Raw genomic sequence first — 109151 nt, 5'->3', positions numbered from 1 at the left:
TGCGCGCTTCGAGGGCTTCGATGCGCTCTTCCGACACATTGCCAGCGCTGCTGCGTGCCCCGCCTTCCTGCTGCCGTGCAGCCAGGATCGCCTCGATTTCCGCCGGGTCGCCCAAGGCATGGGTGTAACGGTCTTCGCGCTGGCCGGCCTGGCGTGGCAGGTGCAAGGCCAGGCCGCGCGAGATCAGGCGCTCCAGCTGGTGCTGGATCTGCTCGGTGTCGTCGAAGTCGTGCAGGCGGTTGCTGCGGGTCAGCAGTTCGTTGAGGGTTTGCGGCCCGCGCAGGAACATCAGGCCCATCAGCACCAGTTGCGCCGGCACCAGCTCCAGCGCCTTGTCCACCCGTTGTTCCCAGCGGTCGGCGCGGCTGCCCATCTGCAGGCGGGTCATGTCTTGCCCTTCGAGGGCACGCAGGGCCTGGCCGACCTGGCCTTGGGTGAGGTTCATCACCGGCTCGCGGCTGGTCTTCTGGTTGCAGGCCAGGACCAGGGCGTTGAGGGTCAGCGGATAGCTTTCCGGGCTGGTGGCCTGCTTCTCGATCAGCGAGCCGAGAATACGGATCTCGATGCTGTTGAAGCGGCCTTCGCCGGCGGTTTCGTGTTCTGACATGGCCCTGTCTCATTGCTGGGGAAAGGCCACTAGGGTAGGTAATGCCATCGTGTTAGGCAATTGGCACCTGTGGGAGCGGGTTCACCCGCGAACACCGGCGCAGCCGGTGCCATGCACCGCGTCGTCTGATTCGCGGGTGAACCCGCTCCCACAGGGCCCCGGCAAATTCAGGCTTTACGCTCTTCAGCCTGGCACGCCGCCGCGGTAAACAGCACATCGGTCGAAGAATTCAGCGCCGTCTCGGCCGAATCCTGCAGCACGCCGATGATGAAGCCCACCGCCACCACCTGCATGGCAATTTCGCTAGGGATGCCAAACAGGCTGCACGCCAGCGGAATCAGCAGCAGCGAGCCACCGGCCACACCCGAGGCGCCGCAGGCACAGACCGCCGCCACCACGCTGAGCAGCACGGCGGTCGGCAGGTCCACCGGAATACCCAGGGTATGTACAGCCGCCAGGGTCAGCACGGTAATGGTGATGGCGGCACCGGCCATGTTGATGGTCGCACCCAGCGGGATCGATACCGAGTAGGTGTCTTCATGCAGGCCAAGGCGCTCCGACAGGGCCAGGTTGACCGGGATGTTGGCCGCCGAGCTGCGGGTGAAGAACGCGGTGATACCGCTTTCGCGCAGGCACAGCAGGGTCAGCGGGTAGGGGTTGCGGCGGATTTTCCAATACACGATCAGCGGGTTCATCACCAGCGCCACGAACAGCATGCAGCCGATCAGCACCGCCAGCAGGTGCAGGTAGCCGAGCAGGGCGTTCAGGCCCGATTGGGCCAGGGTGGCGCTGACCAGGCCGAAGATGCCCAGCGGGGCGAAGCGGATGACCACGCGCACGATCAGGGTCACGCCATTGGACAAGTCCTCGACCACGGTGCGGGTGGTTTCGCCGGCATGGCGCAGGGCCACGCCCAGGCCGATGGCCCAGGTCAGCACACCGATGAAGTTGGCGTTGAGCAGGGCGTTGATCGGGTTGTCCACCGCGCTCAGCAGCAGGTTCTGCAGCACCTCGGTGATGCCGCCCGGCGCGCTCAGCGTAGCGTCGCCGGTGCTCAGCACCAGGTTCGACGGGAACAGCATGCTGGCGACCACCGCGACTACCGCGGCGCCGAAGGTACCCAGCAGGTACAGCCAGAGGATCGGGCGGATGTGGGTTTCCTGGCCGTGGCGGTGGTTGGCGATCGAGGCCATGACCAGGATGAACACCAGCACGGGTGCTACCGCCTTGAGGGCGCTGACGAACACCTTCCCGAGGAAGGCCATGTCGCGGGCGATGGCGGGCGCGAGCAGGGCCAGGGCGATGCCGGCGATCAGGCCGATGACGATCTGCGTCACCAGGCTGGTGCGGTTGAGGAAGCGGAGGACGGGGGTCATGTGCAGCGATATCCCAGCATGTTCAAAAAGGGCGCGACTTTACCATAGACCTTCGTCGAGCAGGGCGGCCTGAAGAAGTCAGCGCCCGCGCCGCCGCGACACCCGCGCCTCGATGTTCTTGCGCCCGATCAGCAGCGGCGGCTTCTCCACTACCGGCTCGTCCGCCAGCCACTTGTACATCACCAGGCAGTCCACCAGCCCCAGGCGGGCATGGCGGTAGGCCTTGGGCAGGCGGCCAACGGTTTCGAAGCCCAGCTTGTGCCACAGCGCCACTGCCACCTCATTGGTGGCCACCACCGAGTTGAACTGCAGGGCCAGAAAGCCCTCCTGGCGCGCCTGTTTCTGTGAGTGCTCGCACATCAAGCGCGCGACGCCGCGGCCGCGTGCCGCTTCACAGACCATGTAGCCGCAATTGCCCACGTGCCCACCAGGCCCGGCGGCATTGGCCTTGAGGTAATACGAACCCAGCATCGCGCCGTCTTCCTCGGCCACGAATGTGCGCATGGGCAGTTCCAGCCACAGCTGGCGGGCCTGATCGAAGCTGAGGGCCGGGTCGAATGCGTAGGTTTCACGGGCCTGTACGACGGCCTGGAAGGTGGGCCAGAAGTGTTCGAAGTCTTCCGGTGTCATGGGGCGGATGTGGATCATGCGGGTTCCTGCAAGGGCTGGGCCGCCAAGTCTGGGTGGCGCGGCGCCGTCGCGCAAGGGCGGCGACGCCAATTGCGCTCAGCCGTTGGCCTTGCCCACCGCATCCATGGCACGTGCCGAGTAGACCAGCGCGGCACCGGCGTTCATCGCCACGGCCACGCCAAGGGCCTCGGCGATTTCCTCGCGGCTGGCGCCGTGCTTGACGGCCTGCTGCGAATGCACCGCGATGCAGCCATCGCAGCGTGTGGTCACGGCCACGGCGAGGGAGATCAGCTCGCGGGTCTTGGCGTCCAGGTGGTTGGTCTTGGCCCCTGCGCCGCTGGCGGTCATGTAGCCGGCCACGGTGTCAGGGGAAAGCTGCTTGAGATCGCCGATGCCGGCCATCAACTGCTTACGGTAGGCGTCCCAGTCCATCATGCTCATCGTCTTCACCTTGGGGAGGTTGCGAGTGGAGCTTTCAGGCTAGTCGAAGAGTGGAAATTGTGAGGCTTGTACTTTGGTTGGTTGCGCGCAGGCCTTTTTGCTGCGCGCAACCACACCGATCAGATGTAGATGAACACCAGCACCAACGCCGCGACGAATGCCCACTTCTCCAGGTAGTAGCGCGTGCGGTTGCGCTTCTTCATTGCCTTGCCACGTTCGCGGATCTTGTAGATGCGGGTGAACAGCCGGTTGATGCCACCGGTCTTGTCGCCGGCATCATTGGGTGCGGCGGCCGCGGCCATGACGTTGCGGCTGAACCAGCGGTTGAACGCGGTCGCCCAGCGGTACTTGAGCGGGCGTTCAACGTCGCAGAACAGGATGATGCGGTTGTGCTCGGTGGTATTGGCCGCGTAGTGGATGTAGGTCTCGTCGAAGACCACGCCCTCGCCATCGCGCCAGGAATACTTCTCACCGTCCACGTCGATGTAGCAACCGTCGTCGTTCGGCGTGTCCAGGCCCAGGTGGTAGCGGTACGAACCGGCATACGGGTCACGGTGGCGCACCAGCTTGGCGCCCGGCGGCAGGGTGGCGAACATGGCGGCCTTGACCGTGCCGATACCTTTAAGCAACTCGGTGGTGCGTGGGCACAGGGTCATCGCCGACGGGTGGCTTTCGCCGTACCACTTCAGGTAGAAGCGCTTCCAGCCGGTCTTGAAGAATGAGTTGAAACCGACATCATCGTAATTGTCGGACTTCTTGATTTCGCCCACATGCAGCAGCTGTTGGGCTTCCTCGCGGATCTCCTGCCAGTGGTCCTGCAGCGTCTGCAGTTCAGGAAAGGCCTCTACAGGCAGGTAAGGCTTGGCCGGGTGCCTGGAAAACAGGTACAGGAAGCTGTTGACCGGGGCCAGGAAACTGGAGTGGTCGCCCAGCTGACGGGTCAGCTTGTGGCGAACGCGACCGCGCAGGTGAACATAGGCGATCGAGAGGACGAAGATGAGGACTAAGGCGATTTTCATGGGCGGATACGTCAAGTAATGGCCATGCGTGATGGCTAAGCCCGCCAGCATAAACAATCGAGCCGATGCTTTGTAGGAGAATGTTACGCAGCGATGGCAGACCTTGGTACAAGCGTCACCGCTGTACCAAGGTCTGCATGGCGATGCATCAGGCCAGAGTGACCTCGATGCGGCCATCGGTGATGCGATGGTCCCTGCCTTGGTAGCTGACTACATAGTCAGTAAAGTCGGCGGTCAGGGTCTTTTTATCCATGTCCCACTCATGCTGCAGGCGGCCCCCGGTCAGGGGATAGTACAAACCGCCAATCAAGAAGAGCAGGCGTGCATGTTGCTGATTGAACAGCATCATGATGCCTTGGGTCGCGTTGTCCATTTGCTGTTTTGCGGTGAGTCGGATGCGCCCGTCCTCCAACTCCTTGGATTTGATGGTTTGAGCGTCAAGGTTGCCTAGCAAGGGGAATATAGCGGGGTCGAGGTTGGCCTTGACCCAACCGGTGCCGGAGATGTATTGCGTCGCATGGTCGGCCAGCGACAAGGACAGCGAGCCATCCACGATATCGACCTGGCCCATGGTGTCTACGATGGTGAAGTGGAACGTTGCCACTAGCGCCTTGGTAGTCTGATCCATCTGGACAATTCGGATTTCCCCTTCGGTCGCCCAGCCTGAGCGGCCAATCGAACTCGAGCCGAAATAGGCGTTGATCTCGGCTTTCTCGCCTGGACCGATCTTGTGGGATTCGCCTGTTACCAGGCGGCTTTCCGGGATATTCATGATTATGAAGCTATGAACGTTCTCTGAATTATCCTTGTAATGAGGGGCAAAGAACGAGCAGTTGCCAGAACTGATATTCGTATCTACTTCATTAGCCTTGAACGCGTATTCACGCTGGCCCCACTTCAGTTGCGCTTGCATGGCAGGCTGGGTATTCCGTGTTTGCTGGTGCTGTTTCATGACCGTATCTATGTGATTGAATTGAGGCCTCAGCGTATGGTTTGGGTCTCTGCCCGCGAAACTGACAGACCTGCGGGTTTCCCAACGCATCAGTACGTGCTTTGCATCTCGAGGAACGGCACGATGACACCGGTCAGCGGACGAATCGAAAAACCATTCAAGCGCCTGTTCTTCGCCTTGCCGGTGAGCGATGCCCAGCGCCGCGCCCTGGCCCAGTGGCGACGTGGCCTGAGCCTGCGCAGCGGCAAGCCAGTGCCGGCCGCCAACTTCCATGTGACACTGCTGTTTCTCGGCGATGTGGATACCGCCCATGTGCCTGCGATTTGCGCGGCGGTCGACCAGCTGGCACTACCGGCCACGGCACCACGACTGATACTGGACCGCTTGCAGGTGTGGCAGCGGGCCAGCGCCCTGGTGCTGGAGGCGCAACAGACCCCACCGGCCCTGTTGCAACTGGTGTACAGCTTGCAGCAGGCGCTGCTGCCGTTGGGGGTGGAAGCGGCCGACCGCGAGTATCGCCCGCACCTGACGCTGGCCAGGGATTACCGCGGCCAGCCGCCAGAAGCCAGCAGCGCGCCGGATTTCTACCTCGCCGCCCGCCATTTCACACTGTACGAGTCGCGCAAGGGCGCTTACTGGCCATTGGCGCAATGGCCGCTTTCAAGCTGATTCAGGCCATGGCCTCGCAGCCTGCGAACATCTGCTCGCCCAGCGTGCGTGCAGTGTGCAGATGCGCTGCCGGGGCTGCGCCCTCGCTGTCGTCCAGCAGGGTGGAGCTGAGTACTTCGGCGCCGCAGTAGTCGAAAATGCCGTGCTCGATCTGCACATGCATCGCCTTGCCATAGCCGTGACGCTCGAAAGTGCCGCTGTCGGCACCGGCGACGCCGACCAGGTGCACCTTCATGCCGCGCAGCTTCTTGACGGTGATGCCCCCTTCATAATCGAAGGCCCAGCCATTGCTGAACACCCGCTCGACCCAGCCTTTGAGCAAGGCCGGCAGCGACCACCAATAGATGGGGTAGACCAGCACCAGCGCATCGGCGCGTTCGATACGCGCCTGCTCCCTGAGTACATCCGCCGGCGGGGCTGCCAGCCTGCGGTGCACCGCATGGTCGGCCAGGCCGAAACGCGGGTCGAAACCTTCACTGGCCAGGTCGGCGATTTCGCTGCCGTGGCCGGCGTTGGCCAGGCCGGCGGCGATCTGTCGGGCCAGGGCATGGGTGAGGGATTGCGGGTCGTGATGACCGACGACGATCAGGGCATGCATGGTGGGCTCTCCAAGATGGGGATGCAGGGTTACCCGGAGCGCTATATACTCAAGGTAAGTTACGTTTAGTAAGTTACTTTTGGTAGGTAAACGATGTCAAGCGATGATCAAGGCCGCTCGCGCAAGCGCCTGAGCCGCGAAGAGCGCCGTCGACAGTTGCTCGATGTGGCCTGGCAGCTGGTACGGGAGGAGGGCACCGATGCCTTGAGCCTGGGGCGTTTGGCCGAGCAGGCGGGGGTGACCAAGCCGGTGGTCTATGACCATTTCGAGACCCGCACCGGGCTGTTGGTGGCGCTGTACCAGCAATACGATGCACGGCAGTCGCGGATGCTGGAGCAGGCGCTGGCGTGTTGTGACGCTAGCCTGGCCAGCCGCGCCGGGGTGATTGCCGAGGCGTATGTGGACTGTGTGATGAGCCAGGGGCTGGAGATACCCGGAGTGTCGGCGGCATTGGCCGGCTCGCCGGAAATGGAAGCGCTGAAGCGGGCCTATGAACAGCCGTTTCTGGACAAATGCCGTGAGGCGCTGGCCGGGTTTTCGCCCAGTGGCAACATTGGGGTGGCGGGCATGCGCCTGCTGGTGGGGGCGGCGGATGCCTTGTCGCAGGCGGCTGCCGCGGGGGAGCTGGAGGTGGGGCAGGCCAAGGCCGAATTGCGGGCAGCAATAGTGGCGATGGTCGAGCGGCAATGAAGCCTTGAGAGTGCCGGGGCTGCTCTGCAGCCCATCGCCGGCAAGCCGGCTCCCACATCAACCGCATCGGTTTCAAGCCATGTGCAGTCCCTGTGGGAGCCGGCTTGCCGGCGATGGGGCCAGGGCAGGCGATTACACTGGCAGGCTCTGGTACGGCAATTCATCCCCCGGGCTGCGGTCGAACTGGCGCTTGTACTCGCGGCTGAACTGCGAGGTGCTCTGGTACCCCACCCGGTGCGCGGTCTGCGCCACCCCCAGGCCTTCGCCGATCAGCATCTGCTGCGCCTTTAGTAGCCGCAGGCGCTTGAGGTACTGCATTGGTGCCATGTCGGTGCAGCGCTTGAAGTGCTCGTGGAAGGTCGAAACGCTCATGTTGGCGCGCGCGGCCAGCGCTTCCACGCTCAGCGGCTCGGTATAGTGTTCGCGCAGGTGGGCAAGGGCGGCGCCGATGCGGGCGAAGTGCCCTTGTTGCTCCACCAGCGCCCGCAACACGCCTGCCTGTGGGCCGCGCAAGGCGGTGTACAGCACCTCGCGTACCCGCGCCGGGCCCAGCACCTTGGCGTCCACTGGGTCCTGCAGGCAGCGCAGCAGCCGTTCCACGCATTCGCGCATCGGCGCATCGAGTGCCGCCGAGGTCATCGACTGCGGGGTTTGCGCCTGCACAGCGGCATCCGGCGCCAGGGCCATGCTTTGCACCAGTTCACCCAGCACGCCGCGGTCGATGTCCACCGCCACGCCCAGCAACGGTGCTTCGGGGGTGGCGAAGGTTTCGCACATGAACGGCACCGACAATGCCTGCACCAGGTAATGCCCGGCGCCGTACTCCAGGGTACGCGGCCCGAGGCGCGCCAGTTTGCTGCCCTGGGCCAGGATCATCAGGCTGGGTTCGTAGATCTGCGGGCTGCTGGCCACATAGTGGTCCCAGCTCAGCACCTGCACCTGGGGCAGGTGCGTGGGCACGAAGCCCGGGCGCGTGGCGAGGCTGCGGATCAGTGTGCAAAGCGGCGCATTGGCGTCGACGTGACGGGTCAGTTGCATGATGGACCTGGGCAGAGGATCAGACAGTCTGATCATCGCAGAATGAACGCTCGGCGCCAGGTGCTGCATGGCATCTTCGGAGAATCAGGCATCGATGCCGGAGAATCAGCCGTGGGCGAGGCGGCGCATGGCGCGCAGAATGCGCCTCCTGAATCGTTTCACTTCATAGCGAGGCCCTGCATGTACACCGCCATCGGTTACGCCGCCCAGACCCCCACCAGCCCTCTGGCTCCCATGACCTTCGAGCGTCGCAGCCCGCGCCCTGACGACGTCGCCATCGATATCCTGTACTGCGGCGTGTGCCACTCAGACATTCACCAGGCGCGCAACGAATGGGGCATTGCCGTGTACCCGCTGATGCCGGGCCACGAGATCATCGGCCGCGTCACCGCGGTGGGCGACAAAGTGACCGCGCACAAGGTCGGTGACCTGGTCGGCGTTGGCTGCATGGTCGACTCGTGCCGCCACTGCGAAGCCTGTGCCAAGGACCTGGAGCAATATTGCCTGGAAGGCCCGACCATGACCTACGCCACCCCGGACCGGGTCGACGGTAGCAACACCATGGGCGGTTACTCCAGCAGCATCGTGGTCAGCGAGCACTTCGTGGTGCGCATCCCGGCCGGCATGGACCTGCCCAGTGCCGCGCCAATCCTCTGCGCTGGCATCACCACCTATTCGCCGCTCAAGCACCACGGTGTCGGCCCTGGTCACAAGATCGGCATCCTCGGCATGGGCGGCCTGGGCCACATGGCTATCAAGCTGGCCAAGGCGCTGGGCGCCGAAGTGACCCTGTTCACCCGTTCCCAGGCCAAGGCCGAGGAAGCCCGTCGCCAGGGTGCCGACCATGTGATCGTGTCCACCGATGCCGAGCAGATGCACGCCGCGGCGGGCCGTTTCGACTTCCTGCTCGACACCATCCCGGTGCAGCACGACCTCAACCCGTACCTGGAAACCCTGAAATTCGATGGCGTGCACATCCTGGTCGGCCTGATCGAGCCGATCGACCCGGCGGTGCATGCGGCCAATCTGGTGATGAAGCGCCGGGTGCTGGCGGGGTCGTTGATCGGTGGTATTGCTGAGACCCAGGAAGTGCTGGATTTCTGTGCCGAGCACGCGATTCGTTGTGATATCGAGTTGCTGGATATCCGCAACATCAACCAGGCGTATGAGCGGATGATTGCCGGGGACGTGAAGTACCGGTTCGTGATCGATATGGCTACTTTGCAGGGCTGATGGTTGCCTGCCCCGGCCTATTCGCGGGTGAACCCGCTCCCACAGGTATCGTGCAGGTTTCAGGTTCTGTATTGAACCTTCCCACAGAGACTGCACAGACCTTGGCGCCTGTGATGTCCCTGTGGGAGCGGGTTCACCCGCGAAGAGGCCGGTACAGGCAATGAAAATGCTGGATCTGTTACCAGGCCAATGCCCTGTCCCAGCCTTTCCAGAACAACCACCGCCGTACCTCGCCATGCGCCCCGGTACCGATCTGCCAGGCCGGCCGCCCGTTGTCCAGGGCAATCACCGAAACGAACCCGGCATGGCTCGCCGCTACCAGCGTACGCCCGTCCGCACTGATATCCAGCGCACTGATGGTCGACCCCAGGTAATGCTGCCAATGCTCCATGCCATCTTCGCCAAATGCCCGCAGATAACCATAGGCATCCCCCACGATGTACTCGCCGTCGCGCGCCACGCCGGCATACACCCGTGCACCATCCTGTACCAGCGGGGTACGCGGGTCCTGGCTGTAGTAGTCGGTATCCAGCCCCGGCAAGTCGGCCACCCTGACAGCCAGCGTGGCACCGCTGTAGAAATGGCAGGCATTGACTATCAACTGGTCACCCGCGCGATTGAACAGCGCAAAGTGCGGATACTCGCTGGCCGGGCCGATTGCCGCCACGGGCCTGAGCTGGTCGTCCAGCACCAGGTGACGGCTGCCTTGCTCGCCGACCACGATCAACCGGCCATCCGCCGACACCGCACCGTGCTCCATGCTCAGCCCGAGGCTGATGTCGTCGGGGTCGGTGCCTTCGTCCAGCTCGTCGAGCACCCGCGCCTGGTGCGGCAGCAGGCGGGTCGCGCCGTGGCGCGTCAGCAGGAAGATACCCTCGGCACTCACCAGCAGCACCCGCTGGCCATCCGGGAAGGGGATCAGCGCGGTCGGCGTGGGCGGCAGGTCGAATGGCTCAAACGGGTAACCCGGCGGCAACCCCTCCAACCCCGTGGGCCAGGCCAGGCGCAGCACCTGCGGGCCGCCCCAGCCATCGGTCACGCGTATGCCCTCGGCATTGGCCAGGGCGAAATAGCGGCGGGCCGGGCAGCGGCCGAAGTGATCGACGCCGATCACCGGGGTCACCCCGACAGCGTCGATGCGCACTACCTGGCCTTTGTCATGCGGCATGCCGATGCGTGCCAGCAGGCTGCCATCCTCCAGCAGCAGGACGTTGCCGATGCCTTGCCCGTGCTCCTTGATCAGCGGCAGCAATGGGTGATGGGCGGGCGGCCAGGCTTCGCGGAAGGCTTGCTGTTCGAAGGCTTCGACGCCAGGCCGGTTGGCGGCTTGCAGGGCTTGCAGCCAGGCATCGAGCAAATGATCGGTGGCTTGCGGCAGGGGCTCTTCGAGGTCATCCCAGCCTTGCGCGCAGCTCTGCGCGACATAGTCGTTGACGGCCTGGGCATAGGCAGTGACCGCCTGCTGCCACTGTTGCTGCTGGGAGTGCTGCTGGTCCATGAGCGGATCGGGCTCCTTGTTGCATACGCGTTCGCACAAAGCGCGCATGTTACTCCTTCTGCCCGCCTCGCGGTTGTGAGCCCCCGGCTTGACGCGTACCATGCCGGGCATTCCTTCCAATAACAAAGCGTGCGTCCACACCCCGGCAAGCGGGTGGCTGGCGTGCGTCCTGTTGCCTTGCCTGCGGAGAAGCGGTTTGCACCCATGAACGGACCCACACCCACCAACATGCCACCCACGGCGGGTAGCGGCAGCTGGCTGAGCGTCATTGCCCTGGCCCTGGCGGCCTTCATCTTCAACACCACCGAGTTCGTCCCGGTGGCGCTGCTCAGCGACATTGGCCGCAGCTTCGACATGAGCACCGCGCAGGTCGGCCTGATGCTGACCATCTACGCCTGGGTGGTGGCGCTGGCCTCGCTGCCGATGATGCTGCTGACCCGCAACATCGAGCGGCGGCGCCTGTTGCTGTTCGTGTTCCTGGTGTTCATCGTCAGCCACTTGCTGTCGTGGTTGTCGCAGAGCTTTGCCATGTTGCTGGTCAGCCGCATCGGTATTGCCCTGGCGCATGCGGTGTTCTGGGCCATCACGGCGTCCCTGGCGGTGCGCGTGGCGCCGCCCGGGCAGCAGGCCAAGGCGCTGGGACTTTTGGCCACTGGCACCACCCTGGCCATGGTCCTGGGCATTCCGCTGGGCCGCGTGGTGGGTGAGGCGCTGGGCTGGCGCATCACCTTCCTGAGCATTGCCGGGGTGGCGCTGGCGACCATGCTGTGCCTGATGAAGTCGCTGCCGCTGCTGCCCAGCCAGAACTCGGGCTCGCTGCGCAGCCTGCCGATCCTGTTCAAGCGCCCGGCGCTGGTGATCACCTATGTGCTGGTGACGCTGGTGATTACCGCGCAGTTCACTGCCTACAGCTACATCGAGCCGTTCGCCCTGCACGTGGCGCAGATAGGCGGTGAGCGCACCACGTTGTTGCTGCTGCTGTTCGGCGGTGCCGGGGTGTTCGGCTCATTGCTGTTCAGCCGTTACAGCGACCGCTTCCCGCATGGCTTCCTGGTAGGGTCGATCGGCCTGCTGGCGGCGTGCCTTTTGCTGCTGTTGCCGCTGTCGGGCAACTTCTACATGTTTGCCGTGTTGAGCATGTTCTGGGGTGTGGCGATCCTCAGTTTCAGCCTGTCGCTGCAGTCCAAGACCCTGAAGCTGGCGTCCGATGCCACCGATGTGGCCATGGCGCTGTTCTCGGGTATCTACAACATCGGTATTGGCGGTGGTGCGTTGCTGGGCAGTATCGTCAGCAGCCAGCTGGACGTGGCGGATATCGGCCTGGTGGGCGGTAGCGTGGCGGTGGCCGGGTTGCTGCTGGCTGTGGCCAGCACCCGGCGGTTCCGCGAGGCGCTGACGCACTGATCTGGGGCTGGCGCGTTCTTTGTAGGAGCGGCCTTGTGTCGCGATGGGGCGCGCAGCGGCCCCGGATTTCAGCGTTACCGCGGATATCGCCGGGGGCCGCTGCGCGCCCCATCGCGACACAAGGCCGCTCCTACAGGTCCTCTGCAGGTCTGTGGGAACACCTGTTGCAGGCTCAAGCCAGTACGGCAGCCCACGCAGAAATCAACAACACCCCCGCCAACACCTGGTTGAACACCCGCAACCGCCGCGGTGCCTGAAACCATCGCGCGCTGCCCACCCCCAGCAGCGCCCACGCCGCCATGCAGGGCAGGGCAATCAGCAAGAACACCAGCGCCAGTTGCCATACCGGCAACGACGGCGCGGCAAACACTCCGACCACCGCCACGGCCATCAACCACACCTTGGGGTTCACCACCTGCAACGAGGCTGCACTGAGTGCACTGAAGCCTTGCGCCGTGGCCGCCTGCAGCGGGGCGGCAGCACTGCGCAGCATCTTCCACGCCAGCCAGCTCAACCACAAAACCCCGGCCCAGCTCATCAACTGCTGGGCCAGCGGGTGGCGCAGCAGTAGTTCACCCAGCCCCAGGCCCACCATCAGCACGATCGCTGCTGCTGCACCGCAGGCCGCCACGATCGGCGCCAGGCTCGCGCGCAGGCCAACGCGGGCGCCGTGGGCGAGTATCAACAAGTTGGTCGGCCCCGGGCTGATGCTGGACACCAGGGCAAACAGGATGAAGGGCAACAACGACTGCGACATGATCAAGGGCTCCGGATAAACGAAGCACCATGCTCGCTGCCTGCCGCCTTTCAGTCTGGAAGGTTTGAGCAGCGCCTGCGGTAGTCGGCCGGGGTCAGCTGGTAGGCACGGCGGAACCAGCGCCCCAGGTGGCTCTGGTCGGCAAAGCCCAGGGCCATGGCCACTTCGGTGGGTGTCTGGCCCCGGGCGAGCAGGCGCCGCGCCCGGGCCAGGCGCAGCTGGATCAGATAGGCATGTGGCGCCAGGCCGAATGCGGCCTTGAACGCGCGGGTCAGGCGGAAGCGGTCGATGCCACAGGCCTGGGCCAGGTCTTCCAGGCCGATGTCGCGCTCCAGGTTGGCGTGCAGGTAATCCCGCGCGCGCTGCGCGGTCAGCGGCAGGCGCGGGTCCGGGTTCAGGCGCCGGCGCCAGTGCAGGTGGCGGGTCAGGCAGGCCAGCAGGTCGTCCATGGCCGTCTGCCGGACAATGCGCAAGTCCTGGGTATGCACGGCCTGGAAGGCGAGGGCAGTGGCACGCGCCAGGCGCTCATCGTGGCACAAGGTATCGGCGAAGCTGGGCAGGCTGTCGCTTGGCGCGTGTTCGAACAGTGCCCGCAGTTGGCTGTCCACCCAGGTGGGTTCCAGGTACAGGGTCGAATAGGTGAAGCCGTCCTCGGTGGGCGCATGGCCGTCATGGATTTCACCGGGCTCCAGCAGGAACACGTGCCCCGGCGTGCTGCGATGGCGTACTCGTCGGCAATCGAATTGCTGCACGCCCTGCTCGGTAACGCCAACCAGGAAGCTGTCGTGCCAGTGCGGGTCGTAGGCATGCCCGATGAAATGCGCGCGGACCGACTCGATGCCGGTGTCGGCGTCTTGCTTGAGGTCGATCCAGTTGCTCATGGGGGCGTGCCGTGGCAGAAATCGCTACCTTAGCGCAACGGCCAGGCTCAGTCTGGAACGATTGTGCAGCCGTTGGTCAGCGCCCGGTTACGCAAGGCCTCGAAGCGTTCGCGCAGCCACAGGTGCAGTTGCGCCACCGCGGGCGTGAGCTGCTTGCGGTGCGGGCACACCAGGGTGACCGGGGCGGGCTCACCGAGGTGCTCGGGGAGGATGATTTCCAGCTCGCCGGCCGCGATGTTGGCGCTTACGTCCAGCCACGACTTGTAGACGATGCCTTCGCCCTGCAAGGCCAGGCGGCGGATCACGTCGGCATCGTCGCTGACCAGTGGCCCGCGCACCTGCACGGTGCGGTTGCCCACTCGCCACTTGTCGTAGACCCGGTTGTGCTGCATGTACAGCAGGCAGGCATGCTGCTGCAGGGCGTCGGGGGTGAGCGGGCGGCCGTGACGAGCCAGGTAGTCGGGCGCGGCCACCAGCACCCGACGGTTCCAGTCGGCCAGCGGCAGGGCAATGTAATTGGCGTCCTGGTTGAGGCCATAACGGATCGCCACATCTACCGGGTCGCGGTTGAGGTCGGCGATCTGGTCGGACAGCAGGAAGCGCAGGTGCAGGGCCGGGTGCTCGCGGCGGAAGGCGCTCAGCCACGGCAGCAGCATGTTGCGGCCCAGGTCGGACGGTGCCGACACCTGCAGGGTACCGCGCAGGGTGTTGGCGTTGCCATGCAGGTCTTCACGCCCCTGGCGCAGGCTCTCCAGCACATTCAGGGCCGTCGGCAGGTACAACTCGCCTTCGGCGGTCAGGCGCAGGCTGCGGGTGGTGCGTGCGAACAGGCGCACGTCCAGGTCGCGCTCCAGGCGCTTGATCGCGGCGGCCACCTGGCCCGGCAGCAGTTCGGCCTCGTGAGCGGCGGCGGTGAAGCTGCCCAGCACGCTGCTGCGGACGAACAGTTCGAGGTCGGCGATGCGCAGCATTTTCACTCCAGGGATGAAAGTGTTGCTGCATTGTGCCGGTTTTTCTTTTCTGCAGGAAAGATAAGATGCCCGGCAAATCCCCTGTTCATTCCCGGAGTTGTTGCATGGATACCGTCTCGCTGGCCAAACGCCGCTACACCACCAAAGCCTACGACGCCTCGCGCCGTATTCCCCAGGCCACTGTCGATGCCTTGCTCGAACAACTGCGTCACAGCCCGTCTTCGGTCAACTCGCAGCCGTGGCATTTCATCGTTGCCGACAGCGCCGAAGGCAAGGCCCGCCTGGCCAAGAGCACCACAGAGCGCTATGCCTACAATTCGCCGAAGATCCTCGATGCCTCGCATGTGATCGTGTTCTGCACCCGCACCGAAATGACCGAAGCGCACCTGAATGCCGTGCTCGACCAGGAAGCTGCCGATGGCCGCTTCCGCGATGATCAGGCGCGTGCCGGGCAGAACCAGAGCCGCCGGCATTACGTCGACCTGCACCGCTTTGACCAGAAGGACGTGCAGCACTGGATGGAAAAGCAGACCTACCTGGCGCTGGGTACTGCCTTGCTGGGGGCTGCGGCACATGGGCTGGATGCCACGCCGATCGAGGGCTTCGACAGCAATATTCTCGATGCCGAGCTGGGCTTGCGCGAGCGTGGGTTCACCAGTGTGGTCATTCTCAGCCTGGGCTATCGCAGCGAGGCGGACTTCAACGCTGGCTTGAACAAGTCGCGGTTGCCGGCTTCGCAGGTGTTCACCTTCCTGTGAGATTGCCAGGGGCCGCCCTGCGGCCCTTTCGCGACGCAAGGCCGCTCCCACAGGATGGCATCGCCTTCAAGGCATTCACAGGCCTCATGAACTGGCATATGTCCGGCATATGCCGCATACTTGTCGGCAAACGCCGGAAAGGAGAGCGCCATGCTTGCCGAAGTGCTTCGCGACAACGGTTACCACGAGTACCGGGCGCGCCTGCATGCACTGCTGGAAATCCCCGAACTCGCCAGTGACTTCGAAATTCACACCCGCATCACCCATGGCTTCGCTGCCACCTGGCTGGTGAAACTGACCGAACTCGGCGTGTTCACCCCTGTGGAGCGTGACCAGATCATTCCCCTGCGCACGCTGAAAACCCGCATCGAACGTGACCAGCCACTGACCGTGGAAGAAAGCGACCGGCTGTTCCGCTCGGCCCATATCACCGCCATGGCCGAAGCCGTGTTCGGTGAGGCGGGCAAGGCCAAGCGCTGGCTGTCCAAGCCCAAGGAGCGCTTCTCGGGGCTGACGCCGATGCAGATGCTCACCACCCAGCAGGGCACCACCCAGGTCGAAGAGATGTTGCTGCAGATCGCCGAGGGCTTCGGCCTGTGATTCTGTGGCGTATCAGCGCCTATGCAGACTTGAGCGGAACGGGCGGCTTGCGTGTCAGCGGCCGCTGGCACCAGGCGGGCCGGCCAGTGGTGTATGCCGCCACCAGCCCGGCTGGGGCAATGCTGGAGGTGCTGGTGCACCTGGAGATCGACCCTGAGGATTTCCCCACCACCATGCGGCTGCTGCGTATCGAGTTGCCCGACACCGTTTCGCAAGCGCAGTTGCCCGCCTTGCAGCCTGGCTGGTCGAGCCAGACCGAACTGACCCGGGGCCTGGGCAACCGCTTTCTGGATGAGTGCTCGGCATTGCTGCTGCCGGTGCCGAGCGCGATCATGCCCAGCACTACCAATTACCTGTTCAACCCGCGCCATCCGCAGGCAAACAGTGCCAGGCTCGAGGTCGAGGACTTCACCCCGGACAGCCGGCTGTTCTAGGGCCGGTTCACCAAAGTGCCGCTGATGCCGCTGTCAGCACCCGGCCAAACACTTCGAGCGCCTTGTCCACTTCAGCGTCGTTGCTGAAACGCCCGATGCTCAGCCGCACGCTGTTGCGTGCCTGGCGTTCATCCAGCCCCAGCGCGAGCAGCACATGCGAGGCCGCATTGCTCGCCGAGTTGCATGCCGAGGTGGTCGACAACGCCAGCTCACTGGCCAGCGCCGCGCTGTTGAAACCCTTGCTGTCGATACACAGGTTCAGCGTATGGGGAATGCGCTGGTTGGCGCAGCCGTTGAGGGTGACGCCGGGCAGGGCCAGCAGGCCTTCGCGCAGGCGCCTGGCCAGTTGCTCGAGGCGCTGGTGTTCGCTGTCGCCGGGCTGGCCGGCCAGGGCAAAGGCGCTGCCCATGCCGGCAATCTGGTGGGTCGCCAGGGTGCCGGAGCGCAGGCCTTGCTCATGGCCGCCACCGTGCATCTGCGCACGCATCAGCGTGCGGGCGCGTGGCCCGACGTAGAGCGCACCGATGCCCTTGGGCCCATACACCTTGTGCGCCGAGAACGACATCAGGTCCACGGCCATGGCGCTCAGGTCGATGGCCAGTTTGCCCACCGCCTGCGCCGCATCCACGTGCAGCAGGGCACCGTGGGCACGTACCTGTTCGCCAATCGCGGCAAAGTCGGTGATCGTGCCCAGTTCATTGTTCACCGCCATCAGCGATACCAGGCGAGTGTCGGCGCGCAACGCTGCCTGCACCGCCGCAGGCTGAATCAGGCCGACGGCATCCGGTGCCAGGCGGGTAACGGCCCAGCCCTGGCGCTCCAGTTCGGCCACCGTGTCGAGCACGGCCTTGTGTTCCAGTTGGCTGGTGATCAGGTGCCCGGGTTTGCCGAGGCCCTGGGCAATGCCCTTGAGCGCCAGGTTGTTGGACTCGGTCGCACCTGAGGTCCAGACCAGTGCATCGGCTTGTGCGCCGACGCGTTCGGCCACTTGCTGGCGGGCCTGCTCCACGGCGTGGCGGGCGGCCTGGCCGAAGGCATGGCCACTGGACGCCGGGTTGCCGAAGTTGGCCTGGCTGCCAAGGCAGGCGAGCATGGTTTCGATGACCCGGTCGTCGACCGGAGTGGTGGCGGCGTAATCGAAGTAGAGCGGGGCGCTGGGCATTGGGGCGGGTCCGTTTCTGTCGCCGTGAAATCGGCGATCGTTGGGGCAAGCGTACCCGCTGTTCGAGAGAAATTTTTTCCCTTCCAACGGCTCTATTCTCAGGATGCGCAATAAAAATTTCTCATTATTGAGCTTTTCCTGGAAAATTTTTCTCCGCATCGCGAGGGGCTCAGCAAAGGCCCCTCGTGAGCCTCTTCAGGCTGGTTCCAAGGCCCTCTCTTCCTCGGCCACCACACGTTCGCACAACTCGGTGATCTGCTCGCGCATCCAGCGGTTGGCCGGGTCCTGATCGGTGCTTTCATGCCAGTACAGGTGCGTTTCCAGCGCAGGCACCTCCACCGGCAGTGGCTGGTAACGCAACTGATGGCGGCGGGCGAAGCGCTCGGGGACGGTCATCGCCATGTCGGTCTGCTGCAACACCTGCGAGGCCATCAGGTAGTGCTGCGAGCGCAAGGCAACCTTGCGCTGCACGCCCATCTTGCCCAGGGCCAGGTCGACATAGCCCAGGCCGTTGCGGCGGCTGGAGATATGGATGTGGGTCATGCCCAGGTAGTTGTCGAGGGTCAGCTTGCTGTCGGCCAGCGGGTGGCCCTGGCGCAGGGCGCAGACATAGCGGTCTTGCATCAGTTTGACGTGGCGTACCTGCGGGTCGGTGTTCAACGGTGCGTCGATGGCGAAGTCCAGGCGGCCGGCGGCGAGTTCCTTGGTGGTCTCGCGGCGCTTGCACAAAAAGCTTTCGATCAGCACCGCCGGCGCCAGGCGGCGCAAGCGCTGGAACAGCGGCGGCAGGATCACCGCTTCGGTCAGGTCGGTCATGCTGATGCGGAAGGTCTTGTTGGCCTGTTGCGGGTTGAAGATGCGGCTTTCCTGCACCGAGGTGCGCAGCAGTGCCAGGGCGTTGCGCACCGGGCCGATGATGTTCTGCGCCATGGGCGTGGGCACCATGCCTTGCGCGGTACGCACGAACAGCGGGTCGTTGAAGGTTTCGCGCAGCCGCGAAAGGGCGTTGGACACTGCCGGCTGGGTGATGCCGACGATCTGCCCGGCGCGGGTCAGGTTGGCTTCGGTGTAGATCGCATCGAACACGATGAACAGGTTGAGGTCGACCTTGCTGAGGTTCATGGGCGCCGCTCTTTGTTGGAATTATGGGTCGATCATATATCGGTTATGAATGTTTATACACGCGGAAAATAGACTAGGTGGATGGGGCCATGCTGCTCTAGGCTCTGGCCCATGTACTCCGAACCGTGAAGGTAGCCCCGATGGATTTCGCCTATTCGCCCAAGGTCCAGGCACTGCGTGAGCGCGTCAGCGCGTTCATGGACGCCTATGTCTACCCCGCCGAGGCGGTGTTCGAGCGCCAGGTCGCCGAGGGCGACCGCTGGCAGCCCACCGCGATCATGGAAGAACTCAAGGCCAAGGCCCGCGCCGAAGGGCTGTGGAACCTGTTTCTGCCCGAATCGGAATACGGTGCCGGCCTGAGCAACCTGGAATACGCCCCGCTGGCAGAAATCATGGGCCGTTCGTTGCTCGGTCCGGAGCCGTTCAACTGTTCGGCGCCAGACACCGGCAACATGGAAGTGCTGGTGCGCTATGGCAGCGAAGCGCAGAAGCGCCGGTGGCTGGAGCCGCTGCTGCGTGGCGAGATCCGATCGGCGTTCGCCATGACCGAACCGGACGTGGCCTCCTCGGATGCCACCAACATGGCCGCCACCGCCGTGCGTGACGGTGACCAATGGGTAATCAACGGCCGCAAGTGGTGGACCTCCGGCGCTTGCGACCCGCGCTGCAAGGTGATGATCTTCATGGGCCTGTCCGACCCTGAAGGGCCACGCCACCAGCAGCACTCGATGGTACTGGTGCCCACCGATACGCCTGGGGTGAAGATCGTCCGCCCGCTGCCGGTGTTCGGCTATGACGATGCTCCCCATGGCCACGCCGAGGTGCTCTTCGAGAACGTGCGGGTGCCGTATGAGAACGTGATCCTGGGTGAGGGCCGTGGCTTCGAGATTGCCCAGGGGCGCCTTGGCCCCGGCCGTATCCACCACTGCATGCGCTCGATCGGCATGGCCGAGCGCGCGCTGGAACTGATGTGCAAGCGCTCGGTGGAGCGTACCGCCTTCGGCCGGCCACTGGCGCGTCTGGGCGGCAACGTCGACAAGATCGCCGACTCGCGCATGGAGATCGACATGGCCCGGCTGCTGACGTTGAAAGCGGCGTACATGATGGACACGGTCGGCAACAAGGTCGCCCGCAGCGAGATTGCGCAGATCAAGGTAGTGGCGCCGAACGTGGCACTGAAGGTGATCGACCGGGCGATCCAGATTCATGGCGGGGCAGGGGTAAGTGGCGATTTCCCGCTGGCTTACATGTACGCCATGCAGCGCACCTTGCGCCTGGCCGATGGACCGGATGAAGTGCACCGGGCGGCGATTGGCAAGTATGAGATTGGCAAGTACGTGCCGGCGGAGATGATGCGTAGCGGGCGATGATTTTGCCCGCCTGTTCCGGCCTCTTCGCGGGCTTGCCCGCTCCCACAGGAACTGTGCCGCCTTCAAGCTGTGCGCAATACCTGTGGGAGCGGGCAAGCCCGCGAAGAGGCCCTTGAAGGCTCACTCTGGATGGTCAGACCCGCATCTGCGGGTCTTCCTCCTTCTCGCTGACTGTGCGATCGGCATTTGAAGGCTGTCTGGATTGAGCACCCTTGATTTCCGGCTTCTCCCCCCGCGTCTTGACCAGCGAAACCACCACCCCACCCAGCAACAACCCGAACGTCACCCCCAGCGAAAGCAACGCTGGCACCTTGCCCACCATGCCGTGGTAGAAGATCTTGCAGCCAATGAAGATCAGCACCAGCGCGAGCGCGTACTTGAGGTAAACGAACCGGTGCATCAGCGCCGCCAGCGCAAAATACAGCGAGCGCAAGCCGAGGATGGCGAAGATGTTCGAGGTATAGACGATGAATGGGTCCTGGGTGATGGCGAAGATTGCCGGGACGCTGTCGACGGCGAATACCAGGTCGGCCAGTTCGATCAGCACCAGCGCCATGAACAGCGGGGTGGCATGGCGTAGCGCCTTGTGCTGCCCGGGCGGGGTCTGCTGCACGAAGAAGTGCGAGCCGTGGATCTGCTCGGTGACCCGCATGTGCCGGCGCACGAACTTTAGGATCGGGTTGTTGGCCAGGTCGGGGCGGCTGTCCTCCTTCGACAGCGCCATCTTCACCCCGGTAAACAGCAGGAAGGCACCGAAGATATACAGTACCCAGGCGAAGTTCTGCACCAGCGCCGCGCCCACGCCGATCATGATCGCCCGCAGGAACACCACCCCGAGGATGCCCCAGAACAGCACGCGGTGCTGGTAGCGGCGGGGGATGGCGAAATAGCTGAAGATCATCGCCATGACGAACACGTTGTCCATCGACAGCGACTGCTCGACCAGGAACCCGGTGTAGAACTCCAGCGCCGACTGCGCGCCCAATTGGTACCAGACCCCGGCGCCGAACAGCACGCCGACGCTGAAATAGCCCGAATACAGCAGCAGGCTCTCGCGCATTTCGATTTCCCGGTCGTGGCGGTGCAGCACGCCCAGGTCGAGTACCAGCAAACCTATGACGATGGCCATGAACACCAGCCACAACCAGGTGCTGGTACCGAGGAACGGGGTGGTGAGGAATGTCTGTAGAGCTGTCATGAGCCCCTCCTTCAATGTCGACGTTGCATGGCAACAGTGATCCGACATGGCGGCCTGGCAGCCGTCAGAGGGGCCCGGTATCACATGGGCTTGAGCCTAGACCCGTTTGCCGGTGATGCCGAATGGGGAGCTGTTACATTTCTTTGCCAGGGCGCCGTGTAGGAGCGGCCTTGTGTCGCGAAAGGGGTGCGTAGCGCCCCCACAGGGTTGGCATCGCCACAGAATTGCCGGGGCCGCTTTGCGGCCCTTTCGCGACACAAGGCCGCTCCTACACCGGTCAGGCCAGAGCAGGCCTACCGTTCAATAAACCCACACTTCCACCCGGCGATTACGCAGTCGCCCTTGCTCCAGTTCGTTCCCTGCCACTGGCAGTTCATCCCCCATCCCCGTAACCTCCAGCACCTCCACGCCATCGCGCGCCAGCTCGCGGCGCACCGCCTGAGCCCGCAGGCGGGAGAGCAGGGCGGCGCGGCCGGGTGTCTCCTTGGGGTCGCCAAAGCCCACCAGCACCGCCTTGCGCCGCAACTTGCCCGCTTGGCGCAGGTAGTCGGCCACCCGCTGCACATCGCGCAGGGCCTTGTTGTCGAGGCTGGCGCTGCCTTCCTGGAAGCGGAAGTTAACGCTCAATCGCTGCGCCTGCTGGGCAAGGGTGCGATAGCGCGGCGGCATGTCGGCCTGGGGGGCTACAGGTTGGGCCTCGATCTGCTGCGCAACGAAACCCTGCTGGGCGACGATCGCCTGGCCTGCCGGGCTCTGAGCGAAATCGGCCAGGGCCTTGGCCTGGGGCTTGGGGTTGGCCGGCAGGTAGAAGTACAGGCGCCGCGATAGCGGGTAATCCTCGCTGGCCACCAGTGCACGCTCCGGCAGCATGGCCGGCGCGTCACCTTCGGCCACCGCCAGCACCTTGGCCCCATGCACGGCCGCCAGGCTGCTGAAACCGATGGCCTGGCGGTCGGTGCTCACTCGCGCGGCCAACTCGTCGCTGGACTCGAAGCGTTGGGCCTTGGGCGAAAGCTCGCCGTGCTGAGGTTCCAGCACCAGTGCCTTGAAGGTCTCAAAGGTACCGGAGCGATCGTCACGGGCGTACAGGTGGATGGCCCCACCGGCAACACCCAATTGCTCCCAGCGCTGGATCTGCCCTGCAAAAATCTGTGCCAGTTGCCCCGTGGTGAGTTGTGGCAGCGTGTTATCGGGGTGAACGATGACGGCAACGCCATCCAGGCCGATGACTTGTTCGGCGGAAGCTGCGCGCAGGTCGCCCAAAGCCTGCAGTTGGCTTGCTTCGTTGTCGTTGATCGGCCGCGACGCGGCGGCCAGGTCGGCCTCGCCATGGCCCAGGGCGACGAAGCCGGTGCTGGAACCGTGTGCGGCGATGTCGATGCGCAAAGGCTGGCCACGCGTATCGCGAGCGGTGATGACAGTCTCGTTGGCCAGCGTGCCCGGGTATTGTTCGATGGCGGTAGCTTGCTGCGCGCGCAATTGCCCTTGCACCAGCGCTGGCAGCAAGGCCGCGCCGATGGTGTTGGAGCCTTGCACGCGCAGGTGAGCGGGCTCGGCCAGGGTCGCCAGCGGCAGCAGGGTGAGCAGCAAGACAAGCAGGCGGGGCATGCCGGAAGGCCTATGGCATAGAGATGGCCGGCAGATTACGACAGTGGCGTGATGATAATGTGACAGTCCATAGGGCAGTTGGCTTTGCCTGATGCTTGTAAGTTCGCGTCAATGGGGCTGCTGTGCAGCCCATCGCCGGCAAGCCAGCTCCCACAGGGGCCTTGCCAACCCTGAAACCTGCGCTGTAACTGTGGGAGCTGGCTTGCCGGCGAAAGGGCCGCAAAGCGGCTCCAGCGGTATCAATGCGCCCCGGCAGACTTGCTCAGGTCACTTTCTGCCCACTCGGTATAGATGCACGCATCCGCCACCGCCCAGCGCACCTTCACGGTATCCCCCGGCTGCATCGGCATGCCCGCCGCCGACAAAGCCTTGACCGTCAGCTCGGTACCGCCCGCAGTTACCACATGGCAGGTCTGGCTCTCGCCCAGGAACAGCACTTCGCCAACCTTGGCGCTGACCTCGTTCCACCCCGCCGGCAGCGGCTCGCGCGCGGCCTGTTCGGCGGTCAGGGCCAGGGCCTTTTCCGGGCGCACCATGATCAGTGCATCCTGCGAGGCGGCCAGGCCCGGGGTCAGGCGGATGGCTACCGGCTGGCCCTCGAAGCTGCCCGCGCCATTGCTGCTGGCCTTGATCCGCAGGAAGTTGGAGTTGCCCAGGAACGAGGCGACGAAGGCATTCGGCGGGTTCTGGTACAGGTCGTAACCGGTGCCCAGGCCGACGATCTTGCCATGGCTGAAGATGGCGATGCGCTGGGACAGGCGCATGGCTTCTTCCTGGTCGTGGGTGACGTAGACGATGGTGATGCCAAGGCGCCGGTGCAACTGGCGCAGTTCATCCTGCAGGTCTTCGCGCAGCTTCTTGTCCAGCGCGCCGAGCGGTTCGTCCATCAGCAGGATGCGCGGTTCGTACACCAGCGCCCGGGCGATCGCCACGCGCTGCTGCTGGCCACCGGACATCTGCGACGGCTTGCGGTGGGCGAACTTCTCCAGCTGCACCAGCTTGAGCATGGCATCGACGCGCTTGCTGGTTTCGCTGGCGCCGAGCTTGCGAATGGCCAGCGGAAAGCCGATGTTGTCGCGCACGTTCAGGTGCGGGAACAGCGAATAGCGCTGGAACACCATGCCAATGTCACGCTTGTGTGGCGGCACGTTGACCAGTGACTGGCCCTCGACCAGGATCTCGCCGCTGCTCGGTGTTTCGAAGCCGGCCAGCATCGACAGGGTGGTGGACTTGCCCGAGCCGCTGGAGCCGAGGAAGGTCAGGAACTCGCCGTCCTGGATTTCCAGGTCGAGGTTGTCCACGGCGGTGAAGTCGCCGTAGTGCTTGTTCAGGCCGCGCAGGCTGACCAGGGTCTTGCCGTGCGCGTTGTCTTTGATCAGTGCACTCATTGTTGTTTTCTCCGCGCGCTCAGGCGTTGGCTTCGGTGCGCCGGCGCAAGGCGGCGGCAATGAACATGACAAGCAGCGACAGGCCGATCAGCAGGGTCGAGGCCACGGCGATGACCGGGCTGAGGTCCTGGCGCAGGGTGGTCCACATTTTCACCGGCAGGGTCTGCAGGTCGGGGCTGGCCATCATCACGCTCAGCACCACTTCATCCCACGACACCAGGAAGGCGAACAGGCCGCCGGCGATCATCCCTGGGCGAATGGCCGGGAAGGTCACCTTGAAGATCGCCTGCAGGCGCGAGGCGCCGCAGATCACTGCGGCATCCTCGATCGACTGGTCGAACAGCTTCAGCGAGTTGATGATCGAGATGATGGTGAAGGGCAGGGCGACGATCACGTGGCTGACCACGAAGGCGAACAGCGTGCCGGTGTAGCCGAGCTTGAGGAACAGCGCGTACACCGCCACGGCAATGATCACCAACGGCACGATCATCGGCATGGTGAACAGCCCGTACAGCAGCTCGCGGCCGGGGAAGCGGCCACGCACCAGGGCAAACGCGGTGGGCAGGCCGAGCAGCACGGCGGCGATGGTGGTCAGCACGGCCACCTTCAGGCTGGCCAGCGCGGCGTCCATCCACTCCGGGTTGGAGAAGAACTGGCCGTACCACTTGAAGGTCCAGCCCGGTGGCGGGAACACCAGCCACTGTGACGAGCCGAACGACAGCAACACGATGAACACCACCGGCAGCAGCAGGAAGGCCGCGATGACCCCGGTGGTCAGGTACAGGCCCGTACGCAGCGGGCGGCCCATGGCATTGGGAGACAGGAGCATGGCGGTTTACCTCGCGTTGCCGACCGGGGATTCCGGCTGCAGCTTCAGGTACAGGTAGAAGAGCACCAGGGTGATCACCACCAGCAGTGCGGCGGCGGCGCTGGCCAGGCCCCAGTTGAGGAACGACTGCACCTGCTGGATGATGAATTCGGGCAGCATCATGTTTTGCGCACCACCCAGCAGGGCCGGGGTGACGTAGTAACCGAGCGACATCACGAACACCATCAGTGCCCCGGAGAACAGCCCCGAGCGGCACAGCGGCAGGAACACCTTCCAGAAATTGGTCCACGGGCTGGCGCCGCAGATCGAGCCGGCCTGCAGCACCATCGGGTCGATGGCGTGCATGGTTGCCTGCAGCGGCAGCACGATGAACGGGATCATGATGTAGCTCATGCCGATCACCACGCCGGTCAGGTTGTGCACCATTTCCAGCGGGGCATCGATGATACCCATGGCCATCAACGCCTTGTTGATCACCCCCGAGCTCTGCAGCAGCACCAGCCACGAGTAGGTGCGCGCCAGCAGGCTGGTCCACATCGACAGCAGCACGATGTTCAGCAACCAGCGGCCCCAGCCCTTGGGCACCAGGGTAATTGCCCAGGCCAGCGGGAAGCCCAGCAGCACGCTGATCAGGGTGACCACGCCGGCCACCGAGAAGGTGTTGAACAGTACCCGCGCATAAGCCGAGTTGGCGAACAGCTGCTCGTAGTTGCCCAGGCCCGGCGTTGGCTCCAGCACCCCGCGCAGCAACAGGCCGGCCAGCGGGGCAAAGAAGAACAGGCCAAGGAACAGCAGCGCCGGGAGCAAATTGCGGCTGCCTTTCCAGCGCTGGCTCAGGCTGACGCGGCGGGGGGCCGTTCCCGGGGCGCCGGTGCCCGTGGGGGCACCTTGCGCGTTATGCAGGGCGTTGATGGCGACTTTCATTTGACCAACCACTCATTCCAGCGGGCTGCGATGGCCTGGCCGTTCTTGGCCCAGTAGGCGAAGTCGAGGGTGACCTGATCCTGGGCGTAGGCGGTCGGCAGGTTCTGCGCGAGGTCTTTGTCCAGCTTGGCCACGCTGTCGACGTTCACCGGCGCGTAGGCGGTCTTGTTGGCGAACTCGGCCTGGCCTTCGGCGCTGCTGGCGTTGGCCAGGAACTTCATGGCCGCGTCCTTGTTCTTGGCCCCTTTGGGGATGACCAGGAAGTCGGCCATGACCAGGTTCTGCTTCCAGCTCACGCCCACCGGTGCACCGTCTTGCTGCAGGGCATAGACGCGGCCGTTCCAGAACTGGCCGAGCGAGGCTTCACCCGAGGCCAGCAGTTGCTGCGACTGGGCGCCACCGCCCCACCAGACGATGTCTTTCTTGATGGTGTCGAGCTTCTTGAAGGCGCGGTCCAGGTCCAGCGGGTACAGCTTGTCGGGGGCTACGCCGTCGGCCAGCAGGGCCAGTTCCAGTACGCCTGGGCTGGGCCATTTGTACAGGGCGCGCTTGCCAGGGTAGGTCTTGGTGTCGAACAGTGCGGTCCAGTCCACCGGTTTGTTGGCACCGAGCTTGCCTTCGTTGTAGCCGAGCACGAAGGAGAAGAAGAACGAGCCGACGCCATGGTCGGAGACGAAGCGCGGGTCGATCTTGTCGCGCTTGATCTGGGTGAAATCGAGGGGTTCGAGCAGGCCTTCGCTGGCGGCACGCAGGGCGAAGTCGGCTTCGACGTCGACCACGTCCCACTGCACGTTGCCGCTCTCGACCATGGCCTTGAGCTTGCCGTAGTCGGTAGGGCCGTCCTGGACGACCTTGATATCGGTGGCTTTGGTGAAGGGTGCGGCCCACGCTTCTTTCTGGGCGTCCTGGGTGGTACCGCCCCAGCTGACGAAGTTCAGGCTGTCGGCGGCCTGGGCGGCCTGACATGCCAGGGTCAGCAGGCTGGCGGACAGCACTGCGGTTACACGTTTGCTCAACAGCATGGTTACGCCCTCGTTGCTTTTGTTATTCGAGGCGGGGCTTGTGGTGCGCCCGCCAACAGTGTTCGGGGAGCAGCTAAAACAAAGTGTTTTTGGCCGTTTTTGATTGTAGGTGCCGGCCTGCAGATTCAAGGTCTACGGGATATCATATTATGGTATTCCAAGCTTTTGGCAAGAGGCATGAGGCTACCGGCCATCACTCCATCCTCTGCAATTTGCCGCGAACCTTTGTAGGAGCGGCCTTGTGTCGCGAAAGGGCCGCAAAGCGGCCCCCGGATTTCAGCGTCGACACATGAATTGTCGGGGCCGCTTCGCGGCCCTTTCGCGACACAAGGCCGCTCCTACAGGGGCCTGTATCAGCTCACCAGTCCGGGCTCGAAGGGGATGCTCTGCACCACCTCCAGCTCATACCCCGCCAGCCCCGCGTATTTCAGCGGCGGGCCCAGGTGGCGCAGCTTGCCCACGCCCAGGTCCTGCAGGATCTGCGCGCCTGTACCCACCTCCGAGTACACCTTCGATTGCCCACGCTGGTAAGGCCGCACCGGCTGGGTCAGCTGCGGCACGCGCTCCAGCAGCGCCTGCGAGGACTCATGGTTGGCCAGGATCACCACCACGCCGGCGCCTTCCTCGGCCACTTTCTGCAGCGCCGCCCACAGCGTCCAGTTGGCAGGGCCGGCGTATTCGGCGCCGACCAGGTCGCGCAGCGGGTCGATCACGTGCACCCGCACCAGGGTCGGCTGCTCGCGGCGGATATCGCCCATGACCATGGCCATGTGTACGCCACCTTCGATGCGGTCTTCGTAGGTGACCAGGCGGAAGGTGCCGTGCACGGTCGGCAGTTCGCGTTCGCCGATGCGCTTGATGGTCTGCTCGGTGCTCAGGCGGTAGTGGATGAGGTCGGCGATGGTGCCGATCTTGATGCCATGCCGGGCAGCGAACACCTCCAGGTCCGGGCGACGGGCCATGGTGCCGTCGTCGTTGAGCACTTCGACGATCACCGACGCCGGGGTGAACCCGGCCAGGCGCGCGAGGTCGCAGCCGGCTTCGGTGTGGCCGGCGCGGGTCAACACGCCGCCTTCGCGGGCGCGCAGGGGGAAGATGTGGCCGGGTTGCACCAGGTCTTCGGGGCGGGCGTCGGGGGCCATGGCCGCCGCCACGGTACGCGCCCGGTCGGCAGCGGAAATACCGGTGGTAACGCCCGTGGCCGCCTCGATCGACACGGTGAAGGCAGTGCTGAACACGCTGCCGTTGGCCGGCACCATCTGCTCCAGGCCCAGGCGTTGGCAGTGATCGTCGGTCAGGGTCAGGCAGATCAACCCGCGCGCTTCACGGGCCATGAAGTTGATGGCCTGGGCGTCGCAACGCTCGGCGGCGATCAGCAGGTCGCCTTCGTTTTCCCGGTCCTCGTCATCCACCAGCAGGACCATCTTGCCTTGCCGGTAGTCCTCGAGAAGTTCTTCGATGGTGTTGAAAGCCATGTTGCACGCTCACTGTGGCGGGGTGATTATTATGGTATACCATCATACACAAATATCGCCGTAACAGGAGAGCAACGCATGAAGGCCTATTGGATCGCCCATGTGGACGTGACCGACCCCGAGCAATACCAGCAGTACACCCAGCGCGCCCCGGCTGCCTTCAAGGCATTCGGCGGCCGCTTCCTCGCCCGTGGCGGGCGTAGCGAGGCGATGGAAGGGCGGCCTACCCCTCAGCGTAGCGTGGTGATCGAGTTCGATTCGTACGAGCAGGCGCTGGCGTGTTACCGGTCCGAGCTGTACCAGGAGGCTTGCAGCCATCGCCAGGGGGTGGCGAAGGCTGAGGTGATCATCGTCGAAGGGTTCGAGCCCTGAGTGATGGCTGATGGCCCTATCGCCGGCAAGCCAGCTCCCACAGGTACTGCACAGGTTTCAGATACTGTGCAGCAACTGTGGGAGCTGGCTTGCCGGCGATAGGGCCATTACTGTCGAAGCAGAAACTCAAGGCATGCCAGGCAATTCATGCGGCCGCAGGTCGAACACCAGCACCTCGGCATCCACCCCGTTGCTCAGCTCCAGCACCTGTTCCTGCCTCACCCGCACCCCGTCCCCTTCATTCAGCACTTCCCCATTGAGCTCGATGCTGCCCAGCGCCACATGCACATAGGCATGGCGGTTTTCCGGCAAGGTCAGGGTGGCACGCTCGTGACCGTCGAACAGGCCGGCATACACCCGCGCATTCTGCCGTACCTGCAACGACCCCTCGGCGCCATCCGGCGAGATGATCAGGCGCAGCTTGCCGCGCTTTTCCTCGGTACTGAAATGCTGTTGCTGGTAGCGCGGTGTTGCCCCTTGCACGTTCGGCACGATCCAGATCTGCAGGAAGTGCACCGGCTGCACCTGGCTGTGGTTGAACTCGCTGTGGGCCACGCCGTGGCCAGCGCTCATCAGCTGCACATCGCCCGGGCGGATCACCGAGCCGGTGCCCAGCGTGTCCTTGTGCTCCAGCGCGCCTTCCAGCACGTAGGAGAAAATCTCCATGTCGCGGTGCGGGTGTTGACCAAAGCCCTTGCCGGGTATGACGCGATCGTCGTTGATCACCAGCAGGTCCGAGAAACCTTGCTCGTCGGGATTGCGGTAGTGGCCGAAGGAGAAGGTGTGGAACGATTTCAGCCAGCCATGAAAGGCCAGGCCGCGGTCTTTGGCGTTACGGACGGTGAGCATGGTGATTCTCCTTGAATGCCGGGGCCGGGAGGGCTGCCGTGCTGTCTATGGAGATAACTTTACTGTCACCTATTTCTTTAAAAAATAGTGTCTGAAAGGAATGACTGTCTTGTAATTCGTGACAGTTGCCTCAGGTTTTTGTAGGGCAATTCTGAGTTTTCCGCCGCTCGGTCTCTTTCTGTTTTGCCGGTGATAGCGTCGGGATTTCCATACAGGGAGTTGCTCATGACACGCATATCGATACATGGCAAAGGACAGGCACTCGATGGAGACCTCACCACCACCGGGGCGGTCTGCATGGCCAGCAGTACCAATTATCGGGGGAACGACCAGCGTGCTCTGCGCCTGGGGGACACCACGACAGAGTGCCCGGAATGCAAGAAGCCCGGTGTAATCGTTGAAGGGCTGCCTTTCTTCAACATTGAAGGAAAACCAGCTGTGGTAGACGGGGCGCTGGTCAAGTGTGGCTGTCCAGAGGGCAATAACCGGGTCATTGCAAGGTCTGCGGTTCACTCTGCGGGTGGCCGTGCAACTCAGACAGCGCCATCGTCGCCTACCACCCGGAGTTCGCCTTCCTCACCGGAGCAGACCCCAGCCCAGGCTTTTAGCGCTTTTGAACGCGACTCAATGGCAATATTGGAGCCGGGTTTCCATATCGTGCAGCGCAGCATGTCATTCGAGGAGGTGCTGCAAAGCCTGGACGCAACAAATAGCCTGCTGCCTGTCTCGCTGCTGCAACGCCTGAATCCGACCTTTCCCGAAGGGTTCAAGGCGGGCGAGATTTTTGTCCTCGGCAGCCCGAGTAGTGGCTATGCCTGCAGCTTTGAGGAGAACCAGCTGATCATGGTGGCAGAGAGGGCGCGGGAGTCGCTATCGATTCTCTCCCATGAAGAAGCCAACTTCATGATGGAACACATCGGCGAGATTGCTGGAGTGCTCAATGGGGCGAGCCAGTCGATGGGCGTGGGCAAGGACATGCTCGAACGAGGGTTGGGGCAGGTCAAGGATACGTTGAGGGGAATCGAGGCTCTGCATCAACGAGAGTTCGCGGTATATGGCCATTTGAACAGTCCGAGTTTCTTTGCTGCGCGTAGGGAGCTTTATCAGCAACTCGGGGCGCAACTGCGGGTCGGTTTTTTGAACAAGGCATTAAATCTGGGCAGTCATGACACCTTGCGCCGAGACCTCGGCATCTCCACGAAAAGCGTTGTACATCACTGGAAGAAGGCAGGTGCGCCGGGGCAGATACCTGGGTATGCAACGCATCTGGACGAAGTGGCGAAGACTTCACAGTATCTCAAGTATGGCGGCTGGATCGGGATCGGGCTTGGCGGTGGCTCCTCTTATCTGAAGGTTCATGAAGCTTGCCGCGCAGGTGAGACCGAAGCATGCAAGAAAATCCGATTCACAGAGACCGGGAGCTTCTCGGGTGGGTTAGCCGGGGGAATGGCAGGCGCAAAACTGGCGGCTGATGCATCCCAACTGGTTTGTGCATTTGGCATATACGGCAAAGTGGCTTGCGGAGTTTTGTTGGTTGGCAGTGCTTCATTTGCTTTGAGCAAAATGGGCGAAGGTCTTGGAGAGACGACAGGTGAGTTACTGTTCGAGAAACTCTATGACTGAGTTCACAGCGTGGCCTATCAACTTGCGGCTTGCATTTCTATTGGCGCCCTTTGTCATCGGGGCTGTCGGACTTGGAGTTCACTACCGTTTAACGATGGGGAGGCGCTTTGAGGAGCTTTGCTCGGCGTTTCAGAACAGCCCGGGCCTGAAAGAAGATCTGAAATATTGGACCACGATATCGATCCGAACGAGGGCAATGATTGTTTCAGGCGTTATGCTGGGAGCAGTTTTCCCTGTGCTGGTTGTTCGTAGAGGGCTGTTGAATGCTGAAGACTGTCGGAACTGTCCTATCCCTCTCAAGCGGCGCCTGCAAATCTCCTTTTGGTGTAATGCTGTTGCATGCACATGGGTAATTGCAGCCTGGACCATCATTGAACTCGGCAAATAATAGCCATAAAGAGACCCGTCGGTCTCTTATTTGAAGTAATGAACTGCTTCGAGTTGTAAGGCCACACGACAAAGCCTGCTCACGCAGGCTTTGTCTTCACCGATGCTACGTTCAAACCGGGAGATAGCAAACGTGATCACGTCTGCAAATAAACCGAATCGGCATATCTGGCGCTGGGTAGTAATGATAATGCTTACGCCTATTATCTTTTGGTATGTTGCCACACCCCGGGTAAGTTTTCATTTTTCTGACAAAGGGCAGGGGCGTCTCGGCTACATCTTGAATGTCCAGCACGATATATCAAAAGGAGAGATCTACCCGGGTGAAGCCACAGGAGGCGCAGGGCATATCTTCCCGAACGACCAGTTTTTCATGGAGTTGTATTGGAACAACCGTGGGAAATCGCACTGCATCCGGGCCAAACCCAGATGGCCAAGTATTGATATCTACATCGGGGCGGACGGTGCCATAGATAGCCGCACCGATGGCAGATTCATTGAAGCCTGCGGGCCATTTCCGCCATAGAAGCAAAAGACCCGCCTAGGCGGGTCTTCTGGTCATCGATTTACTGCAGGTGCACTTTAAGTTCGGTGCCCGCCTGGCGCATCGCCGCCTTTACAGCCGGCACCTGGCTCAGCGGGTTGAGCAAGCCGTAGTCATGGATCATGCCGTTGTACCGCATCGAGGTAACGGTCACCCCGGCAGCATTCAGCTTGCGGGCATAAGCCTCACCTTCGTCACGCAGCACATCGAACTCGGCTGTCTGCACCAGCGCAGGTGGCAAGCCTTTCAGCTGTTCACTGCTGGCCCGCAGCGGCGAAGCGTAGATCTGCGCCCGTGCCTTGGCGTCGGTGGTGTAGTTGTCCCAGAACCACTTCATCATCCCGGTGGTGAGGAAGTGCCCCTCGGCAAACTGCTTGTACGACGCAGTCTCGAAGCTGGCATCGGTCACCGGCCACAGCAGCAGCTGGAAGCGCAGGGCTGGGGTGCCGGCCTCTTTGGCTTTCAAGGCAACTACTGCCGCCATGTTGCCGCCGACGCTGTTGCCGGCCACGGCCAGGCGCTTGCCGTCCACGCCAATTTCCTTGCCATGCTCGGCCACCCATTGGGTGGCAGCGTAGGCCTGGTTGATCGCCGTCGGGTAATGCGCTTCCGGCGACGGGGTGTAGTCCACATAGACCGCCACTGCGCCAGAGCCAACCACCAGGTCGCGGATCAGCCGCTGGTGGGTCGGGAAATCGCCGAGCACCCAGCCGCCACCGTGGAAGAACATGAACACCGGCAGGTCACCCTTCACGTTGGCCGGGCGCACCACTTGCAGTTTGATCGACTCGCCGTTGGCCTGGATGGTGCGTTCCTTTACCTCGATACCCGAGAGATCGACCTTGACCGAGGCCTGGGCACCGGTCAGCACCGCGCGGGCGTCTTTCGGGCTGAGCTGCTCCAGTGGCTTGCCGCCGCCTTGTTCGAGGGCTTCGAGGAAGGCCTGGGTGTGCTGTTCGACACCCGGGCTGCCAGCAGCGAAGGCGTTGGAAACGGACAGGGCCAGAAGGGAAGCGGTAAGGGTTTTGTGGACAATGTTCATGAGCGAATCCTTTTCTGTTGAATGTTGGTAGTGGGCGTCTTGCCTGGCCTTCAGGGCCATCGCTGCGACTTGTGCGTAGATTAGGGAGATGCGCTGATGGGAAAAAGCCGCTATAAAGCGTTTGACTGTCACCAAGAGCGAGACAATGAACCCTTACGAAGACATGCGCATCTTTGCCCAGGTCATGGAAGCCGGCAGTTTCACCGCTGCGGCCGACCGCCTGGGGATGTCCAAGCAATCGGTCAGCCGGCGCCTGATGCAGCTGGAGGAGCGCCTGGGCGTGCGCCTGCTCAATCGCTCCACCCGGCGCCTGGACGCCACGCCGCTGGGCCAGCACTACTACCAGTCGGCGCTGCGCCTGCTCGGCGAAGTGCAGCAGGTGGAGCACGACATCAGCGGCCAGGCCCAGGCCTTGCGTGGCACCTTGCGCCTGAGTGCGCCGCTGTCGTTCGCCATGGCGCACCTGGGCTGCCTGCTGACCGAGTTCCTGCAGTTGCACCCGCAGGTGGATGTGGAAGTGGACTTGAGCGACCGCGCCGTTGACCTGATCGGCGAGGGCTATGACCTGGCGCTACGGATTGGTGCGCTGGAGGACTCCAGCCTGATTGCGCGGCGCATTGCCAGTGTCGAGCGGGTGTATTGCGCGAGCCCGGCGTACCTGGAAGCGCGGGGCGTGCCGGCCAGGCCGGAGCAGTTGGCTGGGCATGATTGTCTGCCATATGGGCATTCGCGGCAGGTGCAGTGGCAGTTCAGCCAGGGCGGCAAGGCACAGGCGATCCAGGTGGCCGGGCGGATGCGGGCGAACAATGGCGAGCTGCTCAGGGATGCGGCGATTGCCGGGATGGGGGTGACTTATCTGCCAACCTTCATCGTGGGCCAGGCACTGGCGGATGGGCGGCTGGTGACGGTGCTGGATGAGTGGCGACCGCCGGCGCTGCAGCTGTCGGCGGTGTACCCGCAGCACCGACAGGTGGCGCGGCCGGTGCAGGGTTTTGTGAACTTCCTGCGCGATCGGTTGGTGCAGCTCTGACCTTCGGTACCGAGTGAGCTTCTTCGCGGGCACGCCCGCTCCCACAGGTACTCCACAGCCCCCAAGCCTTGTGATGACCCTGTGGGAGCGGGCATGCCCGCGAACACCGGCGCAGCCGGTGCCAGCCACCGCGCTGGCTTCTTCGCGGGTGAACCCGCTCCCACAGGTACCCCGCAGCACCCAAGCCTTGTGATGAGCCTGTGGGAGCGTGCCCGCGAACACCGGCGCAGCCGGTGCCAGTCACCGCGTTGGCTTCTTCGCGGGTGAACCCGCTCCCACAGGTACCCCGCAGCCCCCAGCCCAGTGATGACCCTGTGGGAGCGGGCGTGCCCGCGAACACCGGCGCAGCCGGTGCCAGCCACCGCGTTGGCTTCTTCGCGGGTGAACCCGCTCCCACAGGTACCCCGCAGCCCCCAGCCCAGTGATGGCCCTGTGGGAGCGGGCGTGCCCGCGAACACCGGCGCAGCCGGTGCCAGCCACCGCGCTGGCTTCTTCGCGGGTGAACCCGCTCCCACAGGTATGCCGCAGCACCCAAGCCTTGTGATGCCCCTGTGGGAGCGGGTTTACCCGCGAAGAGGCCGGTGCAGGTCAATGCATCAGTTCATCCACCCCGACCCACCCACCATCGAACTCATCCATGGCATCCAGCACCGCTTCACGGAAATACGCCAGCGACGCCCGATCAAACAGCAACTGCAACGCCGGCCTCTCATCGCTCCCCACATTCAGCACGATCACGTTGATCCGCGCCGCCGAGGTCTGCGCCACCGCCCCAACGGGAAACGCCTGGGCGCGCAAGTCCACCCCGCACAACTTGGCCATCACCGCGCTGCAATACTCCCCCGACAGCTGCAGCCAGGCATGGCTGTCCTGGCGCGGCAGCAGGTAGTTGCGCCGGGTATCCTGCACCCACCCGGCCTCTTCGGCAGCCACCCGTGCACCGCCGTCCGCCAGGCTGCCCAACAGCAGGTACTCGGTCTGCGACAAGCGCGCTACCCAGCCACCGTCTTGCTGGCGCACGGCCTGGTTGGGTAGCGATGGCAAGCGGTAGCCACGCGCCTGCAGGCAAGCGGCACTGTCGCCCCCACGAAACCCGACCCGTGCCAGATCGGTCAGGTCAGTCAACGCGCAGTTGTGCAACAGCTCGGCCCGCGGGCTGCGTGGAATAAAAGCTTCGGCTTGCAAACTGGTCATGGCTCAGAGCTCCTGGCGCAGGTTGTCGGGATCGTGGAACGGCAGGGGCACCACCTTGGCATTGACCATCACGCCGCCCTCAACGCGGATCGGGATGTGCATGCCAGGCGTGGCCTGATGGGCACCGGCGTATGCCAGGCCGATGATCTGCCCCAGGGTTTGCGAGTATTCGCAGGATGTGACGTTGCCGCTGATGTCCGCCCCGTCCAGCACCAGATGCCCCTCCAGCGGCTGCGGGCTGCCCTTGGGCAGGGTGAAGCCGACCAGTTTGCGCTTGAGCGGCTGCGCTTCGAGGATCTCGATCGAGCGCTTGCCGACGAAGAATGCCTTCTTGCGGCCGATGGCCCACTGCATGTCGATCTCCGCCGGGTGGGTCATGCCGTCGGTGTCCTGGCTGATGATCACGTGGCCTTTTTCCAGGCGCAGCAGCCGCTGGGTCTCGACGCCGAACGGGCGAATGCCCAACCCCGCGCCGGCCTGCATCAAGGCATCCCACAGGCGCTCGGCGTGGCGCGCCGGCACGTGCACTTCGTAGCCCAGTTCACCCACAAAGCCCACCCGCAGGATGCGCGCGGCAATACCGGCCACTGTGCCCTGGCGTACGCCGAGGTAAGGGAAGGCCTCGGCCGACAGGTCCACATCGTCACATACCTTGGCCAGCACCTGGCGTGCCAGCGGCCCGGCCAGGTTGACCGCGGCCAGGGCGGCGGTGACGTTGGTGACGTCCACATCCAGGCGCCATTGCGCGTTCCACTTCAGCATCTGCTGGTAGATGCGGTCGACGCCGCTGGTGGTGGCGGTGACGTAGAAGTGCTGCTCGCCCAGCCGGGCGCACACGCCGTCATCGATCACCACGCCGTGCTCGTTGGTCATCAGCGCGTAGCGGGTGCGGCCGATGGCCAGCTTGGCGAAGCCGAAGGTGTAAAGGCGCTCCAGCAGTTCGGCGGCGTCGGGGCCGCGCACATCCAGGCCACCGAGGGTGGAAACGTCGATCAGGCCGACCTTCTCGCGCACATGGCGGGCTTCCTCCTGCATGCAGCGTTCGCGTTCCTCGGGCTTGCCATAATAGGCCGGGCGCTGCCAGAGGCCGGCCGGCATCATCTTCGCCCCGGCTTCCAGGTGGCGGCGATGCATTGGTGTTTGCCGGTACGGGTCGAAGGCGCGGCCGGCGATGTGGGCCAGTTTTTCCGCCTGGAACGGTGGGCGGGCGGTAGTCACCCCGGTTTCGCTGATGCTGCGCCCGGTGGCATGGGCCACCAGGCGGGCGGTCGGCAGCGCCGAGTGGCGGCCCTGGGACGGGCCCATGCCGACCGTGGAGAAACGCTTGACCAGCTGCACGTCGCGGTAGCCGCTGCGGGTGGCGTTGACGATGTCGCGCACTTGCAGGTCTTCGTCGAAGTCGACGAAATCCTTGCCCTTGGGGTGGGGGAAGATCGGCCAGGGGAAGTTGACCTTGGCTTCGGCACTGAACACGGGCTGCACCGGCGCTTCCAGGCCCAGCGCTGCCAGCGCATCGGCAGCCCCGCGAGTGGCGTCGGCCAGCACATTGCCCAGTGCGTGACGGCCGTTCACCGAGCCGGCGATATCCAGCCCGGCCGGCAGGTTGCTGATGGCGAATTCGTCGCGGTTCACATCGTAGGCCAGCTTGCCGCCAGCCTGGCACAGCAACTGGTACACCGGCATGTAGCCTGCCGACATGCACAGCAGGTCGCAGGCCAGGCGCAGGCCATGCGGGCCGACCTTGCCCTGGCCGGTGATCGGGCGAATATCCACGCCACTCACGTGGCGCATGCCCGCTTCGTGCAGGGCTTCGTACACGGTGCTGCCCAGGTGCACGGGTATATCGCGGCGCTTCAGTTCGGCGGCCACTGCGGCATCGGCTGGCGCGGCGCGCATGTCGACCACCGCGGCCACGGCCACGCCTTGCTCCTGCAGGTCGAGGGCGGCGAGGTAGCCGTCATCGTGGCCGGTGAGGATTACCGCACGCTGGCCCGGCTTGACCGCGTACAGCTTCATCAGCCGCTGCGCGGCGCTGGTCAGCATGACCCCCGGCAGGTCGTTGTTGCGGAACACCACTGGCTGGTCGAACGCACCGGCCGCCACCAGGCAGCGGCTGGCGCGCACCTTGTACAGGCGTTTGTGCTGGATCACCGGCAGGTAGTTGTCGGTGAACCAGCCGTTGCAGGTGGCTTCCAGCAGCACCTGGATGTTCGGGTGGCCATCGACGGCAGCCAGCAGTTCCTGGCGCAGGCCGGTGGCGCGGGTGCCGGCAATGTCGAACCGGGCGTAGGTGAGCGAGCCGCCAAGCACCGGCTGTTGTTCGATCAGCAACACCTTGGCCCCGGCATTGGCCGCGTCCAGTGCGGCACGCAGGCCCGCCGGGCCAGCGCCGATGACGGCCAGATCGACGAACAGATAGGCCTTGTCGTAGTACTGCGGCTTGAACCCGAGGTCGAGCACGCCGAGGCCAGCCTTCTTGCGGATCAGCGGCTCCCACACCTTCCACATGCCCTTGGGCTTGTAGAACGAGCGGTAATAGAAGCCCACCGGCATGAAGCGCGAAAACTTGCCCAGGTAGGCATCGCGGTCGTGCGCCAGGCCACCGTTGAAGTTCTGCCCTTCGACCACCTGGCCATCGCGGGCGGCTTCCAGGTCGGCCAGCACATTGGGCTCGTCCGACAGCTGCACCAGGGTGTTGGCATCCTGCCCGGCCATGCTCAGCGGGCCGCGCGGGCGGTGGTACTTGAACGAGCGCGACAGCAACCAGCGGCCGCTGCCGAGCAAGGCGCTGGCGATGCTGTCACCGGCAAAGCCCTGGCAGGCCTGGCCGTCGAACTGGAAGTGCAGGGGCCGCTCGCGGTCGATCAGCAGGCCCATGGGCGCGGGGAGGCGAGTGTGGCTGTTCATCCGGCAATCTCCGGGGTGGCGGCGGGGGTGAAGTCGACACGGCGGTCGAACAGTTCTTTCGGGTCGAAGGTGCGCAGCACCTGGTCGCTCACGGTGTGGCGTTCGGCGAGGAACCAGTAGCTGGAGGCGTTGTGCAGCCACCACTCGGTCACCACCCCGGCCAGGTTGTCGCTGTTGAACACATAGTCGGCCCATTCGGCGTCGCTGCAGCTGGCCGGGTCGGGCATGTGCCTGAATTCGCCGCCGTAGGTGAACTCGCTGATATTGCGCGGGCCGTTCAAGGGGCAGGTCAGGATCTTCATCGTCGTCGCTCCTTAGTGGCTGGCCGCGGTGGCGCCCATTTCGTTGACTTGCTGGAAGCGGCTGAAGCGCTCCAGGGCAAAGGGTGCGATCAGTTCCGGCACCTTGCCGCCACTGGCGACCAGCTCGGCCATGGTCTTGCCGCAGATCGGCGTGGCCTTGAAACCCCAGGTGCCCCAGCCGGCGTCCAGGTAATAGTTGTGCACCGGCGACAGGCCCATGATCGGGCTGTAGTCCGGTGTCATGTCGGTGATCCCGGCCCATTGGCGCATCAGCTTGGCGTTGGCCATGAACGGGAACATCTCGATGGCGTGGGCCAGCAGGCTTTCCTTGAGGTCGAGGGTGGAGCGGGTGTTGTACAGCGGGTAGGGGTCGGAGCCGCCGCCAAAGACGATCTCGCCACGGCTGGTCTGCTGCACGTAGCAGTGCAGCGCCGACGAGCTGACCAGCGGATCGAGGAACGGCTTGAACGGCTGGGTGACCATGGCCTGGAGCGGGTAGGTATGGATCGGCGCACGGATGCCGGCCTTGGCCATCAGCAGCGAACTGGCCCCGGCCACGGCCTGCACCACGCAACCGCACTGCACGGTGCCACGGTTGGTCTTCACCGCCTCGATGCGCCCGTTGCGGATCAGCAGGTCCTGCACTTCGGTCAGCTGGTGGATCTCGACGCCGCGCTTGGCCGCCTGCTTGGCGTAGCCCCAGGCCACTGCGTCGTGGCGCGCGGTGGCGCCGTCGATGTGCCACAGGCCGGCCAGCACCGGCAGGTGCCCCGGGTCCAGGTTCAGGCTGGGCACCAGTTCGCGGATCTGCTGGCGGTCGATCATTTCCGTGCGGCCACCGAAGTGCTTGTTGACCTCGGCGCGCTGGCGGAAGGCGCGCACGGTGGCGTCGGTATGCGCCAGGGTGAGCTGGCCGCGCTCGGAATACATGATGTTGAAGTCGAACTCGTTCGACAGGTTCTGGAACATGCGCACCGATTCTGCGTAGAAGCGCACACCCTCACTGGTGAGGTAGTTGGAGCGGATCACCGCAGTGTTGCGTGCAGTGTTGCCGCCACCGAGATAGGCCTTTTCCAGCACGGCGACATTGGTGATGCCGTGGTACTTGGCCAGGTAGTAGGCGATGGCCACGCCGTGGCCGCCGCCGCCGATGATCACCACGTCATAGCGTGGCTTGAGTTCGCAGGGTGGTGGCAGGTCGACCTCCACCGGGTAGTCGGCGCTCAGGCCGTATTTCAGCAGGGCGAAAGGCATGGGGTGCGCTCCTGGTGGGCGGCCTGTTGTTGCAGGTCGAGGGCGAGCAGGGTGTTTTTCATCAGGTAGGCGATGGTCATCGGGCCGACCCCGCCGGGCACCGGGGTGATGCCGGCCACCTGGGGCAGTGCGGCGGCGAAGTCGACATCGCCGACCAGGCGGCTGTGGCCGCCTTCGTCGATGCGGTTGATACCGACATCGATCACCACCGCGCCGGGCTTGAGCCAGTCGGCACCGATCAGCCGCGGCTTGCCCACTGCGGCCACCAGGATGTCGGCCTGGCGGCACAACGCCGGCAGGTCGCGGCTGCGCGAGTGCACCACGGTCACCGTGCAGTCGGCCTGCACCAGCAGGGCGGCCATGGGCTTGCCGACGATGTTCGAGCGGCCGACCACTACCGCATGCTTGCCGCGCAGCTCGCCACAGGCATCGCGCAGCAGGCGCATGCAGCCGCTGGGCGTGCACGGGGTGAGCACATCGCGGCCCTGGGCCAGGCCGCCGACGTTCTCGCTGTGGAAACCGTCCACATCCTTCAGTGGGCTGATCGCCTGGAGAATGCGGTGTTCGTCGATATGGGCCGGCAACGGCAATTGCACGAGGATGCCGTTGACCTCGGGGGCGCGGTTGAGGCGGTCGATCAAGGCCAGCAGCTCGGCCTGGCTGGTGTTGGCGGGCAGGCGATGCTCCAGCGAGCGGATGCCCACCTCTTCAGCGCGCAGCACCTTGTTGCGCACGTAAACCTGGCTGGCAGCGTCGGCGCCGACCAGCACCACCGCCAGGCCCGGCTGCACACCGCCCTGGCGCAGTTCCTGCACCTGCTCGCGTACCTCGGCCAGCACCCGCGCCGCGGTGGCCTTGCCGTCGATCAGCTTGATACCGGGAATGGCGTTCATTTGAAGATCACCGTGCGGTCGTGGTTCAGGAACACCCGGTGCTCAAGGTGGTATTTCACGGCGCGGGACAGGGCGATGGTCTCGGTGTCGCGGCCGATGGCCACCAGGTCGTCCGGTGCGTAGGCATGGTCCACGCGCTGCACTTCCTGCTCGATGATCGGGCCTTCGTCGAGGTCGCTGGTGACGTAGTGGGCGGTGGCGCCGATCAGCTTCACCCCGCGCTGGTAGGCCTGGTGGTAGGGCTTGGCGCCTTTGAAACCGGGCAGGAACGAATGGTGGATGTTGATCGCCCGGCCCGACAGCTGGCGGCACAGGTCGTCGGAGAGGATCTGCATGTAGCGCGCCAGCACCACCAGTTCGGTGCCGGTGTCCTCGACGATGCGCAGCAGCGCGGCTTCCTGTTCGGCCTTGGTGTCCTTGCTGACCGGCAGGTAGACGAAACGGATGCCTTGGCGCTCGGCCATCGGGCGCAGGTCCAGGTGATTGGAGACCACGGCGGTGATCTGCATGTCCAGCTCGCCCTTGGCATGGCGGTACAGCAGGTCGGACAGACAGTGGTCGAACTTGCTCACCATCAGCAGCACGCGCATCGGTCGGGCACTGCTGTGCAGGCTCCACTGCATGTCGAAGCGCTGGGCGACATCGGCAAAGCCGGCTTCCAGCTGCGGTGTGTCACCCGTGACACCGGTGTTGTAGCGGAACACCGCGCGCATGAAGAAGCGCCCGTTGTCCTCGTCGTCGAACTGCGCCATCTCGCTGATGTAGCAACCGTGCTCGGCCAGGTAGGTGGTCACCGCGGCGACGATGCCGGACACGGCCGGGCAGCTGACGCGCAGGATGAAGTGATCGGGAGCGGGGTGCATGTCGGATAGGCCTCGTGATGGAGTGGGGCAGGTCGGGCACAAGGGCAAAAGAGGCTTCGCGAGAGGCGAAGTGATGTTTCTTGGTAGGAATATAAATTTCCTTTTGGCGATTTATAGGCGAAGTGAGGGGTGGCGGTCTAGAGATTTGTGAAATTTTTTATCCTGACAGGAAAGTTTTTTAACGCCATCGTGGCTCCTGTGGGAGCCGGCTTGCCGGCAATAGGGCCCGCACAGGCGGCACAAAAACTGGCTATGCTTGCCCCATGACCAGTTCTCCATCCCTGCGCCAACCCTGCCCACCTGGCGCCTGCATTTGTGGCCGCGAACACCTGGCCGACCACCCGCAGACAGCCCAGCGCATCCTCCTGCTGACCCGCCAGGAAGAAAAGCGCCTGCTCGACCGCCTGGAAAACCTCAAGGACCTGGAAGACCTGCAACGCCTGCAGCAACGGATGTACGAAAACCTGGGCATCCGCGTGCACATCGCCCCTGGTTTCAACGAAGTGCGGACCATGCGTGGCATCGTCATCGAACTGGACGACCAGCCCGGGCTGTGCCGCAAGACCCGGCAGTCGATCCCGGCGGCGATCCGCCGTGGGCTGGAGCGCAACCCGCAGGTGGCCTTCCGCTTGCTCGATACCCACGACCTGTTGCGGGATACCTGAAGACCTGCGCGGCGCGGTCCTTGTAGGAGCGGCCTTGTGTCGCGATCGGGCGCGCAGCGGCCGCAAAGCCTGCAACCCCGGTCTTCCTGGCAGGTCTGGGTCGCCTGGATTACGGCCGCTGCGCGCCCGATCGCGACACAAGGCCGCTCCTACAAGGACCGCGTCAGCCCCACTAATTTTTTCGCCGCACGCTACGTCTACTTGAAAGCCCCCCTGCGCCAGGCGCGCAGCGGCATTCATCACTCAAGGAGACAGGCAATGACTTCCGTTTTCGACCGCGACGATATCCAGTTCCAGGTAGTGGTCAACCACGAAGAGCAATACTCGATCTGGCCCGACTACAAAGCCATCCCCAACGGCTGGCGTGCCGTAGGCAAGAGCGGCCTGAAGAAGGACTGCCTGGCCTACATCGATGAGGTCTGGACCGACATGCGCCCGCTGAGCCTGCGCCAGAAAATGGCCGAAGCCGCCGCCCAGTGACTGCATTGAACCTGCTGTGCCTGCCGTATTCCGGGGCCAGCGCCATGGTCTACAGCCGCTGGCGGCGCAAGCTGCCGACGTGGCTGCAGGTACGCCCGGTGGAACTGCCCGGGCGTGGTGCGCGCATGACCGAGCCACTGCACACCGACATGCAGGCCCTGGCCCGGCAATTGGCCGCCGAACAGCGCCTGGCGGCCAGCACCCCCTACGCGCTACTCGGCCATAGCCTGGGCGCCTTGCTGGCATTTGAACTTGCCCATGAGTTGCAGGCGCTGGGCTGCCCGGCGCCACTGGCCCTGTTCGCCTGCGGTACCGCAGCGCCGACCCGCCGCGAGGACTACGACGGCAAGAACTGGCGCGAGCCGAAAAGCGACGCCGAGTTGATCGGCGAGTTGCGCGAGCTTCAGGGCACGTCCGAGGAAGTGCTGGCCAACGCCGAGCTGATGAGCCTGACCTTGCCCACCCTGCGCGCGGACTTCCTGCTGTGTGGTACCTACGCCTACCGCCAGCGGCCGGCCTTGCAGTGCCCGCTGCACGTGTTGGGCGGCATGCAGGACCGCGCCAGTGACGAGCAGTTGCAGGCCTGGCGCAAGGAAACCCACGGGGCGTTCTCGCTGCAGATGTTCCCTGGCGGCCACTTCTTCATCCATGAGCATGAGGACCGGGTGCTCGCTGCGCTGACCGCGTCGCTGGAACCGCTTCGGCTGTCCGCCTGATTGACGTCACCGCTTGCCTGGGGGAGGCTAGGCCTTTTCCCAGGCAAGAGGCAGACAATGCTGATCGATCCCCACAAGGCCACGCTGCTGGTCGTCGACATCCAGGAAAAACTCATCGGCGCCATGAGCGACCCTGAAGGCACCCGCGCGCGGGCCCGCTGGTTGCTGGCGGCGACGAACGAGCTGGAACTGCCGACGGTGATTTCCGAGCAGTACCCCAAGGGCCTGGGCCATACCCTGGCCGAACTGCTGGCCGCAGCGCCGGCCGCCGAGGTGGTGGAGAAAAGCCATTTTTCCTGCGTGGCCGCCGAGTGCCTGCCAGCGAGTTTGATGGCGCGCGAGCAAGTGATTGTCTGTGGCATGGAAACCCACGTGTGTGTGCTGCAGACCGTGCTCGGCCTGCTGGCGCTGGGCAAGCAGGTGTTCGTGGTCGAGGATGCCTGCGACAGCCGTACCCCGGCGAGCAAGGCCGCAGGGCTGGCGCGCATGCGGGCTGCGGGGGCGCAGGTGGTGACCCGCGAAATGGTTTTGTTCGAGCTTATGGGCAGTGCCGGCCACCCGCTGTTCCGGCACATCAGCAAGACCTACCTGGTCGGTGAACAGCCCTGAACGGCCGGTTACTGGCTGCCGGGTTGATGGCCCTGGCGCTGCTGCAAGGCTGCGCCGGGCGCCGTGAGGAAGCACCCGAGGCGGACCCGGCCAAGGTCCGCGCCCAACTGCTGCGGCTGTTGCCCGCCCAGGCCAAGGACCGTGAGGGCTGGGCCCGGGACATTCAGGTGGCGTTCGAGGCCCAGCGTATTGCCCCCAGCAAGAGCAACCTGTGTGCGGTGCTGGCGGTGACCGAACAGGAATCGACCTTCAATGCCGACCCGCAGGTGCCCAACCTGGGGCGTATCGCCCGGGAGGAAATCGACCGCCGCGCCGCACGCCTGCACATCCCCAAGCTGCTGGTCGATGGTGCACTGAAGACGCCGTCGGGTAATGGCAAGAGCTACCAGCAACGTTTGCAGGCCGTGCGCAGCGAGAAGCAGTTGAGCGAACTGTATGACGAAGTCATCGCTCGCGTGCCGCTGGGCAAGACCTTGCTGGGCGGGCTGAACCCGGTGCATACCGGTGGGCCGATGCAGGTCAGCATCGACTTTGCCGAAAAGCATGCGCGGGATTACCCCTACAGCCACGACGGAAGCATTCGCCAGGAAGTGTTCACCCGGCGCGGCGGCATGTATTTCGGTATCGCCCACTTGCTGGGCTATTCGGCCAACTACGATCGCCAGCTGTACCGCTTTGCCGATTTCAACGCGGGCTGGTACGCCAGCCGCAATGCGGCATTTCAGGCGGCACTGAGCAAGGCGACGGGGGTGACGCTGGCGCTGGACGGCGACCTGGTGGCGCCGGGCTCGATCATGCCCGGAACCACGGAAAAGGCGGCGCGCAAACTGGGAGGGAAGCTGGGCCTGCGCAACCCGCAGATCCGCAGCCAGCTGGAGGAGGGCGATAGCTTGGCCTTCGAGGACAGCAAGCTGTACAGCGGGGTGTTTGCCCTGGCAGATGCCGCGGCCGGCAAGCCGGTGCCACGGGCGGTGCTGCCGGGGATTCAGCTGAAAAGCCCGAAGATCACCCGCAAGCTGACCACGGCGTGGTTTGCCGGGCGGGTGGATGAGCGTTATCAGCGGTGCATGAAGCGTTAATGGTGGCCTGGCTGTCGAGCGCGGTCTGTAGGAGCGGCCTTGTGTCGCGATGGGCTGCGCAGCAGCCCCAAGATTGTGCATCACCGCTGAACCCTTGGGGCTGCTGCGCAGCCCATCGCGACACAAGGCCGCTCCTACACAGGGACCGTGCAGGCCTGTGGGACTGCGAGGAGAACATCAGCTTTCGCCCAGGGCGGCAACTACCTGATCCACACTGGCCTTCAGCCCCGCAAACGCATCCTCAGGGTCACTTTCCACCACCACCAGCTTCGCCCCGGACGCCTTGATCACCTCGGCTACAGCCGCCTCCGGCTGCCGATGGTCCAGCACCAGCGCCACATCCTGCGCCTTCAGGTTGTCCCCCAGTGCCTTCAGTGCGACGGCATCCCACTCGGCCGGCAGCGGCTGCTCGACCACGTCCAGGTTCAACCCGCTGGCCAGATAACCCAGCCGCTCCGACAGGCTCAGCACCGTCAGGTTGTCTACCTTGGCCAAGCGTGTCTGGCTGCTGGCCGAAAGCTCCAGCAACTGGCGTTTGAGCCCGGCCAGGTTGCCCTGGATCTTCGCCTTGTCGCCCGGCGCCAACCGCTCCAGGTCATTGGCTACCACGTCCGCCATGCGCCCGAAGTTGGTCGGGTTGAGCCAGGGGTAGGCGCCATAGGCCTCGTCGCCGCTCACCGCAATACCCGGCAGCGCGCCATCCACCGGCCGTGCGGCGTCGATCTCGACGATCCGGATATTGCTGCGCCGGGCCATCGGGTACAGCGGGTCGTCACGCCAGATCGAGCGCACGCCGATCACCGCGTCGGCCTGCTGCGCGGCCTTGTGCAGGCTGGCGCCACCGCGCCCGCTGAAATAGGAAGGTTGGCGGCTGGCAGGCAGGTTGGCGGGGGCTGCACGCGTGAGCTGCACCGTGGTGCCGTCGAGCAGGGCACTGGCCAGGCTGTGGGTGACGGGCAGGGTGGTCAGTACTTGCGTGGCGAAAGACAGCGACGGCAGGCCGGCCAGGGCCAGCGCCAGGGTCAGGCGTTTCAGGTTCATGCCGGGTTTCCTTGCAGGCGGGGGACGAGGGCGCGGGCCAGCGCCGCCAGGGCGAAGCAGATGCCGGCGACCAGAATGATCGCGGCGCCGGACGGCACCGGCAGGTCGAAAACGATCGGCAGCAGGATGCCGAGCAACGTGCTCAGCGTGGCGATCAGAACGGACAGGAAGAAAAAGCCCTTCAGCGACTGGCTGACCAGGCGTGCGGCGGCAGCGGGAATCACCAGCAGCGCCCCGACCAGGATCGCCCCGATCACCTTCACCGAGGCCACGGTGACCAGGGTCACCAGCACCACGAACAGGTAGTCCAGGGTTTTCACCGCCACCCCGCGCACGGCCGCCAGCTGTGGGTTGAAACTGGCCAGCATGATGCGGTTGTACAGCGGCACGGCCAATGCCAGCACCAGCACCGCGACGATGCCCAGCACCACCAGGTCCTGGCCGCTGACGGTCAGCACCGATCCGAACAGCACGTTCTCGAGGATGTGCACATTGATCTTGCCCGCCAGCATCAGCAGCAGGCTGGCGCCCAGCGCCAGCGACACCGACAGGAATACGCCGATCAGTGTGTCCGGCGACAGCCCGGTGCGGTTGCGCAGGAAGTTGAGCAAGATGCCGAACAGCAGGCAGTAGCCGAACAGGCTGCCGTAGGGGCCGGTGTAGGGCTCGCCCAGCAGGATGCCGATGGCCACGCCGGTCAGCGCGGCATGGCCGACCGCCTCGGAGAAGAAGGCAAAACGCTTGACCACCACCAGGGTGCCCAGGCCGCCCAGCACCGGGCCGATCATCAAACCGGCCAGCAGAGCGTTGACCACGAAGCCGTAGGCCAGCGCCTCGGGCAGGTAGCCGGCAGTGGCCCAGTCCTGGACCGTTTGCCGAAAGATTTCGAAACTCATCAGGCAAGGCTCTCGCTACGCGGGTGAACGTAGAACAGGCCGAGCAGGCGCTCTGGGGTAAGGGCCTGGGCGGGCGGGGCGTCGAACAGTACCTGGCGGCTCAGGCCGGTAACCCGGTCGGCCAGGCGCAGCACGGCTTCCAGGTCGTGTTCGATCCACAGCACGGTGGTGCCGGCCTGGCGCCAGCCCTGCAGCAGTTGTTCGAACACCTGGATGCCGGCTTCATCCAGGGCCGACATCGGCTCGTCCAGCACCAGCAGTTGCGGCTCGGGGATCAGGCCCTGGGCCAGCAGCACGCGTTGGCGTTCGCCACCGGAAAGCGCGCCCATGCGCCGTTTGCGCTTGTCGAGCATGCCGACCCGCGCCAAGGCTGCGTCGATGGCCGGCTGCACACGGCGCGACAGGCCGAGGAAGGCGGGGCGGCGCTGGCACATGGCAGCCATGAAATCGTCCACGGTCATCGGCAGGCCACGGTCGAACTCCAGCGCCTGCGGCACATAGCCGATCACTTCGCGTTCGCCGGGCCAGTGCAGGGTCAGCTGGCCCTGGTGCGGCATCTGCCCGAGCAGGGTCTTGATCAGCGAACTCTTGCCGCCGCCGTTGGGGCCGACGATGGCATGCACGCTGCCGGCGGCGACGTTGAAACTGACCTGTTCGAGGATGCGGGTGCGGCCCAGGGTCAGGTCGATGCCGGCAAACTCGATGCGCGGCCCGCAGGCTGTCACCAGGTTGGCGGCGACGGTCATGCGCGGTTCTCCTGGATGGCGCGGACCACGGTGTCGAGGTTGCGCTTCATCTCCACTTCGTACTTGTCCTTGGTGTATTCGCCGTAGGAAATGTGCGTCAGCGGGTACAGGCGCACGCCGGATTCACGCTGGATGGTTTCGACATAGGCCGACGGGAAGTCCATTTCCGAGAAGATCACCCGCACGTCCAGCGCCTTGAGCTGGTCGATGGTCTTTTTCAGCTGGGCCGGGCTGGGTTCGATGCCATGGGCTGGCTCGACCACCGCAGTCACCTCCAGGCCGAAGTCGCGCACCAGGTAGTCGTAGGCGGCATGGATGGTGGCGACCCGGAAGGTGGCGCTGGGCGCCTCGGTGACCTTGGCCAGTGCGTCGGCACGCAGTGTGCGCAAGCGCTTGGCATAGGCGCGGGCGTTTTGCGTGTACAGCTTGGCGTTGTCCGGGTCGAGCTTGCCCAGTTCGCGGGCGATGTTGTTGACCTGGGCGATGGTGGTGCTGATCGACAGGAAGGTGTGCGGGTTGACCACCTTGCCGGCGCCACGGGCGGCAATGCCGGTGGCCGCCAGCAAGGGTACGTTCTGGTTGGCCTCGATGGTGTTGATGCCGGGCTTTTCGCTGGCGGCGATCATGCGGTCGGCGAAATCGTCATGGCCAACGCCGTTGAGCACCACCACGTCCAGGGTGCCGATGCGCTTTATGTCCTCGGCCCGTGGCTCGTAGGCATGGGGGTTGAACCCCGCCGGAATCAGCGGTACCACTTCGGCCTTGTCGCCGACGATGTTGCTCACATAGCTGTAGTAGGGGTGCAGGGTAATGCCGATACGCAGGGGCTTGCCGTTATCGGCCAGGGCCTGTGCCGGCAGGGCAAGGGCCAGGAGCAGGGCGAGGGCGGAGCGGAGCATGGGGGAGTCCTTGGGTTCAGTGACGGTGTTCGCGGGTGACCCCGGCGTCGTAATGGCTGACCACCTGCTGCCAGCCGGCGGCGATCAGGGCGGCCTGGCCAAGGTCGTCAGGGGGCACGGCGGCGCTGTCGCGGCGCAGCCAGACATCGGCCTGGCCGGTGCTGTCGGCCGGCAGGATCAGCAGCAGGCTGCCGGCCACTTCCGGGGCCTGACTGCGGCCGAAGTAGGCCCCGGGTTCCAGCCACGACCATTGGTGGTTGCCGCGGCCCTGGCTGCCGGCATCGACCACGAACGGCGGCAGGCCTTCCTCGGCCAGGGCCTGCACGCTGGGCGCGGCGGCGTTTTCTTCACGCAGCAGCTGGATTTCGTCGAAGGCCACCCGCAGGTCGGTGTACAGGCCTTGCTCGGCGGCGGTGAGGTCGCGACGGGCGTCGATCTGGTGGCTGGCGATGGCCTGTTCATCCTCGCGTTCGCCGCGCAGCAGCACCACGCCGGTGGCGAGTACCACGATCAGCAGGCTGACCAGCAGCACGTACAGGGTTTCGTGCCCGGCACCGGCCGGGCGAATCACTTGGGCGCGGCTCATGGCTGGGCGATATCGGCGTGGTCGACTTCCACCACGTGCCCGGGGCCGGCATCGAACAGCACGTAGAATTCGCCGTCCGGGCGCTTGAAGGTCAGGGTCGAATCATCACCGAGCTTGCCGCCGACCAGCACCTGTTCGTCGTAGGCGATCACGTCCAGGGTTACCCCGGGGGCACCGCTGCCATCCGAGAAGCCGCCGGTGCACTTGACCTGGCCGCCAGGCAGTTCTTCGCACTCGCACATCGGGTTGTGCGCCAGGGCCGGGCCGGCGGCCAGCACCAGCAAGGGCAGGGCGAGGGTGCGCATCAGGTGTTTCATTTATTGCCTCCTTGTTTCTCGAGCCAGGCCACGGTGGCTGGCGATGCCTTGGCCAGGGGGACCGACGCCTGGTGCATGCTGCCGTCCCAGCCTTCCAGGGTGATCCAGATCTGCGCGTCGGGCTTGGTGCGTGGCGGGATCGGCAACGAGGTGCCCATGTTGTACGGCGCACCGAAGAAAATCGTGCCAGCGGCGCGCAGGCTGCGCGGTTTGCCGATGCGCAGGTAGGCCGCCTTGACGCCGTTGACGCAGGCCTTGCACAGCGATGCATTGAAGACCTTGAAGTGGCCGGCAGGGCCGTCGGCGCGGGGGGCCTCGTCACGCATCTCGGCCAGGTCCAGGGTATAGGGGCCGACCTGGATGTCGTTGATCACATTGGCGCCGAGCCCCGCTTCGCCGCGGAACAGCTTGGCGTCGGCGAAGTACTTGGGCATGAAGCCCAGCGGGATGAGTATCAGCAGGATGTTCAGGTGAAAACGCCACTTCAGCCACAGTTGCTTCAGCGGGCTGACGGGCACGGCTTGGGCCTGGCTCATGGGCGGATCTCCGCGGTGGGTTCATGGCGCGCCATGCGCGGTGCGCGCTCGCTGCGCTTGAGGGCGGCGGCGGTGGCCTGGGCGGTGCGTTTGGTCCAGATCAGCAAGCCGCTGAACACCATCAGGGTGAGGACCAGGCCGAAGAAGAACCACACCAGCTTGATCGGCAGGCCGCCGAAATCGCCGGTGTGCAGCGGGCGCATCGACTCGGTGACGAACTCCAGGGCGGAGCGGTCGCTGATCAGGAACTGGCTGTCGACATTACGCGTGTACGGGTTTACCGAGGCGCTCTGGAACATCAGCGGGTACCAGCCTGGCCCTGCCAGGGTGATGTGGCTGTAGGCGGTGGCCGGCAGCGAGATGAAGCTGATGTCCAGCCCCGGGACCGCCAGGCCGGCGATGCGTGCCGCTTCATCCAGGTCGATGCGCGTTGCCGGGCTGCCATTCGGGGTTTGCGGCACGTCCTCACGGGCGATCACCGGCACGATGGGCCGGCTGGAAATGGTGATGTGGTTGTCGGCCAGGATCGCCTGGATCAGGAACCAGGTGCCGGTGATGGAAATGACCGCAATGAACCAGATCGACCAGACCCCGGCCAGGCGGTGCAGGTCGCCCCAGAAAATCCGCGAGCCATGGCCGGTGCGCACCGGCTTGAAGAAGCCCTTCCAGAACTTCTTGTACACCACCAGGCCGGTGACCAGCGAAGCCAGCATGGGCAGACCGAGCAGCGACACCAGGTACCAGCCCCAGCTGAAGCCGTTGGTGAACGGCACCAGCCACCAGCCGTGCAGGGCGCGGGTGAAGGCTTCGAAGTTGAAGTCCGGGGTCTTGCCCTGGATGGCCCCGGTGTAGGGGTTTACATACAGCGTCGGGCTGGTGCCGTCAGGCAGGGTGACATTGGCTTTGACCGCAAAGTGCGAACCGTCGGGCTGGATCAACCGCTCCACCACCATGTCCGGCTCGGCCTTGTGCAGGGCGTCCAGTACCTGCTGGAAGCTCAGGCGTTCGGCGTCGGCGTCGGGCTTGTTGGCGCGCACGGCCGGGTCGGCCAGCCAGACGATTTCCTGGCTGACCACCGCGAGCATGCCGGTGAAGCAGACGATCAGGACAAAGAACCAGATCGGCAAGGCGAGCCAGCTGTGGACCAGGAACCACAGCCTGGATTTGGATTTTTTCGGTGATTTGGCCATCTGACGGTCTTCTGCAATGGGGAGTCGAGCGTGTGCCCAGCCAAAGAGGGGCTGTATTGATAAGGACGAATGAGAATCGAAAACCTGCCGTTTTAAATGCAAGCAAATGTTTCAGGCAAAGAAACCTGAAAGCTGGCGCGACCCTGTAGGAGCGGCCTTGTGTCGCGAAAGGGCTGCGCAGCAGCCCCAGGGTTTCAGCGCAGACGCACAAATTGCCGGGGCTGCTTTGCAGCCCTTTCGCGACACAAGGCCGCTCCTACAGGACCTGTACATGCCTTGAGGGCAGTGCTGGTCTTGCAGGAGATCAGGCGCGGGTCAGGGCCACTGCCGGTTGCGGCTTGCCGTGCAGCTGCGCCAGGTCCTGGTACAGCGCGCGGCCAATTTCCGCAGCGCGCGCCGGCAGCACCGAGAGCAGGGTGTCACTCAGGCCGTGGCTGTTTTCGCAGAAGCCCTGCAGGTACACCGAGGCCTGCAGGTCGGGGCTGGCCAGCACGCGGTAGTTGCGGTCGACGCTGAAATCTTCCAGGTACCCGGCCAGGGGCGCCAGCAGGTCACGGTGCGAGCGGCGCTCGTAGCCGGTTGCGAGTATCACCGCGTCGTAGCGGTGGGTCTGCTGCTGGCCGGTGGCGAGGTCGCGCAGGGTCAGTTCCAGGCCTTCGCGGGTGGCCACCACGGCTTCGACCTGGCGCCGGCACAGCACGTTGTGGCGGTACTGGTGGGCGACCTTCTGCCGGTAGAGGATGCCGTAGATGCGTTCGATCAGGTTGAGGTCGACCACCGAATAGTTGGTGTTGTGGTATTCGCCCAGCAGCTTGCTGCGCTGGTCGGCCGGTTCGTTGTAGACCAGGTCGGTGTAGTCCGGCGAGAAGATCTCGTTGACGAACGGGCTGTCATCGGCAGGCTTGAGCGCCGAACCGCGCAGGATCATGTCGACCTTGACCGACGGGTAGCTGTCGTTGAGGTCGATGAACGCCTCGGCGGCGCTCTGGCCCGAACCGATCACGGCTATGCGCATCGGCTTGCCGGCGGTGCACGGCAGCTTGTTCAGGCTGCTCAGGTACTGGGAGTGATGGAATACCCGCGGGTCGTCCTTGAAGGCGCCGAACTTTTCCGGGATTTTCGGCGTGCCGCCGCTGCCGACCACCACCGAACGGGTGCGGCGGCTGTATTCGCGGCCTTGGGCGTCGCGCGAGACCAGGCGCAGGTGCTCGACCCGGCCCGCCTGCACGTCCGGCTCGATGCGCAGCACTTCCTCGCCATATACCGCCTGGGTGGCGAAGTGCTCGGCGGCCCAGCGCAGGTAGTCGTTGTACTCGAGGCGGCAGGGGTAGAAGGTGCCGAGGTTGATGAAGTCGGCCAGGCGCTGCTTCTGGTGCAGGTAGTTGACGAAGCTGTAGGGGCTGGTGGGGTTGCGCAGCGACACCAGGTCCTTGAGGAACGAGATCTGCAGCTCGCTCTGGGTGGCCAGGGTTTCGCCGTGCCAGCGATAGTCCTGCTGTTTGTCGATGAACAGCGCGTCGAGGGCATGGCCCTGAGACTCGGCGAGTTCTTCCAGGGCGATGGCCAGGGCCAGGTTGGAAGGGCCGAAGCCCACGCCGATCAGGTCCTTGATGGTTTCCGGGTTTGCAGACTGGCTCATGGCTGCGGTTCCATAATGGTCGAATGTTGACGCTCGCCGGGAGAGGCCGGCGCCTGCGCTTGTACATTGGGTGGAACGAGCCAAACGACGGGGAATTTACTGGCGGGCGACCGGCCACTTGCAACAGGGGGCTAAAGGCTTGCGCCTGTCGGCCGATAGGCAGAACAACCCAAGGACCCATTTGCAACGCAGGGAGTAAGACATGACAGGTATTGCAGCAGTCAGCATCAGCACCACGGCCCAGGCGGTGAGCACAACCCAGGTCGCCGACAGCCAGGATGCGCAAAAGACTGAAGAGAGTGGGGCCGGCGCTCAGGCGGACACGTCGAAATTGAGCGGTGGCGGCCAGGCTCAAGGCGCCCAGGGCAGCAGTGAAAGTTCGGAGCCTGCGCACATCAGGCAATTGCGCGAGATGATCAAGAAGCTGCAGAAGCAATTGGCCGAGGAGCAGAAGCAACTGGCTCAGTTGATGGCGCAGAAGATGGACGAAACCACCAAACTGGCAGTTGTGTCCGCCAAGCAGGCGAGCATCGCCACCATCAATGGTGAAATCCTGCAGGCCACCGCGCAGTTGCTCGAAGCGCTACAGAAAACGGGTGGCAGCAGCGCGGGCGGGATGGTCAGCACCACGGCCTGACAGCGGATACGGTCCCCTGTAGGAGCGGCCTTGTGTCGCGATGGGCTGCGAAGCGGCCCCGGGATGTTGGCATCAATGCACAAATCGTCGGGGCTGCGTTGCAGCCCATCGCGACACAAGGCCGCTCCTACCAGGGCCGGGTAGCATCAGGCGGCGGTCATTCGGCCGCCAGGCGCCCCTTGTTCTGCCGCTCTGCCTTGTACTGCATGGCCACCGCCGGCGCCGGCTTGGCAGCACCGGTTTCCAGCCACTGACGCATGCGGCTGGCATCGGCGAAGTGGGTGTACTTGCCAAAGGCGTCGAGGATCACCATGGCCACCGGGCGGTTGTCCATGCGAGTCAGCAGCACCAGGCAGTGCCCGGCTTCATTGGTGAAGCCGGTCTTGGTCAGCTTGATGTCCCAGTTGCTCTTGTTCACCAGGTGGTCGGTGTTGCGGAAACCCAGGGTGTAGTTGGGCTTGCGGAAGGCCACGGTCTTCTCGCGGGTGGTCGACAGTTCGCTCAGCATCGGGTACTTGCGCGACGCCATCAGCAGCTTGGCCAGGTCACGGGCCGTGGACACGTTCTGCGTCGACAGGCCGGTCGGCTCGACGTAGCGGGTGTGCGCCATGCCCAGGCTGCGGGCCTTGGCGTTCATCGCCTTGATGAACGCCGGGTAGCCGCCGGGGTAATGGTTGGCCAGGGTGTTGGCCGCACGGTTTTCCGATGACATCAGGGTAATCAGCAAGGTTTCGCGGCGGTCGAGCTGGCTGCCCAGCCGCACACGCGAATACACGCCTTTCATTTCCGGGTTGTTGGCAATGGTCATGGTGAGCATCTCATCCATGGGCTGCTTGGCATCCAGCACTACCATCGCCGTCATCAGTTTGGTCACCGACGCAATCGGTACCACGCGGTCGGGGTGGCTCGAATACAGCTCCTGGTTGGAGTTCAAGTCGATCAGCAGGGCGCTGCCCGAGGCGAGGTGCAGCTTGGAAGGGTCACGTTGAACCTGGGCCGGGGGTTGTGCAGCAGCGGTCGACGGAAGGGTCGCAGTACCTGTGAGCAACAGCAGCAGACTGAGGATGGACAGGGATGTTTTCACGTTGAGGCTCACTAAAAGTTGGTATGTCGTTGGCTGTGCAAGGGTTTTCCCCCAAAAACCGCTGCATTCTGGAGTATGGCTGAATTGCTGTCGAATGCCTTATGACTAAAGGGCGCAACGTGAACGAAATTTAATCCGGTACCAATTCTGTACCAATTACGTTCGCTTCCAGCTTCGCCAGTTCGGCCCAGTCAAACACAGCCGCGCGGAACATCGTCTTGACCTGGGCAAAAGCGGCGCGCTTGACTGTCGAACTCTTCCACTCGGTCTTCGCGACCATGCCTCTGCATCGCGAGGTGCGACGTTCCAATTCGTGCTGCTCACTGCTCATTGCAGACGCTGGAGAAAAGTAGCGTACGGCTATCAGGTCGAACGCCGTTCTCTGCCTACAATGCCCTTCCGTTTCCCGATTCGTACAAGCCAAACTGAACGCCTATCATGGATGGCTTTTCGAGCTTCATATGGAGAGAGCAATGATTCCTGGCAAGGTATGCCCTGTAGTGCTGTCGTCTTCGCCACCGTCCAGGCTTCTACTATTCCGACACCCTATGGCAGGCACGCAACTGGTAAAAGGCACTATTGAGAGTGGGGAAGCTCCCAGCGAGGCCGCCTTGCGTGAGCTGGCAGAGGAGTCTGGCATCGACGACGCGATAGTTGAAACGGACTTGGGGTGCTGGAATGCCGAACATCTAGATCAAATATGGTCGTTTCAACTTTGTCGAGCATTGCGTGATCTCCCAGAAAGCTGGACCCATCAGACACTAGATGACCACGGCCATGTGTTCGAGTTTTTCTGGGCTCCGCTAGATGAACTTCCCTACGCCGATTGCCATCCCGTATTCCAGCGAGCACTGGAGTTCTTAGGGCGTAGACTCAAGGAATTTGAGTCGTTGGAATAGCGAGGGGAAATCAGATGGCAGTCGAAGGGCAACTTCACACCTTGAGGAAGTCAGTCATCCACGACCCGTGGCTTTCGACCCCTTGCTGCCGGTGAGCCGAACAGCAATCTCTGTGGGAGCGGGCGCGCCCGCGAAGAATCAAACGCGGAGACTGGCACCGGCTGCGCCGGTGTTCGCGGGCACGCCCGCTCCCACAGAGTGCGCATGGCACTCACGACATCAGTTTTTTTCAGCGTCTGCTTTGGGTCGAGAGCGGCCACTCGTGATTGGCAGCTTTCGACCCAAAGCAGATGCTAACCTTCCGGCGCATTTTCCTTGATCAAAACCTTTGTTATTGGTTCTTTGAGCGGTCACTTCTTTCTGACTTGGACCTGCTTGAAAGTCACCTGTCCTGTACCCATCATCACTCTGCCGAAGACAGCAGAACAACCTCAAAGGTCGTCCCTTCCTCTTCGGTCGACTCCACCTCAATTCTGCCACCGTGGTTCGCCACGATCTCCGATGCGATGAACAGGCCAAGGCCGAGCCCCGCTGCGGAGCCCCGGTCTCCGGATGAGTAGCTCGAGTATCGCCCTTCCGGCTTGAAGATGTAGGGCATCACCTCGGGTGGAATAGGCTCTCCGGAATTCTGGACGCTGACCCGTGGAACACCATCCACCCTGGCCACCGTGACCTTGATCGGGGCCGTCGCATCGCCATGGCGCAGGGCATTGCCTATCAGGTTGGAGAAAACCTGAGAGATGCGGTCAGGGTCGAATTGCCCGGTAATGTGCGCCTGCTCATCCAGGATGATCCGCGCGTGCGGGAATGCCGTGCGCAGTTCGTCAATGACAGCCTGGCAGATAGAGTTCAGATCCATTTTCCGCAAATCCACTGGAATGCCAGTCCCCAGGTTGCAGCGGGCCAGATCCAGCAAATCGTTGATCATGACATTTGCCCGATGTGCACTGGTACAAACCTGGGTCGCCAGTAACTTTCCCTTTTCATCCAGCCCCGTCTGCCGCTGGATCAGCCCGCCAGCCATGAGTATCGCGCCCAAGGGCGAACGCAAATCATGACCGAGCACGGCGAGCACCATTTTCCGGGTCGCCTCGACTGCCGTTCCGTAGGCCGCGATCGACTCTACGAGCGCCTGGTCAATCGCTTCATTGAACCGGATCATGTCCTGAACATGATGCGCGTCTGCGAACGATTCCTGGGTAAGCCAGAGTGACAGAACGCTTGCGCGCAATGCCCGGTATTCGGACACCATCTGATCCATCGAGAACCCAGCTATCAAGCGAGCAACCGCGTGGGTCTGCGCTGCGGTTTCGCTGGAACTACTGGGGCCTCTCCCTTGTGCTTTCTCGGACTGTTGTTGCCTGCTCTGGGGCGTTCTCATGTCTGCGGCCACGGTGCGGAGCATCTTCTCGGCATGATTGCGCAAGCCGATGGAGTCCTGCTTAGGCAGCTCTGTTTCAACCGAGCGGGCGTAATTTTCCCAAGCCTGGAGAATGGGTTCCATACTGCCATCAATGAAATCGAACAGTCTCATGGGGGCCTAACCCTGATCTGGAAAAAAGACATCCGATTAGCTTAGTTCATCTGGGAAACAGGAAGTTTGAGCGGCAGCCATGAGCGGCCCACCTGGAGTTCAGCCAAAGGCGATCCCGATGCAACCTGCGTCGGGGGCAGGGGCATCGGGAAGTCTTGCCGGCGGCCTGGGTTCAGGCATGGGTCAGCGAGAGGTCGCTGATGATGCAGATCGAGCCGTCATCGGCGGGCGTGGTATCGGTGTAGTCCACCTGGTTGTAGACCCCGCCGTGGAACTCGAATAGCTGTGTAGCCCAGGTGCTGTCGAACTGCAGATCGCCGGACGTACCGCTCACGCCATTGCACTTGGCCGTAACGTTGACCACGCCTGCTGCGGTGGCATGGATGCTCACCTCGAACTTTGCCCCCAGCGGTACCCCCTTGAGCACCGTCGAGTTGATCGGGTCAGTCTGGTTGTAGGTCCGCCGAAAACCCAGGGTGATGTCGCCCTTTTTCCAGAACACCTTCACGGGCGGGCTGTCGTCCCCGTAGACGTGCATCTGCGCGATTACCACCTTCTGCGCCCAGTTGACCTTGGTCAGCGTCATTTCCTGGCGATTCCAGTGATTTGGGGCACCGCCCAAGGTCCAGTATTTCGGCTCCGACCACTCGCAGCGGGTCCTGCGGGTGCTTTTGCTCGAAGCGCCTTTGGTGGGGGCAGACAACTGGACCGAACCATCGCTGAGCACTGTCACGTAGTTCGGGTACAGGGCAATCGCTTCGCTGCCGGTGAGTTCGACCGCTACGGTGCTGATCGACGATTCAGCTATCGGAACGGCGAGGGTGAGGTTGCGGATGTCTACGCTCATGGGGAGAACTCCTGAATGAAAATGACGGTGAGTGCCGCAGCAGCACGGTGGCGGCTGCTGGAATGAAATTTAGCCTTGCGCTAAATCATCGTCAATAGCCCATGGCTAAAATTATTTCGCCGGGCGACAAATTACCTGTTGGCGAAAATTTTCCACATCGGGGGCTTTACGCTTGATTTGGCGGTGAGATAAGCTTTCCTTGAATACTGTACGAATATACAGCTGTCAGGATAAGAATATGTCTAAGCCCTTGAAGTCGACGCCCCATCAGCGCCAGGAAATGACCGGAATAGAGCGGCTGAGCTTGCGGGTATCAGCGATGATCAACCACCCGCTCGCGCAGACGCAGCGCTGGGTGACGGTGCATCGCCTGGATACCGACGGTGATGCCGAGTGGGAGGAGGTGATGGGCCTGCTGGCCGAGACGCCCGAGCTGGAACTGACCTTCAACGACGACGAGAGCGTGACGGTGCGCTGGGAGCGCGGCAGCGTGGAGGAGCGCGACGACTTTATCGTCGAGCAGGACAGCGAGCAGCAGGTCGAGGAGGCGGCACCTTTCTGAAGGTCAGAAAGAGCCTGCGGGGTAGCGTAATGCTGTTCACTCAAGTCTGATGTGACATCGATGGGGCTGCCTTGCAGCCCTTCGCGGGCAAGCCCGCTCCCCTAGAACTGCGCATAACTCATTAAATTAGCAGGGACTTTGTGGGAGCGGCTTTAGCCGCGAACACCGGCGCAGCCGGTGCCATGCACCGCGTTGGATTCTTCGCGGCTAAAGCCGCTCCCACAGGGTACGCGTACCGCTTGGCTGTGGGAGCGGGCTTGCCCGCGAAGGGCCGCAAGGCGGCCCTAGTTGCGCGAATGGACAGCATTACGCCGGGGTGGTGGGCTTCGCTTTACACAAGGTGTGCATTCCAAACCAGCAGCACCCTGGCCTGGATGTAGGTCTCTTCCCGGCGAATCATGCGGTCCTTGTGCCGCGAGTTGTCGGAAATCATCTCGAAATGGTCTTCGTCGGCAATCTGCAGCCGCTTGATGTAGATGTGGTCGCCCCAGGAGAAGAAGTAGATTCCATCGCCGACGAACTCGCGGATGCTGACGTCCACGATCAGCGGGTCGCGGTGCTTGATGGTCGGTTCCATCGACTGCCCCCAGCCGGTCACCATCTTCAGGTGGTGGTGCTCGCTGAACTCCACGCCCAGCTCGCGCAGGTGGCTTGGGCTGACGCGAACATCCTTGAACATCTCAGGGTAGTCGTGGGGGATCTGCCCGCCGCCCATGGCCGCACGGACGTCGTAGTGGGCAATCCATACTTCGTCGCCCACCAGGCCTGGCCGAACAAGTTCAGCCGCCACCAGCGTCGAGTCTGCCGGCTCCTCGGCGGCGGCCAGCAGCCTTTGCCGGGTTTCTTCGGGGATGCCCCTGCCGCTTCTGGCAAGCATCTGCTTGACCAGGTCGGCCGCGGAAAGCTTGCTGTCGCCAGCCTCGACCGGCGACTGCGCCTGGTCGCCCGCTGCCATCGCGTCGAACCACCCCCGCGGCAAGCCTTCGATGCCCTCGATCCTGCGGGCCACGTCATCGCCCAGGTTCTTCGCTGTCTTGTCCGAGAGGATCTGGCTCAGGTGCGCAGGCGCCATCCCCCAGCGCTCTGCGCAGGATCCCTTCCTCTGGCTGCCGATCAGCTTGACCAGGTTGTGCTTGCGAATTTCGTAGATGTCCATGGGGCGAAGCATGCCAGTGTTTAGCTTGCTGCTAAATATGCTCAAGGCTAAATTTCTCTTGTCATGATATTAGCTGTAGGCTAAATTTAATATGCAAGCAAGGGAAGCCACCGAGAAGCTGTTCTCCAGGCTTACGACATCACCATCCGTTATGAGGTTTTCATGGACCCGACTGACCTCGGCCCAGGCACCATCACCTGGCTGGGCGGAACAGGCACCGTGTTGCTGGGTGCATTCCTCTGGCTGCGCAAGTGGCTGTCCAGGGATGCGGCTGACCGTGCCATGGACAACGCTGATATTGGCGTGGTCCGGCGCCTGAACGAACTGCTCGATATCGAGCGTGACGCCCGAAGGGAAGCGCAGGCCAGGGCCGATCAGTTTGCAAAGGAACGCAATGAACTGGTGATCACCGTAGGGCGCCTGGAAGGCAAGATCGAAGCGCTGATCAGTCGGGGCGGCCATCCTCCCCGGCAGGTCACCGTCCAGGGCGAGGGGATCGCCCGCCTGCGCGGGAAGCAGGGTGAGTGAGGCGGCCCGCAAGACAAATTCTGTTCATGCCCATGCGTATGGGCCCTTTTCTGTATGGAGACAACATGGCTCGATTGGATTCTGCCGCTGCCGGCGGCGCGAACGTGCTCGCATTCCTGGACATGCTGGCCTGGTCCGAGGGTACCTCGACCATCGCTGCCAGTGACGATGGCTACAACGTCCTGGTGGGCGGCCAACTGTTCAATGACTACAGCGGGCACCCGAGGCAGAAGGTGTGGTTGCCCAGCTACGGCATCCACAGCTCTGCGGCAGGGCGGTACCAGATTCTGGCCGGTACCTGGGATGCCATCGTGAGCACTTATGGCTTCAATGGCCGCTTTACCCCTGAGGCCCAGGACCTGGCGGCCATCAAGTTGCTGAGCGAGTGTGGCGCAATGGCAATGATCAAGGCCGGCCGCATTGCCCAGGCGATCGCCAAGGCCGCGCCGATCTGGGCCAGCCTGCCTGGCGCGGGCTACGGTCAGCGCGAGCACCAGTTGGCCGCGTTGTTGGCAATGTTCATAGCCTGCAGCGGGGAGGTTCAGGCGTAACGCCTAGGCAAAAAAAGACCCGCCAGGTAGGCGGGCCAGAAGGGCGTAGGGAGCAACGCACAACAAATACGGGTCAGGCGACCAGGGTGCCTGGTTGCAACTGTTCGACCAAGGCCTGGGCCGAGGCGAGGGTCGGCATCGGGCCGCTTACGGCTTCGCCGTTGCGTACCAGGTACCAGCATGCCAGCAGACCCTGCTGACGCAGCGAAGCGGGGACGGCACTGCCGACGACGGACATGATCTGGATAGTGGCCATGTGGACCTCCTGTAAAACATGGCCCTACCTTACGCAGCAGCCGGGGCGGTTTGAAATTAACTTCCTCGATAGTGGTCATTGGTTCTATCAACATTTACCACCGCGGCGGGCCGTAATACACCGGTGGCGGGCCGTAGTAGGTGCGGTAGCCCGGGGGCGGTGGTGCTGGCACGTAGTACGGCTGGTAGTACACCGGCGGTGGTGGTGGTTGCACGTACACCGGTGGCGGCCCGTAGTAGACCGGTTGGCGCTCGACGTACAGGGTACGGTCACGCCCGCCATAAACCGTCGCCCCGACCACGGCGCCAACCACGGCCGCACCCAGCAGCGGGCCGGGGCCATACCAACCGCCATGGCCATGGCCGCCATGGGCGACAGCGGGCGCGCTGATGGCCAGGGCACCGACCAGCAGGGCGATTCCGGGAATGTGACGGTTCATGAAGAAACCCTCGCAAGGACACCCCAAGTGTGGGGTCCTATTACTATGACTCCACTCTTCGTCAGCTGAGCACGGGGGAACGGTAAAGGTTGTGTAAGGGACGACCAGCGGTTACCTCTGTTACGCTGAACAAACGTTTCAGTTATGACAAAGGAGCAGGTTATGTCGACAACTCCAAGCAGAGACACCGTGCTGTGCATCTCCCTGGCGGGCCGCCCCGGCACCTTCGGGGTACGGTTCCACAACCACCTGTACCAGCAGCTGGGCCTGGACTTCTACTACAAGGCCATGCGCACCGATGACCTGCCGGCGGCGGTGGCGGGCATCCGTGCCTTGGGTATCCGCGGTTGCGGGGTATCGATGCCGTACAAGGAGGCCTGCATGGCCCTGGTCGACGAGATCGACCCATCGGCGGCGGCCATCGAGTCGGTCAATACCCTGGTCAATTGCGATGGCCAACTGAAGGCCTACAACACCGATTACCTGGCCGTGCGCCAGCTGCTGGCGCAGCACAAGGTCGACCCGTCCACGGCGTTTGCCTTGCGCGGCAGTGGCGGCATGGCCAAGGCGGTAGCCAGTGCCTTGCGCGATGCCGGGTTCGCCGAAGGCATCATCGTGGCGCGCAACGAGCAGGCCGGGCGGCAGCTGGCGGATGTGTGCGGTTATCGCTGGGTGGCGGAGCTGGGCGACCTGTGCCCACCCATGCTGGTGAACGTGACGCCGATCGGCATGGCGGGCGGGCCCGAGGCCGAGGAGCTGGCGTTTTCCGAGAACGCCATCGCCGCGGCGGCGCGGGTGTTCGACGTGGTGGCGATGCCGGAGAGCACACCGTTGATCCGACGGGCGCGGGCGTTGGGCAAGCCGGTGATCACCGGGCTGGAGGTGATTGCGCTGCAGGCGCTGGAGCAGTTCGTGCTGTACACCGGGGTGCGACCCACGCTGGCGCAGGTGGAGGCGGCGGTGGCGTACGCCCGGGATATCTGATTATTCCTGTGCCGGCCCTTTCGCGGGTAAACCCGCTCCCACAGGGATAGCGCACGCATGTAGCAGCGGCGCTACCCCTGTGGGAGCGGGTTTACCCGCGAAGAGGCCGGCACAGGCATCGACAAGGTCAGAACACCTTGTGCCCTTCATCCAGCTGCTGGTCGACCAGCGCCCGGCCATGGGCCAGCGACACATGCTGTGCGTTCTCGAGGTCGGAGAAGAACTTCATCGGCATCGACATGCGCCTGCTGGTGTGTCCGTCGGGGTCGGTGATCAGGCACCCGGCGGCATAGGGCAGGGGGGAATCGGGGTGGGGCATCACGCTGGCGGTGATGGTGTGCTTGCGATATTCACAGTGAAGAGATTGCATCGTCCTTACCTCGCTGTGGCATGTGAAGCAGTTACCTTCATATACCACAGCAAGGGGCCGGGAGTTCCCGGCCCGACGAGCGAGCCGCGATGAGCGCTCAGCCTTTGAGCTCGGTCGGCTGGATGACTTCGACCCAGTAACCGTCCGGGTCCTTGACGAAGGCCAGGTGGTTCATGCGCCCGTCCTGCAGGCGCTTCTGGAACGGTACGCCCAGTGCCTCGAAGCGTGCGCAAGCGACGCGTACGTCCGGTACCGAGATGCAGATGTGGCCAAAGCCGCGTGGGTCGGTGTTGCCGTTGTGGTAGGCAAACTCGGCATCGTTTTCGGTGCCGTGGTTGTGGGTCAGCTCCAGCACGCCCGGGATCGACTTCATCCACTGGTGGCGTTCGCTGTCATCGGCCGGGATCTGCGCCGGGTCGACCAGGGCCAGGAAGTACAGGCTGAAGGCAGCTTCGGGGAAGTCGCGCTTGTCCACCAGGCGGAAGCCCAGCACGCGGGTATAGAAGTCCAGGGACTTCTCGATGTCCTTGACCCGCAGCATGGTGTGGTTGAAGACGAACTGGGCGGTGGCGGCGTCCGGTTGGGCGGTGACGCCAGGCAGGGTTTGCAGATCATGCAGGCTCATGGGAACTCCTGAGACGGGGCCGGGCGCAGGGCGCCGGCAAAACAGACAGGCCGGCCATGATACGGCAGTGTGCCGATTGCGCAAATGAAAGCGCCCTGCACGAGGCAGGGCGCTGGAATTAGAGGCCCGCATGTGCGGGCGCGTGATGGGGTCGCTAGTCCTTTAGCTGTCTCGATACTGAGCCAGCCCTTGTGAAAAAAGTGTGAAGCACGTGTGGACGTTTCATCAGCGTACCCAGCTTTCTACCGTGGCGGCTCCGTATTGTTCTTTCCAGGCCTTGAGCCCACGGTGGTTGCCGCCTTTGGTCTCGATCCGCTCGCCGGTGTGCGGGTTGGTGTAAACCTTCACCACACGCGCGCGGCGCTGTTGCTTGGGCGCTGCACTGGAAACCCGGGCCACTGCCTTCGGGTCGAGGATGGCGATGATATCGCGCAGGCTCTTGTCGTAGCTTTTCATCAGGCCGACTAGTTTCTGCTCGAATTCGATTTCGCGTTTGAGGCCGGCATCCTTTTTCAACGCTTCCAGTTGCGCCATCTGTTCCTGGAGCGCTTTTTCGGCAGCACGAAACTCTGCAAGTCTGGACACTGTAATCACTCCTGTACGTCGGTCGTGGCAGGGCGTGACGAACATTGAAGAAGAATAAAAACGCCGGCCACGCGGGTGGGTTACGCTGTTCGCTGATATCGAGTGTAGTCATTCATGGGTACTGGGTAAACTGCAAACTTTTTGTAAGTAAGCCGGGAACTTTCCTAGTTTTGCGCGCGGTATTGTCAGGTTTTTTCGCGGTTGCCTTGCGGTGCGCTTAGACCATGGTCCAATGGCCCGTGCCAGAGCCTTCGCGCGATAATTTCAGATGATGGCCGGCTATTGTTCGGCCCCCTCGCAGTACCGTGGCCAGCACGTGCCACAGGTTGTTTACTCGCCTTGATTCTGGATGTTTTCTCCCATGTTTGCCCCTTTCCCCCTCGCCCCCGGGCGTCGTGTTGCCGGCTTGTTCCTGTTGTGTGCCGGCGTCAATGCCCAGGCCGCCGGTTTTCTAGAAGACAGCAGTGCTAAGGTCGAAGCACGCAATGTCTATTTCAACCGGGATTTCCGTGACGGCCACAGCAGTTCCAGCCAGGGTGCGTCCAAACGCGAAGAATGGGCACAAGGTTTCATCCTCAATGTGCAGTCGGGTTACACGCAGGGGCCGGTAGGTTTTGGCGTGGATGCGCTGGGCATGTTCGGCTTCAAACTTGACTCCAGCCCGGCAGACAGCAACAGCGGCCTGTTGCCGTCTTCCGGCCATGACCCACGGCACTCGGCGGACCAGTACGCGAAGATGGGCCTGGCGGCCAAGGTCAAGGTTTCCAATACCGTGCTCAAGTACGGTTCGATGATGCCGGATGTGCCGCTGCTCAAGTACAACGATGGCCGCCTGCTGCCGACCATGTTCCATGGCGCCATGCTCACCTCCGAAGAAGTGCGCGACCTGAAGTTCACCCTGGCCCGCCTGGACAAGTACACCGCACGGGATTCCACCGACCGCCAGGACATTCGCGTGCATTGCAAGAACAAGCGCTACGCCTGCGATATCGAGGCTGACCACTTTGACCTGGCCGGTGTCGATTACCGTTTCAACGAGCGCTTCAGCGCCCAGTACCAGGTGGCCAAGCTGGAGAACATCTACCGCCAGCACTTCCTCGGCCTGGTGGCCAGCCAGCCATTGGCGGTGGGCAGCCTGTCGGCAGACCTGCGCTTGATCAAGAGTGACGACATCGGCAATGCCCGCGCCGGCGAAATCGACCATCGCGCGTTCAGCGGCATGCTCGGCTACAGCCTGGGTGGCCACAAGCTCAGTGCCGGCTGGCAACGCATGTATGGCGACAGTGCCATGCCATACCTGGATGGCACCAACCCGTACCTGGTCAACTATGCCCAGGTCAACGACTTCGCCGCCGCCCAGGAACGCTCCTGGCAGGTGCGTTATGACTATGACTTCAAGGCCCTGGGCGTGCCCGGCCTGACCTTCTTCACCCGCTACATCAACGGAGACAATATCAAGGTGCCGGGCAGCACGGCCGAAGGCAAAGAATGGGAACGCGACACCGAGTTCAAGTACCAGGTGCAAAGTGGCACGTTCAAGGACGTCAGTGTGCGCCTGCGTAATTCCACTTACCGCAGCAACTATGAAAAGTGGGCGCGTGACATGGACGAGACACGGGTCATTGTCAGCTACAACTTCTCCATCTTCTGACGGGGCGCTTTGCCAAATACCGGCAGCCACCTGACAATGGCTGCTGGTTCCCGCAAAGGGCAGGGCAATGAAAGACCTGTTGTTGATCGGCATCGGCCCGGGTGACCCGCGCCAGGTCACCTACGAGGCGGTCGATGCGCTGCGCCAGGCCAGCGTGTTCTTCGTGCTCGACAAGGGCGGCGACAAGGACGAACTGGTGCACCTGCGCAAGGCCATCCTGCAACGCTACCGGCCCGAGGGCGGCTACCGCCTGGTGCAGGTGGCCGACCCTGCACGCGATGGCCAGGCCGATGATTACCTGGGCGCGGTGCAGGACTGGCACCGGAAGCGTGCGGCGCTGTATGCCCAACTGATCGAACAGGAGATAGGCATTGGGGAAACCGGCGCCTTTCTGCTGTGGGGCGAGCCGACGCTGTACGACAGCACCCTGCGCATCCTTGGCCTGGTCCGCGAGCGTGGTGTGGCGCTGCGCCTGCAGGTCATTCCGGGCATCAGCAGCGTGCAGGCGTTGGCGGCGCGCCATCAGGTGCCGCTCAACCGCATCGGTGAGCCGTTGACCGTATTGCCAGGGCGGCGCCTGGCCGGGCAGGGGCAGATCGACAATGTGCTGGTGATGCTCGACGGGCAGTGCGCGTTTGCCCGGCTCGATGACCCGGCGTTGATGATCTACTGGGGCGCGTACCTGGGGACTGCTGATGAGGTGCTGATTGCCGGGCCGTTGCAGGCGGTGAAGGCGCAGATAATGGAAGTGCGTGAGCGGGAGCGGGCGCGCAAGGGGTGGATCATGGATAGCTACCTGTTGCGCAGGGAGCTGTGAGGTGTACTGCCTGCTCCGGCCCCTTCGCGGGTGAACCCGCTCCCACAGGTACAGCGCCAGCTTGGGGGTCGCGCGTTCCCTGTGGGAGCGGGTTCACCCGCGAAGCAGACGACACCTTGCTCACGGTGTACCCAGAATGGCCTGCACCTTCTCCCGCAACTGGTCGATGCTGAACGGCTTGCCGATGAGGTGCATGCCCTCCGGTACATCGACGCTTTCGGCATAGCCACTGGCGAACAGCACCGGCAACAGCGGCCGCAGTTCGCGCGCCTTGACCGCCAACTCTTCGCCACGCATGTCCGGCAGCCCCACATCGGTCATCATCAGCGCCAGTGCCTGGTTCGGGTCCTCGAGAATGCGCAGCGCCGCGTTGGCATGCTCCGCTTCGATGACGGTGTAGCCCAACTCGTCGAGCACTTCGACCATCAGCATGCGTACGATGTCGTCGTCTTCGACTACCAGAAGGTGCATGGTTGCGATCCTGTGCAGAATGAATGTCTTTAATCTGTGCTCCGGATGGCAGCAGAAGTTCCCCGAGGATACCGGTCCGTGCAATCAGATGGAACGATTGGCGCACATCACCTTCAAATACTGGCTAAATGCCCTGCCAGACCCGCCAAAGCTGGTTAGACTCGCTTTACGGGACAGAGCAGTGGCAGACAACTACAACGATCGATTTGCCACACTTTCAATGGACTTTACTTGCTCGGGCGTTTTCACATGATTCAAGCAGCCTCGATGGACCAGCGGAGCTTCCGCAAGCTGTTGAGCCGCAACGTCGGCCTACCCCTGGGGGTTGGCCTGCTGGGGGCCGTTGCCTTCGTCGCGGTGATCAACTACCTGCTTTCGGCCTTGCAGTGGGTCGAGCACACCGACCGGGTGATCGGCAATGCCAACGAAACGGTCAAACTGTCGATCGACATGGAAACCGGCATGCGTGGCTTCCTGATCACCGGCGACGAGCGTTTCCTCGACCCCTACGAGGTGGCCAAGCCGCGTATCTTCGGTAGCCTGCAGAGCCTGCGCGGCATGGTCGAGGACAACCCGCAACAGGTCGAACGCATCGACCGGCTGATCGCCCTGCAGCAGGCGTGGAACACCTTCGGCAGCGAGATGATCAACTTGCGCCGCAGCCAGGGTGATTACCGCGCCTTGATCGGTAACGGCCGCGGCAAGCGCCTGACCGACGAGATCCGCAAGGAGTTCGACAACCTGATCGCCAGCGAACAACAGTTGCGCATGGCGCGCAACGAGCGGGTCAACAGTGTGACCGTCACGGTCATGTCGTCCTTCGTGCTGTTCATCATCGGCCTCAGTGCCTTGCTGGCCTACCTCGGGCGGCGCGACCTATTGGCGCTGTCGGGTACCTATGACGAAAACTTCAAGGCCCAGCAGCGCGCGGCCGAGCGCCTGGAACACCAGGCCTGGCTGCGCAACGGGCAAACGCAACTGGCCGAACAGGTGCTTGGCCAGCTGACCCTGCCCATGCTCGGTGACAACATCCTGCGTTTCTTCGCCAGCCACCTGGGCAGCGTGGTCGGCGCGTTGTACGTGCGTGACGAGCATGGCCGCCTGGTGCGTGTGGCCAGCTATGGCCTGGATGCCGAGGAGCAGGCCCGCGAGCAGGTGCTGGGCGATCACGAAGGCCTGCTGGCCCAGGCCGTGCGCGAAGCGCGGCTGCTGCGCCTGGACGACTTGCCCGACGACTATTTCCACCTCAGTTCCGGCCTGGGCCGGGGCCTGCCGCGCAGTGCCATGCTGATGCCCTGCAGTGATGACGGGCAGATCAACGGTGTGCTGGAGCTGGGCTTCCTGCGGCCGCTGCAGGAGCGTGACGAAGAGATGCTGCAGCGGGTCCGTGGCAACCTCGGTATCTCCATCGAAAGCGCCCGCTACCGGCAGCGCCTGCAGGAAGTGCTGGCCGAGACCCAGCAACTGAACGAAGAGCTGCAAGTGCAGCAGGAAGAGCTGAAAACCGCCAACGAAGAGCTCGAAGAGCAATCCCGCGTGCTCAAGGAGTCCCAGGCCCATCTGGAAACCCAGCAGGCGGAACTGGAGCAGACCAACGAGCAATTGTCCGAGCGCACCGAGGCCCTGGACCGCAAGAACGACGAACTGCTCCAGGCCCAGGATGAGCTGCAGGCGCGCGCCGAGGAGCTGCAGCGTTCGAGCAAGTACAAGTCCGAGTTCCTCGCCAACATGTCCCACGAGCTGCGCACGCCGCTGAACAGTTCGCTGATCCTGGCCAAGCTGCTGGCGGAGAACGGCGAGGGCAACCTCAGCGACGAGCAGGTCAAGTTCGCCGAATCCATCTATTCGGCCGGCAACGACCTGCTCAACCTGATCAACGACATTCTCGACATCGCCAAGGTGGAAGCCGGCAAGCTCGAAGTGCGCCCCGAAAGCACCCAGGTGGAACGCCTGGTCGAAGGCCTGCGTGGCATGTTCGAGCCGCTGGCCGGGCACAAGGGCCTGGCCTTCGAGGTGACCGCCGAGGCGCAGGTGCCGGCCACACTGTTCACCGACCGCCAGCGCCTGGAGCAGATCCTCAAGAACCTGCTGTCCAACGCCATCAAGTTCACCGAGCGCGGCCAGGTCAGCCTGAACATCGGTTACCAGCCTGGCACCGGCATCGTCTTTGCCGTGCGCGATACCGGCATCGGCATCGCCGCCGACCAGCAGCAGGCGATCTTCGGCGCCTTCCATCAGGTCGATGGCACCAGCAACCGCCGTTATGGCGGCACTGGCCTGGGCCTGTCCATTTCCCGCGACCTGGCGCACCTGCTGGGTGGGCAGATCAGCGTCGACAGCAGCCCCGGCCAGGGCAGCGTGTTCAGCCTGATCCTGCCGGAGCGCTATGAGCGCGTGGCGCAGGATATCGAGCCGCTCAGCCTGCGCCCGGCGGTCGACAGCCTGCCACCCGCGCCGCAGGCACCGGCGGTGGCGGCGCCGAAACGCCAGGCACCGGCATTCGCCGACGACCGCGAGCGCGCGCCGTTCGGCAACCGCTGCATCCTGGTGATCGAGGACGAACCGAACTTCGCCCGCATCCTCTTCGACCTGGCCCACGAGCTGGGTTACAGCTGCCTGGTGGCGCAGGGCGCCGACGAGGGCTTCGAGCTGGCCGCCCAGTACATCCCCGATGCCATCCTGCTGGACATGCGCCTGCCCGACCATTCCGGCCTGACCGTGCTGCAACGCCTGAAGGAGCAGGCGAGCACCCGGCACATCCCGGTGCATATCATTTCCGTGGAGGACCGGGTCGAGGCTGCCATGCATATGGGCGCCGTCGGCTACGCGGTCAAGCCCACCAGCCGCGAACAACTCAAGGAAGTGTTCGCCCGCCTGGAGGCCAAGCTGACCCAGAAGCTCAAGCACATCCTGCTGGTGGAAGACGACGACCTGCAGCGCGAAAGCATTGCCCGCCTGATCGGCGACGACGATGTCGAGATCACCGCCGTGGCCATGGCCCAGGATGCCCTGGCGTTGCTGCGCGAGAACATCTACGACTGCATGATCATCGACCTCAAGCTGCCCGACATGCTCGGCAACGAGCTGCTCAAGCGCATGACCGCCGAGGACATTCGTGCCTTCCCGCCGGTGATCGTGTATACCGGGCGCAACCTGACCCGCGAAGAAGAAGCCGACCTGCTCAAGTATTCGCGCTCGATCATCATCAAGGGCGCCCGCTCGCCGGAGCGCCTGCTCGACGAAGTGACGCTGTTCCTGCACAAGGTCGAGTCGCAGCTGTCCAACGAACGCCAGCGCATGCTCAAGACCGCGCGCAGCCGCGACAAGGTATTCGAAGGCCGCAAGGTGCTGCTGGTGGACGACGACGTGCGCAACATCTTCGCCCTGACCAGCGCGCTGGAACACAAGGGCGCGATCGTCGAAATCGGCCGCAACGGCCGCGAAGCCATCGAGCGCCTGGAGCAACATGACGACATCGACCTGGTGCTGATGGACGTGATGATGCCGGAGATGGACGGCTTCGAGGCCACCCGGCTGATCCGCCAGCAATCGCGCTGGCGCAAGCTGCCGATCATTGCCGTGACCGCCAAGGCGATGAAGGATGACCAGCAGCGTTGCCTGCAAGCCGGCGCCAACGATTACCTGGCCAAACCGATCGACCTGGACCGCTTGTTCTCGCTGATCCGTGTGTGGCTACCGCAACTGGAGCGAATTTGACTAGCGAACGTAACACCGATATTGAAATCCGCTTGCTGATCGAGGCCATCTACCTCAAGTACAGCTACGATTTCCGCAATTATTCCGGCGCGTCGATCAAGCGCCGGATCCTGCATGCGCTGCGCCAGTTCGACTGCCTGACGGTGTCGGCGCTGCAGGAGCGGGTGCTGCACGACCCTGGCATGTTCATGCAGTTGCTGCAGTACCTGACGATCCCGGTCAGCGAGATGTTCCGCGACCCGGGGCACTACCTGGCGCTGCGCAACGAAGTGGTGCCGCTGCTGCGCACCTGGCCGTCGATCAAGGTGTGGATTGCTGGCTGCAGCACGGGCGAGGAGGTGTATTCGATGGCCATCCTGCTGCGCGAGGAGGGCCTGCTGGAGCGCACCATCATCTACGCCACCGACATCAACCCACATTCGCTGGACAAGGCCAAGCAGGGCATCTACTCGATGCAGAGCATGCGCGAGTACGCCGAAAACTATCGCATCGCCGGCGGCCGGCGGGACTTTGCCGAGTACTACACGGCGGCCTACGGCAACGCCATCATGGACAGCACCCTGCGGGACAACGTGACCTTCGCCGACCACAGCCTGGCCACCGACAGCGTGTTTTCCGAAACCCAGCTGGTGTCGTGCCGCAACGTGCTCATCTACTTCAACAAGGAACTACAGGACCGCGCCCTGGGCTTGTTCCACGAGTCCCTGTGCCACCGCGGCTTCCTGGTGCTGGGCAGCAAGGAATCGGTGGATTTTTCCGCCTACAGCGAGCGCTTCGAGCCGCTGGTCAAGCCCGAACGGATCTACCGCAAGTCATGAAAGGCGTACGCGCAATGGTGGTCGGCGCCTCGGCGGGTGGCGTGACGGCGCTGTTCAGCGTGCTGGGCGCGTTGCCGGCCGGCTTCGCCATCCCGGTAATTTGCGTGCTGCACCTGCCCGATGACCGCCACAGCCAGCTGGCCGAGGTGCTGCAGCGCCGCTTGCGGCGGCCAGTGTGCGAGGCCCGCGACAAGCAGCCGCTGCGCGCCGGGCAGATCTACGTGGCCGGGCCGGGTTACCACCTGTCGGTGGAGCGTGACCTGACCCTGTCGCTGAGCCAGGAGCCGCCGGTGCATTTTTCCCGGCCGGCGATCGACTACCTGTTCATGTCGGCGGCCGATGCCTACGGTGCCGGCCTGCTGGGCATGCTGCTCACCGGGGCCAATGAAGATGGCGCCGAAGGCCTGGCCTATATCAAGTACAACGGGGGCCGGACCGTGGTCCAGGACCCTTGTGACGCACAGGTGGCGCTGATGCCGGAGGCCGCACTGGCCCTGCACCAGCCCGACCATATTCTTTCTCTGAGTGGCATCGAGCGATTGCTCGCCGCCCTGGAACCCAGCGCATGCTAAGCCACACCATCGCCAAACTGCTGATCGTCGACGACCTGCCAGAAAACCTGCTGGCCCTCGACGCCCTGATCCAGGGCCAAGACCGCGAGGTGCACCAGGCACAGTCGGCCGAGGCAGCGTTGTCGCTGTTGCTCGAGCACGAGTTCGCCCTGGCCATCCTCGACGTGCAGATGCCGGGCATGAACGGTTTCGAGCTGGCCGAGCTGATGCGCGGCACGGAAAAGACTCGCAACATCCCCATCGTGTTCGTCACTGCCGCCGGGCGCGAGATGAACTACGCGTTCAAGGGCTATGAAAGCGGCGCGGTGGACTTTCTGTACAAGCCGCTCGACACCCTGGCGGTGAAGAGCAAGGTGTCGGTGTTCGTCGACCTGTACCGCCAGCGCAAGGTGCTCGACCGCCAGTTGCAGGCCCTGGAACGCAGCCGTCAGGAGCAGGAGCTGCTGCTGGCCCAGCTGCAAACGGCGCGGGGTGAACTGGAGCATGCCGTGCGCATGCGCGATGACTTCATGTCGATCGTGTCCCACGAGGTGCGCACCCCGCTCAATGGCCTGATCCTGGAAACCCAGCTGCGCAAGCTGCACCTGGCACGCGGCAACCTTGCCGCCTTCAGCGGCGACAAGCTGCAGGCCATGGTCGAGCGCGACGAGCGGCAGATCAACAGCCTGATCCGCCTGGTCGAAGACATGCTCGATGTATCGCGCATCCGCACCGGCAAACTGTCGCTGCGGCCCAAGGCGTTCGACCTGGGCCAGCTGGTGCGCGGCCTGGTGGAGAACTTTGCTGCTCAGGCCAGCGCATTGGACACCCATTTCGAATTGCAACGCTGCGAGCCGCTGCAGGGTGAGTGGGACGAGTTTCGCATCGAGCAGGTGCTGGCCAACCTGTTGTCCAATGCCTTGCGTTATGGTGAGCGCAAACCGGTGCAGGTGCGGGTGTTCGAGCAGGACGGCCTGGCCTGCGTGCAGGTGCAGGACCATGGCATCGGCATCTGCGTGGCCAACCAGCAGCGCATCTTCCAGCAGTTCGAGCGGGTCGCCACCCAGCAGGCCAGTGGTGGGTTGGGCCTGGGGCTGTACATATCGGAGCAGATCGTCCAGGCACACGGCGGGCGCATACTGGTGGAGAGTGAAGAGGGTAAAGGCGCCACCTTTACCTTGCAGTTGCCACTGGCAACCTACGAACAACAAAACGACCAGGCACGGGCAACCTCTGCCTGAGCCTGGGGTCTGATGGCCAGCTGTAAGTATTTCAAGGCGTTGACATGAGTGAAGATGCACAAGATGTAGTACTGGTGGTCGAGGACGAACCGGCGATTCGCATGATCCTGCGTGATTACCTGGCAGGCGAGGGCTACCACGTGCTGGTGGCCGAGGATGGCGAGCAGGCGTTCGCGATCCTGGCGAGCAAGCCGCACCTCGACCTGATGGTGACGGACTTCCGCTTGCCGGGCGGGATTTCCGGGGTGGACATTGCCGAGCCGGCGGTGAAATTGCGGCCGGACCTGAAGGTGATCTTCATCAGCGGCTACCCGGCAGAGATTCTCGAATCCGGCAGCCCGATCACCCGCAAGGCACCGATCCTGGCCAAGCCGTTCGACCTGGATACCTTGCACGAACAGATCCAGTCGCTCCTGCGCTAGCCTGCACTGGCCCTTTCGCGGGTAAACCCGCTCCCACAGGAGCTGTGCAAGTCTCAAGGTTTGCACAGTTCCTGTGGGAGCGGGTTTACCCGCGAAAGGGCCGGAACAGGCTAGCGCAGTGTCCGCTCCAGCCCACCCACCAGCATGCTTTCCATCAACCCCAGCCCCTGTTCTTCGGGCAAGGCCTTCAACAACCCCGGCAACTGGTTCAGCAGCGTCGCCACCACATGCGCCGTGGCCACCAGGGCCTGCCCCTGCAACTTCGCCTGCGGTGCGATCAACCTCAGCAACCCCGCCTCATAGCGCTTGCGCAGCAAGGCCAGGCGCGCCTGCTGGTCTTCGCTCAGGCAACAGAAGTCGCGCTCCGCCAGGCGAAACTGCATGGGCCGCTCGGCATGCAGCTGCCAGTGCGCGGCAATCAGGCAGCTCAACGCCGACGCCCCGCGCGCCATGGCCCGGCGCCCCTGGTCCAGGGTGGCCTGCAACTCTTCGTACAACTCCTCGATCAGGTCGAACAACAAGTCCTGCTTGCTGGGAAAGTGGTGGTACAGCGAGCCTGCGGTAAGCCCCACATGGGCCGCCAGCTCGCGCATGCTGACCTGGCCAAAGCCCTTTTCGGCAAACAGCGCCATGGCCCGGTCACGTCGCTCTTCAAAGTTGGCACAGCGCATCGCGGCATTGACCGGGGGCATGGCGTTCGCTCCTCAGTAGGTGAAGAAACCGCGGCCGCTCTTGCGCCCCAGCCAACCGGCCGCGACCATTTCCTTGAGCAACGGGGCAGGGCGGTACTTGCTGTCGTTGAAGCCTTCATGGAAGGCCTCCATGATCGCCAGCAGGGTGTCCAGGCCGATCAGGTCGGCCAGGGCCAGCGGGCCGATCGGCTGGTTGCAGCCCAGGCGCATGCCGGTGTCGATGTCCTCGGCACTGGCCAGGCCTTCCTGGCGCACGAAGATCGCTTCGTTGATCATCGGCACCAGGATGCGGTTGACCACGAAGCCCGGGCGGTTGCCGGCGGTGATCGGGGTCTTGCCGACCTTTTCGGTCACCACCAGCGCCTGGGCGTAGGTGCTGTCGCTGGTCTGCAGGCCGCGAATGATCTCGACCAGCGCCATCATCGGCACCGGGTTGAAGAAGTGCACGCCAATGAAGCGCTCGGGGTGCTCGATGCTGGCCGCCAGCTGGGTGACCGACAGCGACGAGGTGTTGGTGGCGATCAGGCAGTCGGCGGCGACGTTGGCCGCCACCTGCTGCAGGATGCGCTGCTTGAGCTGCAGGTTCTCGGTGGCGGCCTCGATCACCAGCTGCGCGCCGCGCAGCTGGGTGTAGTCGGTGCTGGTGCGTATGCGCGTGCGGGCGGCTGCCGCCTTGTCGGCGTCGAGGGTGCCTTTGCCGACCTGGCGTTCGAGGTTCTTGCTCAAGGTGGCCACGCCGCGCTCCAGCGCAGCGTCGGAAACATCCACCAGCAGTACCTGGTAGCCGGCCACGGCACACACCTGGGCAATGCCGTTGCCCATGGTGCCAGCGCCGATCACGGCAATCTGTTCAATGCTCATGTGTCAGGCTCCCTCAGACGCGCTCGAAGACCACGGCGATGCCTTGGCCACCGCCGATGCACATGGTGGCCAGGGCGTAGCGGCCCTGGATGCGCTGCAGCTCATGGATGGCCTTGGTGGCGATGATCGCGCCGGTGGCGCCCACCGGGTGCCCCAGGGAAATGCCCGAGCCGTTGGGGTTGACCTTTTCCGGGTCGAAGCCCAGTTCGCGAGCCACGGCGCAGGCCTGGGCGGCGAAGGCTTCGTTGGACTCGATCACATCCAGGTCCTGCACCTTCAGGCCGGTCTTCTCCAGCACCTTGCGGGTGGCCGGGATCGGGCCCAGGCCCATCAGTTCAGGCTCGACGCCAGCATGGGCGTAGCCCACCAGGCGTGCCAGCGGCTTCAGGCCCAGGCGGCGCACCGCATCACCACTGGCCAGTACCAGGCCGCCAGCGCCGTCGTTGATGCCACTGGCGTTGCCGGCGGTAACGGTGCCGTCTTTCTTGAACACGGTCTTCATCCCCGCCAGTTGCTCGGCGGTCACCTCGCCACGCACATGCTCGTCGGTGCTGAACTGCACGCTGCCCTTGCGGGTTTTCAGTTCCAGCGGGACGATCTGGCTGGCGAAGCGGCCTTCGGCAATGGCGCGGGCGGCGCGGCGCTGGCTGGTCAGGGCCAGTTCGTCCTGCATTTCGCGGGTAATGCCGTGCTTGGCCGCAACGTTCTCGGCAGTGATGCCCATATGGAAGTGTTCGAACGGGTCCTGCAGCACGCCGACGGTGTAGTCGATGCCTTGCAGGTCACCCATGCGAGCGCCCCAGCGTGCCTGCGGCAGCAGGTACGGGCCACGGCTCATGGATTCGGCACCGGCCGCCACGGCCACGTCGGTGTCGCCGAGCAGCAGGCATTGGGCTGCCGAGACGATGGCCTGCAGGCCCGAGCCGCACAGGCGGTTGACGTTGAATGCCGGGGTTTCCTTGGGGATGCCGGCGTTCATTGCCGCTACGCGGGCCAGGTAGGCGTCACGCGGTTCGGTGGGGATCACCGTGCCCATCACCAGGTGGCCGACTTGCTCGGCGGCCACGCCCGAGCGCTCGATGGCGGCGCGGGTGATGGCGCTGGCCAGGTCGGCCAGCGGCAGGTCCTTGAGGGAACCGCCAAAGCCACCAATGGCTGAACGGACGGCACTGACGACGTAGATTTCTGCGCTGCTCATAGGGGCTCCGATTGCGAAGGCATGGCGGGACCGGGCCAGGCTCTGCGAGAATGGCCGGCGATCCCGGAGTGGGACCGAGTCTAGGCAAAGGCTCTGTTGCAGCCTATGCCGGAACTGTTCAGACAACCTGGCACTTTTTGCCACTCAGCATAGACAGCGAAAACCGCCATGCGCGATAGCGATTCGGTCGCCGTGTACTTCCTCAATGCCATGCTCCACGCCCTGCGCGACTGCCCCGCCGAACGCGATGCGCAGCTGCGTGCGGTGGGCATCGACCCGCAACTGCTCGAGCAGCCCCAGGCCCGTGTACCGGCCAAGGCCTTCGCCCAGTTGTGGCTGGCGCTGATCCAGCGCCTGGACGACGAGTTCTTCCGCCTCGACAGCCACGGCATGCCGCCGGGCAGTTTCGCCCTGATCTGCCGGGGCCTGATCCTGGAGCCGAACCTGGAAAAGGCCTTGCGCCAGTGCATGGGCGGTTTTGGCCTGTTCCTGCGCGATTTGCGCGGCAGCCTGACGCTGCGTGGCGGGCGGGCGCTGATCAGCCTGCAGTCGAGCATCGCCGACCCGCTGACCCGGGTTTATGCCGAGGAAACCTACCTGGTGCTGATGATCGGCATGCTGTGCTGGCTGGCCGGGCGGCGGATCGCCATCGACCGCACCGAGCTGGCGGTGTCGCGCCCGGCCCAGGAGGACGACCTGCTGCTGTGGGGGCCGGACCTGCGCCTGGGCAGCGGGCGCACCGAGGTGGAGTTCGACAGCGCCTACCTGCGCCTGCCGGTGGTGCAGGATGTGGCGGCCCTGAAAACCTTCCTGCGCAGCGCGCCGCAGGGGCTGGTGATTCGCTTTCGCAACCAGAACGGGCTGGTGGCCGAGGTGTACCGGCACCTGCGGGCGCGGCGCTATGGGCAGTGGCCGACGCTGGCGGCGCTGGCGCAGCAGCAGGGGGTCAGTGCCAGTACTTTCCGTCGGCAGCTGGAGCGGGAAGGGCGTTCGTACCAGCAGATCAAGGATGAGGTGCGCCGGGCAATGGCCTTCGAGCGGTTGCGCGAAGGGGAGCTGAGCATTGCCGAGATTGCCGAGCAGACCGGGTTCCAGGAGCCCAGTGCGTTTCACCGGGCGTTCAAGAAATGGACCGGGCAGAGCCCCGGCAGCTACCGGGCGCGGTTGGCCGGGCGGTAGCGTTCACCTGTACCGGCCCTTTCGCGGGCTTGCCCGCTCCCACAGGTGCAGCACAGCTTTCAGGCCCTGTGCGATCCCTGTGGGAGCGGGCAAGCCCGCGAAGAGGCCGGTACAGGCTACCGATCAATGATCAGGCCGGCACCATGGCAAACCCGACCCCGAAGCGGTTCCAGGCATTGATGGTGGCAATTGCCAGGGTCAGGTTGGCCACCTCGGCCGGCTCGAAGTGCTCCTGCAAGGCTTCATATTCGCCCTGCGGCGCGCCGTGCTCGGGCAGCCGGGTCAGGCTCTCCACCCAGGCCAGCGCAGCACGCTCGCGCGGGGTGAAGTAGGCGGTTTCCTGCCAGACGCACAAGGTCTGCAGGCGTGCCTCGGTCTCACCGGCCTTGCGCGCATCGTTGGCGTGCAGGTTGACGCAGTAGGCGCAGCCGTTGATCTGCGAGGCCCGCAGGCGCACCAGTTCCAGCAGGGAATTCTCCAGGCCGCTCTTGGCCAGGGCCTGCTCCAGGCCGACCATGGCTTTGTAGGCCTCGGGGGCGTGCTTGGCCCATTCGATACGGTTGTGCATGGCTGTCTCCAAAGGGTGTGTGGTGGGGATGGCGCTACTGTAGCGCCGCACGTTGGCCTCCCCGATAGCCAATCGCGCGCATCCGCGGGAGGCCAATCGGCCATTCGGGAGGCCACTGACAGGCATCCAATCTCTTCATTTCTGCCAGGCCGCCCAAGCCCGGATAATGACCAGGTCTTGCAACAGGAGAACCGATTCATGTCCGAAGAACGCTACATGCGCGAAGCGCTCGACCTGGCCCGCGCCAATATCAAGGCCGGTGGCCGGCCCTTCGGCGCCGTGCTGGTGTACCAGGGGCAGGTGCTGGCACGTGCGGTCAACGAGATCCACAGCACCCAGGACCCGACCGCCCACGCCGAGATGCAGGCCATCCGCAAGGCCAGCCACGCCCTGGGCCAGGCGCGCCTGGATGGCGCCGAAATCTACGCCAGCGGCCACCCGTGCCCGATGTGCCTGGCGGCCATGCACCTGTGCGGCATCGAGCGGGCCTGGTTTGCCTACGACAACGCCGAGGGCGAACCCTATGGCTTGTCCACCGCGGCGGTATACGCGCAGATGGCTCGCCCGCCCCAGCAGCAGAGCCTGCCGCTGCGCGCACTGAAGCCCAGCGGCGAAGCTGGTCTGTACCTTGAATGGAAACAGGCCAACGCACAATGAGAGCGGCATTGAACCTGTTGCTGGTCATGCTGCTGGCACTGAACCTGCGGCCGATCCTGACCAGCATCGGCCCGTTGCTCGAACCCATGCGCGCCAGTACCGGCCTGGGTTACCAGCAGGCGGCCTTGCTGACGGCGTTGCCGGTGCTGTGCATGGGCCTGGTGCCCTTGCTGCAACCCTGGTTGCGGCGCTGGATCAGCGAACATGGCGGCATGCTCGCTGGCCTGTCTGCCATCGCCTTGGCCTGCCTGTGGCGCCTGCAACTGGACAGCGCCTGGGCGCTGATTGCCAGTGCGGTGGTGGCCGGCTTGGGGGTGGCGGTAGTGCAGGGCATGATGCCGGGGCTGGTCAACCGCTGGTTCCCCGGCCGCCTGGCGGGGGCGATGGGCCTGTATTCGGCAGCGCTGATGAGCGGCGGCGGCCTGGCCGCCGTGCTCGGGCCGCACATCAGTGGCTACTTCGGCCACTGGCAGGTGGGCCTGGGCGTGTGGGCGATCCCGGCTGTGCTGGCGGTGCTGGCCTGGGCCGTGCTGCGGCCACGCCAGCAGGCGCCGAAGCTGGCCGGTGCCACCGGCGGTCACTGGTTCGGCACGCGCCGGGCCTGGTTGCTGGCGCTGTACTTCGGCTTGATCAACGGCGGCTACACCAGCATGGTGGCCTGGTTGCCGGCCTATCACATCGAGCATGGCGGCAGCGCCCAGGGCGGTGCCGACCTGGTGGGCCTGATGACCATCTTCCAGGTGGCCGGCGCACTGGGCCTGCCGCTGTTGCTGCGGCGCTGGGCAGACCGGCGCCCGGGCCTGTGGCTGGCCTTGGCGATCCAGCTGGTGGGTTTCCTCGGCCTGCTGCTGGCACCCACGCTGGCCTCGGGGCTGTGGGTGGCGATGATCGGTTTCGGCCTGGGCGCCTGCTTCAGCCAGAGCCTGACGCTGACCCTGGAGCACCTGAAAACGCCTGCCGAGGCTGGCAGCCTGGCGGCGTTCGTGCAGGGCATCGGCTTCATCATCACCGGCATCGTGCCGTACGTCACCGGCTGGTTGCGCGACATCAGCGGTGATTTCCAGGCCTCGTGGACGCTGCTGACCGTGACCGTGGTGGCAATGCTGCTGGTTACCGCCTGCTTCAACCCACGCGGTTATGCCGCGGCCATTGCCCGCCCGGTAGTGGCGGGCAAGGCCGCACCGGTCAACTGAGGCGCTGCAGGGTGTCGCGCACCCGGTCCAGCGCTGGGTCGATGTCCAGCAGCTCGATGGCGCCGAAGCCCAGCAACAGCCCCGGGCGCACTGGCGCTTCGCTGAAGAACGGCGCCAGCGAGTACAGGCCGACTTCCACCTTGCGTGCGAGGTTGGCCAGCAACTCGACATCGACCCCAGGTTTGGCCAGGGCGCTGAGGTGGAACCCGGCACTGGCGGGGATGGCGCTGAACCACGGTGACAGGTCGCCGCCCAGCCGCGCGAGGATGCGTTCGCGACGGGCGCTGTAGACCTCGTGGCAACGGCGGATGTGCTTGTTCAGGTGGCCTTCGCCGAGAAACCGCGCCAGTGCCCACTGCAACAGGGTCGGGCTGTGCCAGTCGCTGAGGTGCTTGGCCACGCAAGCGGCCTTCAACACGGCGGGCGGCAGTACGGCGTAGCCCAGGCGCAACTCGGGCAGCAAGGTCTTGGAAAAGGTCCCCACATAGGCCACCAGGCCATGGCGGTCGAGGCGCTGCAACGCTTCCGCGGCTGGGCCGTGGTAGCGGAACTCGCAGTCGTAGTCGTCTTCGATGATCAACGCACCCAGCTCGGCGGCCCGTGCCAGCAGGGCGTGCCGGCGTGCCTCGCTCATCGGCATGCCCAGCGGGAACTGGTGCGAGGGCGTCACGTAGATCAGCCGGGTGCCGTCGGCGATCTGTTCCACGCACAGGCCTTCATCGTCCACCGGTACCGATTGCAGGCGCGCGCCCAGGGCCAGGAACAGTTGCCGCGCTGGCGGGTAGCCCGGGTCTTCCATGGCCACCTGGCAACCCGGCTCGACCAATACCCGGGCGATCAGGTCCAGAGCCTGCTGGGCGCCGTTGCACACCAGCAGGTCGGCGGCGCTGCAGTGCACGCCGCGGGCGTAGGCGATGTGATGGGCAATGGCCTCGCGCAGCTCTGGCAGGCCCTGGGCCGGGAACTGTCGCTCGGGGTGGCGCTGGCTGCGGCGCAGGGCATGGTTCAGGCAACTGCGCCACTGGTCGAAGGGGAACTGCGCCTTGCTCGAGGCCCCGCCGATGAAGTCGTAACGCGAGGGCGCGTCCAGCTGACGTTGGCTCAGCACGGTGGCGCGCTGCTGCCAGCGCTCGAGGGACGCGGCAGCGGCAAGGGGAATGGCGGTCGATTCGCTGCTGCGCAGCGGCTGGCGCGGGGTGATGAAGGTGCCCCGGCCGACCACGCCGCTCAGCAGGTTGTCGTAGGTCAGCCGGGAATAGGCCTCGGCCACGGTCTTGCGCGACACGCCCAGCTGCTCTGCCAGCAGACGGCTTGGCGGCAGTTGGGTGCCCGCGGCCAGGTGGCCGCTGTCAATGCCGGCGCGCAGTTGCTGGTAAAGCTGGTCGGCCAGGCCTTTACGGCCTTCCAGGCGAATGTGCAGTTCCATGGAGCGGTCCGGAGCGGGAAAGTGCTCAGGATAGCGGATTGGTCGGGGAAGGGCATGGGGCCGCTTTGCGGCCCATCGCGACACAAGGCCGCTCCCACAGGTACAGCGCTGCATTCAAAGTCTGTGATGTCCTGTGGGAGCGGCCTTGTGTCGCGATGGGGTGCAAAGCACCCCCAGAAAGCCAGCGCAAACTCAGATCCGGGCAGTACTCACCGTGATGTAGCCCTTGTCCGCCAGCGCGATACGTATCACGGTCTCGTCCGCCGGCGCCTTGCGGTTGCGCTTGATGCGCACGCCTTCCACCGCCGCCGCTTTCATATGCTCGGTAACGGCCCGCCCGTTCGGGTCGAAGAACAACTCGCTGGCCAGCAACTCGATACGCTCGATCAGTTGGCGGGAGCGTTCATCGGTGGCGCAGAAGAACATCACCCCCGACAGGTGGGGGTCTTCGTCCGGGTTGTTCATGTCATGGGCCAGCAGTTCGCGCAGGGTGCTGCGCAATTCGGCAGTGGGGCGGGCGTACAGGTGCATGCGGAACCTCCTCTGGATCGCGACCTTGCGTCATCCAGTGCCGATCATGTTTTCAGTAGGCAGGGGCAACAAGTAGGACGCATCCGAGCAACGCGTAGGAGTTTTCTGAAGATGCAGGAGTGACACCCCAAGCTGGCGGGAGGACGGCGCCTGCGGCACAATTTGCCGCCCGCTACCCGCCTTGCCGAGGATTGCCATGAACAGCCATTTCCAAGCCGTCGACCTGAAAAAGGCCTATCGCCTGCTGAACCACGGCCCGACGGTGCTGGTGTCGGCCAGCCACGAAGGGGTGGACAATGTGATGGCGGCCGCCTGGGCCTGTGCGCTGGATTTCGACCCACCCAAGGTGACCGTGGTACTCGACAAGACCGCCCGCACCCGGCAGCTGGTGGAGGGCAGTGGCTGGTTCGTGATCCAGGTGCCAACCGCGGCGCAGGCGCAGCTGACCCACCAGGTGGGTACCCGCAGCCTGTTCGACCAGCCCGACAAGCTCGCCAGCATTGGTGTGCAGCTGGCGCGGGTCGAGGGGCATGCGGCGCCGTTGGTGGAGGGCTGTTCGGCCTGGTTGATGTGCCGGGTGATCGACGAGCCGCACAACCAGAACACTTACGACCTGTTCATTGGCGAGGTGGTGGCGGCCTGGGCCGATGACCGGGTGTTCCGCGATGGCCACTGGGCCTACGAGAATGCCGACCCGCAGTGGCGCAGTTTGCACTACGTGGCGGGTGGGCATTTTTATGCGATAGGCGAGCCGGTGGTGGTCGATTCGCAAAGTTGATTACACCTGTCCCGGCCTCATCGCCGGCAAGCCAGCTCCCACAGGTATCACACCAGGCCTGAAGCCTGTGCAGTACCTGTGGGAGCTGGCTTGCCGGCGATAGGGCCGCATGGCGGCCCCTGTCAGTATCAGCGCCCGATCTCCTGCTTGAAGCGCAAGCGCCAGCCATGCAGCAACGGTTCGGTATAGCCACTGGGCTGCTGCCGGCCCTTGAACACCAGCTCCCGTGCAGCGCGGAAGGCATGCGATGTCTCGAAACCGGCGGCCATCGGCCGGTACGCCGGGTCCCCGGCATTCTGCTGGTCGACCACGCGGGCCATGCGTTGCAAGGTCGCTTCGACCTGCTCGGCATCGACCACCCCGTGGTGCAGCCAGTTGGCAATGTGCTGCGCCGAAATCCGCAGGGTCGCGCGGTCTTCCATCAGGCCCACATCATGGATATCCGGCACCTTGGAACAGCCGACCCCTTGCTCGACCCAGCGCACCACGTAACCGAGGATACCCTGGCAGTTGTTGTCCAGTTCGGCCTGGATGTCGGCTGCGCTCCAGGGCCGCTCGGGGCTGACCGGGACACTGAGCAGGTCATGCAGCAACTCGGCGCGCTGGGCATTCAGGTCAACCTGTTCCAGCGTTTGCTGCACGGCCGCCACATCCACCTGGTGGTAGTGCAGCGCATGCAGCGTCGCGGCTGTGGGCGAGGGCACCCAGGCGGTGTTGGCGCCGGCCCTGGGCTGGGCGACTTTCTGTTCGAGCATGGCCGCCATCAGGTCGGGCATCGCCCACATGCCCTTGCCGATCTGCGCCTTGCCGCGCAGGCCACAGGCCAGCCCCACCAGTACGTTGCTGCGCTCGTAGGCCTGGATCCAGGCACTGCCTTTCATGTCGCCCTTGCGCAGCATGGCGCCGGCTTCCATGGCAGTGTGCATCTCGTCACCGGTGCGGTCTAGGAAGCCGGTGTTGATGAACACCACCCGTGACGCGGCGCCGGCGATGCAGGCCTTGAGGTTGACGCTGGTACGCCGCTCCTCGTCCATGATGCCCATCTTCAGCGTGTGTGCGGGCAGGCCCAACAGGGCTTCGACGCGGCCGAACAGCTGGTCGGCAAAGGCCACCTCGGCCGGCCCGTGCATCTTCGGCTTGACGATGTACAGGCTGCCCTCGCGGGAATTGCCGCGGCGCTTGAGGTCATGCAGGCCGATCAGGCTGGTGACCACGGCATCGAGGATGCCTTCCGGGATTTCCCGGCCATCACGGTCGTGGATGGCCGGGTTGGTCATCAGGTGGCCGACGTTGCGGATGAACAGCAGCGAGCGGCCCGGCAGGGTCAGTGGCTGGCCGTCTGCGCCGTGGTAGTGGCGGTCTTCGGCCAGGGTGCGTGCGAAGGTTATGCCGCCCTTGCTGACCTGCTCGCTGAGGTCGCCCTTCATCAGGCCCAGCCAGTTGCGGTAGACGTTGACCTTGTCGTCGGCATCCACGGCGGCTACCGAGTCTTCGCAGTCGATGATGGTGGTGAGCGCGGCCTCCAGCAGGATGTCCTTGACCCCGGCCGGGTCCTGCTGGCCGATGGCGTTGGCCGGGTCGACCTGGATTTCGAAATGCAGCTGGTGATGCTGCAACAGGATCGCTGTTGGCGTGTTCGGCTCACCTTGGTAGCCACGCAGTTGCGCGGGGTGCATGAGGCCCACCTGGCGGCCATCGGCCAGGGTCACCTGCAGCGTGCCCTGGCTGATCGCGTAGGCCTTGGCGTCGTTGTGCGACGCACCGTCGAGCGGGGCAGCGGTGTCGAGGAACTGCCGGCCATAGGCGATCACCTTGGCGCCGCGTCGCGGGTTGTAGCCTTGGCCACGTTCGGCGCCATCGGTTTCGGCGATGGCATCGGTGCCGTACAGGGCATCGTACAGCGAGCCCCAGCGGGCGTTGGCGGCGTTGAGGGCGTAGCGGGCGTTGCTCAGTGGCACCACCAGTTGCGGGCCGGCCTGCACGGCGATCTCGCGGTCGACGTTGCGGGTGCTGACCTGCACGCTTGCCGGGGGCTCCACAAGGTAGCCGATGCCTTGCAGGAAGTGCTGGTAGGCAGCCATGTCACGGATCGGGCCGGGGTGCTGGCGGTGCCAGTTGTCCAGTGCTGCTTGCAGGCGCTCACGCTCGGCGAGCAGGGCGCGGTTTTGTGGTGCGAGGTCGTGGACCAGGGCGCTGAAGCCTTGCCAGAAGGTGCGGGCTTCGATGCCGGTGCCGGGGAGGGCTTCATCTTCGATGAAGCGCTGCAGGGTGGGGGCGATCTGGAGTGGATGGTTTGGCATTGTCTGTTCGCTCGATGTTCAGGCTTCTGGGTAAATGTTGCTTTTGCCGGCCCTTTCGCGGGTGAACCCGCTCCCACAGGGTTTTCACAAGGCCTGAGGCCTGTGCAGAACCTGTGGGAGCGGGTTTACCCGCGAAGAGGCCGGTACAGGATTCAGAGGGCAGCCGCCCCGGCCTTGGCCACCTGGGCATCCTGCTCGGACTTGACCCCGGACACGCCGATCGCCCCCACCACCTGCCCATCCACCCGCAGCGGCACGCCACCTTCCAGGCTGGTCAGCAGCGGCGCGGTGACGAAAGCGGTACGGCCACCATTGACCATCTCCTCGTAATCCCGCGTCTCCTTGCGCCCCAGCGCGGCTGTGCGGGCCTTTTCCATCGCGATGTAGGCGCTGGCCGGCGCGCAGCCGTCCAGGCGCTCCAGGGCCAGCGGGTGGCCGCCGTCGTCGACCACGGCGATGGTCACGTTCCATTGTTGCGCCTGGGCTTGCTGGCGGGCGGCGGTCAGCACGCGGGCGACTTCGGCCTGGCCGATCACGGACTTGCTATGCATGGTGGTTCTCCGGGTTCAAGGCTGCTTCGACGATTTCGATCCAGTGCCGCACCGGTGTGCGCCCGGCCCCGTCGAGGTGGGCCTGGCAGCCGATGTTGGCGGTGGCGATGACTTGCGGTTTGCCGCTTTCCAGGGCGTTGAGGCGGTTGTCGCGCAGTTGTAGCGACAGCTCGGGCTGGGTCAGCGAATAGGTGCCGGCCGAGCCGCAGCACAGGTGGCCGTCCGGTACCGGGGTCAAGGTAAAGCCCAGGCGTGTCAGCAACGCCTCCACCGCACCCCCCAGCTTCAGCGCGTGTTGCAGGGTGCATGGGCAATGGAAGGCCAGGCGCTGTTCGGCGCACAGGCCCAGTTGCTCGACCGGCTCGTCGCGCAGCACCTCCACCAGGTCGCGGGACAGGGCGCTGACCCGTGCGGCCTTGGCGGCGTAGCGCGGGTCCTTTTCCAGCAGGTGGCCGTAGTCATGCACGAACGCGCCGCAGCCGCTGGCGGTTTGCACGATGGCCTCGGCGCCGGCTTCGATGGCTGGCCACCAGGCATCGATATTGCGCCGCGCTCGTTGCAGGCCTTGTTCCTGGGCATTGAGGTGATAGTCCACCGCGCCACAGCAGCCGGCCTGCTGGATCGGCACCACGCTGATGCCCAGGCGGTCCAGCAGGCGTGCGGCTGCGGCATTGGTGTTGGGCGACAGGGCCGGTTGCACGCAGCCTTCCAGCATCAGCACCCGCCGCGCATGGCGCGGTGCGGGGCGTTGGCCGGGGGCGGTGACCCGCGCCGGCAGCTTGCGCTTGAGCGTGGCCGGCAGCAGCGGGCGCAGGGCCTGGCCGCTGCGGGTCAGGGCCTTGAACAGCGCCGGCCGTGGCACCACTGCACGCAGGCCCTGGCGCAGCAGGCGCTGGCCGAGCGGGCGTGGCACCTGCTGTTCGACCACGGCGCGGCCGATGTCCAGCAGGTCGTGGTACTTCACCCCGGAAGGGCAGGTGGTTTCACAGTTGCGGCAGGTCAGGCAGCGATCCAGGTGCAACTGGGTGCTGGCGGTGATCGGCGCGCCTTCGAGCATCTGCTTGATCAGGTAGATGCGCCCGCGTGGGCCGTCCAGTTCATCGCCCAGCAGCTGGTAGGTGGGGCACGTGGCGGTGCAGAAACCACAGTGCACGCAGGAGCGCAGGATGCTTTCGGCCTCGTCGGCGCGGGCCAGTTGCCGGGCGGTTTCGCTCAGGTTGGTTTGCATGGTCTGGCCTCACAAGTCCGGGTACAGACGGCCAGGGTTGAACACCCCCTGGGGGTCGAGTTGCTGCTTGAGCGCACGGTGGTAGCGCATCAGCGCGGCGGGCAGCGGTGGGCTGCTGGCAGCGCCAGGGGCATGGCAGGTGGCGTGGCCGCCAACCTTGGCGACCTGCTCGCGGATCTCTTGCGCCGGTGCCGTGGACTTGAGCCAGCGCTGCGCGCCACCCCAGTCGATCAGCTGCTGGCCGGGCAAATCCAGCTCGCCGGTGGTGTTGGGCACGGACAGGCGCCACAGCGGCGCGGGGCCGGTAAAGAACGCCAAGCGCTGCTCGCGCAGGTCGCTCCAGAAGCAGCTGTCCAATGCCTCGCCGCCCAGACGCTGGCGTGCCGACTGCACCGAGCCTTCGCCGCCTTCCAGGCGCAGGTACAGCGCGTCGCCGTCATGGCAGGCCGCGCTGATCGGCAGCGGCTGCTGGCCCCATTCAGCCAGCTCCGCCAGCGCCTGGTGGCGGCCCATCGGCAGGCGCAGGCTGAGGCACTGGCGCGGGCGTGGCAGCACTTTCAGCGACACCTCGGTCAGCAACCCGAGGCAGCCGAAGCTGCCCGCCATCAGCCGCGACACGTCGTAGCCGGCAACGTTCTTCATCACTTCGCCACCAAAGCGCAACAGCTTGCCGTGGCCGGTGATCACCCGCGTGCCCAGCACATAGTCACGGACCGACCCGGCCCACGGCCGCCTTGGGCCGGACAGCCCGGCCGCGACCATGCCACCCAGGGTGGCGTCGGGGCCCAGGTGCGGTGGTTCACAGGGCAGCATCTGGCCAGCTTCGTGCAGTGCCGCCTCGATCTCGCGCAGCGGCGTGCCGGCGCGGGCAGTCAGCACCAGTTCGGTCGGGTCGTAGCTGACGATGCCGCGGTGGCTGCGGGTGTCCAGCACCTCGCCGGTCACCGGGCAGCCGAGCATGGCCTTGCTGTTGCCGCCCTGGATACGCAGCGGCGTGGCCTGGTTCAGCGCCTGGTTGACCTGCTCCAGCAGGGCCTGGCTGATGTCGCGGTCCATGCTCATCAGAAACGCTCCAGTTCAGGGAAGGGCAATTGCCCATGGTGCACGTGCATGGCGCCGAATTCGGCGCAGCGGTGCAGGGTGGGGATGTTCTTGCCGGGGTTGAGCAGGCCCTGTGGGTCGAAGGCGGCCTTTACCGCATGGAACAGGGTGATTTCGTCGCTGTTGAACTGTGCGCACATCTGGTTGATCTTCTCGCGCCCCACACCGTGCTCGCCGGTGATGCTGCCGCCCACGGCCACGCACAGTTCGAGGATCTTGCCGCCGATGGCTTCGGCACGTTCCAGCTCGCCTGGCAGGTTGGCATCGAACAGGATCAGCGGGTGCATGTTGCCGTCGCCGGCGTGGAACACGTTGGCCACGCGCAGGCCGTATTCGCCGGACAGTTCGCTGATGCCCTTGAGCACCCGTGGCAGTTCGCGGCGCGGGATGGTGCCGTCCATGCAGTAGTAGTCCGGGGAGATGCGCCCCACCGCCGGGAAGGCGTTCTTGCGCCCGGCCCAGAAGCGCACGCGCTCGGCCTCGTCGCAGGCCAGCCGCACTTCACGCGCGCCGGCCTGGGCCAGCACGGCGGCGACCCGTTCGCAGTCGTCGTGCACATCGGCCTCGACGCCATCCAGCTCGCACAGCAGGATGGCCGCCGCGTCCACCGGGTAGCCGGCATGGATGAAGTCCTCGGCGGCGCGGATCGCCAGGTTGTCCATCATCTCCAGGCCGCCGGGGATGATCCCGGCAGCGATGATCTCGGCCACAGCCCGGCCGGCGTCCTCGACGCTGTCGAAGCTGGCCAGCAGCACCCGCGCCACCTGGGGCTTGGGCAGCAGCTTGACGGTGACTTCGGTGACGATGCCGAGCATGCCTTCGGAGCCGGTGAACAGTGCCAGCAGGTCGAAACCGGGGCTGTCCAGGGCATCGCTGCCGAGGGTCAGGCGTTCGCCCTCGACCGTGAGGATTTCCACCTTGAGCAGGTTGTGCACGGTCAGGCCGTACTTCAGGCAGTGCACGCCACCGGCGTTCTCGGCGACATTGCCGCCGATGGAGCAGGCAATCTGCGAGGACGGGTCCGGCGCATAGTACAGGCCGTGGGGCGCGGCCGCCTGGGAGATGGCCAGGTTGCGCACGCCGGGCTGCACACGGGCGAAGCGGCCCTGCGGGTTGACTTCGAGAATGCGGTTGAACCGCGCCATCACCAGCAGGATGCCTTTGGCCAGTGGCAGGGCGCCGCCCGACAGGCCGGTACCGGCGCCGCGTGCCACCACCGGCACGCCACGCTGGTGGCAAAGCCTGAGCAGCGTCTGCACCTGCTCCAGGCGCTCGGGCAGCACCACCAACAGCGGCACCGTGCGGTAGGCCGAGAGGCCGTCGCATTCATAGGGCTTGAGGTCTTCCTCGCGGTGCAGGATCTCGAGGTCCGGCAGGGCAGCGCGCAGCGCTTGCAGCAGCGCCGCCCGATCCACGTCGGGCAGCGCGCCATCGACGCGTTCGTCATACAGGATATTCATCGGCTCACTCGGCAACGGTTTTGTTGTTGTTGGCAAAGCGCTCACCCTTGCAGCCTGCGCGTGGCCGCCGCCTGGGTCGAGTACGGGGTGAACTGGTCCTACCAGTTTTTGCGACGGGTACTGGTTATTGACGGCTTTGCCTGGCTAGATTGAGGCAGGTGGTCGAAGTGGTCCTACCAGCAGGAGGGTGCGCAGTGGGTGCTGAAGGCAAGGCCAAGGTCGCCGACCAGGTGGCCGAACGGGTCGAGCGGCTGATCGTCGAAGGCGTGCTCAAGGTGGGCCAGGCCCTGCCGTCGGAGCGGCGCCTGGTGGACAAGCTGGGCTGCTCGCGCTCGGCGCTGCGTGAAGGCCTGCGCATCCTGCGCGGGCGCGGCATCATCGACACCGAGCAAGGGCGGGGCTCGTTCGTTGCCGACCTGACGGGCCATGCGGGTGCCACGCCGTTGATGCACCTGTTCGGCTCGCAGCCGCGCACGCTGTTCGACCTGCTGGAAGTGCGGGCGTTGCTGGAGGCCGAATCGGCGCGCCTGGCGGCGTTGCGGGCCACCGAGGTCGACCGTTTGCTGATCCGCCGGCGCTATGAAGAAATGCTGGCTGCGCACGAAGCCCCCGAAGCGATCGATGCCCGTGAACATGCCCGCCGCGACCATGCCTTTCACCGGGCGATCAGCGAGGCGTCGCACAACCCGGTGCTGGTGCATACCTTGCAATCGCTCAGTGACCTGACCTTGAGCACGGTGTTCGCTTCGGTCAACAACCTGTATTGCCGGCCAGCGCAGAAGCGCCAGATCGACCGCCAGCATGCGCGGTTGTATCACGCGGTGATGGAGCAGCTGCCCGAGCAGGCGCAGCGTGCGGCGCGCGAACATATCAACGGGATCCGCGACAGTTTGCGGGAGATCGAGCAGGAAGAGCAGCGGCTGGTAAGGGCTACCATGCGCATGGATGGCTGGGGTTGAGGTTTTGCCTGTGCCGGCCCTTTCGCGGGTAAACCCGCTCCCACAGGGGACCGCACTGGGTTTGAAGTGGGTGCGGTTCCTGTGGGAGCGGGTTTACCCGCGAAGAGGCCGGTGCAGGATTACCTCAATCAATGATCGGCTATGCGGTCATCCTGCGAGAGGAGGGCCCGGGCCAGCTCTTCATCATTGGCCTGCAGGCCTGGGTTGTCCTTGCGGGCTTGTTCCAGCGCCGACTCCACATAGGCGCCACGGATTGCACCACCGCTGGCGACGTAGGCCGAAAGCTCGTCACGCGCCGGGATGATCCGTTTGTCGTCCTTGAAGGTCGAGTAAAGCGAGGCGGAAACACCGGCCGAGGTTGCGACGTCGCCTGCGTCGACGTCAGCCAGGGCAGCACCGGCAGGCAGCAGGAGCAGCAGCGCAGGGGCGAGGAGTAGGTGGCGCATGGTGTGATCTCCAGTAGCATGAAGCCCAAGTAATTGAACCACTCAGTGTTTAAGAAAGCGCAGGTGGGGTGGTAGTTCCCTTGTTCAACGCTGGAGATTGCCGGGGCTGCTGCGCAGCCCATCGCCGGCAAGCCAGCTCCCACACGACCGCGCTGCCCTTGAGGGCTGTGCAGTACCTGTGGGAGCTGGCTTGCCGGCGATAGGGCCCTGTCAGGCGAGTTGGTAAGTAGTCTTCACCCGGGTAATGAGTGGTGCTCGGGTGGGGACTATGACGGGAGGGACGGGGAATAAGATGTTCTGGCTGCGCGCATTGACCCTGTCGGGCCAGGCGTGATCTGCTCGGCCCGATGGCCCAATCATTCAATGGATACTGAAGGTTCTCACCCATGCCCGACTACAAGCTGCATTGTTTCGCCGAATCCGGTAACGCCTACAAGGCCGCCCTGATGCTTGAGCTCACGGGCCAGGACTGGCAGCCGGAGTTCGTCGATTTCTTCAATGGCCAGACTCGTGAACAAGCCTGGCGCGACGAAGTGAACGAGCAGGGCGAGGTGCCGGTGCTGGAGCACGCCGGCAAATCCTTCACCCAGTCTGCGCTGATCCTTGACTACCTCGCGGAGAAAACCGGGCAGTTCGGCCCCCGCGACGAAGACGAAAAGCGCGAGATCTGGCGCTGGATGCTGTTCGACAACCACAAGTTCACCAGTTACTACGCGGCGCTGCGCTTTCTTTTCTGCCTGAAGAAAACCGGCGAAACGGACGTGACCCGGTTCCTGCGTGAACGTGCCGTGGCAGCCTACCGTATTGTCGACGCGCACTTGGCGGAGACGCCATTCATGGTCGGTGGCCGGCTGACGATCGCTGACCTGTCGTTGGCCGGGTATGTGTTCATGCCGGAGGACACTGGCATTGCGTTGGCGCAGTTCACCCACATCGAGGCATGGAAGGCGCGAATCCAGGCGTTGCCAGGGTGGAAGCACCCGTATGATCTGATGCCTTGCGCGGCCTCCTGAGCAACCCGGCTCGCCAGGCCATGGTGCAGCGGCCTTTGGTGAGCCAGCCATTCTGATGACCGGTCGGTGACAAGCGAAGCGGTGTGGCTACGCTCAAAAAATCAAGAAACATTCTGAAATATATGGCCAGCAGGCCCAGATGGATCTCTTTCAACCGCTGCAGATGGAAGGCCGCGCTGGTTAGCAGGTCGCCCCATGGGGGGCCGGAAATCACAGGGTGCGTAGTGCAACCCGGTGCTACTCCAAGCGGAGGCTCATGATGCTCAGGAAATGTTTGTTGGCTTTGGCTATCGGTGCAGTGTTGTCGGCTTCGGCCGTGTTGGTGCCTGACTCCATTGGCGGTACCTCCAGCGCATATGCGAAAGATGGTGGTGGCGGAGGCGGAGGCGGTGGTGGTCACGGTGGTGGTGGCGGAGGCAGCGGCGGTGGTGGTGGCCATGGCGGCGGAGGTGGTGGTAGCGGTGGCGGCGGTGGCCATGGTGGCGGCGGCGGTGGCTCGGGTGGTGGCCACGGCGGCAGTGGCAGCGGGCATAGTGGCGATGGTGGTGGGCATGGCGGCCCAGGGCATGATGGCCGCGGGCGCAATGGTGCTGATGATGGCGCCGACCACGAGGCCAACCACGAAGCCAACCACGAAGCCAATCATGAGGCGAATCACGACGTGGGCGAGCCCCACGGTGTAGGGCATGGCGCTGATGATGGGGCTGACCATGATGTTGGGGATGATCGCGGAGGCGACCGGAACTAGCAATTTGGGTGTCTGTGCCGGCCCTTTCGCGGGTAAACCCGCTCCCACAGGTACTGTGCCGATCTCAAGCTTGGCGCGGCCCCTGTGGGAGCGGGTTTACCCGCGAAAGGGCCGGCGCAGGTTTACAAGCGTTCAGATCGACAACCGCACCACCCGGTTATCCAGCACCTGCTGCTCCTGCCCCCGCCGCTTGTTCACCACCAACTCGCCGATAGCAATCAGCCGGGTACGGGTGATGTTGCGCGACAACCCCAGCAACTGCGCGGTATGCACCTGGTTGTAATGGCAGAACCGATACGCCGACCGCAGCAGGGCATTTTCCACCTTCTCGTACAGGTCACCCGACTGCTCTTCGAACAAGCGGCTGAACGCCCGCTGCAGCAGATCCTCCACACCATTGCCCGCAGGCTCTTCCTCCTGCCGTTCGATACGCAGGTTGGACAAGCGCAGGTCTTGCGCCTGCACCGTACCGTCGCCGCAGGTCAGCAAGCTGTGGTGAATCACGTTCTCCAGCTCGCGGATGTTGCCCGGCCAACTGTATTCCACCAGCTTGGCCTGGGCCTTGGCGCTCAGCTCCACCGGCCCGTAGCCCAGCCGGTCGCTGTAGCTGCGGATGAAGTGCCGGGCCAGCGGCAGGATGTCACCCGGGCGGTCGCGCAACGGGTGCAACTGCAAGGTCACCACGTTCAGCCGGTAGTACAGGTCTTCGCGAAAATGCCCGGCGTTGATGGCCTTTTCCAGCTGCACGTTGGTCGCCGCCAGTACCCGCACATTGATCGGGATGCTCTTGCGCGACCCCAGCCGCACCACTTCGCGCTCCTGCAGCACGCGCAGCAGCTTGACCTGGATCGGCAACGGCAGGTCGCCGATTTCGTCGAGGAACAGCGTGCCGCCGTTGGCTTCCTCGAACCAGCCGGCCTTGGCCGCCAGGGCGCCAGTGAAGGCGCCTTTTTCATGGCCGAACAGCTCCGCCTCGACCAGCGATTCGGAAAAGGCACCGCAGTTGACCGCGACGAACGGGCCGTTGCGCCGGCCGCTGAGGTTGTGGATGTGGCGTGCGACCAGCTCCTTGCCCGTGCCGGTTTCGCCGATGATCAGCACGCTGGCCTCGCTGGGGGCGACCTGTTGCAGGTGGGCGAGCAGCGCCTGCGACCTGGGGTCTTCGAAAACCTGTGCGGTGGCCCGGATCGAGGTGGCCAGTGTCGGGGACGGGGGGAGGGTCAGCAGTTGCATGGGCAATCCTCAGGAATAGAAGGATGGGGCAGGGCGCTTGTCGTTGAGGGCCCACTCGCCGAGTTCGTGGATGCGGTAGTCCACCGGGTCGTGCAAGGTTTGCGTGCGCAGGTTGCGCCAGTGCCGGTCGAAGCGCAGCGAAGCATGGGTGGCGCGGGCGCCGGTGACCTCGAACAGGCGGTTGCAGATGTCCAGGCCATGGCGGCTGGCGGCAACCTTGGCGGTGCCGATGGCCAGGGCCAGGTCGCCGCGCTCTTGCGCCGTGAGGGCGTGCTCCCTGGCCCAGGCGGCATCGAGCTGGCGTGCGGCCCGTTCGATCAGCAGGCGCACGCTCTCCAGGCCGACCCAGAACTCGCCGTAATGGCGCAGCACGTATGGGTCTTCGGCGCTGCTGGCGGCGCTGGAGCGGAACCACGGCCGGCTTTCCTTGAGCGTGTACTGGCGGGCCTCCTCGAACGCCCCCTCGGCGATGCCGAGGAACAGGTTGGCGAAGTGCAACTGGGCAATCAGCGGGCGCAGGGCGGCGAACGGCGTGCTCAAGGGGCCTGGGTCGAGCAGCAGTTCGTTGTGCTCCACCCGTACCCGCTCGAAGGTGGCGCTGCCGCTGTCGGTCTGGCGCTGGCCGATGTTGTTCCAGTCACTGTGCAGGCTGATGCCGGTACGGCCACTGGGGATGGCGGCGATCAGCAGCTTGCCGCCGGCACGTTCGTCCACCGCCGAGGCGATGAGCATTTCCGAATCGCTGGCGCCGGAGCAGAAGCTTTTCTTGCCGGAAAACTCGCACCAGCCATCGAAGTGCTTGACCACGGTGCGGGTGTCCAGCGGGTTCAAGGCATTGCCCCAGAACCACTGCTTGCGGGCGGTCTGCTCGAACCACGGTTGCCATTGGTCCGGGCGCGAGAACAGGCGCACGGTGGCCAGCATCAGGTGATGGAAGCCGAACACGTGGGCGATGGAGCTGTCGACCCGGGCGAACTCGCGCACCACCGCGAAGGTGTCGTGCCAGTTGGCGCCCTGGCCGCCGAAGGCCTGCGGGATCACCAGCGACAGCAGGCCGCTGTCACGCAGGGCGTCGCGCTCGGCTTTTGGCGTGCCGCCGCGCTCGTCGCGCTCGACGGCGGTCTGGGCAAACTGCCCGGCCAGTTCGCGGGCGATGGCCAAGGCAGGGCGCCGGGGGGTGTTCACAGGTGCATTCATGGCCGCTCCTCAGGCGCTCTTGCGCAGCGCATGATGGGCGCCGAACAGCGGCACGGCGCGCTCGGCGGCCAGGCGGATACGGGCGGCCAGGGCTGCGCTGGACACCCGGTAGTCGGCCATTTCCGCCTGGCTGGCGAACACGCCGATGGGCAGGGTCAGGGCTTGCAGGAAGCTGAACAGTGGGCGCAGCTGGTGGTCGAGTACCAGTGCGTGGCGCTCGCTGCCGCCGGTGGCGGCGAGCAGCACCGGGGTGTCGACCAGGGCGTCCTGGTCGATCAGGTCGAACAGGTGCTTGAAGTGGCCGGTGAAGCTGCCGCGGTACACCGGCGTGGTCACCACCAGCAGGTCGGCTTTTTCCACCAGGCGCAGTTGCTGTTCAACGGCCTCGGGCAGTTCGCTGCGCCACAGGGCGCTGCCCAGCGGGCGGGCGATGTCGCCCAGTTCGATCAGGTGCGGCTTGATGTGCAGGTGCTGGGCCAGTTCGGCGAGGATCGCCTCGGTCAGGGCCAGGGTGCGCGAAGGGCGGGCAGTGCCGCCGGACAGGGCTACGACGTTCAGTGGGGTGCTCATGGGCAGGTCTCCGGTTCTGGTTGAGCGGGGACTTTGCTTGAGCAATCGTCGTGCCGAGTTTGAATTTGCTTTTATTTCAACTGGTTAGCGCTTTTCTGATGGTTGCGGCGCTGTTGCCGTGCAGCGTTGCCTGTTGATCGTGTGTTGCGCTGCAGACAGTTGGCCGGGTGTTGGCGGCTGTGCAGTGAGGACAGTTATAGAGCAATGCTTGATGGTTAAAAAAGAATAAGAATTCATATTCTTATGCGAATTATGTTTTACGGGCATGCCGCTGCCTTACCGGTTCCGACAATCCCTTGTACGAACGCCACCAGTTGCTCTCTAGCGGCCATCACCGTTCCCCACTGGGCCTGACCGCACAATAACCCAAGTACCGCCTGGGCGATCGAACGCGCGCACGATGCCGTCAAGCCGCACTCGGCTGCGACAATTTCGCTGAGCAGTCCGCTGTATTGCGCCTTCAACTGTTCAACCTGCAACAGTTGCTCTTCGTTCAGGTTCATGGCTTCGCGGGTCAGTAGCACCAGCTTGTCCGGGTTGGCCTGGCTGTACGCAACAAACGCCTGGACGAAGCACGGCAAGCGTTCACTGTTGGTACGGGCGCTTTTGAGGCATTGTCGGGTTTCATACAGCAGGTCGGTCAGGCTCGATTCGATCAGTTCGAACAGCAGGCCCTGTTTGCTCTCGATATGGTGGTACAGCGACCCGGCTCGGAGCCCCAGGTGGCTGGCCAGGTCGCGCAGGCCGATGGCCTGGTAGCCGTGGCTGGCAAACAGCGCGCTCGCCGCCTCCAGCAAGCGGTCCCGGGCATGCGGGGCGGGTACGGGCGGGTGGCTGGAGGCGGGCATGGCAGCACCTGTCGACGAATTGATGTTTGACCAAATGTAAGACAACAGGCATCTTACGTAAAGACTCAATCACGGAGGTGTTTTGTGGAAAATCAAACGGTGGTGATCGTAGGTGGCGCCTCAGGTCTGGGCCTGGAAACAGCCCGGCTGATGGTCAAGCGTGGCGCTGGCAAGATCGGCCTGATCGACCGCAACGAGCAATTGTTGCTACAAGCAGCAGAAGAGCTGCGCGGGCAGGGTGTGGAGGTGGCGATCGCGGTGGGTGACATCGCCCGCAAGGACACTGCCCACGCGGCCTTCGACCAGATCGTCGAAGGCCTGGGCCGGGTGCATTGCCTGGTCAACAGTGCGGCGATCTACCCGCGCAAGGATATCCTCGAGATCACTGACGAAGAGTGGGACCTGGAAAACGCCGTCAATATCAAGGGTACCTACCACATGATGGTCGCTGCGGTGCGCCACATGCAGCAGTACGTGGCAGCCCCGGCGGTGACCGGGCGCATCGTCAACGTCACTTCGGTTGATGCCTTCAAGGCCCACCCGCAAAACGCCCACTATGCGGCGACCAAGGCTGCGGTGGTGAGCCTGACCAAGTCGTTCGCCCAGGCCTGTGCCAAGGACCAGATCCTGGTCAATTCGGTGGCCCCGGCCGGTTTTGCCACCGAGCGCGCCAAGCAGCTGGGCTTCCTTGGTGAACTGGCAGCGGCCAACCCGTTGGGTCGCGCCGCGGAACCAGCAGAAATCGCCGAGTGGATCGTGATGATGGGCAGCAGCCGCAACAGCTACGCCACCGGTGAAAACGTGATCGTCAGCGGGGGTTACATCTATGCCTGAAGTCGCATTTCCCGAGGGCTACCAGCGCGCGCTGGTGACTGGGGCTACCAGCGGTATCGGCAAGGCCATCGTACTGGCGCTGCGTGACGCCGGCCTGCAGGTGATTGCGGTCGGGCGCAGCCCGGAAGCGCTCGCGGAGCTGGCTGGCGAGCCGGGTGTGACCATCTTGCAGGCGGATGTGCGCGACTACCGTTCGCTGGCTGTTGCGCTGGAAGGGCAAGCGGTGGATGTGCTGGTCAACAACGCGGGCATTCTTTCCACCCGTGCGGCGTTCCAGGACATCGACGAAGCCGAAATCGACAACATGCTCGACATCAACCTCAAGGCGCCGCTGCACCTGGCGCGCCAGGTGCTGCCGGGCATGGTCGGACGGGGCAGGGGGCATCTGTTCTTCATTGGCTCCAGTGCTGGCCGCGCGCCGCACCCGGGGGCTGCTGTATACGGGGCGTCCAAGGCTGGTGTAAGCCTGTTCTGCGATGCCTTGCGCTGTGACTTGCTGGGCAGCGGGGTGCGGGTAACCGAGATTGCCCCGGGCAGGGTGCAGACCCAGCTGTACAAGACCGCCATGGGCATGCAGGCGGCGGGCAGCGAACTGTATGACGGTTATGAGTCGATCCAGCCGGAGGATATTGCACAGCTGTTGCTGGCAGCGCTGAAGATGCCGCGGCAGGTGGATGTGTCGCGGCTGGAAGTGTTCCCCACGGCGCAGGCGGTGGGCGGCGGGCGGATGGTCAAGACCGGCGGTTGATCCGCTAGTTGTATTGGCTGTGCAGGTCTCTTCGCGGGCACGCCCGCTCCCCAGGTACTGTGCTGCTCTCAAGGTCTGTGGTGATCCTGTGGGAGCGGGTATGCCCGCGAAGAGGCCGGCACTGGCGCAGCAGATTTCAGCAAATAGGTGCTTGACCACATGTAAGACAACATATAACTTACATGAAGACCGCTTCAGCGGATCGAGACAACTACAAAGCATTGCAGGGGATATGACGATGACTGCGACATCATGCCGGGTCGGCGTGGACATAGGCGGGACCTTCACCGATATCGCGCTGGACGTGAACGGCGTGCTGCATTCGACCAAGATCCTGACCGACTACGAGCTGCCGGAACGGGCCATCCTCACTGGCGTGCGCCAAGTAGTGGAGCAGGCGGGCCTGTCGCTGTCGGACATCGATCAGCTGATCCATGGCACCACCCTTGCCACCAATGCGCTGATTGAGCGCCGTGGCGCACGCACCGCCTTCATCACCACCGAAGGCTTCCGTGACACACTTGAAATGCGCACCGAAAACCGCTTCGAGCAGTACGACATCAACATCGTCCTGCCGCCGCCGCTGATCGACCGCGAACACCGCTACACCCTGCGCGAACGCCTGGATGTCAAAGGCCAGGTACTGATCGCCCCGGCGCAGGCCGAGATCGACGCATTGGTCGAGCGTATCGCCGAAGGCAACTACCAGAGCGTGGCTATCGGCTTCATCCACAGCTACGTCAATGGTGCCCACGAGCGCCAGCTGCGCGATGCCCTGCAGGCGCGTCTGCCGCAACTGTCAATTTCCATCTCCAGCGAAGTTTCGCCGCAGATGCGCGAGTTCGAGCGCTTCAATACCGTATGCGCCAACGCCTACGTCAAGCCGCTGATCAAGTCCTACCTGGACCGCCTGGTGGTCACCCTCAAGGAAGCCGGCGCCGACTGCCCGGTTTTCATGATCCACTCCGGTGGCGGCATCATCTCGGTGCAGAGTGCCGCTGAATTCCCGGTACGTCTGGTGGAGTCCGGTCCAGCCGGCGGCGCCATCTTCGCTGCCGATATCGCTCGCCGGTACCAGCTGGAGAACGTGCTGTCATTCGACATGGGCGGCACCACGGCAAAAATCTGCCTGATCGAAGACCAGGTGCCGAAAACCGCGAAAACCTTCGAGGTTGCACGTACCTATCGCTTCAAGAAGGGCAGTGGTATGCCGATTTCCATTCCGGTGGTCGAGATGGTCGAGATCGGCGCCGGCGGCGGGTCCATTGCCAGCATCGACAGCATGCGCCAGATTCGCGTTGGCCCGCATAGCGCGGCTTCCGAGCCAGGCCCGGCCTGTTACGGCCGTGGCGGTCAGGAGCCGACCATCACCGACGCCAACCTGCTGCTCGGCCGCCTGGACGCCGACAACTTTGCCGGTGGCGCGTTGCGCCTCTCCACCGACAATGCCGCCAACGCCATGGCTCGGGTCATCGGCCAGCCGCTGGGCATGCAGGCCGATACCGCAGCCTTTGGCGTGTGCGAAGTGGTCGACGAGAACATGGCCAACGCTGGTCGCGTGCATGCGGTGGAGAGTGGCAAGGATATCGCCGACTACACCATGATCACCTTCGGTGGCGGCGGTCCGCTCCACGCTGCACGGCTGTGCGAAAAGATGGGCGTGGCGCGCTTCATTGTCCCGGCCGGCGCCGGTGTGGGCTCGGCCATCGGCTTCCTGCGTGCGCCATTCGGCTACGAAGCCGTGCGCAGTGCCTTCGTGCGCCTGTCCGAATTCGAGGCCGTGCAGGTCAATGGCCTGATCGACGAGATGAAAGCCGAGTCGCTGGGCTTCCTGCGTCAAGGTATGCCAACCGGTGAGCCGGAAATGGAATGCACCGCGTTCATGCGCTATGTCGGCCAAGGTTGGGAAATTCCGGTTGCCCTGCCGTTCAAGGCCTTCAGCGCCGCGGATACGGTGGAGTTCAAGGCCCGTTTCGAAGAAGCCTATACCCGCTTCTTCGGTCGCCCTATCGAAGGGCCGGATATCGAAATCGTCAGCTGGTCGGTCAAGGCCAGTTCACCGTTGCCACCGGTACAGCAAATCGAAGAAGTGGGTGCCGCCTACCGCTCCCATGAAGTCGCCCGCCGCCAGGTGTTCGACGTGGCTGCCGGCGGTTTCGTCGAGGCCGGCATCCATCCGCGCGAGGAACTGCAGGTCGGTGCCCGCGTCGATGGCCCGGCAATCATCGTCGAGCGCGAAACCTCGACCTTCGTCACCTCCAACTTCACCGCCACGGTCCAGCCAGACGGCTGCCTGCTGGTCGTGCGCCGCTAACGCCTGAATTCGGAAGCCAGAACCATGAGCGATACTTTGATCGACATTCAAATGCAGGTGATGTGGAACCGCCTGGTCTCGGTGGTCGAAGAGCAGGCCCTGACCCTGATCCGCACCGCATTCTCCACCAGCGTGCGCGAGGCCGGCGACCTGTCTGCCGGGGTGTTCGACCGCGCCGGCAACATGCTGGCCCAGGCCGTCACCGGCACGCCCGGCCACGTCAATACCATGGCCGAGGCGGTGGTGCACTTCATCAACGACATCGGCGAAGACAACATCTTCGAAGGCGACGTGTATGTGACCAACGACCCGTGGAAGGGTACCGGCCACCTGCACGACATCACCATCGTTTCGCCGTCGTTCTACAAGGGCAGGCTGATTGGTTACTTTGCCAGTACCGCCCACGTGGTCGACATCGGTGGCCGTGGCTTTGGCCCGGACGCCCGCGAGGTATACGAGGAAGGCCTGTTCATCCCGATCATGAAGCTGTTCGAGCGCGGCAAGGTCAACCGCGACCTGATAAACATACTGCGCAACAACGTACGCGAGAACGACCGGGTGGTGGGCGACTTCTATGCGCTGTCGGCGTGCAACGAGACTGGTCACAAGCGCCTGATCGACATGCTCGAAGAGTTCAGGCTGGATGACCTGGAGCACATTGGTGGCTTCATCCTCGAACACAGCCGCCGCGCCACGCTGGAGTGCTTCAAGGCGCTGCCGCATGGCACCTACAGCAACAGCATGACCCTCGATGGTTACGATGTGCCGGTGACCCTGGCGGTAACCATCACTGTAGGCCCCGATGGCATCAAGAGCGACTTCACTGGCACCTCGGGCATGAGCCAGTTCGGCATCAACGTGCCCCTGGGCTATGCCAAGGCCTACGCCTGTTATGGCCTCAAGTGCATCGTGGCGCCGGAAATTCCCAACAACACTGCCTCGCTGGCGCCGTTCGAGGTCACTGCGCCCGAGGGCTGCATCCTCAATGCCAAGCACCCGGCGCCGGTGTCGGTGCGCCATGTGCTGGGTCACTTCGTGCCCGACCTGGTGTTGGGGGCACTGCATAAGTGCCTGCCGGGCAAGGTGCCGGCCGAGGGGGCCAGCGCCTTGTGGAACCTGCACCTGAGCGTGCGCCCGCTGGAGAGCAACCCGAACGGTCGCAATGCCGAGATGCTGATGTTCAACAGCGGCGGCATGGGGGCGCGTTCAGCGATGGATGGCCTGAGCGCCACGGCATTCCCCAGTGGTGTGCACACCATGCCGGTGGAAGCCACAGAACACGCCGGCCCGGTGGTGGTGTGGCGCAAGGAGCTGCGTGAAGGCTCCGGCGGTGCCGGCCAACTGCGCGGCGGCCTGGGGCAGGAGATTGAAGTGTCGGCGGCCGCGGGCTACAGCTTCCGCTTCAGCGCCATGTTCGATCGCATCCAGCATGCCGCCCGCGGCCTGGAGGGTGGCAAGCAGGGCGCCGAAGGTTATGTCGGCCTGGATGACGGCAGCCTGCTGCGCGGCAAGGGCCAGCAGTTCGTGCCGGCCGAGCGCCGCCTGGTGTTGCGCCTGCCGGGTGGTGGTGGCTATGGCGACCCGCGTCAACGCGACCGCCAGCAGGTCGAGCGCGACCTGCGCTTTGGCTACATCAGCGCCGAGCAGGCGCGCAACGACTACGGCTTCGACGCCGCCCAGGAGTGCTAGACGATGGATGTGCAAAGCAGCCGCGTGCGCGCGGTAAAAAGCTCACCGAGCATGGCCGTGTCGGTGCTGGCCAAACAGATGCTGGCCCAGGGCGAGCCGGTGATCAACCTGGCGCTCGGCGAGCCGGATTACAACGTACCGGCTCATGTGATCGAAGCCGCCTACCAGGCGATGCTGGCAGGCAACAACCACTACACCGGGCCCAACGGCCTGGAGGTATTGCGCCAAGCCATCGTCGACAAGTTCGCCCGGGAAAACGACCTGGTCTATGGGCTGGACGAAATCTGTGTGGGCAACGGTGCCAAGCAACTGCTGTTCAACGCCTTCCTCGCCACCCTCGAGCCGGGTGACGAGGTAATCACCCCGGCACCTTACTGGGTGTCGTACACCGACATGGCCATGCTCAACGGTGGCGTGCCCAGGGTCATCCCGTGCACTGCCGAGCAGGGCTTCAAGCTGCGCCCCGAGCAGCTGGAGGCGGCGATCACCCCGCGTACCCGCTGGGTGATGCTCAACTCGCCGAACAATCCGAGCGGGGCGATCTTCACCCGTGAAGAGTTCGCAGCACTGGGCAAGGTACTGGAGCGCCACCCCAAGGTGCTGGTGATTTCCGACGAGATCTACGAGCACATCGTGTTGGGCGACCAGCCGTTCGTGTCCTTCGTTACCGCCTGCCCGCAGTTGCGCGAGCGCACCTTGCTGATCAACGGCGTTTCCAAGGCCTATGCCATGACCGGTTATCGGCTGGGTTACGCGGCAGGCCCCAAGGACCTGATCGTGGCGATGAACAAGACCCAGTCGCAGACGACCACCTGCCCGTCGAGCATCTCGCAGCTGGCGGCGGTGGCGGCGTTGAATGGGCCGCAGGACTTCGTGCGTGACGCCAACCGCGAGTATCAGGCGCGCGGTGCGCTGGTGGTACAGGGGCTGGCGCAGATCCCGGGCCTGCAATTGCAGATGCCGCAGGGCGCGTTCTATGCGTTCCCCGAGGTCAGTGCCTTCATTGGCAAGCGCACGCCAGATGGCCAGGTCATTGGCAACGATGCGGACCTTGCGGCCTACCTGTTGCGGGTCGGCAAGGTCGCCACCGTGCCGGGTTCGGCGTTTGGCCTGGAGCCCTACATTCGTCTGTCGTTCGCCACATCGCGGCAGGAACTGGAACAAGCCCTGGGGCAGCTGCGCGACGCGTTCGCGGCGCTGTCCTGAGCCCACCAAGCAATCGAGGTAACACATGAGCAAGCCTTTCAAACGCCTGCTGATCACCGGCGCCGCCGGGCGCCTGGGCAGTGTGCTGCGCAAGCACCTGGCAGCCTTCGCCGATGAGCTGCGCCTGACCGACATCGCTGACATGGGCCACGCTGCACCCCATGAGCAATTGGTGCGTTGCGACCTGGCCAACTTCAACGACGTGCTGCCGTTGACCGAAGATGTCGACGCCATCGTGCATGCCGGTGGCGTGCCGATGGAGGACACTTTCGAGAAGATCCTCAACGGCAACATCGTCGGTACCTACAACATCTACGAAGCTGCGCGGCGCAATGGCGTCAAGCGGGTGGTGTACACCAGCTCCAACCACGCCATCGGCTTCCATGACCGCACCGAGACCATCGACGCTACCGCTGCGCACCGCCCCGACAGCCTGTATGGCGTCAGCAAGTGCTTTGCCGAGGACCTGGGCCGCTACTACTGGGACAAGTTCGCCATCGAGTCGGTCAACCTGCGCATCGGTTCGTCATTCCCCGAGCCTCTGGACCGGCGCATGCTCGCCACCTGGCTGTCGTTCGACGACTTCGCCCAGCTCACCGAGCGCTCGCTGCTGGCGCCGCGGGTCGGGCACATGATTGTCTATGGCATGTCGGCCAACCGCGAAAGCCTGTGGGACAACCGCCTGGCTTCGTCGCTTGGCTACGTGCCCAAGGACAGTGCTGACGACTACCGCGACAAGGTCCTGGCCGAGCACCCGCCGCTGCACCCGAACGAACCGGCCGCGCGCTACCACGGCGGCAACTTCGCTGGTGCCGGGCACTTCGAAGACAAGTAGATATCTCCACATCAGCAGAGAGTGCATTACATGGCTTCCACCGCTAAACAACAGAATTACGATGTGGTGATCGTCGGCGGCGCGGTCAACGGCAGCGCCACCGCCTATTTCCTGGCCAACAACCCGGATTTCAAAGGTTCGGTGCTGGTCATCGAGCGCGACTGGACCTACAACAAGTCAGCCACCGCGCTGTCCAGCAGCTCGATCCGCCAACAGTTCTCCAACCCGATCAACATCGAGATCTCCAGGTTCGGCGCCGAGTTCGTGCGCAACTTCCCGGAGGTGATGGAAGTGGACGGCGATCGCCCGGACCTGGCCTTTCACGAGAACGGTTACCTGTTCCTCGGTGACGACAAAGGTTATGAAGTGCTGCGCCGCCTGCACGATACCCAGGTATCCCACGGTGCCGATGTACGTCTGCTCGACCCCGAACAACTGCAACGCAAGTTCCCCTGGGTCAACATCGACAGCCTGGCCGGTGCCAGCTATGGCCAGAGCGGCGAAGGGTGGTTCGACAGCCTGGGCATGCTCAATGGCTTCCGCCGCAAGGCGCGCTCGATGGGCATCGAGTATATCGAGAACGAAGTGGTCGGTATCCAGCGTGAAGGCGAGCGCATCACCGGTGTGCAACTGGGCAGTGGCGAGCGTATCGGCTGCGGCCTGCTGGTCAACTGCGCCGGCACACGTGGCACCAAGGTCGCTCGTATGGCCGGCCTGGATATTCCGGTTGAGCCACGCCGCCGTTCGCTGTTCGTGTTCGACTGCCGCACCCCGCTGGAAGGTATCGTGCCGCTGACCATCGACCCGACCGGTGTGTTCTTCCGCCCTGAAGGCAAGTTCTACCTGGGCGGCACGTACCCGAAAAACGACCCGGAAGTCGACTTCGAAGACTTCGACGTATTGCACGAGGAGTTCGACGAGGAGGTGTGGCCGATTCTTGCGGAGCGCGTGCCGGCGTTCGAAGGCATCAAGGTGGTCAACTTCTGGGCCGGGCACTATGACTTCTGCGTGCTCGACCACAACGCCATCGTCGGCCCGCACAACGAGGTGGGCAACTTCCTGTTCTGCAACGGCTTCAGCGGCCATGGCCTGCAGCAGGCACCGGCCATCGGCCGTGGGCTGTCCGAGCTCATCACCTATGGCGGCTACCGTTCGCTTGATCTGGGTGCGCTGAGTTACCAGCGGGTAATCGACAACAAACCGTTCCTGGAAGATTCGGTCATCTGACCGCAGCGCCTGAGGGAGAACAACAATGAGCAACTCCGAAGTGAAGCGCAGTGGCGGCCAGGTGCTGGTCGATGCCCTGCGGGTGAATGGTGTCGAGCGCGCCTTCTGCGTGCCGGGCGAGAGTTACCTGGCAGTGCTGGATGCGTTGCACGATGTGCAGGATGAAATCGACCTGATCGTTTGTCGCCAGGAGGGTGGTGCGGCATACATGGCCGAGGCCTACGGCAAGCTGACCGGCAAGCCGGGCATCTGCTTCGTCACCCGTGGCCCCGGCGCCACCAATGCCTCGGTGGGCGTGCACACGGCGTTTCAGGACTCTACGCCGATGCTGCTGTTCATCGGCCAGGTGGCCCGCGACCAGATCGAGCGCGAAGCCTTCCAGGAAGTGGACTACCGACGCATGTTCGGCCAGATGGCCAAGTGGGTGGTGCAGATCGACGATGCCGCGCGCATTCCCGAGCTGGTCAACCAGGCCTTTCAGCGTGCCATCAGCGGCCGCCCCGGCCCGGTGGTGATCGCCTTGCCGGAGGACATGCTGACCGACCTGGTGCAGGTGGCCGATGCGCGTCCGGCGCGACGCGTCGAAGCCGCACCGGCGCCACAGGCGCTGAGCGAGCTGCAGGCCCTGCTGGGCAACGCCAGCAAGCCGCTGGTGATTGCCGGTGGTGGCGGCTGGAACGACCAGGCGGTGGCCGACCTGAAGCGCTTCGTGCAGGTGCAGAACCTGCCGCTGGCAGCTTCGTTCCGTTGCCAGGACCTGTTCGACAACACCGACTCGCACTATGCCGGCGACCTCGGGCTGGCTGCCGGGCCGGTACTGGTCGAGGCGGTGAAGCAGTCGGACCTGCTGATCGTGGTGGGCGCGCGCCTGGGCGAGATGACCACAGGCGGTTATGCGCTTGTCGACATTCCGACGCCGAAACAGGCGCTGGTGCATGTGCACGCCAGTGCCGAGGAAATCGGCAGGGTGTACCAGCCGACCTTGGGCATCAATGCCGGGCCGGCCAGCTTCCTGAGCCAGGCGGCTGCGTTGCCAGCCGCGCGCCCCGAGGCGTTCGCCGACTGGGTCGCCAGCCTGAACAGCGGCTACCGTGGCAACTTCGAAACGCCACGCTCGCCGGGCGATGTGCAGATGAGCGAAGTGATTGCCTGGCTGAACAAGACCCTGCCGGCCGACAGCATTCTCACCTGCGGTGCCGGCAACTACACCGGCTGGGTGCATCGCGGTTACCAGCACCGTGTGTTCCGCACGTTGCTCGGGCCAACCAACGGGTCCATGGGGTATGGCGTGCCGGCGGCGGTGGCAGCCAAGCTGACCTATCCGCAACGTACTGTGGTGGCATTTGCCGGTGACGGCTGCTTCCTGATGAATGGCCAGGAGCTGGCCACGGCGGCGCACTACGACGCCCGCCTGATCACCGTGGTGGTCAACAACGGCATGTACGGCACTATCCGCATGCACCAGGAGCGCAGCTACCCGGGGCGGGTGTCCGGCACCGAGCTGCACAACCCAGACTTCGCCGCCCTGGCGCGTGCCTATGGGCTGCACGGTGAAACCGTCACCCGCACCGAGGACTTCGCTGCCGCTTTCGAGCGTTGCCAGGCTTCTGGCAAGCCGGCGCTGATCGAAGTGCAGGTCGACCCCGAAGCCCTGACCCCGCGCATGACCCTCAGCCAGATCCGCGACAAGGCCATGCAAGCCAAGCGCTGATTCGCCTCGGGTGGGGCGCGGTACGGCCCCACCTTTCTTCCTTTTTCGAACGAGTCAATCGACATGAACCTTGCCGATCGTGATCTGCTGCGTGAAGTTTGCTATATCGACGGAAAATGGCTGGCGGCCGACAGTGGTCAGCGCATTGCCGTGACCAACCCGGCCAGCGGCGAAGTGCTCGGCCATGTGCCGCGCATGGGGGCGGATGAAACCCGTCGCGCCATCGCCGCTGCCGAACGTGCCTTGCCGGCTTGGCGGGCGCTTGCTGCCAAGGAGCGTGCCGCCCGGCTGCAGGCCTGGTTCCGCGAAATCCTCGCCCACCAGGAGGACCTGGCGTGCATCATGACGGCCGAACAGGGCAAGCCGCTAGCCGAGTCCCGTGGCGAGATTGCCTTTGCGGCAGCCTATGTGGAGTTTTATGCAGAAGAGGGCAAGCGCATTTATGGTGATGTAATTCCTTCGCCGAGCGCTGATCGTCGGTTGATCGTCACCAAAGAGCCGATTGGCGTCTGCGCGGCGATTACGCCATGGAATTTTCCGGCGGCGATGATCACCCGTAAGGCGGCGCCGGCTTTGGCGGCGGGTTGCACGCTGGTGCTCAAGCCGGCCTCGCAAACTCCGTTCAGCGCGCTGGCGCTGTGCGTGCTGGCCGAACGCGCTGGTATCCCTGCGGGCGTGCTAAGCGTGGTGACTGGTGACTCGGCGGCCATCGGCGGGGAGCTGACGGCCAGCCCGGTGGTGCGCAAGTTGTCGTTCACCGGCTCCACGCCCATCGGCATCCAGTTGCTGCAGCAGTCGGCGGCGACGGTGAAGAAGGTGACCATGGAGCTGGGTGGCAATGCGCCGTTCATCGTGTTCGATGATGCCGACCTGGAAAAAGCCGTGGAGGGGGCGCTGATCGCCAAGTTCCGCAACAGCGGGCAGACCTGCGTGTGCGCCAACCGGTTCTATGTTCAGGGTGGAATCTACGAGCGCTTCGTGGCGCGCTTTGCCGAGCGCGTGGCTGAGCTGGTGGTGGGGCGGGGCGATGCGCCCGGGACCCAGGTCGGGCCTATGATCGACGGGCGTGCTGCCAGTGGTGTCGAGCGGCTGGTGGGTGAAGCGGTGGAGGCCGGGGCACGGGTGCTGGCCGGTGGGCGCCGGCATGCGCTGGGCGAGGCGTTTTTCGAGCCGACCTTGCTGGCGGATGTGACGCCGGACATGCGCGTGGCACGCGAGGAGATCTTCGGGCCGGTGGCGCCGATCTTCCGCTTCGGTAGCGAGGAGGAGGTGATTGCCCAGGCCAACGACACCGAGTTCGGCCTCGCCTGCTACCTGTATGCGCGGGATGTCGGGCGAATCTGGCGGGTGTCCGAGGCGTTGGAGTATGGGATGGTCGGGGTCAACGTCGGCGTGGTGGCGACCGAGGTGGCGCCGTTTGGTGGGGTGAAGGCTTCGGGCTTGGGTAGGGAAGGGTCGCGCTACGGGATCGAGGATTACCTCGAGGTCAAGTATGTGTGCCTGGGGCTTTGAGGTGATTCCGGGCCGCTGATGCTGCCTGTGCTGGCCTCTGCGCGGCCAAGGCCGCTCCTTCAGGTAATGCGTGATCCCTGTGGGAGCGGCCTTGGCCGCGCAGCGGCCGGTACAGGATAGCCATCAGGCCTTGCTGTCGAGCAACCGCTGATACCGCGACAAGCTTTCTTCCAGGTGCTTGCGCAGCGCCGTGCGCGCACTGGCCACATCGCCCATGCTGATTGCCGAGAGGATCGCCCCGTGCTCTCGGCCGATCTTCTTGATGTGCGCCTGGCGGTTC

112 protein-coding genes (2 of these 112 cut by a window edge) are annotated in these 109151 nt (G+C 64.3%); 46 read left to right on the top strand and 66 right to left on the bottom strand.

All coding sequences use genetic code 11. The features are described from left to right. From CAG46_RS09855 to CAG46_RS09830, 6 genes are all read right to left on the bottom strand, one after another. On the bottom strand, positions 1 to 607 hold the 5' portion of the coding sequence (locus CAG46_RS09855; RefSeq protein ID WP_085615119.1) for a YceH family protein. 41 nt of this gene lie to the left of the window's left edge; the window shows 607 of its 648 coding nt (coding positions 1-607); the start codon lies at positions 605 to 607; its stop codon lies off the left edge, out of view. Positions 608 to 774: 167 nt separating this feature from the next. Continuing rightward, entirely contained in the window at positions 775 to 1983 is a 1209-nt protein-coding gene (gene sstT / locus CAG46_RS09850) for a serine/threonine transporter SstT (RefSeq protein WP_075045610.1), read from the bottom strand. Positions 1984 to 2061: 78 nt separating this feature from the next. Then, the gene (locus tag CAG46_RS09845; protein ID WP_085615120.1) at positions 2062 to 2631 is read right to left on the bottom strand and encodes a GNAT family N-acetyltransferase; all 570 of its coding nucleotides are present in this window, start codon (positions 2629 to 2631) and stop codon (positions 2062 to 2064) included. Between the two features lie 78 nt (positions 2632 to 2709). After that, a complete protein-coding gene (locus tag CAG46_RS09840) occupies positions 2710 to 3054 on the bottom strand; it encodes a carboxymuconolactone decarboxylase family protein (protein WP_013973174.1) in 345 nt (114 codons plus the stop codon). 119 nt (positions 3055 to 3173) lie between these two features. Continuing rightward, on the bottom strand, positions 3174 to 4073 hold the full coding sequence (lpxO, locus tag CAG46_RS09835; protein ID WP_013973173.1) for a lipid A hydroxylase LpxO: 900 nt from the start codon (positions 4071 to 4073) through the stop codon (positions 3174 to 3176). A 148-nt stretch (positions 4074 to 4221) separates the two neighbouring features. Then, entirely contained in the window at positions 4222 to 5025 is an 804-nt protein-coding gene (locus CAG46_RS09830) for a hypothetical protein (RefSeq protein ID WP_085615122.1), read from the bottom strand. A gap of 123 nt (positions 5026 to 5148) precedes the next feature. Here CAG46_RS09830 and thpR point away from each other — a divergent pair, with 123 nt between their 5' ends. Beyond that, complete coding sequence (thpR, locus tag CAG46_RS09825; RefSeq protein WP_085615124.1) at positions 5149 to 5694, top strand: RNA 2',3'-cyclic phosphodiesterase; 546 nt, start codon at positions 5149 to 5151, stop codon at positions 5692 to 5694. A gap of 1 nt (position 5695) precedes the next feature. Here thpR and CAG46_RS09820 read toward each other — a convergent pair whose 3' ends face one another. Further along, positions 5696 to 6292 carry an NAD(P)H-dependent oxidoreductase gene (locus tag CAG46_RS09820; RefSeq protein ID WP_085615126.1) on the bottom strand — a complete coding sequence of 199 codons (597 nt, stop codon included), beginning with the start codon at positions 6290 to 6292 and terminating at the stop codon, positions 5696 to 5698. Positions 6293 to 6385: 93 nt separating this feature from the next. On the opposite strand from CAG46_RS09820, the gene CAG46_RS09815 reads away from it, so the two are divergent. Beyond that, the gene (locus CAG46_RS09815; RefSeq protein ID WP_054572091.1) at positions 6386 to 6982 is read left to right on the top strand and encodes a TetR/AcrR family transcriptional regulator; all 597 of its coding nucleotides are present in this window, start codon (positions 6386 to 6388) and stop codon (positions 6980 to 6982) included. A 132-nt stretch (positions 6983 to 7114) separates the two neighbouring features. On the opposite strand, the gene CAG46_RS09810 is transcribed toward CAG46_RS09815, so the two are convergent. Further along, positions 7115 to 8020 (bottom strand): AraC family transcriptional regulator, encoded by a 906-nt coding sequence (locus CAG46_RS09810; RefSeq protein ID WP_054572090.1) that lies wholly within the window; start codon positions 8018 to 8020, stop codon positions 7115 to 7117. 180 nt (positions 8021 to 8200) lie between these two features. Between CAG46_RS09810 and calA the strand changes: the two genes are divergently transcribed. Then, positions 8201 to 9253 carry a vanillin reductase gene (gene calA / locus CAG46_RS09805; protein ID WP_085615128.1) on the top strand — a complete coding sequence of 351 codons (1053 nt, stop codon included), beginning with the start codon at positions 8201 to 8203 and terminating at the stop codon, positions 9251 to 9253. A 178-nt stretch (positions 9254 to 9431) separates the two neighbouring features. Here calA and CAG46_RS09800 read toward each other — a convergent pair whose 3' ends face one another. After that, positions 9432 to 10751, bottom strand: a complete 1320-nt coding sequence (locus tag CAG46_RS09800) for a hypothetical protein (RefSeq protein ID WP_085615387.1) — start codon at positions 10749 to 10751, stop codon at positions 9432 to 9434. 204 nt (positions 10752 to 10955) lie between these two features. On the opposite strand from CAG46_RS09800, the gene CAG46_RS09795 reads away from it, so the two are divergent. After that, positions 10956 to 12155, top strand: coding sequence for a sugar transporter (locus CAG46_RS09795; RefSeq protein WP_085615130.1), 1200 nt, complete (start codon positions 10956 to 10958; stop codon positions 12153 to 12155). Between the two features lie 172 nt (positions 12156 to 12327). Here the strand turns inward: CAG46_RS09795 and CAG46_RS09790 are convergent, their stop codons facing one another. The 3 genes from CAG46_RS09790 to CAG46_RS09780 are packed head-to-tail and all read right to left on the bottom strand — an operon-like array spanning position 12328 to position 14764. Then, entirely contained in the window at positions 12328 to 12912 is a 585-nt protein-coding gene (locus tag CAG46_RS09790; RefSeq protein ID WP_085615132.1) for a LysE family translocator, read from the bottom strand. A gap of 50 nt (positions 12913 to 12962) precedes the next feature. Beyond that, a complete protein-coding gene (locus CAG46_RS09785; RefSeq protein WP_085615134.1) occupies positions 12963 to 13793 on the bottom strand; it encodes an AraC family transcriptional regulator in 831 nt (276 codons plus the stop codon). Positions 13794 to 13840: 47 nt separating this feature from the next. After that, on the bottom strand, positions 13841 to 14764 hold the full coding sequence (locus tag CAG46_RS09780; protein ID WP_085615136.1) for a LysR family transcriptional regulator: 924 nt from the start codon (positions 14762 to 14764) through the stop codon (positions 13841 to 13843). 104 nt (positions 14765 to 14868) lie between these two features. Here CAG46_RS09780 and nfsB point away from each other — a divergent pair, with 104 nt between their 5' ends. The 3 genes from nfsB (at position 14869) to CAG46_RS09765 (ending at position 16556) form a co-directional block, all read left to right on the top strand. Further along, positions 14869 to 15522, top strand: a complete 654-nt coding sequence (gene nfsB, locus CAG46_RS09775) for an oxygen-insensitive NAD(P)H nitroreductase (protein WP_085615138.1) — start codon at positions 14869 to 14871, stop codon at positions 15520 to 15522. 150 nt (positions 15523 to 15672) lie between these two features. Further along, complete coding sequence (locus CAG46_RS09770) at positions 15673 to 16122, top strand: antitoxin Xre/MbcA/ParS toxin-binding domain-containing protein (protein WP_013973163.1); 450 nt, start codon at positions 15673 to 15675, stop codon at positions 16120 to 16122. Further along, complete coding sequence (locus CAG46_RS09765) at positions 16119 to 16556, top strand: RES family NAD+ phosphorylase (protein ID WP_015270851.1); 438 nt, start codon at positions 16119 to 16121, stop codon at positions 16554 to 16556. The genes CAG46_RS09770 and CAG46_RS09765 overlap by 4 nt, the downstream gene beginning before the upstream one ends. 7 nt (positions 16557 to 16563) lie before the next feature. Here CAG46_RS09765 and CAG46_RS09760 read toward each other — a convergent pair whose 3' ends face one another. Then, on the bottom strand, positions 16564 to 17718 hold the full coding sequence (locus CAG46_RS09760; protein WP_085615140.1) for a cysteine desulfurase family protein: 1155 nt from the start codon (positions 17716 to 17718) through the stop codon (positions 16564 to 16566). A 195-nt stretch (positions 17719 to 17913) separates the two neighbouring features. Beyond that, positions 17914 to 18840 carry a LysR family transcriptional regulator gene (locus CAG46_RS09755; RefSeq protein ID WP_013973160.1) on the bottom strand — a complete coding sequence of 309 codons (927 nt, stop codon included), beginning with the start codon at positions 18838 to 18840 and terminating at the stop codon, positions 17914 to 17916. Positions 18841 to 18980: 140 nt separating this feature from the next. Here CAG46_RS09755 and CAG46_RS09750 point away from each other — a divergent pair, with 140 nt between their 5' ends. Further along, positions 18981 to 20210, top strand: a complete 1230-nt coding sequence (locus CAG46_RS09750) for an acyl-CoA dehydrogenase (RefSeq protein WP_085615142.1) — start codon at positions 18981 to 18983, stop codon at positions 20208 to 20210. Positions 20211 to 20343: 133 nt separating this feature from the next. Here CAG46_RS09750 and CAG46_RS09745 read toward each other — a convergent pair whose 3' ends face one another. The 7 genes from CAG46_RS09745 to ribBA form a co-directional block, all read right to left on the bottom strand. Further along, complete coding sequence (locus CAG46_RS09745; protein WP_025339646.1) at positions 20344 to 21408, bottom strand: TerC family protein; 1065 nt, start codon at positions 21406 to 21408, stop codon at positions 20344 to 20346. A gap of 300 nt (positions 21409 to 21708) precedes the next feature. Then, a complete protein-coding gene (locus CAG46_RS09740) occupies positions 21709 to 23016 on the bottom strand; it encodes a substrate-binding domain-containing protein (protein WP_085615144.1) in 1308 nt (435 codons plus the stop codon). A gap of 239 nt (positions 23017 to 23255) precedes the next feature. After that, entirely contained in the window at positions 23256 to 24404 is a 1149-nt protein-coding gene (locus CAG46_RS09735; RefSeq protein WP_085615146.1) for an ABC transporter ATP-binding protein, read from the bottom strand. A 19-nt stretch (positions 24405 to 24423) separates the two neighbouring features. Beyond that, positions 24424 to 25233, bottom strand: coding sequence for an ABC transporter permease (locus tag CAG46_RS09730; protein ID WP_015270845.1), 810 nt, complete (start codon positions 25231 to 25233; stop codon positions 24424 to 24426). Between the two features lie 6 nt (positions 25234 to 25239). Further along, positions 25240 to 26157, bottom strand: coding sequence for an ABC transporter permease (locus CAG46_RS09725; protein WP_015270844.1), 918 nt, complete (start codon positions 26155 to 26157; stop codon positions 25240 to 25242). Then, positions 26154 to 27179 carry an ABC transporter substrate-binding protein gene (locus CAG46_RS09720; RefSeq protein WP_025339643.1) on the bottom strand — a complete coding sequence of 342 codons (1026 nt, stop codon included), beginning with the start codon at positions 27177 to 27179 and terminating at the stop codon, positions 26154 to 26156. Before CAG46_RS09720 ends, CAG46_RS09725 begins: the two co-directional genes overlap by 4 nt. Before the next feature lie 353 nt (positions 27180 to 27532). Beyond that, positions 27533 to 28654, bottom strand: a complete 1122-nt coding sequence (ribBA, locus tag CAG46_RS09715) for a bifunctional 3,4-dihydroxy-2-butanone-4-phosphate synthase/GTP cyclohydrolase II (protein WP_075045596.1) — start codon at positions 28652 to 28654, stop codon at positions 27533 to 27535. A 78-nt stretch (positions 28655 to 28732) separates the two neighbouring features. Here ribBA and CAG46_RS09710 point away from each other — a divergent pair, with 78 nt between their 5' ends. Then, a complete protein-coding gene (locus CAG46_RS09710; protein WP_025339641.1) occupies positions 28733 to 29026 on the top strand; it encodes a DUF1330 domain-containing protein in 294 nt (97 codons plus the stop codon). Between the two features lie 126 nt (positions 29027 to 29152). Here the strand turns inward: CAG46_RS09710 and CAG46_RS09705 are convergent, their stop codons facing one another. Next, positions 29153 to 29875 (bottom strand): pirin family protein, encoded by a 723-nt coding sequence (locus CAG46_RS09705; protein WP_085615148.1) that lies wholly within the window; start codon positions 29873 to 29875, stop codon positions 29153 to 29155. Positions 29876 to 30100: 225 nt separating this feature from the next. Between CAG46_RS09705 and CAG46_RS09700 the strand changes: the two genes are divergently transcribed. Both CAG46_RS09700 and CAG46_RS09695 read left to right on the top strand, forming a co-directional pair. Continuing rightward, a complete protein-coding gene (locus CAG46_RS09700) occupies positions 30101 to 31498 on the top strand; it encodes a PAAR domain-containing protein (RefSeq protein WP_085615150.1) in 1398 nt (465 codons plus the stop codon). Between the two features lie 520 nt (positions 31499 to 32018). Further along, positions 32019 to 32411 carry a hypothetical protein gene (locus tag CAG46_RS09695; protein ID WP_256575067.1) on the top strand — a complete coding sequence of 131 codons (393 nt, stop codon included), beginning with the start codon at positions 32019 to 32021 and terminating at the stop codon, positions 32409 to 32411. 40 nt (positions 32412 to 32451) lie between these two features. Here CAG46_RS09695 and CAG46_RS09690 read toward each other — a convergent pair whose 3' ends face one another. Beyond that, positions 32452 to 33471, bottom strand: a complete 1020-nt coding sequence (locus tag CAG46_RS09690) for an alpha/beta hydrolase (RefSeq protein WP_085615152.1) — start codon at positions 33469 to 33471, stop codon at positions 32452 to 32454. 145 nt (positions 33472 to 33616) lie between these two features. Here CAG46_RS09690 and CAG46_RS09685 point away from each other — a divergent pair, with 145 nt between their 5' ends. Next, the gene (locus tag CAG46_RS09685) at positions 33617 to 34501 is read left to right on the top strand and encodes a LysR family transcriptional regulator (RefSeq protein WP_085615154.1); all 885 of its coding nucleotides are present in this window, start codon (positions 33617 to 33619) and stop codon (positions 34499 to 34501) included. 588 nt (positions 34502 to 35089) lie between these two features. Here the strand turns inward: CAG46_RS09685 and CAG46_RS09670 are convergent. From CAG46_RS09670 to purU, 6 genes are read right to left on the bottom strand one after another with little or no spacing between them, the layout of a single operon-like run. Then, positions 35090 to 35695, bottom strand: coding sequence for a sarcosine oxidase (locus CAG46_RS09670; protein WP_085615156.1), 606 nt, complete (start codon positions 35693 to 35695; stop codon positions 35090 to 35092). 3 nt (positions 35696 to 35698) lie between these two features. Continuing rightward, positions 35699 to 38602, bottom strand: coding sequence for a 2Fe-2S iron-sulfur cluster-binding protein (locus CAG46_RS09665; RefSeq protein ID WP_085615159.1), 2904 nt, complete (start codon positions 38600 to 38602; stop codon positions 35699 to 35701). Continuing rightward, positions 38599 to 38904: a sarcosine oxidase subunit delta gene (locus CAG46_RS09660; RefSeq protein ID WP_075044863.1), complete on the bottom strand. Its 306-nt coding sequence runs from the start codon at positions 38902 to 38904 to the stop codon at positions 38599 to 38601. The genes CAG46_RS09665 and CAG46_RS09660 overlap by 4 nt, the downstream gene beginning before the upstream one ends. Positions 38905 to 38916: 12 nt before the next feature. Then, positions 38917 to 40158 (bottom strand): FAD-dependent oxidoreductase, encoded by a 1242-nt coding sequence (locus tag CAG46_RS09655; protein ID WP_013973144.1) that lies wholly within the window; start codon positions 40156 to 40158, stop codon positions 38917 to 38919. Next, the gene (folD, locus tag CAG46_RS09650; RefSeq protein WP_085615161.1) at positions 40140 to 41051 is read right to left on the bottom strand and encodes a bifunctional methylenetetrahydrofolate dehydrogenase/methenyltetrahydrofolate cyclohydrolase FolD; all 912 of its coding nucleotides are present in this window, start codon (positions 41049 to 41051) and stop codon (positions 40140 to 40142) included. Before folD ends, CAG46_RS09655 begins: the two co-directional genes overlap by 19 nt. After that, positions 41048 to 41914, bottom strand: a complete 867-nt coding sequence (gene purU / locus CAG46_RS09645; protein WP_013973142.1) for a formyltetrahydrofolate deformylase — start codon at positions 41912 to 41914, stop codon at positions 41048 to 41050. Before purU ends, folD begins: the two co-directional genes overlap by 4 nt. Before the next feature lie 263 nt (positions 41915 to 42177). Between purU and CAG46_RS09640 the strand changes: the two genes are divergently transcribed. The 5 genes from CAG46_RS09640 (at position 42178) to CAG46_RS09620 (ending at position 45463) form a co-directional block, all read left to right on the top strand. Continuing rightward, positions 42178 to 42579 (top strand): hypothetical protein, encoded by a 402-nt coding sequence (locus CAG46_RS09640; RefSeq protein ID WP_025338667.1) that lies wholly within the window; start codon positions 42178 to 42180, stop codon positions 42577 to 42579. A gap of 258 nt (positions 42580 to 42837) precedes the next feature. Further along, on the top strand, positions 42838 to 43059 hold the full coding sequence (locus tag CAG46_RS09635; protein ID WP_003256222.1) for an MbtH family protein: 222 nt from the start codon (positions 42838 to 42840) through the stop codon (positions 43057 to 43059). Continuing rightward, a complete protein-coding gene (locus tag CAG46_RS09630; protein WP_085615163.1) occupies positions 43056 to 43775 on the top strand; it encodes a thioesterase II family protein in 720 nt (239 codons plus the stop codon). The genes CAG46_RS09635 and CAG46_RS09630 overlap by 4 nt, the downstream gene beginning before the upstream one ends. Positions 43776 to 43832: 57 nt before the next feature. Beyond that, positions 43833 to 44384 carry a hydrolase gene (locus tag CAG46_RS09625; protein WP_025338669.1) on the top strand — a complete coding sequence of 184 codons (552 nt, stop codon included), beginning with the start codon at positions 43833 to 43835 and terminating at the stop codon, positions 44382 to 44384. Positions 44385 to 44410: 26 nt separating this feature from the next. Next, positions 44411 to 45463 (top strand): DUF1615 domain-containing protein, encoded by a 1053-nt coding sequence (locus CAG46_RS09620; RefSeq protein WP_085615165.1) that lies wholly within the window; start codon positions 44411 to 44413, stop codon positions 45461 to 45463. 177 nt (positions 45464 to 45640) lie between these two features. On the opposite strand, the gene CAG46_RS09615 is transcribed toward CAG46_RS09620, so the two are convergent. The 9 genes from CAG46_RS09615 to CAG46_RS09575 form a co-directional block, all read right to left on the bottom strand. Then, positions 45641 to 46504: a metal ABC transporter solute-binding protein, Zn/Mn family gene (locus tag CAG46_RS09615; protein WP_085615167.1), complete on the bottom strand. Its 864-nt coding sequence runs from the start codon at positions 46502 to 46504 to the stop codon at positions 45641 to 45643. Next, positions 46501 to 47400 carry a metal ABC transporter permease gene (locus tag CAG46_RS09610; protein ID WP_013973136.1) on the bottom strand — a complete coding sequence of 300 codons (900 nt, stop codon included), beginning with the start codon at positions 47398 to 47400 and terminating at the stop codon, positions 46501 to 46503. The genes CAG46_RS09615 and CAG46_RS09610 overlap by 4 nt, the downstream gene beginning before the upstream one ends. Continuing rightward, positions 47400 to 48146: a metal ABC transporter ATP-binding protein gene (locus CAG46_RS09605; protein ID WP_085615169.1), complete on the bottom strand. Its 747-nt coding sequence runs from the start codon at positions 48144 to 48146 to the stop codon at positions 47400 to 47402. Before CAG46_RS09605 ends, CAG46_RS09610 begins: the two co-directional genes overlap by 1 nt. Then, positions 48143 to 49045, bottom strand: a complete 903-nt coding sequence (locus CAG46_RS09600) for a metal ABC transporter substrate-binding protein (RefSeq protein ID WP_025338673.1) — start codon at positions 49043 to 49045, stop codon at positions 48143 to 48145. The genes CAG46_RS09605 and CAG46_RS09600 overlap by 4 nt, the downstream gene beginning before the upstream one ends. Positions 49046 to 49061: 16 nt before the next feature. Then, positions 49062 to 49631 (bottom strand): DUF6162 family protein, encoded by a 570-nt coding sequence (locus tag CAG46_RS09595; RefSeq protein WP_085615171.1) that lies wholly within the window; start codon positions 49629 to 49631, stop codon positions 49062 to 49064. Then, positions 49628 to 49948 carry a hypothetical protein gene (locus CAG46_RS09590; RefSeq protein WP_025338675.1) on the bottom strand — a complete coding sequence of 107 codons (321 nt, stop codon included), beginning with the start codon at positions 49946 to 49948 and terminating at the stop codon, positions 49628 to 49630. The genes CAG46_RS09595 and CAG46_RS09590 overlap by 4 nt, the downstream gene beginning before the upstream one ends. Then, the gene (locus CAG46_RS09585) at positions 49945 to 50484 is read right to left on the bottom strand and encodes a hypothetical protein (protein ID WP_025338676.1); all 540 of its coding nucleotides are present in this window, start codon (positions 50482 to 50484) and stop codon (positions 49945 to 49947) included. Before CAG46_RS09585 ends, CAG46_RS09590 begins: the two co-directional genes overlap by 4 nt. Continuing rightward, positions 50481 to 51674: a PepSY domain-containing protein gene (locus CAG46_RS09580; protein ID WP_085615173.1), complete on the bottom strand. Its 1194-nt coding sequence runs from the start codon at positions 51672 to 51674 to the stop codon at positions 50481 to 50483. The genes CAG46_RS09585 and CAG46_RS09580 overlap by 4 nt, the downstream gene beginning before the upstream one ends. A 304-nt stretch (positions 51675 to 51978) precedes the next feature. Continuing rightward, positions 51979 to 53313: a lysine N(6)-hydroxylase/L-ornithine N(5)-oxygenase family protein gene (locus tag CAG46_RS09575; RefSeq protein ID WP_085615175.1), complete on the bottom strand. Its 1335-nt coding sequence runs from the start codon at positions 53311 to 53313 to the stop codon at positions 51979 to 51981. 202 nt (positions 53314 to 53515) lie between these two features. Between CAG46_RS09575 and CAG46_RS09570 the strand changes: the two genes are divergently transcribed. Continuing rightward, positions 53516 to 53950: a hypothetical protein gene (locus tag CAG46_RS09570; protein WP_085615177.1), complete on the top strand. Its 435-nt coding sequence runs from the start codon at positions 53516 to 53518 to the stop codon at positions 53948 to 53950. Positions 53951 to 54107: 157 nt separating this feature from the next. On the opposite strand, the gene pbpG is transcribed toward CAG46_RS09570, so the two are convergent. Next, positions 54108 to 55034 (bottom strand): D-alanyl-D-alanine endopeptidase, encoded by a 927-nt coding sequence (gene pbpG, locus CAG46_RS09565; RefSeq protein ID WP_085615391.1) that lies wholly within the window; start codon positions 55032 to 55034, stop codon positions 54108 to 54110. A 130-nt stretch (positions 55035 to 55164) separates the two neighbouring features. Beyond that, entirely contained in the window at positions 55165 to 55314 is a 150-nt protein-coding gene (locus CAG46_RS09560) for a hypothetical protein (protein ID WP_178080687.1), read from the bottom strand. Positions 55315 to 55507: 193 nt separating this feature from the next. On the opposite strand from CAG46_RS09560, the gene CAG46_RS09555 reads away from it, so the two are divergent. Beyond that, entirely contained in the window at positions 55508 to 55933 is a 426-nt protein-coding gene (locus CAG46_RS09555; RefSeq protein WP_085615180.1) for an NUDIX domain-containing protein, read from the top strand. 403 nt (positions 55934 to 56336) lie between these two features. Here CAG46_RS09555 and CAG46_RS09550 read toward each other — a convergent pair whose 3' ends face one another. Together CAG46_RS09550 and CAG46_RS09545 are read right to left on the bottom strand one after the other, a co-directional pair. Next, complete coding sequence (locus tag CAG46_RS09550) at positions 56337 to 57467, bottom strand: sensor histidine kinase KdpD (protein ID WP_085615182.1); 1131 nt, start codon at positions 57465 to 57467, stop codon at positions 56337 to 56339. Positions 57468 to 57639: 172 nt separating this feature from the next. Beyond that, entirely contained in the window at positions 57640 to 58314 is a 675-nt protein-coding gene (locus tag CAG46_RS09545) for a polysaccharide lyase family 7 protein (protein WP_085615184.1), read from the bottom strand. A 238-nt stretch (positions 58315 to 58552) separates the two neighbouring features. Here CAG46_RS09545 and CAG46_RS09540 point away from each other — a divergent pair, with 238 nt between their 5' ends. After that, a complete protein-coding gene (locus tag CAG46_RS09540; RefSeq protein WP_025338682.1) occupies positions 58553 to 58876 on the top strand; it encodes a DUF1654 domain-containing protein in 324 nt (107 codons plus the stop codon). Between the two features lie 331 nt (positions 58877 to 59207). Here the strand turns inward: CAG46_RS09540 and CAG46_RS09535 are convergent, their stop codons facing one another. Next, positions 59208 to 60032, bottom strand: coding sequence for a S24 family peptidase (locus CAG46_RS09535; protein ID WP_085615186.1), 825 nt, complete (start codon positions 60030 to 60032; stop codon positions 59208 to 59210). A 162-nt stretch (positions 60033 to 60194) separates the two neighbouring features. Between CAG46_RS09535 and CAG46_RS09530 the strand changes: the two genes are divergently transcribed. Further along, positions 60195 to 60560, top strand: a complete 366-nt coding sequence (locus CAG46_RS09530; RefSeq protein ID WP_085615188.1) for a chemotaxis protein — start codon at positions 60195 to 60197, stop codon at positions 60558 to 60560. Between the two features lie 65 nt (positions 60561 to 60625). Further along, a complete protein-coding gene (locus tag CAG46_RS09525) occupies positions 60626 to 61111 on the top strand; it encodes a glycoside hydrolase family protein (protein ID WP_085615190.1) in 486 nt (161 codons plus the stop codon). A 73-nt stretch (positions 61112 to 61184) separates the two neighbouring features. Here CAG46_RS09525 and CAG46_RS09520 read toward each other — a convergent pair whose 3' ends face one another. Together CAG46_RS09520 and CAG46_RS09515 are read right to left on the bottom strand one after the other, a co-directional pair. After that, on the bottom strand, positions 61185 to 61367 hold the full coding sequence (locus CAG46_RS09520) for a hypothetical protein (RefSeq protein WP_025338686.1): 183 nt from the start codon (positions 61365 to 61367) through the stop codon (positions 61185 to 61187). Positions 61368 to 61461: 94 nt separating this feature from the next. After that, positions 61462 to 61806 carry a hypothetical protein gene (locus tag CAG46_RS09515; protein ID WP_085615192.1) on the bottom strand — a complete coding sequence of 115 codons (345 nt, stop codon included), beginning with the start codon at positions 61804 to 61806 and terminating at the stop codon, positions 61462 to 61464. Between the two features lie 162 nt (positions 61807 to 61968). On the opposite strand from CAG46_RS09515, the gene CAG46_RS09510 reads away from it, so the two are divergent. After that, a complete protein-coding gene (locus tag CAG46_RS09510; protein ID WP_085615194.1) occupies positions 61969 to 62790 on the top strand; it encodes a shikimate 5-dehydrogenase in 822 nt (273 codons plus the stop codon). A 127-nt stretch (positions 62791 to 62917) separates the two neighbouring features. On the opposite strand, the gene CAG46_RS09505 is transcribed toward CAG46_RS09510, so the two are convergent. The 3 genes from CAG46_RS09505 to CAG46_RS09495 all read right to left on the bottom strand — a co-directional run bounded on the left by CAG46_RS09505 (position 62918) and on the right by CAG46_RS09495 (position 64370). Beyond that, the gene (locus tag CAG46_RS09505) at positions 62918 to 63160 is read right to left on the bottom strand and encodes a hypothetical protein (protein WP_013973119.1); all 243 of its coding nucleotides are present in this window, start codon (positions 63158 to 63160) and stop codon (positions 62918 to 62920) included. A 97-nt stretch (positions 63161 to 63257) separates the two neighbouring features. Beyond that, positions 63258 to 63785, bottom strand: a complete 528-nt coding sequence (gene gloA, locus CAG46_RS09500; protein WP_085615197.1) for a lactoylglutathione lyase — start codon at positions 63783 to 63785, stop codon at positions 63258 to 63260. Between the two features lie 225 nt (positions 63786 to 64010). Beyond that, positions 64011 to 64370 carry a histone-like nucleoid-structuring protein, MvaT/MvaU family gene (locus tag CAG46_RS09495; RefSeq protein WP_015270810.1) on the bottom strand — a complete coding sequence of 120 codons (360 nt, stop codon included), beginning with the start codon at positions 64368 to 64370 and terminating at the stop codon, positions 64011 to 64013. A 361-nt stretch (positions 64371 to 64731) separates the two neighbouring features. On the opposite strand from CAG46_RS09495, the gene CAG46_RS09490 reads away from it, so the two are divergent. Both CAG46_RS09490 and cobF read left to right on the top strand, forming a co-directional pair. Continuing rightward, the gene (locus CAG46_RS09490) at positions 64732 to 66021 is read left to right on the top strand and encodes an OprD family porin (protein WP_025338690.1); all 1290 of its coding nucleotides are present in this window, start codon (positions 64732 to 64734) and stop codon (positions 66019 to 66021) included. Positions 66022 to 66088: 67 nt separating this feature from the next. After that, positions 66089 to 66838: a precorrin-6A synthase (deacetylating) gene (cobF, locus tag CAG46_RS09485; protein WP_085615199.1), complete on the top strand. Its 750-nt coding sequence runs from the start codon at positions 66089 to 66091 to the stop codon at positions 66836 to 66838. Positions 66839 to 66958: 120 nt separating this feature from the next. Here cobF and CAG46_RS09480 read toward each other — a convergent pair whose 3' ends face one another. Then, positions 66959 to 67309: a response regulator gene (locus tag CAG46_RS09480; protein ID WP_075044888.1), complete on the bottom strand. Its 351-nt coding sequence runs from the start codon at positions 67307 to 67309 to the stop codon at positions 66959 to 66961. A gap of 249 nt (positions 67310 to 67558) precedes the next feature. On the opposite strand from CAG46_RS09480, the gene CAG46_RS09475 reads away from it, so the two are divergent. Genes CAG46_RS09475 through CAG46_RS09455 form a run of 5 tightly spaced genes read left to right on the top strand, consistent with a single transcriptional unit; the run spans position 67559 to position 74058 of the window. Further along, positions 67559 to 71026 carry a response regulator gene (locus tag CAG46_RS09475; protein ID WP_085615201.1) on the top strand — a complete coding sequence of 1156 codons (3468 nt, stop codon included), beginning with the start codon at positions 67559 to 67561 and terminating at the stop codon, positions 71024 to 71026. Next, entirely contained in the window at positions 71023 to 71844 is an 822-nt protein-coding gene (locus CAG46_RS09470) for a protein-glutamate O-methyltransferase CheR (RefSeq protein ID WP_003259474.1), read from the top strand. The genes CAG46_RS09475 and CAG46_RS09470 overlap by 4 nt, the downstream gene beginning before the upstream one ends. Further along, positions 71841 to 72416 carry a chemotaxis protein CheB gene (locus tag CAG46_RS09465; RefSeq protein ID WP_085615203.1) on the top strand — a complete coding sequence of 192 codons (576 nt, stop codon included), beginning with the start codon at positions 71841 to 71843 and terminating at the stop codon, positions 72414 to 72416. The genes CAG46_RS09470 and CAG46_RS09465 overlap by 4 nt, the downstream gene beginning before the upstream one ends. Next, the gene (locus CAG46_RS09460) at positions 72410 to 73636 is read left to right on the top strand and encodes a hybrid sensor histidine kinase/response regulator (RefSeq protein WP_075044892.1); all 1227 of its coding nucleotides are present in this window, start codon (positions 72410 to 72412) and stop codon (positions 73634 to 73636) included. Before CAG46_RS09465 ends, CAG46_RS09460 begins: the two co-directional genes overlap by 7 nt. A gap of 44 nt (positions 73637 to 73680) precedes the next feature. Beyond that, the gene (locus tag CAG46_RS09455) at positions 73681 to 74058 is read left to right on the top strand and encodes a response regulator (RefSeq protein WP_003256176.1); all 378 of its coding nucleotides are present in this window, start codon (positions 73681 to 73683) and stop codon (positions 74056 to 74058) included. Positions 74059 to 74168: 110 nt separating this feature from the next. Here CAG46_RS09455 and CAG46_RS09450 read toward each other — a convergent pair whose 3' ends face one another. From CAG46_RS09450 to CAG46_RS09440, 3 genes are read right to left on the bottom strand one after another with little or no spacing between them, the layout of a single operon-like run. After that, positions 74169 to 74750 (bottom strand): TetR/AcrR family transcriptional regulator, encoded by a 582-nt coding sequence (locus tag CAG46_RS09450; protein ID WP_085615205.1) that lies wholly within the window; start codon positions 74748 to 74750, stop codon positions 74169 to 74171. A 12-nt stretch (positions 74751 to 74762) separates the two neighbouring features. Continuing rightward, a complete protein-coding gene (locus CAG46_RS09445) occupies positions 74763 to 75611 on the bottom strand; it encodes a 3-hydroxybutyryl-CoA dehydrogenase (protein WP_085615207.1) in 849 nt (282 codons plus the stop codon). 13 nt (positions 75612 to 75624) lie between these two features. Beyond that, positions 75625 to 76809 (bottom strand): acetyl-CoA C-acyltransferase family protein, encoded by a 1185-nt coding sequence (locus CAG46_RS09440; RefSeq protein WP_025338698.1) that lies wholly within the window; start codon positions 76807 to 76809, stop codon positions 75625 to 75627. Between the two features lie 168 nt (positions 76810 to 76977). Between CAG46_RS09440 and CAG46_RS09435 the strand changes: the two genes are divergently transcribed. Next, positions 76978 to 77988, top strand: coding sequence for an AraC family transcriptional regulator (locus tag CAG46_RS09435; protein ID WP_085615210.1), 1011 nt, complete (start codon positions 76978 to 76980; stop codon positions 77986 to 77988). A 130-nt stretch (positions 77989 to 78118) separates the two neighbouring features. On the opposite strand, the gene CAG46_RS09425 is transcribed toward CAG46_RS09435, so the two are convergent. Next, the gene (locus CAG46_RS09425; protein ID WP_025338700.1) at positions 78119 to 78556 is read right to left on the bottom strand and encodes a carboxymuconolactone decarboxylase family protein; all 438 of its coding nucleotides are present in this window, start codon (positions 78554 to 78556) and stop codon (positions 78119 to 78121) included. Between the two features lie 198 nt (positions 78557 to 78754). Here CAG46_RS09425 and CAG46_RS09420 point away from each other — a divergent pair, with 198 nt between their 5' ends. Both CAG46_RS09420 and CAG46_RS09415 read left to right on the top strand, forming a co-directional pair. After that, positions 78755 to 79213, top strand: a complete 459-nt coding sequence (locus CAG46_RS09420) for a nucleoside deaminase (protein WP_025338701.1) — start codon at positions 78755 to 78757, stop codon at positions 79211 to 79213. After that, a complete protein-coding gene (locus CAG46_RS09415; protein ID WP_085615214.1) occupies positions 79210 to 80406 on the top strand; it encodes a CynX/NimT family MFS transporter in 1197 nt (398 codons plus the stop codon). The genes CAG46_RS09420 and CAG46_RS09415 overlap by 4 nt, the downstream gene beginning before the upstream one ends. Here CAG46_RS09415 and CAG46_RS09410 read toward each other — a convergent pair. Next, positions 80399 to 81832, bottom strand: coding sequence for a PLP-dependent aminotransferase family protein (locus tag CAG46_RS09410; RefSeq protein WP_085615216.1), 1434 nt, complete (start codon positions 81830 to 81832; stop codon positions 80399 to 80401). The two genes, CAG46_RS09415 and CAG46_RS09410, sit on opposite strands and share 8 nt — an antisense overlap. A gap of 192 nt (positions 81833 to 82024) precedes the next feature. After that, positions 82025 to 82363 (bottom strand): hypothetical protein, encoded by a 339-nt coding sequence (locus tag CAG46_RS09405; RefSeq protein ID WP_085615218.1) that lies wholly within the window; start codon positions 82361 to 82363, stop codon positions 82025 to 82027. A 196-nt stretch (positions 82364 to 82559) separates the two neighbouring features. Here CAG46_RS09405 and CAG46_RS09400 point away from each other — a divergent pair, with 196 nt between their 5' ends. Then, positions 82560 to 83141 (top strand): flavin reductase family protein, encoded by a 582-nt coding sequence (locus CAG46_RS09400; protein WP_075044899.1) that lies wholly within the window; start codon positions 82560 to 82562, stop codon positions 83139 to 83141. A 128-nt stretch (positions 83142 to 83269) separates the two neighbouring features. Here CAG46_RS09400 and CAG46_RS09395 read toward each other — a convergent pair whose 3' ends face one another. From CAG46_RS09395 to glcD, 5 genes are all read right to left on the bottom strand, one after another. Next, positions 83270 to 85441 (bottom strand): malate synthase G, encoded by a 2172-nt coding sequence (locus tag CAG46_RS09395; protein ID WP_085615220.1) that lies wholly within the window; start codon positions 85439 to 85441, stop codon positions 83270 to 83272. A gap of 152 nt (positions 85442 to 85593) precedes the next feature. Beyond that, entirely contained in the window at positions 85594 to 85992 is a 399-nt protein-coding gene (locus CAG46_RS09390; RefSeq protein ID WP_085615222.1) for a heme-binding protein, read from the bottom strand. Then, complete coding sequence (gene glcF, locus CAG46_RS09385) at positions 85985 to 87220, bottom strand: glycolate oxidase subunit GlcF (RefSeq protein WP_085615224.1); 1236 nt, start codon at positions 87218 to 87220, stop codon at positions 85985 to 85987. The genes CAG46_RS09390 and glcF overlap by 8 nt, the downstream gene beginning before the upstream one ends. 9 nt (positions 87221 to 87229) lie before the next feature. Further along, on the bottom strand, positions 87230 to 88282 hold the full coding sequence (gene glcE, locus CAG46_RS09380; RefSeq protein ID WP_085615226.1) for a glycolate oxidase subunit GlcE: 1053 nt from the start codon (positions 88280 to 88282) through the stop codon (positions 87230 to 87232). Then, positions 88282 to 89781, bottom strand: coding sequence for a glycolate oxidase subunit GlcD (glcD, locus tag CAG46_RS09375; RefSeq protein WP_085615228.1), 1500 nt, complete (start codon positions 89779 to 89781; stop codon positions 88282 to 88284). Before glcD ends, glcE begins: the two co-directional genes overlap by 1 nt. A gap of 194 nt (positions 89782 to 89975) precedes the next feature. Between glcD and glcC the strand changes: the two genes are divergently transcribed. Then, complete coding sequence (gene glcC / locus CAG46_RS09370; protein ID WP_085615231.1) at positions 89976 to 90740, top strand: transcriptional regulator GlcC; 765 nt, start codon at positions 89976 to 89978, stop codon at positions 90738 to 90740. A gap of 128 nt (positions 90741 to 90868) precedes the next feature. Here glcC and CAG46_RS09365 read toward each other — a convergent pair whose 3' ends face one another. Then, positions 90869 to 91186, bottom strand: a complete 318-nt coding sequence (locus tag CAG46_RS09365; RefSeq protein ID WP_003260922.1) for a DUF2388 domain-containing protein — start codon at positions 91184 to 91186, stop codon at positions 90869 to 90871. A gap of 386 nt (positions 91187 to 91572) precedes the next feature. On the opposite strand from CAG46_RS09365, the gene CAG46_RS09360 reads away from it, so the two are divergent. Together CAG46_RS09360 and CAG46_RS28885 are read left to right on the top strand one after the other, a co-directional pair. After that, a complete protein-coding gene (locus CAG46_RS09360; protein WP_085615233.1) occupies positions 91573 to 92199 on the top strand; it encodes a glutathione S-transferase family protein in 627 nt (208 codons plus the stop codon). Positions 92200 to 92555: 356 nt separating this feature from the next. After that, a complete protein-coding gene (locus CAG46_RS28885; RefSeq protein WP_178080695.1) occupies positions 92556 to 92882 on the top strand; it encodes a hypothetical protein in 327 nt (108 codons plus the stop codon). Positions 92883 to 93079: 197 nt separating this feature from the next. Here CAG46_RS28885 and sfnR read toward each other — a convergent pair whose 3' ends face one another. From sfnR to CAG46_RS09335, 4 genes are all read right to left on the bottom strand, one after another. Next, positions 93080 to 94180 (bottom strand): sigma54-dependent transcriptional activator SfnR, encoded by a 1101-nt coding sequence (gene sfnR / locus CAG46_RS09350; protein WP_025338722.1) that lies wholly within the window; start codon positions 94178 to 94180, stop codon positions 93080 to 93082. A gap of 9 nt (positions 94181 to 94189) precedes the next feature. Continuing rightward, entirely contained in the window at positions 94190 to 95377 is a 1188-nt protein-coding gene (locus tag CAG46_RS09345; protein ID WP_085615236.1) for an acyl-CoA dehydrogenase family protein, read from the bottom strand. 9 nt (positions 95378 to 95386) lie between these two features. Beyond that, positions 95387 to 95947: an FMN reductase gene (gene msuE / locus CAG46_RS09340; protein ID WP_085615238.1), complete on the bottom strand. Its 561-nt coding sequence runs from the start codon at positions 95945 to 95947 to the stop codon at positions 95387 to 95389. A gap of 257 nt (positions 95948 to 96204) precedes the next feature. Then, entirely contained in the window at positions 96205 to 96795 is a 591-nt protein-coding gene (locus tag CAG46_RS09335; RefSeq protein WP_085615240.1) for a TetR/AcrR family transcriptional regulator, read from the bottom strand. Positions 96796 to 96879: 84 nt separating this feature from the next. On the opposite strand from CAG46_RS09335, the gene CAG46_RS09330 reads away from it, so the two are divergent. From CAG46_RS09330 to CAG46_RS09290, 9 genes are all read left to right on the top strand, one after another. Next, complete coding sequence (locus tag CAG46_RS09330) at positions 96880 to 97629, top strand: SDR family NAD(P)-dependent oxidoreductase (RefSeq protein WP_085615242.1); 750 nt, start codon at positions 96880 to 96882, stop codon at positions 97627 to 97629. Further along, the gene (locus tag CAG46_RS09325; protein ID WP_085615244.1) at positions 97622 to 98377 is read left to right on the top strand and encodes an SDR family oxidoreductase; all 756 of its coding nucleotides are present in this window, start codon (positions 97622 to 97624) and stop codon (positions 98375 to 98377) included. Before CAG46_RS09330 ends, CAG46_RS09325 begins: the two co-directional genes overlap by 8 nt. A 238-nt stretch (positions 98378 to 98615) precedes the next feature. Next, positions 98616 to 100691 carry a hydantoinase/oxoprolinase family protein gene (locus CAG46_RS09320; protein WP_143493387.1) on the top strand — a complete coding sequence of 692 codons (2076 nt, stop codon included), beginning with the start codon at positions 98616 to 98618 and terminating at the stop codon, positions 100689 to 100691. Positions 100692 to 100715: 24 nt separating this feature from the next. Continuing rightward, entirely contained in the window at positions 100716 to 102380 is a 1665-nt protein-coding gene (locus CAG46_RS09315; RefSeq protein WP_085615248.1) for a hydantoinase B/oxoprolinase family protein, read from the top strand. Between the two features lie 3 nt (positions 102381 to 102383). Beyond that, complete coding sequence (locus CAG46_RS09310) at positions 102384 to 103586, top strand: pyridoxal phosphate-dependent aminotransferase (protein WP_085615250.1); 1203 nt, start codon at positions 102384 to 102386, stop codon at positions 103584 to 103586. Between the two features lie 25 nt (positions 103587 to 103611). Further along, on the top strand, positions 103612 to 104421 hold the full coding sequence (locus CAG46_RS09305) for an NAD(P)-dependent oxidoreductase (protein ID WP_085615252.1): 810 nt from the start codon (positions 103612 to 103614) through the stop codon (positions 104419 to 104421). Positions 104422 to 104451: 30 nt separating this feature from the next. Further along, positions 104452 to 105648: an FAD-binding oxidoreductase gene (locus CAG46_RS09300; protein WP_085615254.1), complete on the top strand. Its 1197-nt coding sequence runs from the start codon at positions 104452 to 104454 to the stop codon at positions 105646 to 105648. A gap of 25 nt (positions 105649 to 105673) precedes the next feature. Beyond that, a complete protein-coding gene (locus CAG46_RS09295) occupies positions 105674 to 107359 on the top strand; it encodes a thiamine pyrophosphate-binding protein (protein WP_085615256.1) in 1686 nt (561 codons plus the stop codon). A gap of 63 nt (positions 107360 to 107422) precedes the next feature. Then, positions 107423 to 108871, top strand: coding sequence for an NAD-dependent succinate-semialdehyde dehydrogenase (locus tag CAG46_RS09290; RefSeq protein WP_178080694.1), 1449 nt, complete (start codon positions 107423 to 107425; stop codon positions 108869 to 108871). Positions 108872 to 108994: 123 nt separating this feature from the next. Here CAG46_RS09290 and CAG46_RS09285 read toward each other — a convergent pair whose 3' ends face one another. Next, positions 108995 to 109151, bottom strand: partial view of a FadR/GntR family transcriptional regulator gene (locus CAG46_RS09285; RefSeq protein WP_085615260.1) — the 3' end only. 569 nt of this gene lie beyond the right edge of the window; 157 of the gene's 726 nt are visible here — the last part of the coding sequence; the start codon falls outside the window, past its right edge — the gene reads right to left on this strand; it ends in the stop codon at positions 108995 to 108997.

This window comes from Pseudomonas sp. B23(2017), assembly GCF_002113725.1.
Classification (GTDB): Bacteria; Pseudomonadota; Gammaproteobacteria; order Pseudomonadales; family Pseudomonadaceae; genus Aquipseudomonas; species Aquipseudomonas putida_Z.
The sequence above is the reverse complement of the archived record's forward strand: the minus strand, read 5'-3'. Positions and strand labels throughout refer to the sequence as shown.

Coding starts and splice junctions, on each gene's coding strand:
- sstT (WP_075045610.1), bottom strand. CDS start 1,983: ATGACCCCCGTCCTCCGCTTCCTCAACCGCACCAGCCTGGTGACGCAG.
- CAG46_RS09845 (WP_085615120.1), bottom strand. CDS start 2,631: ATGATCCACATCCGCCCCATGACACCGGAAGACTTCGAACACTTCTGG.
- CAG46_RS09840 (WP_013973174.1), bottom strand. CDS start 3,054: ATGAGCATGATGGACTGGGACGCCTACCGTAAGCAGTTGATGGCCGGC.
- lpxO (WP_013973173.1), bottom strand. CDS start 4,073: ATGAAAATCGCCTTAGTCCTCATCTTCGTCCTCTCGATCGCCTATGTT.
- CAG46_RS09830 (WP_085615122.1), bottom strand. CDS start 5,025: ATGAAACAGCACCAGCAAACACGGAATACCCAGCCTGCCATGCAAGCG.
- thpR (WP_085615124.1), top strand. CDS start 5,149: ATGACACCGGTCAGCGGACGAATCGAAAAACCATTCAAGCGCCTGTTC.
- CAG46_RS09820 (WP_085615126.1), bottom strand. CDS start 6,292: ATGCATGCCCTGATCGTCGTCGGTCATCACGACCCGCAATCCCTCACC.
- CAG46_RS09815 (WP_054572091.1), top strand. CDS start 6,386: ATGTCAAGCGATGATCAAGGCCGCTCGCGCAAGCGCCTGAGCCGCGAA.
- CAG46_RS09810 (WP_054572090.1), bottom strand. CDS start 8,020: ATGCAACTGACCCGTCACGTCGACGCCAATGCGCCGCTTTGCACACTG.
- calA (WP_085615128.1), top strand. CDS start 8,201: ATGTACACCGCCATCGGTTACGCCGCCCAGACCCCCACCAGCCCTCTG.
- CAG46_RS09800 (WP_085615387.1), bottom strand. CDS start 10,751: ATGGACCAGCAGCACTCCCAGCAGCAACAGTGGCAGCAGGCGGTCACT.
- CAG46_RS09795 (WP_085615130.1), top strand. CDS start 10,956: ATGAACGGACCCACACCCACCAACATGCCACCCACGGCGGGTAGCGGC.
- CAG46_RS09790 (WP_085615132.1), bottom strand. CDS start 12,912: ATGTCGCAGTCGTTGTTGCCCTTCATCCTGTTTGCCCTGGTGTCCAGC.
- CAG46_RS09785 (WP_085615134.1), bottom strand. CDS start 13,793: ATGAGCAACTGGATCGACCTCAAGCAAGACGCCGACACCGGCATCGAG.
- CAG46_RS09780 (WP_085615136.1), bottom strand. CDS start 14,764: ATGCTGCGCATCGCCGACCTCGAACTGTTCGTCCGCAGCAGCGTGCTG.
- nfsB (WP_085615138.1), top strand. CDS start 14,869: ATGGATACCGTCTCGCTGGCCAAACGCCGCTACACCACCAAAGCCTAC.
- CAG46_RS09770 (WP_013973163.1), top strand. CDS start 15,673: ATGCTTGCCGAAGTGCTTCGCGACAACGGTTACCACGAGTACCGGGCG.
- CAG46_RS09760 (WP_085615140.1), bottom strand. CDS start 17,718: ATGCCCAGCGCCCCGCTCTACTTCGATTACGCCGCCACCACTCCGGTC.
- CAG46_RS09755 (WP_013973160.1), bottom strand. CDS start 18,840: ATGAACCTCAGCAAGGTCGACCTCAACCTGTTCATCGTGTTCGATGCG.
- CAG46_RS09750 (WP_085615142.1), top strand. CDS start 18,981: ATGGATTTCGCCTATTCGCCCAAGGTCCAGGCACTGCGTGAGCGCGTC.
- CAG46_RS09745 (WP_025339646.1), bottom strand. CDS start 21,408: ATGACAGCTCTACAGACATTCCTCACCACCCCGTTCCTCGGTACCAGC.
- CAG46_RS09740 (WP_085615144.1), bottom strand. CDS start 23,016: ATGCCCCGCCTGCTTGTCTTGCTGCTCACCCTGCTGCCGCTGGCGACC.
- CAG46_RS09735 (WP_085615146.1), bottom strand. CDS start 24,404: ATGAGTGCACTGATCAAAGACAACGCGCACGGCAAGACCCTGGTCAGC.
- CAG46_RS09730 (WP_015270845.1), bottom strand. CDS start 25,233: ATGCTCCTGTCTCCCAATGCCATGGGCCGCCCGCTGCGTACGGGCCTG.
- CAG46_RS09725 (WP_015270844.1), bottom strand. CDS start 26,157: ATGAAAGTCGCCATCAACGCCCTGCATAACGCGCAAGGTGCCCCCACG.
- CAG46_RS09720 (WP_025339643.1), bottom strand. CDS start 27,179: ATGCTGTTGAGCAAACGTGTAACCGCAGTGCTGTCCGCCAGCCTGCTG.
- ribBA (WP_075045596.1), bottom strand. CDS start 28,654: ATGGCTTTCAACACCATCGAAGAACTTCTCGAGGACTACCGGCAAGGC.
- CAG46_RS09710 (WP_025339641.1), top strand. CDS start 28,733: ATGAAGGCCTATTGGATCGCCCATGTGGACGTGACCGACCCCGAGCAA.
- CAG46_RS09705 (WP_085615148.1), bottom strand. CDS start 29,875: ATGCTCACCGTCCGTAACGCCAAAGACCGCGGCCTGGCCTTTCATGGC.
- CAG46_RS09700 (WP_085615150.1), top strand. CDS start 30,101: ATGACACGCATATCGATACATGGCAAAGGACAGGCACTCGATGGAGAC.
- CAG46_RS09690 (WP_085615152.1), bottom strand. CDS start 33,471: ATGAACATTGTCCACAAAACCCTTACCGCTTCCCTTCTGGCCCTGTCC.
- CAG46_RS09685 (WP_085615154.1), top strand. CDS start 33,617: ATGAACCCTTACGAAGACATGCGCATCTTTGCCCAGGTCATGGAAGCC.
- CAG46_RS09670 (WP_085615156.1), bottom strand. CDS start 35,695: ATGACCAGTTTGCAAGCCGAAGCTTTTATTCCACGCAGCCCGCGGGCC.
- CAG46_RS09665 (WP_085615159.1), bottom strand. CDS start 38,602: ATGAACAGCCACACTCGCCTCCCCGCGCCCATGGGCCTGCTGATCGAC.
- CAG46_RS09660 (WP_075044863.1), bottom strand. CDS start 38,904: ATGAAGATCCTGACCTGCCCCTTGAACGGCCCGCGCAATATCAGCGAG.
- CAG46_RS09655 (WP_013973144.1), bottom strand. CDS start 40,158: ATGCCTTTCGCCCTGCTGAAATACGGCCTGAGCGCCGACTACCCGGTG.
- folD (WP_085615161.1), bottom strand. CDS start 41,051: ATGAACGCCATTCCCGGTATCAAGCTGATCGACGGCAAGGCCACCGCG.
- purU (WP_013973142.1), bottom strand. CDS start 41,914: ATGCACCCCGCTCCCGATCACTTCATCCTGCGCGTCAGCTGCCCGGCC.
- CAG46_RS09640 (WP_025338667.1), top strand. CDS start 42,178: ATGACCAGTTCTCCATCCCTGCGCCAACCCTGCCCACCTGGCGCCTGC.
- CAG46_RS09635 (WP_003256222.1), top strand. CDS start 42,838: ATGACTTCCGTTTTCGACCGCGACGATATCCAGTTCCAGGTAGTGGTC.
- CAG46_RS09625 (WP_025338669.1), top strand. CDS start 43,833: ATGCTGATCGATCCCCACAAGGCCACGCTGCTGGTCGTCGACATCCAG.
- CAG46_RS09620 (WP_085615165.1), top strand. CDS start 44,411: ATGGCCCTGGCGCTGCTGCAAGGCTGCGCCGGGCGCCGTGAGGAAGCA.
- CAG46_RS09615 (WP_085615167.1), bottom strand. CDS start 46,504: ATGAACCTGAAACGCCTGACCCTGGCGCTGGCCCTGGCCGGCCTGCCG.
- CAG46_RS09610 (WP_013973136.1), bottom strand. CDS start 47,400: ATGAGTTTCGAAATCTTTCGGCAAACGGTCCAGGACTGGGCCACTGCC.
- CAG46_RS09605 (WP_085615169.1), bottom strand. CDS start 48,146: ATGACCGTCGCCGCCAACCTGGTGACAGCCTGCGGGCCGCGCATCGAG.
- CAG46_RS09600 (WP_025338673.1), bottom strand. CDS start 49,045: ATGCTCCGCTCCGCCCTCGCCCTGCTCCTGGCCCTTGCCCTGCCGGCA.
- CAG46_RS09595 (WP_085615171.1), bottom strand. CDS start 49,631: ATGAGCCGCGCCCAAGTGATTCGCCCGGCCGGTGCCGGGCACGAAACC.
- CAG46_RS09590 (WP_025338675.1), bottom strand. CDS start 49,948: ATGAAACACCTGATGCGCACCCTCGCCCTGCCCTTGCTGGTGCTGGCC.
- CAG46_RS09585 (WP_025338676.1), bottom strand. CDS start 50,484: ATGAGCCAGGCCCAAGCCGTGCCCGTCAGCCCGCTGAAGCAACTGTGG.
- CAG46_RS09580 (WP_085615173.1), bottom strand. CDS start 51,674: ATGGCCAAATCACCGAAAAAATCCAAATCCAGGCTGTGGTTCCTGGTC.
- CAG46_RS09575 (WP_085615175.1), bottom strand. CDS start 53,313: ATGAGCCAGTCTGCAAACCCGGAAACCATCAAGGACCTGATCGGCGTG.
- CAG46_RS09570 (WP_085615177.1), top strand. CDS start 53,516: ATGACAGGTATTGCAGCAGTCAGCATCAGCACCACGGCCCAGGCGGTG.
- CAG46_RS09560 (WP_178080687.1), bottom strand. CDS start 55,314: ATGGTCGCGAAGACCGAGTGGAAGAGTTCGACAGTCAAGCGCGCCGCT.
- CAG46_RS09555 (WP_085615180.1), top strand. CDS start 55,508: ATGATTCCTGGCAAGGTATGCCCTGTAGTGCTGTCGTCTTCGCCACCG.
- CAG46_RS09550 (WP_085615182.1), bottom strand. CDS start 57,467: ATGAGACTGTTCGATTTCATTGATGGCAGTATGGAACCCATTCTCCAG.
- CAG46_RS09545 (WP_085615184.1), bottom strand. CDS start 58,314: ATGAGCGTAGACATCCGCAACCTCACCCTCGCCGTTCCGATAGCTGAA.
- CAG46_RS09540 (WP_025338682.1), top strand. CDS start 58,553: ATGTCTAAGCCCTTGAAGTCGACGCCCCATCAGCGCCAGGAAATGACC.
- CAG46_RS09535 (WP_085615186.1), bottom strand. CDS start 60,032: ATGGACATCTACGAAATTCGCAAGCACAACCTGGTCAAGCTGATCGGC.
- CAG46_RS09530 (WP_085615188.1), top strand. CDS start 60,195: ATGGACCCGACTGACCTCGGCCCAGGCACCATCACCTGGCTGGGCGGA.
- CAG46_RS09525 (WP_085615190.1), top strand. CDS start 60,626: ATGGCTCGATTGGATTCTGCCGCTGCCGGCGGCGCGAACGTGCTCGCA.
- CAG46_RS09520 (WP_025338686.1), bottom strand. CDS start 61,367: ATGGCCACTATCCAGATCATGTCCGTCGTCGGCAGTGCCGTCCCCGCT.
- CAG46_RS09515 (WP_085615192.1), bottom strand. CDS start 61,806: ATGAACCGTCACATTCCCGGAATCGCCCTGCTGGTCGGTGCCCTGGCC.
- CAG46_RS09510 (WP_085615194.1), top strand. CDS start 61,969: ATGTCGACAACTCCAAGCAGAGACACCGTGCTGTGCATCTCCCTGGCG.
- CAG46_RS09505 (WP_013973119.1), bottom strand. CDS start 63,160: ATGCAATCTCTTCACTGTGAATATCGCAAGCACACCATCACCGCCAGC.
- gloA (WP_085615197.1), bottom strand. CDS start 63,785: ATGAGCCTGCATGATCTGCAAACCCTGCCTGGCGTCACCGCCCAACCG.
- CAG46_RS09490 (WP_025338690.1), top strand. CDS start 64,732: ATGTTTGCCCCTTTCCCCCTCGCCCCCGGGCGTCGTGTTGCCGGCTTG.
- cobF (WP_085615199.1), top strand. CDS start 66,089: ATGAAAGACCTGTTGTTGATCGGCATCGGCCCGGGTGACCCGCGCCAG.
- CAG46_RS09480 (WP_075044888.1), bottom strand. CDS start 67,309: ATGCACCTTCTGGTAGTCGAAGACGACGACATCGTACGCATGCTGATG.
- CAG46_RS09475 (WP_085615201.1), top strand. CDS start 67,559: ATGATTCAAGCAGCCTCGATGGACCAGCGGAGCTTCCGCAAGCTGTTG.
- CAG46_RS09465 (WP_085615203.1), top strand. CDS start 71,841: ATGAAAGGCGTACGCGCAATGGTGGTCGGCGCCTCGGCGGGTGGCGTG.
- CAG46_RS09460 (WP_075044892.1), top strand. CDS start 72,410: ATGCTAAGCCACACCATCGCCAAACTGCTGATCGTCGACGACCTGCCA.
- CAG46_RS09455 (WP_003256176.1), top strand. CDS start 73,681: ATGAGTGAAGATGCACAAGATGTAGTACTGGTGGTCGAGGACGAACCG.
- CAG46_RS09450 (WP_085615205.1), bottom strand. CDS start 74,750: ATGCCCCCGGTCAATGCCGCGATGCGCTGTGCCAACTTTGAAGAGCGA.
- CAG46_RS09445 (WP_085615207.1), bottom strand. CDS start 75,611: ATGAGCATTGAACAGATTGCCGTGATCGGCGCTGGCACCATGGGCAAC.
- CAG46_RS09440 (WP_025338698.1), bottom strand. CDS start 76,809: ATGAGCAGCGCAGAAATCTACGTCGTCAGTGCCGTCCGTTCAGCCATT.
- CAG46_RS09435 (WP_085615210.1), top strand. CDS start 76,978: ATGCGCGATAGCGATTCGGTCGCCGTGTACTTCCTCAATGCCATGCTC.
- CAG46_RS09425 (WP_025338700.1), bottom strand. CDS start 78,556: ATGCACAACCGTATCGAATGGGCCAAGCACGCCCCCGAGGCCTACAAA.
- CAG46_RS09420 (WP_025338701.1), top strand. CDS start 78,755: ATGTCCGAAGAACGCTACATGCGCGAAGCGCTCGACCTGGCCCGCGCC.
- CAG46_RS09415 (WP_085615214.1), top strand. CDS start 79,210: ATGAGAGCGGCATTGAACCTGTTGCTGGTCATGCTGCTGGCACTGAAC.
- CAG46_RS09410 (WP_085615216.1), bottom strand. CDS start 81,832: ATGGAACTGCACATTCGCCTGGAAGGCCGTAAAGGCCTGGCCGACCAG.
- CAG46_RS09405 (WP_085615218.1), bottom strand. CDS start 82,363: ATGCACCTGTACGCCCGCCCCACTGCCGAATTGCGCAGCACCCTGCGC.
- CAG46_RS09400 (WP_075044899.1), top strand. CDS start 82,560: ATGAACAGCCATTTCCAAGCCGTCGACCTGAAAAAGGCCTATCGCCTG.
- CAG46_RS09395 (WP_085615220.1), bottom strand. CDS start 85,441: ATGCCAAACCATCCACTCCAGATCGCCCCCACCCTGCAGCGCTTCATC.
- CAG46_RS09390 (WP_085615222.1), bottom strand. CDS start 85,992: ATGCATAGCAAGTCCGTGATCGGCCAGGCCGAAGTCGCCCGCGTGCTG.
- glcF (WP_085615224.1), bottom strand. CDS start 87,220: ATGCAAACCAACCTGAGCGAAACCGCCCGGCAACTGGCCCGCGCCGAC.
- glcE (WP_085615226.1), bottom strand. CDS start 88,282: ATGAGCATGGACCGCGACATCAGCCAGGCCCTGCTGGAGCAGGTCAAC.
- glcD (WP_085615228.1), bottom strand. CDS start 89,781: ATGAATATCCTGTATGACGAACGCGTCGATGGCGCGCTGCCCGACGTG.
- CAG46_RS09365 (WP_003260922.1), bottom strand. CDS start 91,186: ATGCGCCACCTACTCCTCGCCCCTGCGCTGCTGCTCCTGCTGCCTGCC.
- CAG46_RS09360 (WP_085615233.1), top strand. CDS start 91,573: ATGCCCGACTACAAGCTGCATTGTTTCGCCGAATCCGGTAACGCCTAC.
- CAG46_RS28885 (WP_178080695.1), top strand. CDS start 92,556: ATGCGAAAGATGGTGGTGGCGGAGGCGGAGGCGGTGGTGGTCACGGTG.
- sfnR (WP_025338722.1), bottom strand. CDS start 94,180: ATGCAACTGCTGACCCTCCCCCCGTCCCCGACACTGGCCACCTCGATC.
- CAG46_RS09345 (WP_085615236.1), bottom strand. CDS start 95,377: ATGAATGCACCTGTGAACACCCCCCGGCGCCCTGCCTTGGCCATCGCC.
- msuE (WP_085615238.1), bottom strand. CDS start 95,947: ATGAGCACCCCACTGAACGTCGTAGCCCTGTCCGGCGGCACTGCCCGC.
- CAG46_RS09335 (WP_085615240.1), bottom strand. CDS start 96,795: ATGCCCGCCTCCAGCCACCCGCCCGTACCCGCCCCGCATGCCCGGGAC.
- CAG46_RS09325 (WP_085615244.1), top strand. CDS start 97,622: ATGCCTGAAGTCGCATTTCCCGAGGGCTACCAGCGCGCGCTGGTGACT.
- CAG46_RS09320 (WP_143493387.1), top strand. CDS start 98,616: ATGACTGCGACATCATGCCGGGTCGGCGTGGACATAGGCGGGACCTTC.
- CAG46_RS09315 (WP_085615248.1), top strand. CDS start 100,716: ATGAGCGATACTTTGATCGACATTCAAATGCAGGTGATGTGGAACCGC.
- CAG46_RS09310 (WP_085615250.1), top strand. CDS start 102,384: ATGGATGTGCAAAGCAGCCGCGTGCGCGCGGTAAAAAGCTCACCGAGC.
- CAG46_RS09305 (WP_085615252.1), top strand. CDS start 103,612: ATGAGCAAGCCTTTCAAACGCCTGCTGATCACCGGCGCCGCCGGGCGC.
- CAG46_RS09300 (WP_085615254.1), top strand. CDS start 104,452: ATGGCTTCCACCGCTAAACAACAGAATTACGATGTGGTGATCGTCGGC.
- CAG46_RS09295 (WP_085615256.1), top strand. CDS start 105,674: ATGAGCAACTCCGAAGTGAAGCGCAGTGGCGGCCAGGTGCTGGTCGAT.
- CAG46_RS09290 (WP_178080694.1), top strand. CDS start 107,423: ATGAACCTTGCCGATCGTGATCTGCTGCGTGAAGTTTGCTATATCGAC.